Source organism: Pseudoalteromonas sp. HF66, assembly GCF_011806445.1.
Lineage (GTDB): Bacteria > Pseudomonadota > Gammaproteobacteria > Enterobacterales > Alteromonadaceae > Pseudoalteromonas > Pseudoalteromonas apostichopi.
The window spans coordinates 230,686-346,028 of sequence record NZ_JAATOU010000001.1; the positions used below are offsets into that span (position 1 = coordinate 230,686).

The 115,343-nt window shown below is 41.0% G+C and carries 98 protein-coding genes; 50 read left to right on the forward strand and 48 right to left on the reverse strand.

Annotation, left to right across the window (positions count from 1 at the left end; all coding sequences use genetic code 11):
- Positions 1-28 precede the first annotated feature (28 nt).
- On the forward strand, positions 29-1,177 hold the full coding sequence (locus HCZ11_RS00965) for a benzoate/H(+) symporter BenE family transporter (RefSeq protein ID WP_167657358.1): 1,149 nt from the start codon (positions 29-31) through the stop codon (positions 1,175-1,177).
- A 12-nt stretch (positions 1,178-1,189) separates the two neighbouring features.
- Positions 1,190-1,501 (forward strand): cupin, encoded by a 312-nt coding sequence (locus tag HCZ11_RS00970; RefSeq protein ID WP_167657359.1) that lies wholly within the window; start codon positions 1,190-1,192, stop codon positions 1,499-1,501.
- Positions 1,502-1,534: 33 nt separating this feature from the next.
- Here HCZ11_RS00970 and hemH read toward each other — a convergent pair whose 3' ends face one another.
- Together hemH and HCZ11_RS00980 are read right to left on the reverse strand one after the other, a co-directional pair.
- Positions 1,535-2,557: a ferrochelatase gene (gene hemH / locus HCZ11_RS00975; RefSeq protein ID WP_130052945.1), complete on the reverse strand. Its 1,023-nt coding sequence runs from the start codon at positions 2,555-2,557 to the stop codon at positions 1,535-1,537.
- 77 nt (positions 2,558-2,634) lie between these two features.
- Positions 2,635-3,942: an HD domain-containing phosphohydrolase gene (locus HCZ11_RS00980; RefSeq protein WP_167657360.1), complete on the reverse strand. Its 1,308-nt coding sequence runs from the start codon at positions 3,940-3,942 to the stop codon at positions 2,635-2,637.
- A 95-nt stretch (positions 3,943-4,037) separates the two neighbouring features.
- On the opposite strand from HCZ11_RS00980, the gene HCZ11_RS00985 reads away from it, so the two are divergent.
- The 5 genes from HCZ11_RS00985 (at position 4,038) to HCZ11_RS01005 (ending at position 9,615) form a co-directional block, all read left to right on the forward strand.
- The gene (locus HCZ11_RS00985) at positions 4,038-4,997 is read left to right on the forward strand and encodes a sensor histidine kinase (protein ID WP_167657361.1); all 960 of its coding nucleotides are present in this window, start codon (positions 4,038-4,040) and stop codon (positions 4,995-4,997) included.
- Between the two features lie 82 nt (positions 4,998-5,079).
- Positions 5,080-5,730 carry a UPF0149 family protein gene (locus HCZ11_RS00990; RefSeq protein ID WP_167657362.1) on the forward strand — a complete coding sequence of 217 codons (651 nt, stop codon included), beginning with the start codon at positions 5,080-5,082 and terminating at the stop codon, positions 5,728-5,730.
- Positions 5,731-6,046: 316 nt separating this feature from the next.
- The gene (locus HCZ11_RS00995) at positions 6,047-8,590 is read left to right on the forward strand and encodes a TonB-dependent siderophore receptor (RefSeq protein WP_167657363.1); all 2,544 of its coding nucleotides are present in this window, start codon (positions 6,047-6,049) and stop codon (positions 8,588-8,590) included.
- Between the two features lie 117 nt (positions 8,591-8,707).
- Positions 8,708-9,142 carry an antitoxin Xre/MbcA/ParS toxin-binding domain-containing protein gene (locus tag HCZ11_RS01000; protein ID WP_119853251.1) on the forward strand — a complete coding sequence of 145 codons (435 nt, stop codon included), beginning with the start codon at positions 8,708-8,710 and terminating at the stop codon, positions 9,140-9,142.
- Positions 9,142-9,615 carry an RES family NAD+ phosphorylase gene (locus HCZ11_RS01005; protein WP_167657364.1) on the forward strand — a complete coding sequence of 158 codons (474 nt, stop codon included), beginning with the start codon at positions 9,142-9,144 and terminating at the stop codon, positions 9,613-9,615. The genes HCZ11_RS01000 and HCZ11_RS01005 overlap by 1 nt, the downstream gene beginning before the upstream one ends.
- A 129-nt stretch (positions 9,616-9,744) precedes the next feature.
- Here the strand turns inward: HCZ11_RS01005 and HCZ11_RS01010 are convergent, their stop codons facing one another.
- Positions 9,745-11,616 (reverse strand): monovalent cation:proton antiporter-2 (CPA2) family protein, encoded by a 1,872-nt coding sequence (locus tag HCZ11_RS01010; protein ID WP_167657365.1) that lies wholly within the window; start codon positions 11,614-11,616, stop codon positions 9,745-9,747.
- Positions 11,617-11,849: 233 nt separating this feature from the next.
- Here HCZ11_RS01010 and arfA point away from each other — a divergent pair, with 233 nt between their 5' ends.
- The 5 genes from arfA (at position 11,850) to HCZ11_RS01035 (ending at position 21,244) form a co-directional block, all read left to right on the forward strand.
- Positions 11,850-12,041 (forward strand): alternative ribosome rescue factor ArfA, encoded by a 192-nt coding sequence (arfA, locus tag HCZ11_RS01015; RefSeq protein ID WP_054563243.1) that lies wholly within the window; start codon positions 11,850-11,852, stop codon positions 12,039-12,041.
- A gap of 463 nt (positions 12,042-12,504) precedes the next feature.
- Positions 12,505-15,669 carry a glycosyl hydrolase family 18 protein gene (locus HCZ11_RS01020; protein WP_167657366.1) on the forward strand — a complete coding sequence of 1,055 codons (3,165 nt, stop codon included), beginning with the start codon at positions 12,505-12,507 and terminating at the stop codon, positions 15,667-15,669.
- A 52-nt stretch (positions 15,670-15,721) separates the two neighbouring features.
- Positions 15,722-17,329 carry a lytic polysaccharide monooxygenase gene (locus HCZ11_RS01025; protein ID WP_167657367.1) on the forward strand — a complete coding sequence of 536 codons (1,608 nt, stop codon included), beginning with the start codon at positions 15,722-15,724 and terminating at the stop codon, positions 17,327-17,329.
- 65 nt (positions 17,330-17,394) lie between these two features.
- Positions 17,395-20,028, forward strand: a complete 2,634-nt coding sequence (locus tag HCZ11_RS01030) for a glycosyl hydrolase family 18 protein (protein ID WP_167657368.1) — start codon at positions 17,395-17,397, stop codon at positions 20,026-20,028.
- 463 nt (positions 20,029-20,491) lie between these two features.
- A complete protein-coding gene (locus HCZ11_RS01035; protein WP_167657369.1) occupies positions 20,492-21,244 on the forward strand; it encodes an ABC transporter substrate-binding protein in 753 nt (250 codons plus the stop codon).
- On the opposite strand, the gene HCZ11_RS01040 is transcribed toward HCZ11_RS01035, so the two are convergent.
- From HCZ11_RS01040 to HCZ11_RS01050, 3 genes are all read right to left on the reverse strand, one after another.
- Positions 21,245-22,750, reverse strand: coding sequence for a DUF2235 domain-containing protein (locus HCZ11_RS01040; protein ID WP_167657370.1), 1,506 nt, complete (start codon positions 22,748-22,750; stop codon positions 21,245-21,247).
- A gap of 127 nt (positions 22,751-22,877) precedes the next feature.
- Positions 22,878-26,399 carry an ATP-binding protein gene (locus HCZ11_RS01045; protein WP_167657371.1) on the reverse strand — a complete coding sequence of 1,174 codons (3,522 nt, stop codon included), beginning with the start codon at positions 26,397-26,399 and terminating at the stop codon, positions 22,878-22,880.
- A gap of 52 nt (positions 26,400-26,451) precedes the next feature.
- On the reverse strand, positions 26,452-27,402 hold the full coding sequence (locus HCZ11_RS01050) for a diguanylate cyclase (RefSeq protein ID WP_254869046.1): 951 nt from the start codon (positions 27,400-27,402) through the stop codon (positions 26,452-26,454).
- Positions 27,403-27,548: 146 nt separating this feature from the next.
- On the opposite strand from HCZ11_RS01050, the gene HCZ11_RS01055 reads away from it, so the two are divergent.
- Positions 27,549-29,996: an EAL domain-containing protein gene (locus HCZ11_RS01055; RefSeq protein ID WP_167657373.1), complete on the forward strand. Its 2,448-nt coding sequence runs from the start codon at positions 27,549-27,551 to the stop codon at positions 29,994-29,996.
- Here the strand turns inward: HCZ11_RS01055 and HCZ11_RS01060 are convergent.
- From HCZ11_RS01060 to HCZ11_RS01070, 3 genes are all read right to left on the reverse strand, one after another.
- On the reverse strand, positions 29,993-30,562 hold the full coding sequence (locus HCZ11_RS01060; protein ID WP_130052927.1) for a manganese efflux pump MntP family protein: 570 nt from the start codon (positions 30,560-30,562) through the stop codon (positions 29,993-29,995). The genes HCZ11_RS01055 and HCZ11_RS01060 overlap by 4 nt on opposite strands.
- Positions 30,563-30,651: 89 nt before the next feature.
- Positions 30,652-32,781: a hypothetical protein gene (locus tag HCZ11_RS01065; RefSeq protein WP_167657374.1), complete on the reverse strand. Its 2,130-nt coding sequence runs from the start codon at positions 32,779-32,781 to the stop codon at positions 30,652-30,654.
- 120 nt (positions 32,782-32,901) lie between these two features.
- Positions 32,902-34,206, reverse strand: coding sequence for an NAD(P)/FAD-dependent oxidoreductase (locus HCZ11_RS01070; protein ID WP_167657375.1), 1,305 nt, complete (start codon positions 34,204-34,206; stop codon positions 32,902-32,904).
- 254 nt (positions 34,207-34,460) lie between these two features.
- Here HCZ11_RS01070 and HCZ11_RS01075 point away from each other — a divergent pair, with 254 nt between their 5' ends.
- A complete protein-coding gene (locus tag HCZ11_RS01075; protein WP_167657376.1) occupies positions 34,461-36,395 on the forward strand; it encodes an ATP-dependent DNA helicase RecQ in 1,935 nt (644 codons plus the stop codon).
- A 262-nt stretch (positions 36,396-36,657) separates the two neighbouring features.
- On the opposite strand, the gene HCZ11_RS01080 is transcribed toward HCZ11_RS01075, so the two are convergent.
- Positions 36,658-38,112 carry a TrkH family potassium uptake protein gene (locus tag HCZ11_RS01080; protein ID WP_167657377.1) on the reverse strand — a complete coding sequence of 485 codons (1,455 nt, stop codon included), beginning with the start codon at positions 38,110-38,112 and terminating at the stop codon, positions 36,658-36,660.
- A gap of 182 nt (positions 38,113-38,294) precedes the next feature.
- On the opposite strand from HCZ11_RS01080, the gene HCZ11_RS01085 reads away from it, so the two are divergent.
- The 3 genes from HCZ11_RS01085 to HCZ11_RS01095 all read left to right on the forward strand — a co-directional run bounded on the left by HCZ11_RS01085 (position 38,295) and on the right by HCZ11_RS01095 (position 41,259).
- Complete coding sequence (locus HCZ11_RS01085; protein ID WP_254869047.1) at positions 38,295-39,599, forward strand: DUF4118 domain-containing protein; 1,305 nt, start codon at positions 38,295-38,297, stop codon at positions 39,597-39,599.
- Positions 39,592-40,260 (forward strand): response regulator, encoded by a 669-nt coding sequence (locus HCZ11_RS01090; RefSeq protein ID WP_130052922.1) that lies wholly within the window; start codon positions 39,592-39,594, stop codon positions 40,258-40,260. Before HCZ11_RS01085 ends, HCZ11_RS01090 begins: the two co-directional genes overlap by 8 nt.
- A 129-nt stretch (positions 40,261-40,389) precedes the next feature.
- Complete coding sequence (locus HCZ11_RS01095; protein WP_167657378.1) at positions 40,390-41,259, forward strand: diguanylate cyclase; 870 nt, start codon at positions 40,390-40,392, stop codon at positions 41,257-41,259.
- A 1-nt stretch (position 41,260) separates the two neighbouring features.
- Here the strand turns inward: HCZ11_RS01095 and HCZ11_RS01100 are convergent, their stop codons facing one another.
- The 5 genes from HCZ11_RS01100 to HCZ11_RS01120 form a co-directional block, all read right to left on the reverse strand.
- A complete protein-coding gene (locus tag HCZ11_RS01100) occupies positions 41,261-41,956 on the reverse strand; it encodes a class I SAM-dependent methyltransferase (RefSeq protein WP_167657379.1) in 696 nt (231 codons plus the stop codon).
- A gap of 125 nt (positions 41,957-42,081) precedes the next feature.
- Positions 42,082-42,498 (reverse strand): hypothetical protein, encoded by a 417-nt coding sequence (locus tag HCZ11_RS01105; protein WP_130052919.1) that lies wholly within the window; start codon positions 42,496-42,498, stop codon positions 42,082-42,084.
- A gap of 9 nt (positions 42,499-42,507) precedes the next feature.
- Entirely contained in the window at positions 42,508-43,011 is a 504-nt protein-coding gene (locus HCZ11_RS01110) for a GNAT family N-acetyltransferase (RefSeq protein ID WP_167657380.1), read from the reverse strand.
- A 65-nt stretch (positions 43,012-43,076) separates the two neighbouring features.
- Positions 43,077-43,694, reverse strand: a complete 618-nt coding sequence (locus HCZ11_RS01115; RefSeq protein ID WP_167657381.1) for a glutathione S-transferase family protein — start codon at positions 43,692-43,694, stop codon at positions 43,077-43,079.
- A 51-nt stretch (positions 43,695-43,745) separates the two neighbouring features.
- Entirely contained in the window at positions 43,746-44,777 is a 1,032-nt protein-coding gene (locus HCZ11_RS01120; protein WP_167657382.1) for an NADP-dependent oxidoreductase, read from the reverse strand.
- Between the two features lie 185 nt (positions 44,778-44,962).
- On the opposite strand from HCZ11_RS01120, the gene HCZ11_RS01125 reads away from it, so the two are divergent.
- Together HCZ11_RS01125 and HCZ11_RS01130 are read left to right on the forward strand one after the other, a co-directional pair.
- A complete protein-coding gene (locus HCZ11_RS01125) occupies positions 44,963-45,370 on the forward strand; it encodes a hypothetical protein (RefSeq protein WP_130052915.1) in 408 nt (135 codons plus the stop codon).
- Between the two features lie 11 nt (positions 45,371-45,381).
- Positions 45,382-46,224: an SMP-30/gluconolactonase/LRE family protein gene (locus HCZ11_RS01130; RefSeq protein ID WP_167657383.1), complete on the forward strand. Its 843-nt coding sequence runs from the start codon at positions 45,382-45,384 to the stop codon at positions 46,222-46,224.
- Here HCZ11_RS01130 and HCZ11_RS01135 read toward each other — a convergent pair.
- The 3 genes from HCZ11_RS01135 to HCZ11_RS01145 all read right to left on the reverse strand — a co-directional run bounded on the left by HCZ11_RS01135 (position 46,221) and on the right by HCZ11_RS01145 (position 50,333).
- On the reverse strand, positions 46,221-46,454 hold the full coding sequence (locus HCZ11_RS01135) for a helix-hairpin-helix domain-containing protein (RefSeq protein WP_167657384.1): 234 nt from the start codon (positions 46,452-46,454) through the stop codon (positions 46,221-46,223). The genes HCZ11_RS01130 and HCZ11_RS01135 overlap by 4 nt on opposite strands.
- Positions 46,444-47,439, reverse strand: coding sequence for a hypothetical protein (locus tag HCZ11_RS01140; protein WP_167657385.1), 996 nt, complete (start codon positions 47,437-47,439; stop codon positions 46,444-46,446). Before HCZ11_RS01140 ends, HCZ11_RS01135 begins: the two co-directional genes overlap by 11 nt.
- Before the next feature lie 158 nt (positions 47,440-47,597).
- Entirely contained in the window at positions 47,598-50,333 is a 2,736-nt protein-coding gene (locus HCZ11_RS01145; RefSeq protein ID WP_167657386.1) for a TonB-dependent receptor, read from the reverse strand.
- A 259-nt stretch (positions 50,334-50,592) separates the two neighbouring features.
- On the opposite strand from HCZ11_RS01145, the gene HCZ11_RS01150 reads away from it, so the two are divergent.
- Positions 50,593-51,798: an anhydro-N-acetylmuramic acid kinase gene (locus tag HCZ11_RS01150; protein WP_130052910.1), complete on the forward strand. Its 1,206-nt coding sequence runs from the start codon at positions 50,593-50,595 to the stop codon at positions 51,796-51,798.
- 3 nt (positions 51,799-51,801) lie between these two features.
- On the opposite strand, the gene HCZ11_RS01155 is transcribed toward HCZ11_RS01150, so the two are convergent.
- On the reverse strand, positions 51,802-52,278 hold the full coding sequence (locus HCZ11_RS01155; RefSeq protein ID WP_167657387.1) for a hypothetical protein: 477 nt from the start codon (positions 52,276-52,278) through the stop codon (positions 51,802-51,804).
- A 280-nt stretch (positions 52,279-52,558) separates the two neighbouring features.
- Entirely contained in the window at positions 52,559-52,894 is a 336-nt protein-coding gene (locus HCZ11_RS01160; RefSeq protein WP_167657388.1) for a hypothetical protein, read from the reverse strand.
- Positions 52,895-53,514: 620 nt separating this feature from the next.
- Between HCZ11_RS01160 and HCZ11_RS01165 the strand changes: the two genes are divergently transcribed.
- Genes HCZ11_RS01165 through HCZ11_RS01175 form a run of 3 tightly spaced genes read left to right on the forward strand, consistent with a single transcriptional unit; the run spans position 53,515 to position 54,714 of the window.
- Complete coding sequence (locus HCZ11_RS01165) at positions 53,515-53,928, forward strand: VOC family protein (RefSeq protein WP_167657389.1); 414 nt, start codon at positions 53,515-53,517, stop codon at positions 53,926-53,928.
- Positions 53,929-53,957: 29 nt separating this feature from the next.
- The gene (locus HCZ11_RS01170; RefSeq protein WP_167657390.1) at positions 53,958-54,473 is read left to right on the forward strand and encodes a hypothetical protein; all 516 of its coding nucleotides are present in this window, start codon (positions 53,958-53,960) and stop codon (positions 54,471-54,473) included.
- Between the two features lie 7 nt (positions 54,474-54,480).
- Entirely contained in the window at positions 54,481-54,714 is a 234-nt protein-coding gene (locus tag HCZ11_RS01175; RefSeq protein WP_167657391.1) for a hypothetical protein, read from the forward strand.
- 205 nt (positions 54,715-54,919) lie between these two features.
- On the opposite strand, the gene HCZ11_RS01180 is transcribed toward HCZ11_RS01175, so the two are convergent.
- Together HCZ11_RS01180 and HCZ11_RS01185 are read right to left on the reverse strand one after the other, a co-directional pair.
- Complete coding sequence (locus tag HCZ11_RS01180; RefSeq protein ID WP_167657392.1) at positions 54,920-55,957, reverse strand: methionine synthase; 1,038 nt, start codon at positions 55,955-55,957, stop codon at positions 54,920-54,922.
- An 11-nt stretch (positions 55,958-55,968) separates the two neighbouring features.
- Positions 55,969-56,946, reverse strand: a complete 978-nt coding sequence (locus HCZ11_RS01185; RefSeq protein WP_167657393.1) for a DUF1852 domain-containing protein — start codon at positions 56,944-56,946, stop codon at positions 55,969-55,971.
- Positions 56,947-57,326: 380 nt separating this feature from the next.
- On the opposite strand from HCZ11_RS01185, the gene HCZ11_RS01190 reads away from it, so the two are divergent.
- Together HCZ11_RS01190 and HCZ11_RS01195 are read left to right on the forward strand one after the other, a co-directional pair.
- Positions 57,327-58,136, forward strand: coding sequence for a sulfite exporter TauE/SafE family protein (locus HCZ11_RS01190; protein ID WP_167657394.1), 810 nt, complete (start codon positions 57,327-57,329; stop codon positions 58,134-58,136).
- A gap of 129 nt (positions 58,137-58,265) precedes the next feature.
- A complete protein-coding gene (locus HCZ11_RS01195; RefSeq protein ID WP_167657395.1) occupies positions 58,266-59,402 on the forward strand; it encodes a serine hydrolase in 1,137 nt (378 codons plus the stop codon).
- A 123-nt stretch (positions 59,403-59,525) separates the two neighbouring features.
- Here the strand turns inward: HCZ11_RS01195 and HCZ11_RS01200 are convergent, their stop codons facing one another.
- A complete protein-coding gene (locus HCZ11_RS01200; RefSeq protein WP_167657396.1) occupies positions 59,526-59,789 on the reverse strand; it encodes a hypothetical protein in 264 nt (87 codons plus the stop codon).
- Between the two features lie 35 nt (positions 59,790-59,824).
- Positions 59,825-60,955 (reverse strand): PepSY domain-containing protein, encoded by a 1,131-nt coding sequence (locus HCZ11_RS01205; RefSeq protein WP_167657397.1) that lies wholly within the window; start codon positions 60,953-60,955, stop codon positions 59,825-59,827.
- Positions 60,956-61,128: 173 nt separating this feature from the next.
- On the opposite strand from HCZ11_RS01205, the gene HCZ11_RS01210 reads away from it, so the two are divergent.
- The 7 genes from HCZ11_RS01210 to HCZ11_RS01240 all read left to right on the forward strand — a co-directional run bounded on the left by HCZ11_RS01210 (position 61,129) and on the right by HCZ11_RS01240 (position 67,272).
- On the forward strand, positions 61,129-61,893 hold the full coding sequence (locus HCZ11_RS01210) for a metalloregulator ArsR/SmtB family transcription factor (protein WP_167657398.1): 765 nt from the start codon (positions 61,129-61,131) through the stop codon (positions 61,891-61,893).
- A 9-nt stretch (positions 61,894-61,902) separates the two neighbouring features.
- Positions 61,903-62,925, forward strand: a complete 1,023-nt coding sequence (gene arsB / locus HCZ11_RS01215; protein ID WP_130052901.1) for an ACR3 family arsenite efflux transporter — start codon at positions 61,903-61,905, stop codon at positions 62,923-62,925.
- 13 nt (positions 62,926-62,938) lie between these two features.
- A complete protein-coding gene (locus tag HCZ11_RS01220; RefSeq protein ID WP_167657399.1) occupies positions 62,939-63,439 on the forward strand; it encodes a dual specificity protein phosphatase family protein in 501 nt (166 codons plus the stop codon).
- A 2-nt stretch (positions 63,440-63,441) separates the two neighbouring features.
- On the forward strand, positions 63,442-64,452 hold the full coding sequence (locus HCZ11_RS01225) for an ArsJ-associated glyceraldehyde-3-phosphate dehydrogenase (protein ID WP_167657400.1): 1,011 nt from the start codon (positions 63,442-63,444) through the stop codon (positions 64,450-64,452).
- 5 nt (positions 64,453-64,457) lie between these two features.
- The gene (gene arsJ / locus HCZ11_RS01230) at positions 64,458-65,666 is read left to right on the forward strand and encodes an organoarsenical effux MFS transporter ArsJ (protein ID WP_167657401.1); all 1,209 of its coding nucleotides are present in this window, start codon (positions 64,458-64,460) and stop codon (positions 65,664-65,666) included.
- Positions 65,667-65,868: 202 nt separating this feature from the next.
- Complete coding sequence (locus tag HCZ11_RS01235) at positions 65,869-66,843, forward strand: hypothetical protein (protein ID WP_167657402.1); 975 nt, start codon at positions 65,869-65,871, stop codon at positions 66,841-66,843.
- Positions 66,844-66,867: 24 nt separating this feature from the next.
- Positions 66,868-67,272, forward strand: a complete 405-nt coding sequence (locus tag HCZ11_RS01240; RefSeq protein ID WP_167657403.1) for a hypothetical protein — start codon at positions 66,868-66,870, stop codon at positions 67,270-67,272.
- Positions 67,273-67,339: 67 nt separating this feature from the next.
- Here HCZ11_RS01240 and HCZ11_RS01245 read toward each other — a convergent pair whose 3' ends face one another.
- Both HCZ11_RS01245 and HCZ11_RS01250 read right to left on the reverse strand, forming a co-directional pair.
- Positions 67,340-67,675, reverse strand: coding sequence for a zinc ribbon domain-containing protein YjdM (locus HCZ11_RS01245; RefSeq protein WP_054553514.1), 336 nt, complete (start codon positions 67,673-67,675; stop codon positions 67,340-67,342).
- A 75-nt stretch (positions 67,676-67,750) separates the two neighbouring features.
- On the reverse strand, positions 67,751-68,317 hold the full coding sequence (locus HCZ11_RS01250; protein WP_130052894.1) for a DUF3365 domain-containing protein: 567 nt from the start codon (positions 68,315-68,317) through the stop codon (positions 67,751-67,753).
- Positions 68,318-68,471: 154 nt separating this feature from the next.
- Between HCZ11_RS01250 and HCZ11_RS01255 the strand changes: the two genes are divergently transcribed.
- Positions 68,472-68,936, forward strand: coding sequence for a thioredoxin (locus HCZ11_RS01255; protein WP_130052893.1), 465 nt, complete (start codon positions 68,472-68,474; stop codon positions 68,934-68,936).
- Here HCZ11_RS01255 and HCZ11_RS01260 read toward each other — a convergent pair.
- A complete protein-coding gene (locus HCZ11_RS01260; protein WP_217702823.1) occupies positions 68,911-71,340 on the reverse strand; it encodes an EAL domain-containing protein in 2,430 nt (809 codons plus the stop codon). The two genes, HCZ11_RS01255 and HCZ11_RS01260, sit on opposite strands and share 26 nt — an antisense overlap.
- A 255-nt stretch (positions 71,341-71,595) precedes the next feature.
- Between HCZ11_RS01260 and HCZ11_RS01265 the strand changes: the two genes are divergently transcribed.
- The 3 genes from HCZ11_RS01265 to HCZ11_RS01275 all read left to right on the forward strand — a co-directional run bounded on the left by HCZ11_RS01265 (position 71,596) and on the right by HCZ11_RS01275 (position 73,171).
- Entirely contained in the window at positions 71,596-72,183 is a 588-nt protein-coding gene (locus HCZ11_RS01265; RefSeq protein ID WP_167657405.1) for a DUF4202 domain-containing protein, read from the forward strand.
- A 20-nt stretch (positions 72,184-72,203) separates the two neighbouring features.
- Positions 72,204-72,719 (forward strand): zf-TFIIB domain-containing protein, encoded by a 516-nt coding sequence (locus HCZ11_RS01270; protein ID WP_167657406.1) that lies wholly within the window; start codon positions 72,204-72,206, stop codon positions 72,717-72,719.
- Between the two features lie 146 nt (positions 72,720-72,865).
- Positions 72,866-73,171 (forward strand): hypothetical protein, encoded by a 306-nt coding sequence (locus HCZ11_RS01275; protein ID WP_167657407.1) that lies wholly within the window; start codon positions 72,866-72,868, stop codon positions 73,169-73,171.
- A gap of 49 nt (positions 73,172-73,220) precedes the next feature.
- Here the strand turns inward: HCZ11_RS01275 and HCZ11_RS01280 are convergent, their stop codons facing one another.
- Positions 73,221-74,219 carry an NADP-dependent oxidoreductase gene (locus HCZ11_RS01280; RefSeq protein WP_167657408.1) on the reverse strand — a complete coding sequence of 333 codons (999 nt, stop codon included), beginning with the start codon at positions 74,217-74,219 and terminating at the stop codon, positions 73,221-73,223.
- Positions 74,220-74,400: 181 nt separating this feature from the next.
- On the opposite strand from HCZ11_RS01280, the gene HCZ11_RS01285 reads away from it, so the two are divergent.
- Entirely contained in the window at positions 74,401-74,826 is a 426-nt protein-coding gene (locus tag HCZ11_RS01285) for a MarR family winged helix-turn-helix transcriptional regulator (protein WP_130052887.1), read from the forward strand.
- Here HCZ11_RS01285 and HCZ11_RS01290 read toward each other — a convergent pair.
- The 10 genes from HCZ11_RS01290 to ndk form a co-directional block, all read right to left on the reverse strand.
- Positions 74,823-75,203, reverse strand: a complete 381-nt coding sequence (locus HCZ11_RS01290; RefSeq protein ID WP_055022061.1) for a VOC family protein — start codon at positions 75,201-75,203, stop codon at positions 74,823-74,825. The two genes, HCZ11_RS01285 and HCZ11_RS01290, sit on opposite strands and share 4 nt — an antisense overlap.
- Before the next feature lie 115 nt (positions 75,204-75,318).
- Positions 75,319-76,788: a ribosome biogenesis GTPase Der gene (gene der / locus HCZ11_RS01295; RefSeq protein ID WP_167657409.1), complete on the reverse strand. Its 1,470-nt coding sequence runs from the start codon at positions 76,786-76,788 to the stop codon at positions 75,319-75,321.
- Between the two features lie 75 nt (positions 76,789-76,863).
- The gene (bamB, locus tag HCZ11_RS01300) at positions 76,864-78,042 is read right to left on the reverse strand and encodes an outer membrane protein assembly factor BamB (protein WP_167657410.1); all 1,179 of its coding nucleotides are present in this window, start codon (positions 78,040-78,042) and stop codon (positions 76,864-76,866) included.
- Positions 78,043-78,051: 9 nt separating this feature from the next.
- Positions 78,052-78,672: a tetratricopeptide repeat protein gene (locus HCZ11_RS01305; RefSeq protein WP_130052884.1), complete on the reverse strand. Its 621-nt coding sequence runs from the start codon at positions 78,670-78,672 to the stop codon at positions 78,052-78,054.
- A gap of 24 nt (positions 78,673-78,696) precedes the next feature.
- Positions 78,697-79,971, reverse strand: coding sequence for a histidine--tRNA ligase (hisS, locus tag HCZ11_RS01310; RefSeq protein WP_130052883.1), 1,275 nt, complete (start codon positions 79,969-79,971; stop codon positions 78,697-78,699).
- 132 nt (positions 79,972-80,103) lie between these two features.
- Complete coding sequence (gene ispG, locus HCZ11_RS01315; RefSeq protein WP_167657411.1) at positions 80,104-81,222, reverse strand: flavodoxin-dependent (E)-4-hydroxy-3-methylbut-2-enyl-diphosphate synthase; 1,119 nt, start codon at positions 81,220-81,222, stop codon at positions 80,104-80,106.
- Between the two features lie 5 nt (positions 81,223-81,227).
- On the reverse strand, positions 81,228-82,067 hold the full coding sequence (locus HCZ11_RS01320) for a RodZ domain-containing protein (RefSeq protein ID WP_130052881.1): 840 nt from the start codon (positions 82,065-82,067) through the stop codon (positions 81,228-81,230).
- A complete protein-coding gene (gene pilW / locus HCZ11_RS01325) occupies positions 82,064-83,782 on the reverse strand; it encodes a type IV pilus biogenesis/stability protein PilW (RefSeq protein ID WP_167657412.1) in 1,719 nt (572 codons plus the stop codon). Before pilW ends, HCZ11_RS01320 begins: the two co-directional genes overlap by 4 nt.
- Before the next feature lie 113 nt (positions 83,783-83,895).
- On the reverse strand, positions 83,896-85,026 hold the full coding sequence (locus tag HCZ11_RS01330) for a bifunctional tRNA (adenosine(37)-C2)-methyltransferase TrmG/ribosomal RNA large subunit methyltransferase RlmN (RefSeq protein ID WP_167657413.1): 1,131 nt from the start codon (positions 85,024-85,026) through the stop codon (positions 83,896-83,898).
- Between the two features lie 171 nt (positions 85,027-85,197).
- The gene (gene ndk / locus HCZ11_RS01335; RefSeq protein ID WP_036972405.1) at positions 85,198-85,629 is read right to left on the reverse strand and encodes a nucleoside-diphosphate kinase; all 432 of its coding nucleotides are present in this window, start codon (positions 85,627-85,629) and stop codon (positions 85,198-85,200) included.
- Between the two features lie 243 nt (positions 85,630-85,872).
- Here ndk and HCZ11_RS01340 point away from each other — a divergent pair, with 243 nt between their 5' ends.
- The 5 genes from HCZ11_RS01340 to HCZ11_RS01360 all read left to right on the forward strand — a co-directional run bounded on the left by HCZ11_RS01340 (position 85,873) and on the right by HCZ11_RS01360 (position 94,142).
- Positions 85,873-86,463 carry a DUF5034 domain-containing protein gene (locus HCZ11_RS01340; protein WP_167657414.1) on the forward strand — a complete coding sequence of 197 codons (591 nt, stop codon included), beginning with the start codon at positions 85,873-85,875 and terminating at the stop codon, positions 86,461-86,463.
- 512 nt (positions 86,464-86,975) lie between these two features.
- A complete protein-coding gene (locus HCZ11_RS01345) occupies positions 86,976-87,557 on the forward strand; it encodes a hypothetical protein (RefSeq protein ID WP_167657415.1) in 582 nt (193 codons plus the stop codon).
- A gap of 15 nt (positions 87,558-87,572) precedes the next feature.
- Entirely contained in the window at positions 87,573-89,117 is a 1,545-nt protein-coding gene (locus tag HCZ11_RS01350) for a S8 family serine peptidase (RefSeq protein ID WP_167657416.1), read from the forward strand.
- A 195-nt stretch (positions 89,118-89,312) separates the two neighbouring features.
- Entirely contained in the window at positions 89,313-90,698 is a 1,386-nt protein-coding gene (gene yegQ / locus HCZ11_RS01355) for a tRNA 5-hydroxyuridine modification protein YegQ (protein WP_130052876.1), read from the forward strand.
- 126 nt (positions 90,699-90,824) lie between these two features.
- On the forward strand, positions 90,825-94,142 hold the full coding sequence (locus HCZ11_RS01360) for an EAL domain-containing protein (protein ID WP_167657417.1): 3,318 nt from the start codon (positions 90,825-90,827) through the stop codon (positions 94,140-94,142).
- On the opposite strand, the gene HCZ11_RS01365 is transcribed toward HCZ11_RS01360, so the two are convergent.
- The 5 genes from HCZ11_RS01365 to HCZ11_RS01385 form a co-directional block, all read right to left on the reverse strand.
- Positions 94,136-94,546 carry an Rrf2 family transcriptional regulator gene (locus HCZ11_RS01365; RefSeq protein WP_130052871.1) on the reverse strand — a complete coding sequence of 137 codons (411 nt, stop codon included), beginning with the start codon at positions 94,544-94,546 and terminating at the stop codon, positions 94,136-94,138. The genes HCZ11_RS01360 and HCZ11_RS01365 overlap by 7 nt on opposite strands.
- 1 nt (position 94,547) lies before the next feature.
- Complete coding sequence (locus HCZ11_RS01370; protein WP_130052870.1) at positions 94,548-95,468, reverse strand: DMT family transporter; 921 nt, start codon at positions 95,466-95,468, stop codon at positions 94,548-94,550.
- 98 nt (positions 95,469-95,566) lie between these two features.
- Positions 95,567-96,130 (reverse strand): helix-turn-helix domain-containing protein, encoded by a 564-nt coding sequence (locus HCZ11_RS01375; protein ID WP_254869048.1) that lies wholly within the window; start codon positions 96,128-96,130, stop codon positions 95,567-95,569.
- A gap of 202 nt (positions 96,131-96,332) precedes the next feature.
- Complete coding sequence (locus tag HCZ11_RS01380) at positions 96,333-96,935, reverse strand: LysE family translocator (protein WP_167657418.1); 603 nt, start codon at positions 96,933-96,935, stop codon at positions 96,333-96,335.
- A gap of 26 nt (positions 96,936-96,961) precedes the next feature.
- Positions 96,962-97,792 (reverse strand): AraC family transcriptional regulator, encoded by an 831-nt coding sequence (locus tag HCZ11_RS01385; protein ID WP_167657419.1) that lies wholly within the window; start codon positions 97,790-97,792, stop codon positions 96,962-96,964.
- Between the two features lie 274 nt (positions 97,793-98,066).
- Between HCZ11_RS01385 and HCZ11_RS01390 the strand changes: the two genes are divergently transcribed.
- A complete protein-coding gene (locus HCZ11_RS01390) occupies positions 98,067-98,921 on the forward strand; it encodes a DUF417 family protein (protein WP_130052866.1) in 855 nt (284 codons plus the stop codon).
- A gap of 307 nt (positions 98,922-99,228) precedes the next feature.
- On the opposite strand, the gene HCZ11_RS01395 is transcribed toward HCZ11_RS01390, so the two are convergent.
- From HCZ11_RS01395 to HCZ11_RS01410, 4 genes are all read right to left on the reverse strand, one after another.
- Positions 99,229-100,290: an acyl-CoA desaturase gene (locus HCZ11_RS01395; protein ID WP_167657420.1), complete on the reverse strand. Its 1,062-nt coding sequence runs from the start codon at positions 100,288-100,290 to the stop codon at positions 99,229-99,231.
- Positions 100,287-101,324 (reverse strand): flavin reductase family protein, encoded by a 1,038-nt coding sequence (locus HCZ11_RS01400; RefSeq protein ID WP_167657421.1) that lies wholly within the window; start codon positions 101,322-101,324, stop codon positions 100,287-100,289. Before HCZ11_RS01400 ends, HCZ11_RS01395 begins: the two co-directional genes overlap by 4 nt.
- A 400-nt stretch (positions 101,325-101,724) precedes the next feature.
- Positions 101,725-101,937, reverse strand: coding sequence for a DUF2061 domain-containing protein (locus HCZ11_RS01405; protein WP_167657422.1), 213 nt, complete (start codon positions 101,935-101,937; stop codon positions 101,725-101,727).
- 365 nt (positions 101,938-102,302) lie between these two features.
- Positions 102,303-103,040, reverse strand: coding sequence for a DUF4198 domain-containing protein (locus HCZ11_RS01410; RefSeq protein ID WP_167657423.1), 738 nt, complete (start codon positions 103,038-103,040; stop codon positions 102,303-102,305).
- A 208-nt stretch (positions 103,041-103,248) separates the two neighbouring features.
- Between HCZ11_RS01410 and HCZ11_RS01415 the strand changes: the two genes are divergently transcribed.
- The 7 genes from HCZ11_RS01415 (at position 103,249) to HCZ11_RS01445 (ending at position 114,578) form a co-directional block, all read left to right on the forward strand.
- Positions 103,249-105,348 (forward strand): TonB-dependent siderophore receptor, encoded by a 2,100-nt coding sequence (locus HCZ11_RS01415; RefSeq protein ID WP_167657424.1) that lies wholly within the window; start codon positions 103,249-103,251, stop codon positions 105,346-105,348.
- Between the two features lie 243 nt (positions 105,349-105,591).
- Complete coding sequence (gene bla / locus HCZ11_RS01420) at positions 105,592-106,341, forward strand: subclass B1 metallo-beta-lactamase (RefSeq protein ID WP_167657425.1); 750 nt, start codon at positions 105,592-105,594, stop codon at positions 106,339-106,341.
- Positions 106,342-106,574: 233 nt separating this feature from the next.
- Positions 106,575-109,265, forward strand: a complete 2,691-nt coding sequence (locus HCZ11_RS01425; protein WP_167657426.1) for a TonB-dependent receptor — start codon at positions 106,575-106,577, stop codon at positions 109,263-109,265.
- Between the two features lie 66 nt (positions 109,266-109,331).
- The gene (locus HCZ11_RS01430) at positions 109,332-110,108 is read left to right on the forward strand and encodes a family 16 glycosylhydrolase (RefSeq protein WP_130052858.1); all 777 of its coding nucleotides are present in this window, start codon (positions 109,332-109,334) and stop codon (positions 110,106-110,108) included.
- Between the two features lie 37 nt (positions 110,109-110,145).
- Entirely contained in the window at positions 110,146-112,677 is a 2,532-nt protein-coding gene (locus tag HCZ11_RS01435; protein ID WP_167657427.1) for a glycoside hydrolase family 3 protein, read from the forward strand.
- Positions 112,678-112,737: 60 nt separating this feature from the next.
- Positions 112,738-113,793 carry a sensor histidine kinase gene (locus tag HCZ11_RS01440; protein ID WP_240701340.1) on the forward strand — a complete coding sequence of 352 codons (1,056 nt, stop codon included), beginning with the start codon at positions 112,738-112,740 and terminating at the stop codon, positions 113,791-113,793.
- On the forward strand, positions 113,790-114,578 hold the full coding sequence (locus HCZ11_RS01445; RefSeq protein WP_130052856.1) for a LytTR family DNA-binding domain-containing protein: 789 nt from the start codon (positions 113,790-113,792) through the stop codon (positions 114,576-114,578). Before HCZ11_RS01440 ends, HCZ11_RS01445 begins: the two co-directional genes overlap by 4 nt.
- 59 nt (positions 114,579-114,637) lie before the next feature.
- Here HCZ11_RS01445 and HCZ11_RS01450 read toward each other — a convergent pair whose 3' ends face one another.
- Positions 114,638-115,297, reverse strand: a complete 660-nt coding sequence (locus HCZ11_RS01450) for a LysE family translocator (protein WP_167657428.1) — start codon at positions 115,295-115,297, stop codon at positions 114,638-114,640.
- Positions 115,298-115,343 lie beyond the last annotated feature (46 nt).

Genomic DNA, 115,343 nt, shown 5'->3' on the forward strand with positions numbered 1-115,343 from the left:
ATTTTTAATTGCCATGGAGTATGTGTACATGAGTCAGCTCATCAGTCGAGCAACTGCGGGGTTAGTGGCCGTTATTATTGGTTTTACCAGCTCAATAGCGCTTATTTATCAGGTTGTTATGGTTTTAGGTGGCACGCCTGATTTAGTTGCTAGTTGGGTGCTAATGCTCGGTCTTGCTATGGGGTTGAGCTCAATTGCTTTGTCTTATTATTATAAAGTGCCCATTCTTATCGCTTGGTCAACAACTGGTGCGGCACTACTTATTTCAAGTGCCCAAGGGTATAGCTTAAATCAAGCTGTTGGCGCGTTTATGTTCTCTGCGGCGATGGTGTTTTTGTCTGGCATTACTGGCATATTCGAAAAAATGATGAACAAGATACCAAGCCAACTAGCTTGTGCCATGCTTGCTGGCGTGCTGGTGAATTTTGGTATTGATGTATTTAATTTTATGAACGAGCTACCTTTAGTGATTGGTTTAATGGTGGCCGTATATTTGTGCGGGAAACGCTATTTCCCGCGTTTTGCTATGCTTGCCGTGGTTGTGGCTGGCTTTTTAATGGCAGGCCTAACGGGTCAAATCGATACAACTAGTTGGCAATGGAGAATGAGCGAGTTTGCTTATATTGCTCCTGAGTTTGATCTTAACGGTATGATAAGCGTTGGTTTGCCGCTATTCATTGTGACCATGACATCGCAAAACTTACCAGGTATTGCCGTGTTAAAAGCACACCATTATAAAGCACCCGTGTCGGCCGCTTTAAATGTTACCGGGCTATTAAATGTGATTATTGCGCCATTTGGTGGCTATGCCATTAACCTTGCGGCCATCACCGCTGCCATTTGTATGAGCCCTGAGGCTGATAAAGACCCAAGCAAACGTTATTGGGCAAGCATTGCTGGTGGTGTGTTTTACATTATTATGGCGCTCCTTGCAGCTACGCTAGTTGGTTTGGTAGCAAGCTTGCCACAGGCATTGATTTTGGCGTTGGCAGGCATTGCCCTATTTGCAACCATTGCCAGTAGCTTACAGCAAGCATTAACTGAGGCGTATTATACCGAAGCCGCTATCGTGACCTTTTTAGTCACAGCTTCAAACCTAACCTTATTCTCGGTCGGTTCTGCATTTTGGGGAATTGTTGCAGGTACGGTGACCTTAGTTATGACACGTAAAGATTGAGGGATTTAAACGATGCAAGTTATACGAAGTCGCGAATTCACAGCTGATCGAGCTTGGGGGGCATTAGATATTGCCAATATGAAAGGTATTACAACACGTTTGCATTGGACAAATAAACCTTACAAATGGCATATCAATGATGGTGAAGAAGTTTTTGTGGTGTTAAGTGGCCAGGTCGAAATGCTTTATAAGCAGCATGGTGAAGTATGCGTTGAGCTTCTCAATGCAGGGGATATCTTTTTTGCCAGTGTTGGCACGGAGCATGTTGCAAAGCCTAAGGGAGAAGCGCGAGTTTTAGTTGTCGAGTCGCAAGGCAGTGTATAATAAAAAAGGCCCCAAATTTGCTGGGGCCTTTCGTTATTTAAGTAATGGTTTTATCACTTCAAACATGGCATTGATATGGTCATCACGGGTATTCAATGCAGGTATATAACGGTATTTATCACCGCCTGCATGTTCAAAAATTTCGCGATTTTCACCTTCTATTTCTTCTAATGTCTCTAGACAATCGGCACTAAATGCAGGGCTGATGATTGCAATATCTTTAATGCCTTCAGCAGGGTAGCTTTCAAGTGTTGCGTCAGTGTAAGGCTTTAACCATTCTGCTTTACCAAAACGGCTTTGGAATGTAGTTACAGCAAAGTCTTTCTCAAACCCAAGTTTTTCGGCAACTAAACGAGTAGTTTGCATACAAAAGCAATAGTATGGGTCGCCATTTTCTAAAAACTGTTTAGGTGTACCGTGGTACGAAAACACTAGCTTTTGTGGTGTGCCGTGGGCATTTAAATCTTCGCTAATGCTAGCAGCTAAAGCATCAATGTATATAGGGTTATCGTGATAACCATTAATAAAGTGAAGCTCTGGCACCCAGCGCCACTTACGCAGTACATCTGATACCGCATCAAACGTTGAACCAATGGTGGTGCTTGAATATTGCGGGTACATTGGCAGCACAATAACGCGTGTGATGCCTTTTTCGCGAAGCTCTTCAAGGCCAGCTTCAATTGATGGGTTACCGTAGCGCATCGCCATAACTACATCGGTGTCTTGGTGTCCTTTTTCCTTTAAAAGGGCTGCCAGCTTTTTGCTTTGCTCTCGGGTAATGTGAGTCAATGGTGAGCCGTTTTCAGTCCAGATACTTTTATAAAGTGCCGCTGAGCGTTTTGGGCGTAAAGTAAGTACAAAGCAATAAAGGATGATCATCCAAATAAAACGTGGGATCTCAACGATGCGAGGATCTGATAAGAATTCGCGCAAGTAAGTTCTAAGTGCCGCGGTAGTAGGTGCATCTGGGCTACCTAAGTTGGTCAATAAAATGCCCGTTTTTTTGTTGAATCGGCCATCATGTGGCTTATCGGTTATGGCGGAAAATCGCGACACTGAGTGCTCCTTTAGAAGTAATCGTAATATAAATCACATTGTAACGAAGTAAGCTGAATATGTGATCACTTTATTCGCTAATTTTTGATCATGATTCTGAAAGGATTTGGTTTTTTCGTTTCAAGTTGTTGTAGCTTAGCAATTGATTTGGCACCGAACACATGCCCTTTTGGTAAAAGCAAGATACCGTCATAGCTTCTAAGTGCATGGCCGAGTACCATACCTTTTTTAAGATCCTGTGCCGTGAGAATCTTCATGGTGCCCACTTTTTGATCACTAGCACAGCTGATTTTAAGGCTCCCTAACACTTCTAAAATCTTTGGATGGTAGTGAGTACCGCTATATAATTGTAGCTGATCGAGTGCGCTTTCATAACGGCTGTTGTCATTTACTGTGATATGAGCAATTGCTTGCCAAAAATCACGCGCTACAGCTAATATCATTGCCGTAATTGGAATTTCTTTACCTTTTAAACCCTTAGGTGTGCCGGAGCCATTGTAGTGTTCAAATTGGTAATAAATTGCTTCAGATACATCATGTAAATGGGGAGCGGGCATTAGCATTAGCTGAGCGGTACTAGGGTGTGTGTAAAATAACTTTTTTTGGTTCTCTGTAAGCTCTCTGGTTGGCTTTTTATAAAGCTCTGGCTCCATGGCAAGCAAGCCAATTTGTGCTAGGTAGCCTGCCATTTCTGCCATTTCAATATGTTTTTTATCTAAACCAAGATGTTCAGCAATTTGTTTGCTGGTAGTGGCAATGTTTTGTGCTTGCATACCATCAAGGTATGGGTTGGCATTAATAAAGTTATATAAAATCTCAAAGGTACTGCGATGCTCGTGTTTTTCACGTTCGTTTACTTCTTCTAGTTGTTTGAGCACTTTTCGAATTTGTAGAGTGCGCTTTTCGACCATTTGCTCAAGGTTATTGTTTAGCTCTTTTAACTGGCTGTTTTGCGCTTTGATTTTTTGCTCTAACTGCTTGTTTTGGCGCTTTAATGAGGTTTTTTCTATGCCATCACTGATGTTGCGCAGCAGTAACTCATTTTGCCAAGGTTTTTGAATGTAAGCATGGATCCTACCTTTATTAACGGCGGCAATGGTGTTGTCGATATCTGAGTAACCAGTTAACAAAATCCGTTGAGGCTCAGGGTCTATATTGAGTGCTTGCGCAAAGAAGTCAGCGCCATCTATGTTTGGCATTCGCATGTCGCAGATAATCACATCAAAACTATAGGTAGCTAAAATTTTTAGTCCCTCAAGTGGATCTGCACAGGCTTTTGCAGTGATGTTATTCGCTGATAACAATCGCAAAAGAGTCCGCAAGACGATTTCGTCATCATCGATGCATAAAACCTGAATATGTTGTTTGCTAACTTTTTCAGCCATAGCGCTTTACTGTGAATCATCGTTAATCAATAACATAGCCTTAAATCCAGCCTTGTGCTAGGTTTTAAAAGAGACAAATAAAGTTTGAGATGAAAATGGATGACTTTAAGCAAGCCTACTTATTAGAAAAAGCGGCCAGAGAAGAAGCTGAGCAATTGCTTGCAGATAAAAGCAGGATTTTAGTGGCATTAAACAGTGAGCTTGAGCAAAAAATTGCTGATTTAAAACACCATCAAGCCATGTTTATTCAAGCTGAAAAAATGGCTACTTTAGGAACACTCTGCGCAGGGGTTGCGCACGAAATAAATAACCCGCTTGCCTATAGCATCAGTAATGTTGATTGTTTAAAAAACTATTGTGATTACTTTAGTGATTTGCTCGCTGTGTGCGATGAGTTTGCTTGTAGTGAAACCGATAAAGTAACATTCTGTAAGCAATTAACTGAGCTAAATAAATTGCATTCATTTCGCTTTGTAGCCGAAGAGCTACCTGACTTAATTAGCGATACCTCACAAGGATTGCAAAGGATCAGTAAAATTGTTGCTAATTTATTAGATTTTTCGCGGCCCAAAGGTCACGACAAGCAATTTGCTGATATGACAGATGCAGTAAAAAGTGCCGTAAAACTATTAGCAAACCAACTGCGTGATTGTAATTTACATACCCAGTACAGCCCTATATCACAAAGTTGGTGTAACTTACCTGCAATAAGCCAAGTGATAGTCAATATCCTAATTAATGCAAAACAAGCCTGTGATAATCAAAAATCAAATGCTGAAATATCTGTTGCCGTATATGAGCTCGAACAGCATATTTATATAGATATTGAAGACAATGGCGCCGGCATGTCAGAAGAAACCATTGCGAAAATATACGATCCCTTTTACACCACAAAACCTGTTGGAGAAGGCACCGGCATGGGGATGACCATGGTGTATGCCATAGTGCATGAACATCAAGGCTGTATTGATATTCAAAGTACAGAAGGAATGGGCACAAGAATTAGCTGCGTGTTTCCTGTGCAAAGTCAGGTCAGGAAAACTGTAACTAGCTGACAGTATTTCAGTTGTTGCAAAAATTTGTGAATTCGCTAGGGTAGGAATACACCCATAGCAAACCAACATGCAAAGGCTCAATATGCTAAATCAACAAAGTTCGGATGTGTTTAAAAACTACCTCGCGAGTCAAAGCGAGACTAATCAAGTAAGTTTGGACCAAGTGCTTGGCTATATGTCTGGTCTATTGGCCTGCTCAGAGTTTTTTGGGGAATCAGAATTAGCAAATTATATTGCTGACAATGATGAGTCGGTGTTTAACACTTTAATGACAGATTCAGAGCCTCGCGATGCGATGATTGAATTGCTTGATAACATCACCGAAGCACAAGTTGAACAAAAGAAAATCTTAGCAGAATTATACCCAAATGAAGTAAACAGCAATGAGCCAAGCCAAGCATTGCAGGACTTTTGTAGCGGCTATATTGCGGCGTATATTGTGAACCAAGATATTTGGCACAGCGACTTACAATTTTTACTTAAAGCTGATGATCAGCAAGATAATGAAAGCGAAGATGGTCAGCTGTTTATTGATAATTTTGAAGCAACTCTCGATTTACTAACGACCTTCGCGATGTGGGATCAGGCGCTGGCAAATCACCCTGAACCAGAAAAACTAGGCGAAGGGTTTGTCACCTTCTTTAATGCGCTAGACGAGAGCTTATCTGAGATTGCCACTATGGCGTTAATGCTTGAAGATGAAAAACTGGCGATGCTTGAGCAAGATCAGTAAACATTTCCCTTCTCAGTAGAGATAAGCTGATAGTTGCATTATTTTGCTTATTTCTACTGAAAAACGAATAATTTCTGTTTGTAAAGTCCTATTAATACTACAAATGGGAATGTTTATACCTAAGTCGTACCTTATTTTTCTTCCCTTTTGTGTATTTGTTGATAGGATGTTTTGTAAGAGTTAACTCGCAGGCTTGAGTTAACTTTCAAAAATCGTGATTTCTAAAATCAACAACACGTGCTTAGTGCTTTTCTTAATTTCTCCAAAAGGGGCGTTTTTTTGTTTTAAGGAAAGCCGGAATATCAACAGGATACACATGACAACACATTCTTTAAGTATGCTGGCCGTTGCGGTTAGTATGGCTGTTTCTGCAACTTCAGTGCAGGCAGCAGAGCAAGCATCTGCTGCTAAAGCAGATAAAAACATCGAACAAATCTCAGTATTAGGCTCACGAGTTGCCAATCGTACGGCTACCGAATCAACATCGCCGGTTGATTTGATTGATGCCGACGACTTAAACAAAGGTGGATTCACTGAACTGGGCCAAAGTCTGCAAGCGACGGCTCCTTCATTTAACTTTTCTCGTACGCAAGTGTCAGATGGCTCTGACTTATTTAGACCTGCGACTCTTCGTGGTTTACAGCCAGACCAAACGTTAGTGCTTATCAATGGCAAACGCCGTCATAACCAATCTATTTTTGGTTTAAATGGTACTGTAGGTGCCGGTGCTGCGGGTACCGATATGAATGCGATTCCTCTTACTGCGTTAAAAGGTGTTGAAGTACTTCGTGATGGTGCTGCTGCGCAATATGGTTCTGATGCGATTGCCGGTGTTATCAACTTATCGTTAAACGATTCAACCGGTGTTACAACGGGCTATGTGCAAGCTGGTAGCACGGGTGAAGGCGATGGTGACACTATTTCAATGGGTTTAAACCGTGGCTTCGACTTAGGCGATGAAGGCGGTTTCATTAACTTTTCTTTGGAATACCGTGATGCGGATGGCACCAACCGCGCTGAGCGTGATATTGGTGGCTCAGTTGATGTGCCCGCTGGGACGCTATCTGATGATGTTCGCTGGGGGCAGGGTAATGCTGATAGCGAATTTACCTCTGTGTTTTATAATATGGCGTTACCTTTTGGTGAGACCGAACTTTACTCATTTGGCGGATACTCAAACCGTACTGCGCTAGGTAATGGTTTTTACCGTAACTTTGACCAAGCAGCGAAGAACGTGGTGCAAGTTTATGGCGATGGCTTTTTACCTCGCATCGATAACGAAGCCGAAGATATTTCGTTTTCACTTGGACTGCGCGGTGAGTTAACTCCAGATTGGAGCTATGACGTATCTGCCGTATATGGTGAAAACAGCTATGATTTCACGTCAAAAAACACGCTAAATGCGTCGTATGCTGCTGAATATGTAGCGAACAACCCAGATGCAAGTGATGCTGATATTGTTGCAAAAGCAGGCCCTAACGGCGGGTACTCAGGGGGTTTTAGATTTGACCAAACGACTATAAATGCAGACCTCAATGGTATTGTCGATATTGGCCGCAGCGAGCCTTTATATGTATCTGTGGGGGCTGAATACCGTAAAGAAAACTATGAGATCGTGCCGGGCGAAGAAGCCTCTTATGCGTGTGGTTTAGCTAATTCAGATACTTCATACCCTGCGGTAAACGACAGTAGCGTATTCGCTGAGTGTGGTTTCCAGGCATATAACGGTTTACGCCCTGAAGCATCAAACAAAGAGAGCCGCCACAGTTATGCATTTTATGTAAATGCCGAAACGCTGATCACGGACGCATGGCAAGTAAGCGCAGCGCTTCGTTATGAAGATTTCTCTGATGCCGGTGATGACATCATTGGTAAGCTAGCAACCCGTTATGAAATTACCGATGACTTTGCTGTTCGTGGTGCCATTTCTTCTGGCTTTAGAGCACCATCTCTACAACAAAGTGCGTATACCGCTTACACCACAAATTTAGGTGCTGGTGGCGTATTACTGCAATCATTTACGGCAACTGCAGGCTCTGATTTCCCCTCAGCACTGGGTGTTGATAACCTCGGTCTTGAAAGCTCAGAAAACTTAAGTGCAGGTTTTGTTTATAACGTAACCAGCGATTTATCACTGACCGTTGATTTTTATCATGTTGCAATTAAAGACAGAATTACTCTTGGCAGCTTAATGTCTGCGGATGATGTGGCATTTAGTGCCGAAGCTGTCGCTGCACTTAATGCAACAGGGGCACAGCAAGCTAACTATTTCTCAAACTCGGTTGATTCAACCACCAAAGGTGTTGATATCATCGCTTCGTATCGCACTGATTTGTACGATGGTAATTTCTCAGCAACGTTTGCAGGTAACATTAACGAGACTGAAATTGATGATGTGAATGCACCGGAAGGGATTCCTGAGTCAATTGCCCTTGATGATTTACAACGTAGTTTCTTAACAGACGGTCAACCAGGTGAGCGTGCAACGTTAACATTTGAATACGATCGCGGCGATTTCAACAGCATGCTACGCTTTAATTATTATGGTGAAACAGACGTTAAATACTTTGGTAATGACCACATTGGTTTGCCTGATCAATTATCACCTACAGGTGAGTTTAAAGACACAAGCACTGTTGAGTCAGCAGTATTAGTTGATGTTAACCTTGGTTATCAGTTAACTGACGAACTGATGCTATCGGCGGGTATTGATAATATCTTTGATGTAACCCCAGACGAACTTGGCGAAGACGAAGCTCTTGATTTTATTACTAACCAAGCATTCAAATACCCTGTTCGTGCATTACCTTATGGTTTTGATGGTATGACTTACTACGCAAAACTGAGTTTTAGTTTTTAATTCCTAAGTTGAAGTGAAACTTAAATAGCGCCTCAAGGCGCTATTTTTTTGCTTAATTGTAGTATCCGACATTTGTCGCTATAATAAGTGACAGTTGTCTTTTTGGCGAGGTGGAAAATGAATGCTGTTGAAACTGATTATTTAGGTGTGGTCACTGATGGTCGAGTAACTATCAATTCAAATACACTGGATGAAATAAGTGTTGCAACACAAGGCGTGACAGTTAGTGCGATTAAATCACTCGCTAAAGAGCTAAATTGGGACGCTAATAGCTTAGCAGCCTCAATCGGTACCACTATGCGTACACTCGAAAGATATAGTAAAGACCGAAAGCGGTTGAATGCCAAGTTGAGTGAAAATGCGTTAGAAGTGGCACGTATTTCGTCACAAGGGATTGCTTATTTTGGTGATGTTAAACGCTGGAACGAATGGCTTAGCACCCCTAATATTCAATTTGCTAATCAAGAGCCAAAGTCGGTGATCCATACAATCCGCGGTCGTGAGCTTATTAAACGCGTGATACTAGGGCTTGAGTACGGGTTTACCGCTTAATGATTTGCTACCGAATAGCACCCAAAGTACATAATGATCTAGCCAACGCGTTATCTGGGCTGGGTGGTTTGTATGCACAAGGACGGTGGCATTTTGTTGGTAAACCTATTGTGTATACGGCAAGCTCACGCTCTTTAGCAATGCTTGAGCGATTAGTGAATGACACAACGGATATTTTAAGTACAAACCTGAGTATTACAACGATTCAAATCCCTGATGATCTCAAGATTATTAGGCTAGTAGCTAGCGAACTTCCAAAAGCATGGGATGATCACCCCTACATTACAGAGACGCAAGCGTTAGGTTCTGATTGGCTAGCATCGATGGATGCAGCCGTACTTCAAGTTCCTTCAAGTCTATGCCCCGATGAATACAATTATTTAATCAACCCATTTCACACAGACATAAGCAAAATTAAATGCATTGATAGCAAAGACTTTTTCTATCCAAATCGATTGGCTGCAAAGCTTTGAAATAGTTATTGAGGGGAAAGTTAGAGAGAGTAAAGTTGCGAGAAACGAGTTTGTAGCAGCGATTTTATATCGCGTTTATTCTCACACCTAGCACCTAGCACCTAGCTCTTTTCCCCTCTAACCTCGAAACTAGTTGCTTGTAACTCGTTCGCAAATCTCGCGCATTTGATGTTTTATTTCGGGTTCTTTTTCATCGAATATTTTATTGATACGTTCGATATAGGCATGGTTTTCTTCGAATGGTACGCCGATTTCGTAGACATCGGCGGCTTCGCGTAGCATTTCTTTATCAAACTCACTGAAGATATCGATCATTTCTTGGGCTTTTTCTCGCTCAATACCCAGTGCCTCAAAGGAAGAGCGACCCATGCGCAGTGTACTGTCATATGTTTCGCGGATAATATCGCGACAGCCGTAAGCCCATAAGTCGTATACATGGTGACGATCAACTGCGCGGGCAACTACATGTAAATGCGGATAATTTTGCATAGCATAGCGGACTAATTTAGTGATTTGTTCGGCATCATCAAGCGCAACAACCAGCAGTTTTGCATCTTCAATACCTGCAGCACTGAGTAGGTCAGGTCGAGTTGCATCACCAAAAAAGTTGCGAATACCAACACGCTCAAGGGCTTCAAGTTGTTTGTAGTTGTAATCAATCACGGTGGTTTTATAGCCGCCAGCTTGTAAAATACGGTCAACAAGGCCACCCATTCTGCCTGAGCCTGCAATGATCACATGGCTATCATCAGGGAACTCTTCTGTATCTTGCCTTGCTTGTTCACAAATAAAGCGTGGTGCTATCACACGTTGATAGAGAATAAATAAGCCTGGCGAAAGCAGCATGGATAAAGTAACAACCAGTAATAGTTGGTCGGCAACGGCTGCGGCTAAAACATTATTAGATACAATGTAAGCCAGTAGTACAAAACCAAACTCACCAGCTTGTGCGAGCCCCAGTGCTAGTAACCAAAATGCAGCGCCTCTTAGCCCAAAAATACGGCCTAAAAATAACAGCACAACTGTTTTAGTTACAATCAGTACGCCAGTTAATAGCATTATGGTAGTAAGGTTATCTGCGAGTAATTGAAAGTTGATACTTGCGCCAACGGTGATAAAAAATAGCCCAAGCAGTAACCCTTTGAAGGGATCGATATTACTTTCGAGCTCATGTTTATAAGGTGAATTTGCAAGCACTACACCTGCCAAAAAGGTACCAAGCGCAGGTGATAAGCCAACTAATGACATCATCAAAGCGATACCAATAACAAAGAATAAAGCCGTTGCGGTAAATAGTTCACGAAGCCGTGCTTGTGCTACAAATCTAAAAATTGGTGCGGTTAAGTAGTTACCACCAAAAACGACGAGCGCTATCATACCTAAAGTAACCAATGCTGCTTGCCAGCTCTCAAGACCTGCTACCAAGCTTAAACCAGCATGACCGTCTTCGCTTGCATAGGCTGTATCAGCCATTACGGGTGCTAATTCTGGTAAAGCTAGCAATGGAATAAACGCCAGCATAGGAATAACAGCTATATCTTGGGTGAGTAATACGCTAAATGAGGCTTGGCCACCATCTGATTTTAATAGCCCGCGCTCTGAAAGCGTTTGCAGTACAATTGCGGTAGATGAGAGCGATAAAATTAAACCTATTGTGAGTGCCGATTGCCAAGCATGACCAAATGCTAAACTAATACCAGTAAAGGCTGCGGCTGATAAAACCACCTGTCCGCCACCAAGGCCAATAAGCTGTTTTCGCATTGACCAAAGCGCTTTGGGCTCAAGCTCTAAGCCAACAATAAACAGCATCATTACCACACCAAACTCAGCAAAATGCTGGATGGCAATCACATCAACATTTAAAAATGTCAGTGTTGGCCCAATAACAATACCTGCGAGTAAGTAGCCAAGCACTGAGCCAAGCCCAAATTTGCTGGCAATAGGCACGGCAATAATGCCTGCAATAAGGAAAATATAGGCTATTAGGAGAAAGTCAGTCATCGTAATCCTGTTTGTTTTTAATTAACTATGATTGTTTTCGCTAGTTTTGCCAGCAGTTAGGTAGTGAATGCAATCAAAATACGAATTTAGTCAGAAAAATGACAACAAGGCATGGTGTTTAGTAAAAGCGCTTAAGACAAAATAAGTGGGAAAATCATCGTTTTTTTCTTAAAAACCGCTTGCGTAGCGCTTAGGTAGGTATATACTCGCAACACTTTAAATAGGAGCAAAAAATGAGCAAAAAGAAACAACGCACACAAGGCCAAGTTGATACAGGTCGTGGTGTAATTAACGATAATGTGTACGCCGCAATGGTGACATCTAAGCTGTTCACCGCAAAAGTAGAGAAACCTAAAAAAGGTAAAGGTGCATATCAACGTAAGGCAAAACATGCAGGACGAGAGTCCTATTTAATCGCTGCTTAATTAAGTTGTGATCAAATAGGATTTTTGTGAAAAGCAAACACTGAGAGTTTGCTTTTTTTACGACTAAAATTTGTGTTAAGAATAACTTTCACTCAATTTTTATAGAAATTTTTACCTGAAAACTAATTTATTCGTTATATACCTATAATCGATACGATAATTATTTTCGCCTACCCTCACACAAGCGTTGCTTGTTTTTTATACAGGCTAGAAGTACCGCGCTTTCCATGGTTAAATTATTGTTAATTTTATGTTCATTTTTACTCGGTAGAATCATTCTCGTTTTTGCTTTTTGATAAAAATAATTAATTCTTTTTTAGTGGTTTTAACTAAATCATACACCAAAAAGTGCGTTTATTTTACCTGATGTAGGTAAATTTGGACTTGACGAACTACTACTTTGTGTTACTTTAAAGTTGGATTTGTAAAATAAATGTTATAAAACTTTGGGCGGAGGGAGCGAATGAGCTCGCATAAATTAATAAAAAATGCTTTTAAACTGAGTGCACTGTCACTGGGTTTATATGGCTTTACAGCACACGCTGCGATTGATTGCAGCAACTTAGAAGTGTGGCAACAAGGGCAAACACATGTTGGTGGTGATCAGGTTCAGGCACAAGGTAGCGCTTATGAAGCCAAGTGGTGGACGCAAACTAATCCTGTGGAGACTTCTGGTGTCGATCAAGAGTGGCGTTTATTGGGTGTTTGTGACAGCGTTGTCAATGAGAATCAAGCGCCTCAAATTAGCAGCTTAACACCAGCAGAGGGTTCTTTATTTACCATTAGTGACAGCGTTGTCATAAGTGCGGTTGCCGTTGATCCTGATGGTAGCGTGGCAAGTGTAGAGTTTTTTGTTGATGGAACATCGCTGGGTGTTGTGACAAGCACACCTTACTCAGCGAGCTGGCAAGCAACCCAAGGCAGTCATGTGATTAGTGCGGTCGCAACGGATGATTTAGGCCTAACCTCTGCAGCCGTTGCACATTCAGTGAGTGTGTCTGATGACGTTGAGCCAGTTAACCAATCGCCGGTGGCGAGCATTGAATTTAGCTCACTGCCATCGCAAGTAACGGTGGGTGACAGTGTGGTGTTTGCGCTTTCTGGCACTGATAACGATGGCCAAGTAACTGCGTTATCGTTAACTGAAAACAGCACCGAAGTTCATCAAGCAAGTGCTGCTTCTTCAAGTTATACCTGGCAGGCACCTGCAGTTGGGCAATTTTCATTTACCTTAACGGTGACCGATAACGAAGGCGCGACGGGGACACAAAGCAAAGTTGTTAATGTTGTTGAAGCAACAGAACCAGGTACAGATTGTAAACCGCAAGGCTTATATCAAACCCCAGGTGTGAATACCCCATACTGTAGCGTATATGATGCAAATGGCCGTGAGAAAATGGGCGCAGATCACCCACGCCGTGTTATTGGTTACTTTACTAGTTGGCGAAATGGTGCCAATGGTCAGCCAAGTTACTTAGTTAATGATATTCCATGGGACAAGATCACCCATATTAACTATGCCTTTGCGCATGTTGATGGCAATAACAAAGTATCGATAGGTGATCCAAATGCAGCTGGCAACCCTGCGACAAACATGACTTGGCCGGGCGTTACCGGCGCTGAAATGGATCCAAGCTTTAGTTACACAGGTCACTTTAACTTACTCAATAAATTTAAAAAACAACACCCAGATGTAAAAACCTTAATCTCTGTAGGTGGTTGGGCTGAAACCGGTGGTTATTTTGGTGCAGACGGTACTCGCGTAAATAGCGGTGGTTTCTACACGATGACAACTAATGCCGATGGCTCAGTGAACCAAGCGGGAATTGATGCTTTTGCGAAAAGTGCTGTTGAGTTTATTGAAACCTACGGTTTTGATGGTGTCGATATTGATTACGAATACCCATCGTCAATGAATGACTCAGGCCACCCTGATGATTTTCCTATCTCTAATGCACGTCGCGCAGGTCTTAATGCCTCTTATCGTGTATTGATGCAAAAACTACGTGAAGAACTTGATATTGCAGGTGAAAAGGCTGGTAAGCATTACTTGTTAACGATTGCTTCGCCATCTTCAGGATACTTATTACGTGGTATGGAAACATTCCAAAGCGTGAAGTATCTTGATTACGTTAACATCATGTCTTATGACTTACATGGTGCATGGAATTCACATGTAGGCCACAACGCAGCCTTGTTTGATACCGGTCTTGATTCTGAATTAGCGCAATGGGGCGTTTATACCACTGCGGAGTTTGAAGGAATTGGTTATTTAAATACTGATTGGGCTGTGCGTTACTTCCGCGGTGCGGTCTCTGCAGGTCGGATCAATATTGGTATTCCATATTACACCCGTGGCTTTAAAGATGTGTCGGGCGGTACTAATGGTTTATGGGGCCAAGCAGCGCTGCCAGATCAATCAAAATGTGCGAAAGGGACTGGCGTTGGTGAGAAAAACCAATGTGGTAATGGCGCACTCGGCATTGATAACCTATGGCACGATAAGAACGATGTTGGTGAAGAAATGCCAGCAGGTTCGAACCCACTATGGCATGCGAAAAATCTCGAAAATGGCATTAACCCTTCTTACCTTGAAATCTATGGCCTCACGCCAGAATCGGATACCGACGATGTATTAACGGGTACTTACACACGTTACTACGATGATGTGGCGGTTGCTCCATGGCTTTGGAATGCAGAGAAAAAGGTATTCTTATCAATTGAAGATGAGCAATCAATGGCAACCAAAGTTGATTATGTTATCAACAATGGCCTAGGTGGCATCATGTTCTGGGAGCTTGCCGGTGACTATGATTATGACTCAGCGAAAGGTGAGTACTTCATGGGCTCAAGCTTAACCACACTTGCTTACGATAAATTTAACCAAAGTGGTGTGGCTTATAACACGCATCAAGGCAATGTCGATTTCACCCTGCCAAGCGAAGCTGTTGACGTAAGCTTTGCAGTGAAAGACTTCCCAATTGGTGATGATAACTACCCAATTGCACCTACATTCGCATTCACCAATAACTCAGATATCGACTTAAGCGGCGCGAAAATCAGCTTTGATGTGCCCGTTTCTACCTCTGCGATTTTCAAATCAAATTGGAATGCACAAGAAAAGCTCGGTATGGCTGTTGAAGCGAATGGCTCTAATGCGGCTGGCGATAATATCGGCGGCTTTGAAAATGAGTTCCATCGTTTTTCAATCACTTTAGTGAATGAGTGGGGCGGTATCGAAAAGTCATTTAACACAGGTGAAACCGTTGAAGCACAAGTTATGTACTACATGCCAATTACAGGGCCAACTAACTTCACTATTGAGAAAAATGGCAAAACCTACGCCTTCAAATACGAATACCCAATGCTACCGGATGGCACTGCCGGCAGTGGTGATACTGGCGGTGACACCGGTGGTGGTACGGGTGGCGAGGGAAGCTGTAATGGTGTTGATGTAGCGAGCATCCCTGTGTATCCAAATTGGCCGCAAACTGATTGGGCTGGTAATCCAAGCCATGCTGTTGGCGGCGACCTAATGTATCACAACAACGTGATTTACGAAGCAAAGTGGTGGACGAGCACAGAGCCAGGCACATCTGCTGACTGGACGGTGAGTTGCACGCTTTAACCAACTAAGCGGAGCAAGGACTTTGCTCCGCATTTCTACAGCGAGAACAACAATGAAAGTAATGAAATCAAAGGCATTGTCTTTATCGGCAGTGGCAACCAGCATGCTGCTTGCCTGTGCATCAAGCCATGTGAATGCCCACGGATTCTTAGAAAGCCCAAAGGCACGCCAAGCATTTTGTAATGCCGATGGCGGGTACTGGTGGCCTGCTGATGGCACGGGTATTCCTAATCTTGCTTGTCGAGCAGCGTTTGTTGAAGCAGGGCATGTGCAGTTTGTGCAAGACATTGAATTTTCGGCTAATACCATTGATTACACAAACCTTGCGGCAGTTAAACAAAGTGTACCTGATGGCCGGTTATGTGCCGCAGGCGACCCAGAAAAACGCGGTATGGATTTACCTTCAGCGCATTGGCAACGCAGTGAGGTTATTCCTAATGCAAATGGCGATATTTTAGTGCGCTTTTTAGCGAGTACGCCGCATAACCCGAGTTTTTGGCAGTTTTATTTAACAAAACCGGGCTTTGATAGTGCGACTCAAGTGCTTACTTGGGATGACCTAGAGCTTGTTGAAGAGTACGGTAATCTTGATTTTAGCATTGATGCTAATAACGACCGTTACTATGAAATGAGTGTGTCTATCCCGCAAGGGCGCAGTGGCGATGCCATATTATATACGCGCTGGCAACGAGAAGATGCCGGTGGCGAAGGCTTCTACAACTGTAGCGATATTAATATTGTCAGCGATGCGACCCCAACAGAGCCAACCGATTGGACAGCAATTAGCTACTTTGTTCGTCAAGGGCAAGACGCCGAGGTTGGCGGTAGTGTGTCAGCTCGGTTATTTGATGAAAATGGCCAAGAGTTACTTACTCAACAAATGCAGATCACAGCTGATAATCAAGCCAATTGGCAGGCTGAATTTGCAGCGTTGTTAAACCTTAATTACGCGCACTTAGTTAATATTGGCGTGCAAAATAGCGCCGGAGATATTGCCTTTGATGCGTCTGATTTAATGACTAATCAGGTCTTTACAACGAATGCAAACTACAGCTTTGCACTAAGCATACAAGCGGCTCCTGACAATACCGCGCCGATAATTCATCAACCAGATGACCTTCAAGTCGAAGAAGAGAGCAGCACCGCGATACACCTGCACGCCTTTGATGATCAACAAAGCACCTTAACTTATAGCTGGGATGTACCTGCACCACTGAGCTTTACGGGTAGCGATGCCAACATCACGCTAAACGCCCCCGCTGTGGATGCTGATGCAAGTTACACCGTGAGTGTATCGGTGTCAGATGGCGAGCTCACAAGCCAAGTAAGTTTTACCGTGACTGTGATTAATAGCGCTGTGGTCGACCCTGACCCTGTTGATCCGAGCGTTCCTGCTTGGAATAGCACAAGCCAATACAACACGGGCGATAAAGTGAGTTTCAACGGCGGCGTTTACAGCGCGAAATGGTGGAACCAAGGCGCACAACCAGACAGTAGTGATGCATGGCAGCTTGAATCTGGCAGTGCATCAATCGAGTGGAACAGCGGCAAAGCCTATCAAGGCGGCGACGAAGTAACCTATCAAGGACAGCGCTATCGAGCGCAGTGGTGGACCCAAGGAGATGTACCGGGTGCCAGCCAAGTATGGACAGAAATCTAAAGTTTTGTAGTTCAAACTTTATCAATAACAGCGTAACGCTATATAAAAACAGATAAGAGAGAATCATGAATATAAAACAATTAAGCGCAGCCATTGGTGTTGCACTCTTTGCAAGTGCAGCAAATGCGGCACCATCAACACCGACCATTATTTGGGAACCACAAGAGTACTCATTTGTTGAGGTCGATCTTGAAGGCACAGGTTCATATAAGAGTTTGGTGAACCGCGTTGATGAAGTCACTATCAGCATTGAATGGAACGCATGGAGTGGTGATGGCGGCGACAGCTATAAAGTGTACTTTGATGATATGCTGGTTAATGAAGGCTCGCTGGCAGCAGGCACTAAAAGTGGTGTTATTAGCTTCCCGTATGATAAAGCGGGTCGTCACACATTATATGTAGAACTATGTGAAGGCGGTATCACCTGTGCTCGCAGTGAAGGTAAGCCAATTGTTATTGCCGATACAGATGGCGGTCACTTAGCGCCATTGCCGATGGATTATGATCCAAACAACCAAGATATTGGCACCAAAGATGGCCTTGTAACCGGTGCCTACTTTGTTGAATGGGGTATTTATGGCCGTGACTATGATGTAACTAATATTCCAGCGCAAAACCTCAGTCATATCTTGTATGGATTTATTCCAATTTGTGGACCTAATGACTCGTTAACAGGCGGTCCTAAAAACGCGCTAAATACGGCGTGTGCAGGCTCGCAAGATTTTGAAGTTGTGATCCACGACCCATGGGCAGCGATTCAAAAAGCGCTACCAGGTGTTGATAGTAATGACCCAATTCGTGGTACCTATTCGCAGTTAATGGCGTTAAAGCAGCGTTATCCTGATCTGAAAATTTTACCATCAGTAGGTGGTTGGACTTTATCAGACCCATTTGCTTACTTTACCGATAAAGCAAACCGCGACACGTTTGTGGCATCAATGGAAGAGTTTTTAAGAACGTGGAAGTTCTACGACGGTGTTGATATTGACTGGGAGTTCCCTGGTGGTGATGGTGCTAATCCAAACCTAGGCGACCCAGTTGCTGATGGCCCAGCATACGTAGCGCTGATGCAAGAGCTTCGTGCGATGCTTGACAAACTCGAAGCAGAGACCGGTCGTGAGTATGAGTTAACATCAGCGATTGGTGCAGGTTATGACAAAATTGAAGATGTTGATTATCAAGCCGCTAGTCAGTATATGGATTATATCTTTGCCATGACTTATGACTTTTATGGTGCATGGAGTGGTGTGACGGGTCACCAAACAGCGCTTTATTGTTCATCGCATTTCCGCGTTGGTCAATGCGATGGCACAGGTGTTGATGAGGAAGGTGTTCCATATAAAGGCCCGGCTTACACAACCGACAATGCAGTTCAGTTATTGCTAGCGCAAAACGTACCATCGAAGAAAATCGTGGTAGGTACCGCTATGTATGGTCGTGGTTGGGAAGGCGTTTATCCAACAGGCACAAGTATTGATGGAAATCCAATGACAGCAACAGGGACCGGCCCACTTAAAGGCAGCACTGCGCAGGGCGTTTGGGAAGATGGTGTTATTGATTATAAAGGCATTAAAGCCAATATGATCGGTGCTTCAGGTACTGGAATTAATGGCTTTGAAGTGGGGTATGATCAGCAAGCAAAAGGTGCGTATGTATGGAATCGTTCAACAGGCAAGCTCATTACATATGACAGCCCTGCATCAGTTATTGCTAAAGGTAATTATGTCAATCAGCATAATTTAGGTGGCTTATTTGCATGGGAAATTGATGCTGATAATGGTGATATTCTTAATGCAATGCATGAGGGGTTGGGTGGTACAGTCACTGAGCCTAGCAATAGAGCGCCCGTGCTATCTGTGTCAAGCTCCGTATCTGTTAATGCGGGCGAAAGTGTATCTGTGACTGCATCGGCAACTGACGCAGATAACGATCCACTAAGCTTTAGCTGGACAGCTGACAGCGCGTTAACAGTAAGCGGTGAAAATTCAAATACACTTGTTATTACTGCACCATCAGTGACTGCTGATACGCAATACACGGTTGCTGTGAGTGTTAGCGATGGTGAGGCAAGTGTAAGCCGTAACGTTACAGTGAATGTTGTAGCACCAACAACAGGTGAGAACCAAGCACCAGTGGTTGCGGCAATTGCAGATAAAACAGTGGCTGAAGATGCGAGTGTGGCTGTAGCGGTTTCGGCATCTGATGCTGATGGCGATGCGCTTTCATACAGCTGGACAGTACCAGCAGGCTTAACGTTAGTGGGTTCTGGTGCTGATGTAAGCTTACAAGCGGGCAGCGTTGATGCAGATACTAGTTATGTTGTATCGGTTTCGGTAAGTGATGGACAAACAGCTACAGCTGTGAGCTTTAATGTCAAAGTGACAGATTCTGGCACAACAACTCCGCCAGGTGGTGAAACTACATGGGATGCAGCGGCTATCTATGTAGGTGGTGATACGGTGACTTATAATGGCGTAGAGTATACTGCTAAGTGGTGGACACAAGGTGAGCGCCCTGATTTAGGTGGCCCATGGGAAGCAAGTTCACAACCAACTGACGGTAATGGTGATGTTGTGTGGCAAGCTGCGGGTATCTACAACGGTGGTGATCAAGTCACTCACCAAGGTAATAAATACGAAGCGAAATGGTGGACTCAAGGAGACGAGCCAGGTGTCGCAGATGTATGGAAAGCACTCTAAGTGTAATAACCACATTTAATGCCCATCATTAAAATGTGATTTCCCTTCAAAGCAGCCTTAAGGCTGCTTTTTTGTGGGAGGAAGTTAGAAAGAGTAAAGTTATCGAGGGGAAAAGGGAAAGAAGCTGTCAGCTTTCAGCGGTCAGACGCGCGAAACAAGTTTCACGCCTACGAATGAAAACATCAGGCGCTAGGTTCTGGGTTCTAGGACGCGATTTAAAATCGCTGCTACAGACTCGTACCTCGTAATTCGTTTCTCGTAACTTTCCCCTTGAAACTCGCTAACTTAAGACATTTCCCGGCTAAAGCCAGTCCTACGGGCTGTCACCTCATACCTCGTAACTTTCCCCTAGTAACTTAAAGCTTGCTAACTTTCTGTTTCTTATTTCATACATTGGTCTTTCAACAATTATCAACCATACTAAAAGAAAGTCAGTTCTAAGTACTTAAACTAAGGTGTGTTGATGGTTTTAAAAGTGCTGTTATTAATTCTTACTGCTTTAATAAGTGCTTCTGCTTTTAGTTGTGAGAAAACCTTAAAGGTAGGCATTAGTCAGCAATGGGCGCCTTATGCATTTACCCAAAATGATCAGCTGACTGGCATTGATATTGATATAGTAAACCTAATACTAAAGGATGCGGGCTTTTGCGCTAAATTCGTTATTATGCCGTCTTCAAAGCGCGGTTTTGCTGAGCTAAAACATGGTAAAATTGATGTGTTGCCAGCTGCTAGCTATAGCAAAGAGCGTGATTCATTTAGCTTCTTTTCAGAGCCTTACCGTAATGAGGTGATGCGGTTATTTTGGTATCCCCATAACCGTTTAGACGCTCTAGACTTACAAGGGTTACTTGATCATCAGCAAGTAATTTTGACTAATAGCGGTAGTTATTATGGCCCAGAATTTACTCAGTTAGCTCAACAAGCTAAATACAAAGAACAACTCGTTACTGTGGCCTCCTTACGCCAGCGCCTCGCTATGCTAGTTGCTAGGCGAGTCGATTTTTTTGTTGATGATGAATTAGCTGGTTTATATTTAATTCAAAAAAATAAGCTGCGGGGTATCGAAATCTACCCTTATATTGTCCACAATGACAGTGTTCATCTAATGCTTAATGAAATTAACTTGTCAGCTGAAGAAAGAGCCGCTATTGATTCTGCTATTCTAAAAAATCAGCAAGCGATAATCGAAATTACCGCTCGGTATGTAATTAAGTAATTAACCCAAACGAGTAACGCGCAGTTTAATCCGCCCCGCATTCGCCCCATAAAAGCGGTTTAGGTCGTTGGCAAAAGGGCAAAACTCGCCAGATTTGGTAATACGAATATCGGCACCCTCAGCAATCTCAAATAAGTGATCGTCGTTGTTATCGATAGCGCCAATCAGTGCAAACCATTGTGCGTGTGGTAAACGTCTAAATGGCTCTAGCACGGCCATTGGAATTTCTTTCACACCAAGTTGGATATTATCTCGATGCCAGCCTGCTGGACCGCAGCTAATACCATCGTCATACCAGGTTTGCTCAGGGTAAGGGGTGAAGCGATAAGTACCGCCTTGCTCCAACATTAAGCCTGTGTGGTTGTACTTTTCGGCACCATACACAAATACATCTTTACTCTCATCAATACTCAGCACCGTCATATTTTGCTTATCAAGCGCAATATGCGGGCTTAATCCCTTAAAATTTAAGCGCGTTTCATCATTATATAGCACATCGTAGTGAAGGCTTTTTAACGATTCTGGACGATAGCTTGTTAGGCGGTTAATGCGCTCTGCGACGGTGTAATGAATGGTTGGCGCGAACGTGCTTTGTTCGTTATCAACTAATACACAGCATTCGCGATCTACCAGTTTAAACAACGGGTTAAACCAAAAATAGTTTTGCTGATGACTCAGTGCCAGCGGATCTGGGGTAACGGTTACATCGTCTTGAGCAATGAGGTTACGATGCTCTTCTGGGAGTAAGGTGTTGTAATTGATATCTGCGCTGGTAAGTAAGTTTAATGCAACGGTTTGTTCTATCAGCCACTCAATCGCATAGCGTAGGCAAATGTCGGCTAAACCATCACGATAATAGCCACCACCCACATCTGAATGAGCGCCCGCAAACCAGATCTCTTGAACGTGCGGTGCTTTATTTATAAGTGTCGGTTCAAATGCACGGCGCTTTTCATCGAGAGCAACGCAATGAAGGGCTGCTTTAACATTATTTGCTAGCGTGTAGTTTTCAAAAATGACATGCTCAGCACCACGGGTTGCCTTAGTTACTTTTGAAAAACCAATAGATGCAACGGTATCAAATACACACAAGTACACATCATCACTAATAAGTGGCTCTAAACACTTGGCAAAGCGTCTTGCTAGCGCTGCACCGCGGCTAAAGCCAGTGAGTAGTATTTTATCGCCAACAGTGTAGTAGCTTTTAAAGTCGCTCAGCGCACGGTTTAAAATGCTGGCAACGTCATCACCTCTAGGCGCAAGTGCTTGGTTAAATAAGCGTCGAAAGCGGCTGCCTTGGGTGCCTATACCTTGATAATAAAAACTAAGTTGAGTTGGAAATGGTGTTTCGGGTTCGCTATTGAGTGCGCCACCAAAAAGTAAATGAAGTTTAAGAATATTAGAAATACTGGCGTCTTCTTTGAAGTGTGCAGCGCTGAATTGTTCAGCATCACGAGGCTCGCTGCCTGTGCCATCAAAGTTGAAAATCAGCGTTTTAGCGGTCATAGCGTCATTCCTTTAGTGGTTTGTATAAACATACTCCCACTTTATGAAAATTAGAAGACAAATATGCGGCGCTTTAATGAAAAATGGGCTTTGATTTTCAAAGCCCATTTATTTGCTATTAATAAAATTAGCCGACCCTGGCTACGGTATGCTTTTGTAAAATTTCTAACAAAATCTCGTAGTCTTTTTCGATTTCGAGTAGCTTAAGTTGAATATCTTTTAGCGTATTGCCCTTACTTGCGGCCAGTACCTCTAGTTCAGTAAAGTGCAGGTGCAATTTGGCTGCGCCCACATCGCCGCAGGTTCCTTTAAGCGCATGGCTGGTGGTTGCAATCGCATGGTAGTCTTTGTCTTTGATTGCTTGTGTTAGCAGCGTTATTTTTTTATGTGAGCTTTCTAAAAACATCTTACTCACTTTGTTTAATAGCACCTCGTTATTCATCAAACGACCGAGGGCAGCTTCGCGATTCCAATGCTGTTTTTCTTCATCGATTAATTCTTCTTGCAGTATAGCGGGCGACTGATTTACCTCAGGCACGGCAATCGTTTTTGGCGCTGTATGATGTTTAGGGTACGTTGATGCAACCCATTTCGCTGTAGTGGTAATCAATTTATCCGCACTGATAGGTTTTGTGATGTAATCGCTCATACCTGCATTTAAGCACTTTTTACGCTCACCGAGCATGGCATTGGCTGTCATGGCAATAATTGGGATCTCGCTATGGTACTCTCCACCAGCCCCTTTGCGTATTTGTGCCGCAGCATCATAGCCATTTAACACGGGCATTTGGCAGTCCATTAACACGCAGTTAAATGGATCGTCTTCAGGTGCACTGGCCAATATTTCAATGGCTTGCTGACCATTCGACGCCATTTCAAAGCGCAGTGCCAAGCTCATTAATGTGCCTTTGGCAACTGCAGCATTTATATCGTTATCATCAACAATGAGCACTTTTGCGCCTGCAATATCAACATCTATGTGAATTTGCGTATCAGTCTCGCGACGAAGTGGTGTTGTGTCTTGAGCAGGCTGCTCTTGTATGAGTCGTTCATCAGCTAGTTTAAGTAAAAACTCAGAGATAAGCACAGGTTTAGATAAGCGCATAAAGGTGCAGAATTTAGCTTGCGGTGGTGGTTCGGTTGGGTTTATAAGCACCACTAATTTAAAGGGCAGGCTATGGTCATAGGTATTTTCAGTAAAGCTATCAAGTTTTGCGAGTAACGGATTGCCAGGCTCTAAAATTAGCGTATCAAAGGGCATGTTATCGCTTACCTCAAAGCTTTCTAGGTCAACATTCGTGAGCTGTCCACCGCAATGAGAGATTAGTTTTGTTAAGCTTCGTTCAAGCTCTGGTTGTTTAACTGACACAGCAAACACGCTGTCTTTTAAGCGGCTGCTTGGTTGGCGTTTTTCTACATTTTGGCTGTCTAACTGAATGGTAAATGTGAAAGTACTGCCTTTCCCCTCAGTTGATTCAAAGGAAATTTGTCCATTTAACAAACTAGCTAGTTGCTTACATATTGATAAACCAAGTCCAGTGCCGCCATATTGTGAAGCAACACTATTATCGGCTTGGGTAAAAGCACTAAACAATTTATTTTGGTTTTCAGGCGCAATACCAATTCCGGTATCTTGAATTGTGCAGCATAGCTCAACGTTATCATCGCTAAGTCGTTTGCTTGTGGCGGTAAATTTTATAAAGCCCGTTTTAGTAAATTTAATTGCGTTATTAATTAAATTGGTAATCACTTGTGAGTAGCGATGAGGGTCTGTAACAATCGAGCTGTACTCAACATCGGCAATATCTAAAATAAATTCAAGGTTTTTCTCTTGTGCTTTAACAGCCATGCTGCCACTTAAGCTTTCAAAAAACTTAATAGGGTTAAACGCTTTTTTGTCCAAGTCGAGTTTGCCAGCCTCAATTTTTGATAAATCAAGAATGTCGTTAATAAGTACGTTCAAGCTATTAACGCTTACCTCTGTCATTTCTAAATAATGCTGTTGTTGATTACTTAGTGACTCTCGTTTTATTAAATTGAGTGTGCCAATAACACCGTTTAGTGGTGTTCGCATCTCATGACTGATATTTGATATAAAAGCGCTTTTAACTTGGCTGGCTTTTTCTAGTTGGGCAGTTCTTTGTGCGACTTTAATTTCGAGTTCGTTATTTATTTGCTTAATTTTGTCGCTCGCTTGCTTTTCAACGGTAGTGTCGCGAATGAGGATGGCTGTGCCGTTGTGTTGATGATGTTCATCAAAGATAGCTGAAAAAGCGAGTGCTAAATGAGTCGTGTGTTGATTGCTTTGCTGATAGTCGACTTCAATTTCATGTTGCTTTCGTCGGCTTTTAACCTCGTTACATACCTCTTTAATGTTAATATTTGGAAATAGATTCAGTTTGTTTATATCTGCCCCTAAGACTTGTTCACGTTGAAAACCAAACAATTCAGTGGCTGCTTTATTCCAACTAGACACCAGACCGATATCACTTATTGCAATAATGGCATCTTTTGAGCCGCTAATAATGGCTGAAGATACCGCTCTTGCCTCGGCAAGCTCGCGGTTACGCTTTAAATTTCGATGCAAAAATCCAAGTACAAACACCAAAAAAGCAGATACGCCTAACAAAAATGCATAAGTGCTGATCCTCTGTTCGCGTTCCATCGCATTTATTTCAGAATGAGGAAGCATAATGTGGGCATCTATAAACCCTGTTTCTAAATCTCCAGTAAATGGAATGCGTTTACTTAATGCTTGGTATTGTTGCCCGCTTGCAAGGTTAGAGCTAATGCTGAGTATATTTTCTAGATAGGCGGGTTCAGATTTATACACTGAGTCCCAGCGTTTGTTTGGTGCTAAGTCGCGACTAAAGCGTAAGTCTTCATTTGGGTGTACTAAAAAGTAGCCTTCGCTGTCTGTTAGGATCAATGAGTTTGGTGCTTGTACCATCGCATTAAGAGATGCAAATAGGTGAGAGGTGTTAATGTTTGCAATAATCAGCCCATAGCGCTGCATATTTTCATCAAAAATGGGTAAGGCAATACGTAGCATAGGTTTATAAGGATAGTCGAGCTTTCCATATTCACGGTTGAGTGTTATTGCTGATAAATACATATCACCCTGTGGTAATTGCGAACTTTGCTGATAATAGTCACGGCCACATTTATCCTGTAACTGATTATCAGCTTTTACAACTATGCCACCGGCAGCTCTGTCTACTCTGATCAGTTCTTGTCCTGCTTGTTGCGTACTGATGATACGTAATTGCTCGAACTCAGCGTTGGATTGTAAAAACGCGACAAATATCGTTTCTAAACGTTTTTTCCATTGCTTTGAGGTGGTGCTATCTAGCGGATCATTGCCATCGTTCGCAGCGGCTCTTGCAAGCCCTGCTATGGGTGGGGTGGAGTATAAAAACTGTAAATCGTTTTTGTATTTATTAATACTCTCATTTATCTGCACATCTACGGTAGCGCTTGATTCTCTCAGTCGTTCAGCAACACTGTTATTAATATTTTTATGAAGTTGTAGCTCGAAAAAGAAGATTGCTGAGCACATAATGGCGCCGATAAAAGCAATCGCTAATGGCACTAAAAAGCGTCCTTCAGAGGTTGTTGCTTTTTTCTGGTGTAATACTTCGTAATCCATGGTTTAGCCCTCCATACCGAAAACGTGAGTCGGCAGTAAGGTTTGGTTTAGCTTAAAAACTAAAACTGGGTTCAGCAAGTATGCAAACACAGCGGTTTCTCCCTTGATGCTTGGCTTGATAGAGCGCTTTGTCGGCACAGCGAATTAGCTCGTCAGTGTCGATGGCTTCATGCCCAGAAAATGTTGCGCTACCAATACTAATAGAGAGTACTCCAGTGGTTGCATGTGGGTGTTCAATATTTAGTTCACGAATGTTTGCCAAAAGCTTATGAGCAATAAATTGTGCCCCTTGAATATCGGTGTCTGGCAATACACATAAAAATTCTTCACCGCCATAACGAATAGTAGTATCGGTTGGGCGGTTAACACTTTTTTTGATTTCATCAGCAACACGTTTTAGGCATTCGTCACCTTGTTGATGACCAAAAGAGTCGTTGTATTGTTTAAAGTAATCAATATCGAGCATTAATACTGAAAGGGCTTTATCGTTTCTGACGGCTAAACGAATGTTTTGATCAAGGGTGTTTTGTAAAAATCGTCGATTGTTTAAACCTGTTAGGCTGTCGTGCTCACAAAGACTTTTGAGTAAATCGGCTTGTTTTTTTTGCGTTAAATGAGCCTTTACGCGATTAAGTAAAGTGACGCCATAAACCGGTTTTGAGACAAAATCGACGGCGCCTGCTTGCCAGCACCTATTTTGGTCATCTTGATCCATAATGGCGGTGATAAAAATCACCGGAATATCGTTGTACTGGGAGTGTTTTTTTAATAGCTTGCAAACATCTAGACCGCTCATGGAGCCAAGCATCACGTCAAGCAGTATTAAATCAGGTTTTAGGGTTTCGCACAGGTGCAGCACGTTTTCACCGCAATCTGTGGTGTGCGTTTTATAGAAGGGCGCGAGCAAACTTTCTATTACGGTTGTATTAATTGGTTCATCATCAACAATCAAAATAACAGAATCATTTAGCTTTAAATCTGTGCGACTAGCTACCGGTTGCAAACTATTCCCTCCACGCGATGAATAAAGCATAGACTGAATTTTGGGGTTTTCTACAACTTAATAATTAAAAAAAAGTTATTTTTTTTGGCGAGACTGGTGAGATAGGACTAGAGTTTTTTTAGGTATAGATTCTGAGGGCGATGGATATGCTTTTTTCTCATCATAATAATTCACACAACAAAGTGCTTGTTGTTGATGATGAGCCAACTAGTTTATTAATAATGGCGGAGTCGCTGAGCGATCTTGGTGAAATTGTTTGTTGCGATAATGGAGCACAAGCAATTGAGAAAGCAGCTTCCTTTCAGCCTGATGTAATTTTACTTGATATCGAAATGCCAGATATGAATGGCTTTGAAGTATGTCAAAAGCTTAAAAACAACCCTAAAACCGCACAAAGTCATGTGATTTTTGTCACCTCTCATAATGAGCAAATTTTTGAATATCAGAGTTTTGCAAGCGGCGGAATTGATCTTATTCATAAACCCGTTGATTTAAATATTTGCCGGCTCAGAGTGCAAAATCAATTAAAGCTTAAACACCAAGAAGCACAAATACTGGCTGCAAAAAATGATATTTCGACACTCGTTGCGCAAGTACCTGTGTATATATCTTACTGGTCAAATACAGAGGAAAACCTCTTTAGTAATGATGAAACCGCCCATTGGTTTTCAAAAAGCAGCGAGCAAATGTTAGGTTGTTTCGCCAAAGATGTATTACCCGATGAATTATATGAGGCTTTTCATCGCTGCTTAACTGAAGGAATTGAGCAAGAAGTTTTAAATATTCAGTTGCCCAGCCCTCGCAATAGAATTGAATATGTTCGAGCGCAAATAAATTTAAGAATAAAAGAGCATGAAGTTGTAGGTGTTATTCTAACTCTTTCGGACATCACTTCAATTACTCATACAAAAAAACTGTTATCGAATGAATCTGAACGCTTACGGGTTATGCTTAATTCTATTGGTGATGCCGTAATTGCTACGGATAATAATGCAATTATTAACTTTATGAACCCCATTGCTGAGCGATTAACAGGTTGGCACGTTGAAGAGGCAAAAGGGCGCCATATTGAAGAGGTAATGAAGCTCGTTGATGCAACATCGAACAAAACACTCGTCAATCCTATATCTGTTGCTTTAAAAGAGCAGCGTATAGTTGCCATGGCGTTAAATAGTCAATTAACTGGGCTTGATGGGCGAGTTTATAGGGTCGAAGATTCAGCTGCGCCAATACGTGATGTTGAGGGTAACATTATCGGCGGTATTATTGTGTTTCATGATGTCAGTGAATCAATCGCGATGGCTGTGAAAATGAGTCATTTAGCAAATCATGACTTGCTAACAGATTTGCCTAATCGGGTGTTATTACACGACAGGGTCACTCATGCTTGTAAAGTTGCAAGTAGCATGAATAAGAATGTAGCGTTAATGCTGATTGATATCGACCACTTTAAGTACTTAAACGACACTTTAGGGCATCACCAAGGTGACTTAATCATAAAAGATGTTGCAAAGCGGCTTGAGTCTTTAATTGATCTCAATACGACATTGGCAAGAATTGGTGGTGATGAATTTGTCATCTTATTACCCGATGTAAAGAGCGCCTCTGTAGTTGATGCCATTGCCAGCGATATTATTAACACCATGAATGAGCTATTTCGTATTGATAGCCAAGAGTATACTTTATCGGTTAGTGTGGGTGTGAGTGTTAACCCTGCGGACTCCACTCAAGCAGAAGAGATGATGACTCATGCAGATGCAGCAATGTACCGTGCTAAAGAGCAGGGACGTAACCGTTTTTGCTATTACTCCGATGACTTAGAGTATCAATTTAAGCAGCGTCAAAGCGTTGAAAAGCTGTTAAGAAATGCTATTGAGCAAGATAAAATAGAGGTGTTTTATCAGCCGAAACTAGAGCTCGCAACCCGGAAGATCATGGGGGTCGAAGCTTTAGTACGACTTCGAGATAACGACAATAAGCTTATTTCACCACTGGATTTTATACCCCTTGCTGAAGAAACCGGACTTATTCATGCCTTGGGTAAGTCGGTGCTTAAGCAAAGCTGTAAAGCGGCTAAAGAGTGGGCCGATAAAGGGCATAAAATCAAGGTTGCCGTAAACATTGCTGCAAAACAGTTTACCGATGGTAATTTTTGTAATCTAGTTGCTGACACCATTGAACAAGCGGGGCTTGCCAGTGAACTGTTAGAGCTTGAAGTTACCGAAAGCGCGTTGATGCATGATTTTGATGAAATAAAAGTCATGCTTAATAAGCTCGCTGACTTGGGGTTAACTATTGCTATAGATGACTTTGGTACGGGTTATTCAAGTTTGTCTTATCTAAAGCTTTTTCCTGTTGATGTACTCAAAATAGATCAATCTTTTGTGAGAGATATGCTCAATGATACGCAAAGTATGGACATTGTTAGAACGATCACCAGCTTAGCGCATACTTTGAATTTACAAATAGTGGCTGAAGGTATTGAAGAAAAACAGCATTTAAATAGTTTAATCGACTTAGGCTGTGAGTTTGGGCAGGGGTACTATTTTCATAAGCCCATGCCCAAAGAAGAGTTTGATAAGCTATTAGGTTAAGCCATGGTGTGGCTGTAAAGGATGCCACAGCCGATAAAGATAAGTGCAACACCGCCGATTGCTTCGGCTTTTTTGCCAACCCAGCCACTCATTACGTTACCAAGTAGTGCGCCTATGGTAACCATAATTGTGGTTGCTAGGCCTATCATGGCGGCAGCTAAGTAAATATTTACTTTCATGAAAGCAAGGCTGATACCGACTGTCATCGCATCTATACTGGTACCAACGGCGGTTAACACAGTAGCAATAAAAGAGCGCTTACTATTAGGAGCAAGTTCCTCTTCATTATCGTCATCTTTACGACTTTCAAGTAACATATGAATGCCTAGACCCACTAACAGCACAAAGGCAATCCAGTGATCAAACGCTTCAACGTAATCAGCACCGGCACTGCCAATCAGCCAGCCAACAATCGGTGCAATGGCTTCGATACAGCCAAACAATAAACCAAGCTTGATTGCACTTAAAACGCGAGGATTTTTAAGCGTACTGCCTTTAGTGATTGAAGCTGCAAAAGCATCAGTCGACATTGCAAGCGATAAAACGCTTAGCGTAATAATATTCAATTTTTTGCGCCCCACAAAAAGTGCGTATTATACGCGGCTGAGCCGTAAACAGATAGGTTAATTTACGGCTCGAATAGGTAAAGGGGAGCTTAATAAGCGCTGTACTGGTAGTGATTCATTTGAGTGCCATCCTTAGGGGCAAGCTTTGGCTCAAGTTTAATAAGCTCTTTATAGAGATTAGGCGTAAACACTTTAAGTCGCTTAGCACGACGAAAGTGATTAGGCTCATATTGGCTAACTAGTTTTAATGCACTTGGCATATAGTCAGCGAGGGTTTGCGTGTTGTAACTTTGCTCAAGTGCTTGGTCAAGGATATCAAGCCCAGGTTTAGAAAAATCATGCGCAACTGCAAGGCTTATTAAAAACTCAACTGCTGCATTTGAATGCATACTTGCATAAAAATACATATCGTTGTTTTTCATGTCTTTTAATGAAAAATCAAAGCCGTTATCAGCTAATGTTTGCCATTGTGCTAATGGTAAATCAGTAAATGAATAAAGAGTTTCTGGTGGCGTTGGATCTATTCTGTTTTGCCAAATAGACGTCAATTGTTGACTATCTTCTATCGTTGCTGCAAGCAACATATTTGTCTGATGGGTACTAAGTTTTGCAGTTTGTGTAATAGTTGCTACCGTATTAAAGTCTTTTTCAATAATCGCTTCCCTAAAGGCTAAATATTGAATCGATGTTTGATGTTTATATTCATTCGAATGCAAAAATTGCCAATTATGAACCTGTACAGGGTCGATTGCCTGAAGGGTGTCGGGTGTCAGCGATATTTGCTGGACTTCAAGCTTTTCTATTTCTTTGAGTGCCTGAGAACGTGTTTTTATTGCCTCAAGTGAATTGATCCGCTGCTCTATCGTTTCACACTCAGGAGTTATTTTTTTGGCTTGCTGTTTATGTAGCTCATATGCACTGAGTGCTTTAGATATTGCAGAGTTATCTTTATCTTTACGCTTAAATGCTTGGCTACTTGGAATTAGCGTTATATCTTTTAACTCAGTAAAAGCATCATTAGCAACTTGGTCGCCAACGAATAAAAGACTACTCGGTAAAAATGAAGATTTAAGCATCAGTAGCTTATCGTTCGGTGTGTCGCGCACAAGCTCGCCGTGAGCTCGATAACCTTTATTTTTTAGATAACTTAGTGTTTCTAAGTGTTTGCTCTGTAGTGGCTTCACTTCGCTATTTGAGCTGCCTTTTAGGTTTACAATGGCAATATCCATCGCCGTAAATACATTTGGCTGATTAGTTGGCTCAATACCTCGCTCACTTAATAACTTTAAAATTGGTACATTAAATTCACTAACGGCTACATCAGCAAGGTTTAAATACAGTTGTTCATCCATAAAGTCATCACTCATTGCTGTAGGCGAGCCGCCTAGCTGTGCAGTTTGAGAGATCAATGCTGTTAAATACTCATTAGGTAAGTTGCTTTTTAAAGCGACAGCAATGTCGTTAACAGTAAACTCTTTGCTGGATATTGCGTTTTCAAACTCAGTTAAGCTAAGCACATGAGCATTAACAAGAAACAAAATAGAGGGTGAAATGAGTCGTGATGGACCGATTTTAAACGGTGTTTTTAAATAGTTATTAAAGTCATCATTGTTATCCAATAGTTTGTACAGTGCTGTTTTGTTTACTTGCTCAGGTAATGGAACATTAAACATCATTGAGCCAGTATTTTGACTAAGGGGTCCATTAATTACCGTTAGTTGGTTGATTGTATCAGTATCAAAAGCCTCAATTATTTCAATCCCTTGCCAGCTTTTTAAGATACTTACTGATGCGGTATATTGAAATTGTTCTTCAGCATTCTCTTTGAGTGCATTAATAAGCAAAGTCTCAAATGAACGGTAAGATATTTTCACAAGTTCTGAATAACTTAAAATATCCTTAAGGGATTGACCGTCTTTTAGAGCTTGTTTAAGTGCAGCTTCGATTTGGCTATGATCAGCCGCTGCTTGAGTGGCTTTTAAACTTTGTTGCTTACACTGGCGTTTGGCTAGCTTGAGCTTAGCCAGCTTTGTTGCTTTACTATTTGGCTGGCTTGATGGTTCAAAGAGGCTAGTAGCTTTCTCTTGTTCAGCTACAGTACCAGTAGATGTTGAAACTTTATTGTTTATAGCTGCGATGGGAGTGGGTTTATCTAATGTCAGGTAGGTCCCAAAGGCACAAAGCCCTGCAAAAACGGTTAGCGAAATACCTTTTTTCATATTCAATCCATGGATTTATCTTGCGTGAAGTGTATGGCTTCATAGTTTGATGTCAATAATTTGGGGACGAAGTGCACAAATAGCCGACAAACAACTAATTTGCCGGCTTTATGCTGTAGCTTAATGTAGTTTCATTTTTGGTCTAACAACTCTAAGTACTTTTTCACTGATCCACAGTGCAAAGGTTTTGGCGCTGCCGTGGATTGCACGTTGATGCATACGATAGAGCGAAATATACATAAATCGCGCTATTTTTCCTTCAATAAAAAAGCTATTACTGGTTAAATTACCCATTAAACTACCTACTGTGCTGTAGCGTGACAAGTTAACTAAAGAACCATGGTCACTGTAGTTAAACACACTCAGGGGCTGGCCTTTGAGTGTCGCAATCAGGTTTTTTTCAACACATTGTGCCATTTGATGGGCCGATTGCGCTCTTGGTGGCACTTGTGAACCATCTTCTTGGGTGAATGCACAGCAATCACCAATTACAAAAATGTCGTCGTTAACACTACTTTGCAGGTATTGGTTTACCTTAATTTGGTTATTGCGAGTGAGCTCAAAGATACCAATACCTTTAATAAAATCAGGGGCTTTTACACCCGCAGCCCAAACCATAATATCGGCTTTAATATGTTCATCGTTTTTGGTGATAAAGCTGTTTTCTGTGGCTTCTTTTACTTGTGTGCCTTCGCGCACTGTTACCCCTAATTTAACCAGCTCTCGCTTAGCTGAGTTAGCAATGCGCTCGGGTAAAGCGGGCAAAATTCGCGGCCCTGCTTCAATTAAATCAATGTGTAAGCGTTTGGCGGTCATTTTATTTAGGCCATACATTTTTAGCATGTCTGACACATGATAAAGCTCAGCCGACAGCTCAACCCCGGTTGCACCACCACCCACTATGGCAATGGTTAAAGAGTGCTGTGGGTCGTCATCTTGATGTAAACGGGTGAAGTTATCGAGTAGAGCATGCTGAAAGCGCTCAGCTTGCTGGTTTGAATCAAGGTAAAAACAGTGCTTGTTAACGCCTGGGGTATTAAAGTCGTTACTGACACTGCCTATAGCAAGTATTAAGTAGTCATAACTGACTTGGCGTTCAGGTAAAATACGGTGGCCAAGTTCGTCTTTTAACTCGCTTAAAGTAATGGTTTTGTTGGTTTGATCTAAGTGGCAAAAGCTGCCGAGTTGAAAATTATAATGGTGTTTTGCTGCATGAGCTGAGTATACAACGCCGTCTAAATCGGCATCAATCGACCCTGTCGCTACTTCATGAAGTAACGGCTTCCAAATATGGCTGCGGTTTTTATCGATTAAAAGTATCTCTGCTTGACGTTTTTTCCCGAGTTTGTGTCCTAATTGTGTTGCTAGTTCTAAGCCACCAGCGCCACCACCGATTATCACGATTTTAGGAGGTTGGTTAATCATCACGTTGCCCTCAAAAGTATAATACCTAAACACTCTTGAGCAAAAGCGCTTAGGTATTGCAAATCCATCAATACCCCATGGCAACGCGCCCATTGTGCGCCTTTTTACTGATTTTGTCAGTACCTGTTAAGAACAATATAGTGCGCTTAGTTATATCAATAGCCTTGGGAGATAGCGTTAAACAAGTTAACATGGCTAATTCGCAGTAAGAGACCTATCATTACCTGAAAAGGGAATGACAGTGAGGGATCAGGATGACTACACCACTACACACTTCGTTGAATCAATACTTTGGCTTTAATGAGTTTCGCCAAGGTCAGCAACAAACCATTGAGCAGCTATTAAATCAGCAATCGTCGTTGGCAATTTTTCCAACTGGCTCGGGTAAATCTTTGTGCTATCAATTAACCGCATTGCACTTACCTAATTTGACCTTAGTGGTTTCACCATTATTGGCGCTGATGAAAGACCAAATCAGCTTTTTAAATAGCAAAGGTATTTACGCGGCAAGCCTTGATTCAAGCCAAACCAGTGAGCAAAGTCATAAGGTAATGAGTGATGTGCGAGCAGGGAAGGTGAAAATTTTAATGGTCTCAGTTGAGCGCTTTAAGAATGAACGTTTTCGTGAATTTATTAAACAAGTGCCTATTTCGATGCTGGTGGTTGATGAAGCGCACTGTATATCTGAATGGGGTCACAACTTTAGGCCTGACTACTTAAAACTGCCGCGCTATCGTGACGAGCTTAATATTCCATTGGTATTGCTACTTACTGCTACCGCCACTAAAAAAGTAAAACGTGATATGTGTGAGCGTTTTGCTATTGCCCCAGAATGTGTAGTACAAACTGGCTTTTACCGAAGCAACCTCGATTTATCAGTGCTTAGTGTTGCAAGCCAAGAAAAATCTCAGCAATTAGCAAGTATCATAGCCAGCCAACAAGGGGCTGGAATTGTTTATGTCACCTTACAACATACCGCTGAGCAAGTGGCCGAAGGTTTGGCTAGAGCGGGCTTTAATGCGGTGGCTTATCATGCAGGCCTTGAGGATAACAAACGCTGGCAAATTCAAGATGATTTTATGGCGGGTAAAATCAATATAGTCGTGGCAACCATTGCTTTTGGGATGGGCGTTGATAAGTCAGATATTCGTTTTGTGATCCACTATGATCTACCAAAATCGATTGAAAACTATAGTCAAGAAATTGGTCGCGCAGGACGAGATGGTGCCTCATCAAACTGTTTTACGCTAGCAAACTTAGATGGCTTAAATACCGTAGAAAACTTTGTTTATGCTGACACTCCCGAGCAAAGTGGTATTGAATATGTCATTAATAACATTCGCAACGAGCAAACTAACAACCAATGGGAAATGCAAGAGTACAGCTTATCAAGCGAAAGTAATATTCGTGCTTTGGCGTTAAAAACCTTACTTGTGCAGTTAGAAATCCAAGGGGCTATTACACCTTTATATGCCTATTACGCCGATTTTAAATATAAGTTTTTAACGGATAAAAATGAGCTGCTTAGCCAGTTTGATGCTGATCGACAAGCCTTCTTACAACACGTATTTAAACACACCGAGTTTAAGAAAATTTGGGGCACACTTAATTTTGATGCGCTAACAAGCGCTACTCAAGTTGACAGAAAACGTGTGGTTGCAGCGCTCGATTATTTAGCAGAAAAAGGCCATATAGCACTTGAAACTAAACGTATCACGCAAGTGTATGAAGTTAATAACTCGGTAATAAACCACGCTGATTTAGCGCAGCAACTTCACCAATACTTTATCGAAAAAGAACAGGCCGAAATTAAACGTATCGCCACTTTAGTACGCTTTTTTGAGCTAGATAGCTGCTTAAGTTATAACTTAGCCCGCTATTTTGATGACCAAAATGCACCACAGCAATGTGGTCATTGCTCAGTATGTAGAGGCCAGCACGTAAAACTCAGTTATTCATTAGTGCACAAAATGCCTGAGCAAAATGTGATTGCTAGTAAAGTTGCTGAGCTTAAACAGCACTTAGCCGCTAAAGGGATTGGTGATGTCAGCATCGACACGCAGTGCCGATTTTTAGCGGGCATGAGCGTACCTTTATTTACTCGTAACAAAGTTAGACAGCTATCAGGCTTTGGCCTTTGCGAACAGCAGCGATACAGTGACATTAAAGCCCTGCTACAGCAGTTGTAGCAGGTTTTAAATTGTCAGCACATCTTCCTTGGGTTGTGCAATTATGTTTATGTGTACTGTTTTAAATTCGTCAGAGAGGGTCTTTGAAACATTGTTCACCAAGTGTTTCTTAGAAGATAGCAAAGTTTAAAAAAGCTTCATTTTAGCAATAGATACAGGATTGGTGGTTTGTTTATCAATCAGTCCTGTGAACAAAGAAGATCATAAGTAAGATGCATTTATATGCTCAAAAGGCTTATAAAGACACATTACAGTTGTGTTTTTACTTCCTCCAAAAGGTACGCGTAAAAAGAGCAAAAACAGTAAAGTATTCCAAACGACCGACAAGCATCGCGCCGGTTAATATCCATGTTCCTGTGTCTGAAACTGGCGCAAAGTTAGCGCCTACTTCACCAAACCCCGGTCCGAGAACATTGACACATGCTGCAACTGCAGAAAATGCACTCCAAAAATCCAGCCCAGTAAACATCAGCAATAATGTAAACAGCATGCTTGATCCTGCGGCAAAGGTCATAAATGCCATAACGGCATGAAGTACGTCATCTTTTACAGGGCTGCCTTGGTACTTAATGGTGAATATAGCGCGGGGGTGAAGAAGTTGTTTAAAGTTATAGTTGAGCATTTTAACCACAAGAATGTTTCTGATGATTTTATTTCCGCCAGCTGTTGAGCCCGCGCATCCACCTAAGTAGCCGGTGATGATAAGTAAAAATCCGACAGCTTCTGGCCATTCAGTAAAATTTGCAGCACCAAACCCTGTGCTGGTTATAAACGACACGATATGAAAGGCTGAAAAACTTAATGACTCAAAAATAGAGGAGTAGGTATCGTGACTGTATAAAATAACGCCCGACAACGCTGAAAGGGCAGTAATGATGTATATAAAATAACGAGTTTCTTCATCAGCATAGTAACTACCGAGCGCTCGTTTGTGGACGACTCTAAAGTGCAGGGCAAAATTAATAGCTCCTGCAATCATAAATAAGTTGGCGATCCATAAAATTAAATGACTTTTGTAAAACCACATACTGGCATCGTGGGTTGAGAATCCTCCCGTTGAAACGGTTGTTAGCGCATGAGCGATTGCATCGTAAAAGGTCATGCCTGCAAAATAGTAAGAGACAGTACATAACACGGTTATGCTTAAGTATACACTCCATAGGTAATGCGCCGTGTTTGCAATACGAGGCGATAGCTTTTCATCTTTAATTGGTCCAGGTGTTTCGGCCTTTAAGAGTTTCATCCCACCTATATTAAGCATAGGTAGAATAGCCACAACGAAAATTACAATGCCGAGCCCTCCCATCCATTGTAAAAACTGGCGGTATAATAAAAATGTACGAGGTAAATCATCCAAGCCAGACAGTATTGTAGCGCCGGTGGTTGTTAATGCGCTTATCGACTCAAAGATGCCGTCTGTAAAGGTCACTTTGGTGACTAAAATGATTGGAATTGCTCCTAAAAAGCCAGCAATCAACCAGGTGGCTGTCGCATAAATCAGTGCATCCCTAAAGTTGGCAAGTGATGAATCAACATGCTGGGTTTTTAACAGTATGACACTTGCTGTAAAAAGCATTATTGACGCAGGTAATAGGAATGACACAGATACATTATCTTTAAATAAAAATGCCGATAAAGCTGCAAATATCAACTGCACTATGCTCATCCACAAAATAGGGAAAGCGAGTAATCGAAATGTGATTTTCCAATTGATCATATGTTTACTGATTTAATGAACGGCTATTAAACCAGCATGTTATTCAAGTAGGAGCCGATGTCTTTAGAGAGAGTGAAAGCTTTATAAAGATTTTATGCCGAGATAAAAAAACTTTATAAAAACTTTATAGTGACAAAATTGAAAACCCTTTAATCTAATAGGGACAAAAAATAAGTGAAAAAATGATGCAGTCAGTATTCAAAATACAGTATTTAAAAGCCGCATTTTTAAGTGTGTTAATGCCACTTGTGGTGGTGCTCGCGATATTTCCGTTTCGAGAACTGTTTACAACCACCGATATTGTCATGCTACAGCTTCTGTGGGTGACATGGGTTGCGGTTCAAAGTAATCGCCGTGTTGCAGCACTTACCACCTTAGTAAGTGTTGCCTGCACGGACTGGTTTTATGTGGTGCCGTATTTTACTTTTCATATCGAAAATATTGAATATGTGGTTACCTTTTTGGTGATGTTGATTGTGGGTTTAGTGATAAGCCACCTTGCAGGGGAGCTCAATACCAAGGTTCGCGATGTGCAAGCCCATGCAAGTAATAGTCGCTTGCTGTATGAATTAGCTAAAAAACTCAATGAGCTCGACAGCCTTGAGGAACAAAAGCAGCTGTTTTTAAAAACCATGGCTGCGCATTTAGGGGTTGCGTGTGATTGGCAGTTAATAGCATCTAAGCAGTTTATTTATTTAAATGAACATCAAGCGGAATTTGGCGGTATCGCGTTTGCTAAAGCACTCAATGCTGAGCAACACGCTTTGGCAAATACGGCGTGCTCTTTATTGTATCAGGTTCAGGAAAAAACCTTACTTCGTGAACAATCTGCGGCGATTAAAGTACAGGCGGAGCTAGAAAGGTCAAAAAACACCTTATTGCGTAGTTTATCTCACGACTTACGAACGCCATTAGCGACCATAATGGGGGCATCGAGCATGTTGGCCGATGATGATATTCAACTAAGCTCAGAGGTTATCAAAGAGCAAGCAGCTAATATTTATGAGCAAAGTAAAATTCTTAACCAGCACTTTGATAAAGTAATGGAGCTCAGTAAAGTTAATAAGTTAGCTGAGAATATTAAATGGCAAAAACTGCCCATTTTGACCTTAATTAGCGAAGCTAAATCACGCCGTCAGCAACAACTAGAAAACTTTAAACTTCGCATCGAGGCTCAGCAACAAAGCATCTGTTTTGGGGATGAAACCTTACTAGAAATTGCCTTGGCTAATATGCTCGAGAACGCTGCTCGCTACGGTGATGATTCGGCAAGCATACAATTTATTGAAACGGAAAATGAGTACCAAATTGTGTTAACCAATTCTTTTGATAATAAGTATGAGACGAGTCAAGATGAAGGGGTTGGCTTAGGTAGTGTGATCTGCGATGTGGTTGCTAAATGTCACCAAGGATGTTTTGAATTAACCCTCAATGAGCAAACAAAGCAGGCAACAGCTATATTAATTTGGAGTAACCGCCGTGGCTAACATTTTGGTTTTAGAGGATTCACCACCTCTGCAAAGTTTTTTAAAAACATTGTTAAAAGCTAGTAATTATGAGGTTAGTGTATGCGCCAAAGGGCTTGATGCGTTTTCGCTTTTAAGCCAGCAGCAGTTTGATTTAGTATTGCTTGATTTAGGCTTGCTCGATATGGATGGGCAAGATTGGCTGGTAGAATTTAGGCTGTGGAGTTTGCTACCTGTGCTAGTACTTTCTGCACGTGACGGCGAAACAGAAAAAGTCACCGCCCTTGATAACGGCGCTAATGATTATCTGACCAAACCATTTAGTGCAAACGAACTGTTAGCTAGGATACGGGTACTTCTACGCACGCAAATAACACCAAGCCTGACCCTTAAGTGTGGTGATATTCATATAGACCCACATAAGCATGTGGTCCGCAAAGGCGATGAAGAAGTAAAATTAACTAAAAAAGAATACGCTATTTTGCTGTTATTTTTTCAGCAAAAAGACAAGGTGTTAACGCATAACGCTATTTTATCTGAGGTGTGGGGAGAGCAGTATATTAATCGCCCTGAATATGTACGTGTACATATTGGTCAGTTAAGACAAAAGCTAGAAAAAAATGCAGCGAGCCCTAAACATATCTTAACCGAGCCTGCTGTAGGTTACCGCTTAGTTGAATAAATTATCTCTTTACATTCCTTTAAGTTGAGTTTGTAACTCTACTTAGGTAATGTTTTAGGAAATAACAATAATAAAGTGGAAGTCTATTCATTGGTTATGTATCAAAATACTGGGCAAGGAATCAGTTCATTGTCTAATACACAGCTCGAAGACGTTATCGGAGAAATCGAGCAAGCCATAGAATGGCATCAATCTTGGTATAGAAACTTATTAAGGAGCTTAATTGCAGATATACCCGCAGATGATCAAGACTTAAGCGATAATGCTCATAATCTTTGTCTCTTTGGGCAATGGTTCAATAAACTTCCTGAGCAGACCCTAAACCTTCATCCTTATTTTTCAGAAATCGCTTCAGCGCATCAAAAAATGCATCAAGGAGCCAAAGTCCTATCATCGTTAAAAGAGTCTAATTCAGCTATTCCTGTGAATTTATTGGACCAATTTCATACTGATTTAGATAGTTTGCGAGATTATTTTGAAGCTATCAATGATGAGCTTTATGAACTGTTACACACCCGCGACCCTTTAACCGGTGCTACAAACCGAGCAAACTTAGTTGAAAACCTACAAAAAGAGCAGGAACTTTGTAAACGTAAATCTTTGAGCTGTGCGCTAATAATGATCGACCTTGATCACTTTAAGCGTGTGAATGATGAGTTTGGCCATGGCGCGGGTGATAAAGTGTTAATAGCGCTTGTTAAATGCATTAAATCCCACTTAAGAGAGTACGATCAATTGTATCGCTATGGCGGCGAAGAGTTTTTAATATGCTTACCACACACAGAGCTTGAAGGTGCCAAGTCCTTTTCTGAGCGACTGCGAGCAGCCGTTGCAACTTTAAAAATCGAAATTGGCAATGATAAACACATTAATGTAACTGGCTCATTTGGTGTCGCGCTAATAAATGCCAATGATGATATCGAAACTGCAATCGAAAGGGCTGACCAAGCCATGTATCAGGCTAAAAAGTCAGGCCGCAATCGAGTTTGTACGGTTTAAATTAACCTTTGACACCGGTGAATGCTTTTATTAGGCCTGCTTGATAAAAAGGATAAACGCTCGTAAAGCCCGACGCGGCGATAATTTTTTCAATGACTTGAGTTTCTCTTAGCGCAACGTCATTCTCATAAGCCTGTTTTACTTTTTCAATTTGTTTAGGGCTGACTGCGGCTGATGACATAACACTTAACCAGTGACTAAGCTGCTCTGGGTAAGTTTCGGCACTTTGATTGGCGCTTAAGTCTGCACTGATCAGTAACCCACCAGTTTTTAAACGTTTATGTATATCAGCAAAAAATGCCACCCGTTTTGGCTCATCAACAATAAACTGCGACACTAATACGGCTGTTGCTGCATCAAAGGGTATTAAGTTTTTGAGTGAACTTAGATAACCATTATGAAACTGGCATCGTTGTGCTAGCCCTGCTTGCGTTAAGTTGTGTTTGCATACTTTGAGCATCTCAGTCGAGGGTTCGACAGCGGTGAAGCGAAATGCTGGGAATGCCTGTGCTAAATGCAAAATTTCATTTCCGGTACCTGCTCCAACGCAGAGAATATACGCATTGCTTGGCAGTTTGCAGAATAAAGGCGACATCATAAAATACAAGGCTTGGCTAATAGGTGCCATGTTTTGCCACTGTGAATCGTAATTAGCTGCTTGTTGATCAAATAAGGCGGTGACTTCGTGTTGTTGCATAGTAAAAACCCAATAGGTAACTTTTAGTGTTACAGAAGTGGTTAGCTTACTTTGTTTTAGGTAACTTTAAAAGTTGCTTAATGAGAAATTCAAGTGAAATGGTGATTTAAAGCATACCAATTCACTTAATTTTTAGGTTGAATGTGAGACTGAGCTATATCGCCAACAGTGTTTCGACTATGAAACGATAATAGCTTTGAAAATTCAAAATCAGTAAGTTTAATGTCGTTATTCGATGTCCAGGTAACTTTGTAGCTGTTGTTACTTGGGTGCCCGTCTAGTGATAGCAAGATAGTTTGGTCGCTTGGTTGCGCTACGCGACTGATAGATATCAGTGTTTCATAGTTTGTTGTAGCACCACAGTTTATGACTGATACCACGGCTTGTTTATCTTTATCTGGTGATAAGAACACCTCATATTGCTCTTCACCACACCAGTTTGGTGTGATAGATGAAATACCCCAAATAAGTAACGCTAGAGTGCTAAACCCCCAAAAAATAGCAGCACCAACATGCCAAAGTATTTTTAGTGCTTTACTCATGCTCATCCTTTAGTTTTGATTATTAGGCTTTAATAATGAAAAGAGATGCGCATTAAAGAATTGCTCATGCTTGAACATCGCATTTTTTAAAATGGCATCTTGCTCGAACCCTAGCTTTTGCAATAACTTCATTGAAGCGAGGTTATCTTCGCACACATAGGCAAACACTCTGGTGATATTGGTTTTAGTAAAAACAGTATCAAGTAGCATAGATGTTGCTTTTGTAGTAAACCCTTGTTGCCAATACTTTTTTGCCAGCCAGTAACCTAACTCACCTGAGCGATTGAACTCAAACTCGCCGGCTAATACGCTCACACAGCCAATAAGTGTGTTGTTAAATATAATCGCTTTAACGAGTTCACCTTGGCTACCTTCATTTATCCACCATAAGGCATCCTCTTCAGTATATGGAGAAGGGATTTTAGTTGATAGATATTGAGTTACATCTTTATCGTTAAGTATAGCGATAAGCTGCTCGGTATCTGACTCTATAAAATTTCGTAGCGTGATCACAACTATCCTTGTAATGCTATTAAAGCGAAAGGTGCAAAGGCACTATAACGTACCTTTGTCTATTATCATCCGTATTTTTCTTCTAACTCATTGGCTGTATGATAGCTTTCATGTGTTTTGAGCTGTTCTAGATAACGCGATAATTCTGGGAAGTGTGTTAGCACGCCAGATTCGGCGACTTTTTCAATAACAAAAGACATCATAAAGTCAGCGCCAGTCAACGTCTCACCAACAAGGTATTGCTTGCCTTTTAATTGCTGATTTACATAGCTCAAAATTTTGCCAATTTCATGGTCAGCATAATCAGCTATAAAGTTAGTTTTACAACCATCTTTAGTGATAAACAGTTTTAGTAATAAAGGCACCATAGCTGAACTTTCTGCAAAGTGAAGCCATTGCTGATAACTAAAATACTCCTCAGACTTTGGGGCTGGCATATATTTACCTTCACCATAAGTAGTAATTAGATAATCAGTAATAGCCCCTGATTCGGTAATTATCTTTTTGCCATCTTCAAGCACCGGTGCTTTACCTAGAGGGTGAATCTCTTTTAGTTCATCAGGTGCAAGGAATGTCTCTGGGTTACGTTGATAAGCAATAATATCGTAATCGACACCTAGCTCTTCTAGTAGCCAAATAATACGTTTTGAACGTGATTTATTTAAGTGGTGAAGTTTTATCATAAGTAATCCTTTTAAGTTGCGCTGCTCTGCAGCGCTAAGTATTTAATAAAGTTATAAAGGTTGCTGCACTTGAACAACTGTTTTGCCGAAATTTTCACCATTTAACATCGCGTTGAAGGCATTTAAAGTATTTGTAAAATCTGGCTCCATGTGTTCTTTATATTTAATCTTTCCTTCACTAAGCCATGCTTGCATGTCTTTGGCAAACTCTGCGTAGCGGTGGCCGTAATCATCAAAAACAATAAAGCCCTGTACTTTAATACGCTTAGTTAGTATTTGCCCCATTAACATTGATAAACGGTCTGGACCTGGAGGTAACTCAGTTGCGTTATACTGTGATACCAAGCCGCAAAGAGGGATTCGTGCTTTAGTATTTAACAGCGGTAAAACAGCATCGAATACATGACCACCCACATTTTCATAGTAAACATCAATGCCGTTATCACATGCTTTGCTTAACTGTTCACTAAAATCATTGGCTTTATGATCAATGCAGTAGTCAAAACCTAAGTTCTCAACGGCGTGTCGACACTTTTCCTTACCACCTGCAACACCAACAACTTTGCAGCCTTTGATTTTTGCTATTTGTCCAACGGTTGCACCTACTGGTCCTGTTGCTGCCGCGACAACGACAGTTTCTCCAGCTTTTGGCTCGCCAATATCAAGCAGCCCCATGTAAGCCGTAAAACCTGGCATTCCTAAAATGCCAAGTGCATATGATGGATTACTGGGGGCCTCACCAAGTTTCATTAGACCTTCAGTGTTACTAATTGCATATTCTTGCCAACCTGTATAAGCGAGCACCCACTCACCTTCAGTGAAATCAGGGTGAGCTGATTTTTCTACCTGACATACGGTTGCCCCAACCATCACATCGCCAATTTTTACAGGGTCGGCGTAAGATTTTGCGTCACTCATTCGACCCCTCATATAAGGGTCAAGAGATAAATATATGGTCCTTAACAGAACCTCACCCTTTTCAGGGGCTGCAATAGAGGTTGTTTTTAAGTGAATATTACTTTCGTTTGCTTGCCCATTTGGGCGGGAGGCTAGAATAAATTGACGATTTTGAACATCAGACATACTTGGCTCCTACTGCCAGGTGTAAAAAAGAGGTTTACTAATGTTGTGAGGACAAAGGAACAAAATTCAACAATGAAATTGTAACTATATAAATAATGACAATCCCTCAGCTGCAATAATCAGTTTTGCACGGGAATTAGGAACGGTGTATGCTAAATTTAGTTGAAGCTCATTAAAGGATTGATATGAAGCGTACTTTACTATTTTTTTCAGCGCTTTTTGCAACCAGTACTCAAGCAAATACTGATGTGTTGTCAGTGGATCCAGTGATGCTCTCTGGCAGTGCTTTTTCATTTGAGAATGATGCCAAGCGTTATCCTAAACAGAGCCAATTTAGCATTGTCCATAGTGTATTAATGAGCAGTGAAAGTGGTCGCCGTTTAGCTGTTGTGACTATTGAAAATAAAGCATCAGGCTCGCGTATTTTACAGGCCGACCATATTATGGCGTTGTTTGCTGATGGGCGTCGTGTACACCCTCTGAGTTTTGACGAAGGTATTAAGTTAGATGATGGCGAAAAACGCTCATTGACCTTATCTTTTGGTGAAAACGAATATCCGATTTTAGCGGTTTACACGAGTTTAAATGAGTAAAAGGATAGCCCATGAAATTACTTAAGCCACTGGCTATTACATTACTATTAAGCTCACCTTTAACCTTTGCTGTTGATAGCCAAGATTTTGTTAAAGATAACGTTTTCACGCAAGGCGTTGAAGGACCGACTATGCATAACGGTGCCTTATATGCGGTGAACTATGCTCAGCAAGGAACTATTGGCCGCGTAGACAACATGGGCAAAACTTCGTTATTTGTTCGTTTGCCAAATGATAGCATTGGCAATGGCCTACAGTTTGACTCACACGGTAATTTGTTTATTGCCGATTATGTTAACCACAATATTTTAAAAGTACCTGCAGGCAGCAATAAAGCAGAAGTCTTCGCTCATAATAGCAACATGAATCAACCCAATGACATTGCTATCACCAAAACTGGGGGGCTGTTTGCAAGTGACCCTAATTGGGCGAACGAAACGGGTCAATTGTGGCGTATTAATGCTGATGGCAGCACTAAATTGCTTGAGGAAAACATGGGTACCACCAATGGAATTGCTGTTAACAAGGAAAATACTAAGCTTTATGTGAATGAGAGTGTGCAGCGAGTTGTTTGGCAATATGACTTGGATGAGAACCTAAACATAAGTAATAAAAAAGTTTTGATTAAGTTTGCTGATCATGGCTTGGACGGTATGCGTGTTAATAATCAAGGACATGTGTTTATTACTCGTTATGGTGCTGGAAAGGTGCTTGAAGTCTCGCCTAGCGGCAAGGTGTTAAATAGCTATAAGTTAAAGGGTCAGCATCCAACTAATTTGGCCTTCGACGATATGCAAAGCAGAGTGTATGTCACCATGCAAAAACGTGGTGCAATAGAAGTGATTGAGCTTTAGCCTTGCTTTGCTCGCGCAATAGCGGCGGTGATTGCCGCCTTTGCTTGCGGGCTATTCTGCCAACAACTTGAATGTAGCATTGACGCTACTCGCTCAGCAATGGTGTTTGCATCAAACCCAGCTAACTCCTCAAATGATTCAATGCCCATTTCTTCAAAACGTTTTAGAACCGTAGGCCCCACACCTTTAAGTGCTAAAAGCGCGCTGCGTTCTTGCTCGTTAAATGGCATGTTTTTGTTCCTTGTTAGTGGAGTCTATAAAATGATGAGGGTTATCTAATCCTAGAAAAACAGTGTCGATATCATTCTGGGGCTCTTTAAGTGTGATTTTAATATTTGGATAGCCAGAGTAATTATAGCGTTTGATTGTTCGAGCGCGTGCAATGAAACCGGTATTTAAATCAATAGTTTTGATATTTGCTAAAGCAATATTGTATGCAGGATATAGCCCATAGCGAATAATGAGTTGCGATTTACTAATAGAAACAGGACGCCTTGCAACCGAACGGTACTCTGCAGTAAAGAATAAAAGGCTAAAAATAGTTAAACCAGTGATAATGTTTGCTGCTGATGGTGACCATATAAAGTGCAAAAAGAAGTGCATCATAGGCAACTCTAATAAGATTATAAAAATAAAGCCAAGTAAGTTAGCTTGTGATCCATCTTTTTTATGGTAACTAAAATGTTGTTCACCAGTGAAATAGCTTGGTTTAATGTGTTTAGCGTAAAATAAGAAAGCCCACATCCGTGTTTCGAAACATAAAAAGTTTGCAATTGTGTTTTGTTTGAAAAGCTTGTTAATTGGCCTTGCTATAGCTATATCTGGATCGGTCTGCTGGCTTAAAGCGGACTTTATTGCCAGATACACAGTTATGAGAGCGCTGAGCTCTAAAATTACAATCAAAGCTAAAAGCCCATAACGAGCATGCTCTAAGTAATTCATTAAAAACTTGTTTTGTTCGGGAATGATGTAACTCCCGATTAAAATAGCGAGTGAGCACAATACCACTGCTTTTAAAGCCGCTTCTTTCTTATTTTTAATTAATATTAAGCAAAGTACAGGTAATACTATCAGTGCATCTAGTAGGTATAACCATTCAAAGTTTGCATTCCCAAAGTCATTCAGTGGATGATTTCCTTGGTAATAAATGCCCCAAAAAAGACTAATACTAATTAGAAAAATAAATGGAATTTTTGACTTTATTGATTTGAGCATAGCATCTTCCTTGTAGCTTCTATCGCTCATATCTTAAACAACAATTTGTTCGTTGTCCCTTTTTATTCTTAAAGTAGTTATTACTTGAAATAAAAAAGCGCACCGGGCAGGGTGCGCTTGAGGGGATCAATCCTGTGTAGCTAAAACAGTAGGATTAATTAAAAACTTGGAGCATATCTCAGAGAAACACCGACAGAGCGGCCAATCACACTATAATCACTCACGGTGTTAAAGTGGTTTGCGCCTACCTCAGGTGTTGGCGGTTCACGGTCTAATAAGTTATCGACACCAAAGTTAACAGCAAGTTCCTCATTAACTTGCCATGCAGCGGCAAAATCTAAGTAATTTTGTGCTGAGATTGTTTCTGAACGCTCGACAGCATACTCTACTTCACCGATTCTGCGCCAGCCTAGTTGGAAGTTCATGTTATCTAACTGCCAATCAATGCTTGCGCGGTGTTTATAGTCGGCTTGTAAGATACTCGCAAAGTCACCTGAACAGGCGCTGCCATAGGTTCCTTTACAGTCTACTTCGGCTACAGTGCTGTTGTTTTGGCGTGTTTGTTTAGTAACAAAGTTACCTTGGTAAGAGAATCTAAAGCGACCACCCATTTGCTCTGGCGCATCAATCACATAATTTGCTGCAACATCGATACCTTCTTGTTCGATTGCAGCTAAGTTAAAGTCATTAACGATGGCTGTGCTAATAAAACCAGTGTTTGGATCACGAAGTACCGCACCACACAATGGGTTATTCGGATTTGGATCGTCAACATAACAGCTCTGTAGTGCAGCACCAGGCTGAATTTGGCTTACTGCATCTGTTACGCGAATACTGTAGTAATCGAGTGATAAATCAAAGCCTTCTAAATAGCTAGGTGTATAAACAATACCCAAGGTGTCTGATTCGGCTTGCTCAGGTTTAATATTCGGGTTACCACCATAGGTATATTCTGCCGTGCTTGAATCAAACTCAGTGCCAACAGGTGGTGCACCAAACGCAGCACACTGGGTTGCATCTCCGGTACCTAGTAAACATGGATCGCCGTTATAACGCCCTGCTAGTCTTGGTACAAATTGATCGCTGTTTTGATCGAATAACGATAACGAAAGAGCTGTAATTGGGCTGGCAAACTCACCTAAGTTCGGCGCTCTAAATGCGGTTAAGCGGTTTGCTCGAATACGAATGTCACTGTTAATCGCCCAGTTGATCCCTAACTTGTAAGTATCTTCAGCTTCGGTATTTGAGTAATCAGAAATACGGTATGCACCTTCAAAGCTAAGCTCTTCGGCAAATGGTTGATCAACCAAAATTGGCACCAATACCTCAGCGTAGAACTCTTCTGAGCTAAAACTTGCATCCATATCAAATGCGCTAATAGAAGCAAAGCTAGTACCATTTCTGAATGCATCGCCCGGTGTTTGTTTACCGGTTTCTTTACGGTATTCATAACCGACTGCAAAGTCGATAGCACCAGCAGGTAACTCAAATAAGAACCCAGAATCACCCGATAACGTTGCTGAGATTACGCTTTGTGTACGGTCGCGAGTGGTATATAGCAGTGGGTCGCTAAAGTCACTGAAGTCGTGGTTGGGATCAAAAATATCTACAGAGTTTGCAAGGGCAGCAAAGCGGCTATTACCACTGTTATCATTACGGTAAGCGTTATTGTAAATGGTTGCTACTTCGTCAGTTTTTCCGTACTGACCATATATGTCATAGTATAGGTAGTCAGTAATATCGCCTTTTAGACCCAGCTGAAATTGCATTGAATCACGCACAGCTTCAGTGTGTTGTACACCTAAGCCTAAGTTGCGCTCAACATTAACAAGGGCATTACCTTCACTGTCAAACGTTAGTTGATCACGTAATTCATCAGGAATATATGCATTGTCTTGGGTTAGGGTTACTTGCTCGTTAACAAAAATTGGGGTTTGGCCACTTGCGCCAGCACCATTAACGGTAACTTTAGAGTACATTGCGCGACCATAGGCAATGGCACTGTCGCTGACATCAACGTCGAATAATAAACCCGCAGAAAAACGGTCCATCGGTTGAGTTAAATAACGATCAGGAGTGAAATCAGCTGTTGGGCGCTCACTTGTTACAGCACCTGAATCTGCAATACCGATACTGTTGCCAGATGCAACGTCAGTATAATAACCACCGCTGTTTATCATCGCCGTTGAGTTTTCAAGTGCATAGTCACGTTCACCGGCTAATAGCTCTTTTCGTTCGGTATAGCCAATGTAGCCTGTTACATGACCACGGCCATCGGCGATATCACCGCCAAAAATAGCCTCGAAGTTAAGCTTTTCGTTACCGCCGTCGGCACTTTCATAGCTAGTTGAGAACTCGGCGCCAGTAAAATCATCGTCTAGAACAAAGTTAACAACACCGGCTACGGCATCAGCACCATAAACCGCTGCTGCACCACCTGTTAAGACATCAACGCGTTTAATTAACCCGGCAGGAATGGTATTTACGTCAACCGAATTACGAAAACTAAATGGTACGGCGCGAGTGCCGTCAATAAGTACCAATGTACGGTTTTGGCCAAGACCGCGTAAATCTATGGTTGATGAGCCAAATGAGTCACCGACTGTGGCACCTGTGCTGTTTGCACCTGCTGCAGCTTGTGGCAATTTTGCTGTAATATCTTCAACGTTTACAGCACGGTCTAGATGAATTTGTGCTTCATCAACGCTAACCACTGGGCTACTTGAGACCAGCTCGGTACGTTGAATACGTGAACCTGTAACTGTGATCACTTCAGGTTTTTTCGCCTCTGTGGCTTCTTCTGCGTGGGCATAACTTATTACTGAACTTACAGCGAGAGCTAAAGGTGAGAGCAGCAATAGTGAGCGATGCCCTGTAGATGTATTTGCTTTCATGATGATTCCCTTGCGTTTTATCATTTAAATCAACGCAGGTTGGTGTGTGACCTAGACCATTTAGTTAATTTAATGAGTCATACTTTTTGTTATGATGCTTCTGTGTTCTCCTTTTGGGGAGCTCACCGGTACAGTTTTAAAGCAATTTAAAAGTCTTTGCAATAATTATTCTTTAAATCTATTATTTTAAAATATAAACTATTCCATACCATCAACCCGCTTATTTACATCTAATAAGCTGATTTTAAGTGATTTATTTATGCATCAACATATTGAAAAACTGTATTTAAGCGCTAAGAAAGAAAAAAAATTAATAATTGGTCTAATGAGTGGTACCTCGTTGGATGGTCTTGATATTGCGCTGTGTGAAGTATCAGGGCAGGGTATGGACACTCGTGTAGAAGTATTAAAGTTTACTACGGTTGACTACGACGATGATTATAAAATGCGTGTAAAACGCGTATTCGCCAAGCGCGAGTGTGATCTTGAAGAAGTCGTCTTACTCAACCCTTGGATTGGCCAATTACATGGTGAAATGGTTGCCAAAACGTTAGCCAGCTGGGGAGTAGCAAAAGAACTTGTTGATGTGATTGCCAGCCACGGACAAACTATTTATCACTGCCCTAAAAACCAACACAAGCGACAAGAATATGGCAATGCAACTTTACAAATTGGTGATAGCGATCATTTAGCCGTGACTGCAGGCATTACCACCATAGGTGATTTTCGACAAAAACACATAGCAGCGGGTGGTGAAGGTGCGCCGCTTGCTGTATATGGTGATTATTTGTACTTCACAAGTACTAGTGAAAACCGCATATTGTTAAACATGGGCGGCATTGCCAACTTAACCTACTTACCAAAATCTGCTGATGCACGAGCGGTTTTTAGCTCTGATATTGGCCCAGGCAATACCATTATGGATGCCTATGTTCAGCGTTACTTCGCACCACTTCATTATGATAAAGATGCCGCTATTGCAACAAAAGGTACGGTAAATGAAGCTTTACTCAATGCGCTGTGTGATGATGCATTTTTTGGTTTAGGGTTTCCAAAAACCACAGGCCCAGAAGTGTTTAATCTAGACTATTTAGCAGCGGCACAAGCACGTTCAAATACGCAAGCGTTATCGCACTTTGATGTTATGGCAACTTTAGTGCAGTTTTCAGGAGTCATGATTGCCAAAGCAATTAACCAATGCAGTGAAGGCTTAACTGATGTGGCTGTATACGCCAGTGGTGGTGGGGTTCATAATCCATTATTAATGCAAGTTATTTTGGCTCATTGCCCAGAACTTACAGTAATCAATAACACTGATTCGTTGGGTATAAATCCAGATGCAAAAGAAGCTGTGTTATTTGCTATTTTAGCTAACGAATGTTTGTCGGGTGGACAACAACGCTTTGGTAATACCAAGCAAGGGATCCCCGATATTACCATGGGTAAAATTAGCTTTGCTGATTAGAGCCTAGAAAAAGGCTAAAAAGCTTGCGCCAATATGACTGATGTAATGGCGTAAGCCATGGTTTTTAGCTTGCTCAGAAGTTAACAGCTCTGGTGACGTGCTCGCTGCAATGCTGACATCAAACTGGGCGCTGTCTTTAAGTGTTGCATGCATACCGTGTAGCATTAATTGCAATACAAATTCACCACTGTGAGTAACGTTTTCTAAGGTAAGCATAATAACGTGCTGTTCTAGATCGTGTTGCGTTAAAGTGTGCGCAGTAAAATACGCTGACTCACGGGCATCAGGGCGTGTTGCACTGATTGAGATCACATCACCTTCATGGGCATCATCTGGCAGCACACAACAAAATACAACACGCTTTTGCTCATTAGCCGCAAAATGCAATTGTTCATATTCCATAGTATGCGCAAGTGCAGCACATAAAGGGTCTTCACTAGAGGGGAGTGCAAACGAAAGTTGCACCAAGGCACTGTCCATTACTTCTTCATTACGTTAGCTGATTAAATTAGCGTCAATTATTGATCAGTTAAATTACAGAATTATGACTATTGTCATATTACGGATTATTTATTTCAAAAACAGAGAAAAGTTGAATGTTTGATTCGTTTTGGTCGGATATAAGTCTCAACATATTTGATAATGAAATTGCGTTTATTAGTCGTTATTGCGAAAAGAGGCTCTTTCAAAAGCATGTAATTATCGACCATTTAGGCTTTATAAGCCTGATAAATCGCTTTTATCAGGCTATAACTCGTGATTAGCAAATATGGTATTCGCCACGGGGTTTGTTGCTAAACATAAACGCTTGTAACTCAGATTTAAGAACTTCGACAATGTCGGTCGTAAACGGTGTTCTGATTTCACCTGAATCTAAATATCTAAGTAAATCAATTTCATGTATGAGAGCTGACTTAATAGAGTAGCTAATTGGATAAGTGACCTTAAATTGCTTGCGAGCTATCACATTATCGTGATTTTCAATGTCAACATAGAAAGTTAATTGATCATCTTCTTGGCAAAGGTTGCTGCAAGTTCCTTGTTCACGAATGCAATCTAAAACAATATTTCTGATGAAAATATCAAATTCGTTCATATTAATCCCTCAATTTTAGCCCATCCATTGGGTACAACTGAAATCTAGCAAAAAATAATTAATCTAGCCAATTCAATTTTGCAGCTTTTGGATTAACTCTTTCTGAACGGGTTGGTTTAAAAGCATTATGGGGACGTAGGAGTTAGTTGATAGAGGATAGTCGTTAGAGGATAGTCGTTAGAGGATAGGATGCGCGAAACAAGTTTCACGCCTACGTTGTAGCAGCGGCTTTATGCCGCGTCATTGATAAATATTACGAGAAACGAGAAACGAGAAACGAGAAACGAAATACGAGAAACGAAATACGAGAAACGAAATACGAGAGGCGAAATACGAGAGGCGAGATGCGAGATACGATGGGCGAGGTAAAACGCGATGTGAAATCACTGCTACACAATCAGGTTCAGACTAAATTTAAAAACTGATGGGCTAAAGCCCGACCTACAATGTAAGTCGCTATTTATGGCGACAAGGACTCGAACCTCGCACCTCGATCCTCGCAACTTTCCCCTTTCCCCTAGAAACTCGCTAACTTACCCCAGACAACTAACCAGTTGTTTTGTATTTCTTTAATAGGCACACTGATAAGCCAAATAGGATATGTGCAGCAAGGTTTTGTAATGAAAAATGAGATAAAGCAACACATTGGCAGTGTTGCATTGGTGGTTAATGATTACGACGAAGCCATAGCCTTCTACACCGAAAAATTACAATTTACATTGGTCGAAGATACCGATTTAGGTGAAGGTAAACGGTGGGTTTTAGTCTCGCCACCGGGTTCTAATGGCACACACCTGTTGCTTGCAAAAGCCAGTAATCAGCTGCAAATGCACGCTGTTGGTAATCAAACCGGTGGTCGAGTATTCTTGTTTTTACACAGCAATGATTTTTGGCGTGATTACAACAGTATGAAAAGTAAAGGTGTTGTATTTAATGAATCACCAAGAGAAGAGCCTTACGGCACCGTAGTGGTGTTTCAAGATTTATACGGCAATAAATGGGACTTACTTGAGCTTAAACACTCTAAAGGTTAAAAATGGCTGGAGGGATTAGGAGTCGCTCAATGAAAACAAATACTGCTTCTCAATTTTTATGGTTTGTTTTTATTATTCCAGCTATTTGGTTCTCAATAGCTGTGATTGATAAAATGTTCTACGGTGTTGAACTTGTTTTTGCGAGTGCATTGATAGGTTTTATCGTAGGGTTACTACTACATAAGAAAGTAAACCCATCCGAGCTTTGGGATAGTTATGTAGATAAAAGGAGTTTTTTCAGAAGTCAGCTAAGAACGACTTATATGTTTATTTTGCTTACCGTGGTCGGCTTCTTAAATTTACATACTCTTATAGGTGAGCCTAAGACTGTCATTACGGAAATAGTAGACAAAAGAATTAGCACAGGGAGAGTTTCGAAAAATATTTTGGCCATTTCTCCAATTGAGTTTGGACCATTTAATTTAAATGTGAGCGAAAAATTTTGGCAGTCACAAGCCGTTGGTGATCAATTAGCTATTACAGTTCAAGAAAATATTTTTGGGTTAAATGTTGTAACTAATTACACATCTGCAAATTCACAATAGAGTAATGATGAATAATAAAGAAAGAAAAGAGCTAATCTTAAACTCGCTTGATGAGCAATCCTTCGATGATATCAATGATGCATTTAGCCATATTGGAGGTGACGTCAGCGCTTTAGAGGCCGTCCCGTTCGGATTGAGAAATGAAGTGATACGAATATTTGAAGATCTTGCCGATGGTGTAATTAATTCTAAAGAGTCCATTGAAAGGCTTCGAGCATTTGTGAGTTCAGTGCCTGATTAAACCCTGAGCCTCTTAGTTATAATCTCAAGGGAAAACGGCGCGCGAAACAAGTTTCACGCCTACGTTGTAGCAGCGGCTTTATGCCGCGTCATTGATAAATTTTTACGAGAAACGAGAGGCGAGGTAGAAGCGCATCTCGCTCCTCGTAACTTTCCCCTTTCCCCTAGTAACTCGCTAACTAATCCTAGAGCCTAGCTCCTAGCTCCTAGCCCTTAGCCTCTAAAACCTCCCGCCTGACTATCTCTGCGCCTTTACTCAATGCATTGAGTTTGGCGTTTGCTATTTGGCGAGGGAGGGGGGCCATACCGCAGTTTGTGCATGGATAAAGCTTGTCTGCATCAACATATTTAAGGGCTTCGCGTAATGTTTGCGCAACCTCTTCAGGGGTTTCAATTTCATTGCTTGCTACATCAATGGCACCCACCATCACTTTTTTGCCACGTATCAGCGCTAATAGCTCAATGGGGACGCGTGAGTTGTGGCACTCCAACGAAATGATATCAATATTCGACTTTTGAAGTTTTGGGAATACTTCTTCGTATTGACGCCATTCACTCCCCAGTGTTTGTTTCCAGTCTGTGTTGGCTTTAATACCATAGCCGTAGCAAATGTGTACGGCGGTTTCGCACTTTAAGCCTTCGATTGCTCTTTCTAGGCACTTAATGCCCCAGTCATTAACTTCATCAAAGAACACATTAAACGCAGGCTCATCAAATTGAATAATATCAACACCCGCAGCTTCGAGCTCTTTCGCCTCTTGGTTGAGAATTTTGGCAAACTCCCACGCTAGTTGTTCACGGCTTTGATAGTGCTCGTCATACAAGGTGTCGATCATGGTCATAGGCCCTGGTAATGCCCACTTTATTGGTTGCTTGGTCTGCGAACGTAAAAACTTGGCGTCTTCCACAAACACCGGCTTGCTGCGAGAAACCGGGCCAATTACACTCGGAACACTTGCTTCGTAACGGTTACGAATAGTCACTGTTTTACGGTTCTCAAAATCAACGCCATTTAAGTGTTCGATAAAGGTCGTCACAAAATGCTGGCGTGTTTGCTCACCGTCGCTCACGATATCAACGCCAGCTTGATGTTGCTCTTGTAAGGCAACGCGCAGCGCGTCTTGTTTGCCATCGATAAGCTCCGCACCTTGTAATTTCCAAGGCGACCATAAGGTTTCAGGTTCAGCGAGCCAAGCTGGTTTTGGTAAACTGCCTGCTGTCGATGTTGGTAATAACTTTTTCATTTTTACTCTCTTTAAATCGCGTAGTTGGCAGACCATTTATCAAGTACAGATTGATAAGGCTTAATAAAGTGTTGCTCAGTAAATTTACCTTGTGCAATCGCCAATTGGCTGCGCTCTTTACGGTCGTAAACAATTTGCGTGATAGAGTGATCGGCGTTTCTTAAATTTGGTTGATAGCAGCTACCCGCCACGGCATTGGCGTTATAAATTTCTGGACGGTAGATTTTCTGGAATGTTTCCATGGTGCTAATCGTGCTGATCAACTCTAAGTTGGTGTAATCGTTCAGCAAGTCACCAAAGAAATAAAACGCCAGCGGAGCAACTGTGTTTGGTGGCATAAAATAGCGCACCTGCAAGCCCATTTTTTTAAAGTATTGCTCGGTTAATGACGACTCATTTGGTTGGTACTCAGCACCTAAAATTGGGTGTTGGTTTTCTGTACGATGGTACGTTTTGTTATCAGATACGCTTAAACAAATAACCGGTGGTTTTTTAAAGTTCTGCTTGTAAGTCTCTGAGTCAATAAAGTATTTAAAGAGTTTACCGTGTAAGTCACCAAAGTTTTCGGGAATGCTAAATTCGCTTTTCTCTTTGTTATGATCTAGCAGCAGTACGCTAAAATCATAATCACGCACGTAAGATGAGAAGTTATTACCAACAATACCTTCGATGCGTTCATTAGTTTGGTGATCAATGATATTAGTTTTCAATACTTCAATTGAAGGGAATGCCTCTGTGCTTTGTGCAATTTCTAAATCAACAGAGATGATCTCAAGTTCAACTGAGTAGCGGTTGCCTTGGGGGTTATCCCAGTTTGCTAGCGCATTAAAGCGGCTATCAATCATTTTTAATGCATTACGTAAATTTTGTTTGCGACTTTCACCGCGAGCTAGGTTTGCAAAGTTTGTTGTAAGCCGAGTGCTGTTTGACGGATGATAATTTTCGTCGAGGCAAATGCTTTTAATTGTAAATCTGAAATCGTTGTTCATGGCAATGTATCCAAAAGTCCTGAGATAAATGATTGCTGCTCACCTTCCTTAAATCGCTAGGTCATTAACCTTAGGTTGCTCTGCAGCGCTAATAAATTTATACGTGGTCATCACCATGAAGAAAAACGTTTTTATTTCAGGTAAAACATGAGGCAGATTCATAAATATTTGCTGTTTTAGTAAAACATTTAGGAAGGGATAGTGAAAAAATACTTTAAAGTCACTTTGGACGTCTAGATTTCTAAATTGATTTGTTAGAGTTGCAGTAATTTCATATAAAACGTGAGTAATATTCACTACTTAACCCTACTTTTGAGAGCAACCTCGTACTTTATTGTTGATATACTCGTCTCCCTAAACCAACAACACAGACAAATACAATGAATGAATTAATCGTGCTTATTATCGCTTGCGCCATACTTGGTAGCGGGGTGGGCTTTTTAGCTGGGCTATTAGGAATAGGTGGAGGCCTGGTAATTGTGCCTATTTTAAGCATGATCTTGCTGCACTTTCGGGTGTTACCTGCAGAGCAAGTGGTGCTGGTGGCGATTGCTACATCGCTCGCCTCAATTCTTTTTACTTCAACGTCATCAGCTATCGCTCACCATAAAAATGGCAATGTGCCTTGGCAATTGGCTCCGTGGGTGATGACTGGGGTTGCACTAGGCGCCCTTATCAGTGGCTTTTTGGCTTCGCTATTACCCGCAAATGTGGTGCGAATAGTGTTTGCTGTGAGTGTGGTGCTTATTGCATTAAAAATGATTTTCAGCAGTAAAAACGACAGCCAAACAACACGCTCGCTACCTAATAAAAGCCTTTTAACACTTTATACAACCATCACAGGGGGGCTTTCTGCCATGATTGGCATTGGCGGTGGTGCGGTACTTGTGCCGTTACTTACGTTTTTCTCGGTCGATATGAAAAAAGCCATTGGCTGTGCTTCGGTGTGCGGTATTGTCATTGCGTTATTTGGCTCAGTGGGTTACATCAGTTCAGGTAGTCAGTACTTTGCGCTAGAAGAAGGCTTTGCTGGTTTTGTTTATTTGCCTGCCTTGTTTGGGATTGTTTGTACTTCGTGGTTTACCGCGCCATTAGGTGCAAAAGCAACGCATCATTTACCTGTCTCTACCATCAAGAAAATCTTTGCAGGGCTGCTGGTTATTATGGCTGTGAATATGCTAGCTAAATAGTGTTAACGTATTAATTCGACAAGACGAAAGTCGTTTGTTAATGTCAGTTAAGCAGTTTTTAGGCTGCTTAACTGCCTTTTTTCGAAAGCTGTAGGCGCTATTTAAGGACTCTTTTTTAAGGAATATGCTATGGATCGTCGGTGCTCTCAAACAAGTAAAAAAACGCTAAGCTCTTTATTTGTTGCTCTATCACTAATGGCTTTGCCAGTGACTGCTGAGCCAACAAAACCTCTCGAGACTCACCATGCTTTAATGGGGCAAATTCTCAGTGCAAACCAACCCCCCCCCCTTACTGGTTTTGCACTTCATGTGATTGTTGATGATGGACATGCTTTTTCAACGGCAAAGCAAAGTAAAGAAAATGCGCCGCAAGTTATTAACCCAAATAGTTTATTTAGAATTGCCAGTGTGACCAAAACCTTCACTGCAGCAACGGTGCTTCGTTTGCATGAAGAAGGTAAATTAAACCTTGATACAACGATCGATAAATTAATTTCTGACGACTTTTTTACGCTTCTTGAAAGCGATGGCTATGCCCTAGATAAAATGACGCTAAAACAAGTACTGAGTCATACGGCAGGGTTATACGATCATGCCCAAAGCGAGCAGTATTTAGCTGGCATTATGGCAAATCCACAGCAAGATATTTCGATGCGCGAGCAAATTAAAAGGTGTGTAGAGTGGGGTGACCCAATTGGTAAACCTGGTCAGCGTTTCTCATATTCAGATACCGGTTATGTGTTACTCGGCCATATTATTGAAAGAGTGACAGATTTACCGCTACCTGAAGCGGTTCGACAATACTTAAGTTTCGATAAAAATCATATCGAAAATGTGATCTGGGAACAGGGTGATACGGTTGCTGTGGATGAGTCTCGACGCGTGCATCAATACTTGCATGGCACCGACACCTTTAATTGGAGCCCTACAGTCGACTTATATGGTGGCGGTGGGCTTGTTGCCAGCCCAATCGGTATGGCTAAATTTTATCATGCTTTATTTTCAGGTAAGGTCTTCAAACACCCAGAAACACTTGAACTCATGCTATCGGATAAAGGTTTGCCTGCAGATAGCCCTTATCGTTTAGGTGTATTTGCAAAAGAATATAACGGCACCTTGGTTTATCAACATGGTGGCTTTTGGGGCACTTTGGTGATGTTTGAACCAACATCGCAGGTAGTGATAGCAGGCGCGGTTACTCAGCAAAAAGACTACGGCCAGCTTGAAAAAGTGATGAGTGACTATCTCATCCTACAGACAAAATAGTCTTATAAAGCTAGTTAATGCCTCAGCTGTGTTCGTTTGTGGGCGGGAGAAACACCCGTCCAGCTACTGTAAGCGCGAACAAACGAATTAGATTCGCTAAAACCGAGTAAAAAAGCGATTCGATTATTGGTCGCTCAGTTTGCAGCAAATAGTGCTGTGCAAGATCCATTCTAACTTGTTGTAACACCGTTGAAAACTTTGCTTTTCAGCTGTTAGTTTTCGTTGTAGTGAACGTTTGCTTAGTGCTAGGTCTGAGGCAATATGCTCAATGCTAATTTGCTCTTGCGATAAGGTTTTAAACATAACCCTCGACACCTTATCAGTAAGGCTTTGTTCGCTGATAACATCTTGCTGCTTACGTTTAAAATCACTCTCAGATCGCGCCATCATTCTTGCCAAGCGCGCCAAACTAAGAGCCTAATTTAATCTCGTGGCTTAGATTTGTATTGGTTGCGGGATAGCCATCTCATAGAGCCTAATAGAAATAGAGCAAAAGCAGCCAAGCCACTGAATAACCATGTAATACGCCCACTTAAATTAAGAAAACTGCCATCATGTATAGGATGAAGCCAATTTAAAACTGTGTTGCTGTTGCCTTGCTCTTGGTAAGCAAACACTTTTAAAACTTCACCACTATTGGCGTCTATATAAACATAGCTATGTGGAAAGCGTTGCGATGGGTCTTCTTTTGTTTGCACTCTAATTCGATAATAAAACGGGTTACCCTTCATTGCGGGTGTTTCTATCCATGCTCCTCGAGAATTAGGTAAAACCTCAAGCGCTAAATTCAATGCTGCATTGGGTTGAATAGGGGGGTTATCTGCCAGAACACCATAGTGGTTTACAGGAGTTTCCACAGTATCTATTGGCCCTGTTATTTTTGTTAAAATTGCAGCTGACTCTTTAGGGAGTGCTAGCATAATCCCTGTCACTGTTAAAATGACTAATGGCGCTAAAAAAGTTAACCCTATTAATTTGTGCCAATCGTAAAGCATCCCAATACGAGATGAACGCTTTTTAAACTTAAGTTGTTTTTGCCACTGTCCCTGCTTAGGCCACCATGCAAATAAGCCACTAACTAACAAATATAAAATAGCTAACCCCACGTAACCTAAAAGCCAAGTTCCAGTTTGACCTAGTAGTAAAGTGAAATGCAGGTTATAGAGCCAGGTCATTAAATATTGACCCCAATAATCGCGGCGTAGAATTAAATTGCCATCACTTGAAAGCCATACCATCATCGGAGCAAATTCGAGATGTTCTGTTTCAGGAGGATTGTAATACCGAGCAGGAATTAACTTTGCCTGTGGGGTAACTTCAAAGCGCCAACTACCTTGTTTATCAGGATATTGTTTGCGTAGGGTATCCAGTGCGTTATTAAAGTTAGCAGAAGCGTTGTTTTGCAACTTAGTCGAAGAGATGTTTAAGCCTTGATCAAGTTCATCGTAAAATACTAATAACGAACCTGATAGTGCGATAATACAAAACAATAAGCCAAGGCTCAGGCCAAGCCATTTATGAATACGGCGGTGTAATTTTCGCCAGTTTAGCATTGCAGACCTCTTTAATTACTGGCTTTATTCAACACGCCAATGAATATTATTTCATAAATTGGTTGAGCTGAGCAATGCGGCAAAATGTCACAGTTGATCATAAAAAGATCAGATAAGGTTTGCTTTAACAATATAACAAAATTATTATATAAATAAATTGTTATGGAGTGGTCATGGAAGTTCTCTTTTTATGTACAGAAAACTCAGCACGGTCAATTATGGCCGAAGCATTACTCAAACATCACGGAAAAGGTGAGTTTGAGGTGTTTAGTGCTGGCACAGAACCATTTGCGGTAGACCCTCGCACTCTTGCTGCGATTGATCATTTTGGCCTTAAAATAGATGGCTTACACTCAAAGCACTTAAACGATGTGACTAACATGCATTTTGATTATGTAATTACATTGTGCGATCAAGCGGCGAAAGAATGTGCCAATCGAGTAAATGGTAGCCAATGTCTTGCATGGGATTTTGTCGACCCTAAAACGCGCCCAGAACCACACGCATTTGAAAAAACTTTGCAAGAGCTCAATGAGCGAATCAAACAGTTCGTTCAATCCCATGGCAAAGAAAAAATCACATCAATTTCGCCAACTTTATTTTATAAAGCGCTTGCTGATGATATTCGCCTAAAAAGTTTATTACTTATTGCGGTTGAGCAAGAAGTTTGTGTATGCGAACTCATGACCGCACTTAACGAGCATAGTCAGCCAAAGGTCTCAAGGCATTTAGCGCAACTTAAAAAACAGGGCATTTTGTCGGATAGAAAACACCAACAGTGGGTGTTTTACTCTTTAAACCCGACACTGCCTTTGTGGATGAAACAAATAATTACCTCGACAGTTGTAAACGAGCCGAATTTCATTGAAAACGAGCTAGCAAGGCTAAATGCGATGGGTGATGATCGCCCAACTCGTGTTGCTCGTTGCTGTAATTAAGGACTGAAAATGGGTGTTTTTGAACGATATTTATCTGTATGGGTTGCTAGCGCAATTGCTATAGGTGTGGGGCTTGGCGTTGTATTTCCGCCTTTATTTGAACTCATAGCCAAAATAGAAATCGCGCATGTAAACATAGTTGTTGCGCTATTTATTTGGGTAATGATTTATCCAATGATGGTGCAAGTTGACTTTTCAACGATTAAAGAAGTAGGTAAAAACCCTAAAGGGCTGATTCTCACTTTAATCATTAATTGGCTAATCAAACCCTTTTCAATGGCCGCATTAGGTTGGTTATTTTTTGAAGGGTTATTTGCTGATTTCGTTAGCCCTGAAACGGCGCAAGAATATATCGCAGGGATGATTTTACTCGGTGTCGCACCTTGTACGGCTATGGTGTTTGTATGGTCACAGCTGACTAAAGGCGATGCAAATTACACACTAGTTCAAGTGTCTGTGAACGACATCATCATGATTTTTGCGTTTGCGCCCATCGCAGGTTTATTACTTGGGGTGTCTGATATTCATGTGCCTTGGTTCACATTGATGATCTCGGTTGTTTTGTATGTGTTGTTGCCACTAATAGCTGGTGTATTAACACGAAAAGCTCTCAATAATTCAGCACAAAATGAAGCTGCTGTGCAGTCATTTTTAGAGAAAATTAAACCGTACTCAGTTGTTGGCTTATTGGCCACAGTGGTCTTGCTGTTTGGGTTTCAGGCAAACACCATATTAGCCCAACCGCTGAACATTGTACTGATTGCCATCCCGCTTGTTTTGCAAACTTACGGTATTTTTGTGATCGGCTATTTTATCGCTCTAAAACTTAAGCTTAAGCACAATATTGCAGGTCCAGCATGTTTAATTGGTACTTCTAACTTTTTTGAGTTAGCTGTCGCAGTGGCTATTTCATTATTTGGTTTGCACTCGGGAGCAGCATTAGCAACCGTTGTTGGGGTGTTGGTCGAAGTACCTGTGATGTTGTCGTTGGTTGCAATCGTTAATAAAACAACACATTGGTTTAAAGAGTAATTGGGGAATCATAATGCACTCACATCCATTTGATACTTTACAGCTAGAAACTGGGGCATTTATTTTTACCCCTTGCCCTGGCACAAAAGGCGTTGGCTTATCACAGTCTGTGGCTGATTTAAAAGCGGCAGGTGCAAAAGCAATTATTACTCTGATGTACGATGAAGAGCTTATTAAAAATGGTGCACAAAAGCTTGCAAGCGAATGTGAGAAAATGGGGCTTTGCTGGTTTCAGTTACCAATTGTTGATGATGACGCTCCTAAGGAGGCGTTTAATCACGCATTTACCAAGCACCTAGACGAGATTCTTGCCATTATAAAAAATGGTGGCAGCGTGGCTGTGCATTGTAAAGGCGGCTCAGGCCGTACAGGTTTAGTTATTGGTTTATTAATGCATGAGCTTGGCTATGCTAAAAACGACATAATTAATCAAGTGCAGGCTATTCGCCCCAAATCGTTGCATAACCCTATACAACGTTCATTTTTCGACAATTTTCAAAAAGTAGGAGCTTAACAATGGCAATTAAAGTAGGCATTAATGGTTTTGGCCGCATGGGTCGTTTATCGCTAAGAGCAGCGTTTGCATGGGACGACGTTGAGTTTGTGCAAATTAATGACCCTGCGGGAGATGCAGCGACATTGGCTCACTTACTAAAATATGATTCGGTACACGGTATTTGGCCGCATGAGGTTGAAAGTAACGATAATGCGGTGATCATTGATAGCCACAAAATTAACGTTACGCAAAATAGAGCGATTGCAGATACTGATTGGTCTGGTTGCGATATCGTAATTGAAGCCTCTGGCGTGATGAAAAAAACCGAGTTGCTGCAAGCCTACCTTGAACAAGGTGTGAAGAAAGTTGTTGTCACTGCGCCTGTAAAAGAAGACGGTGTGCTGAACGTTGTGATGGGTGTAAACGATGATTTATACGATGTAGAGCAACACAATATTGTTACTGCCGCATCATGCACTACCAACTGTTTAGCGCCAGTAGTTAAAGTATTGCAAGAAAAAATTGGTATCAAACATGGTTCAATGACCACTATTCACGATATCACCAATACGCAAACTATCTTAGATGCACCGCATAAAGATTTACGCCGTGCTCGCGCATGTGGCATGAGCTTAATCCCAACTACAACTGGCTCTGCAACGGCGATTACACATATTTTCCCTGAACTTAAAGGCAAATTAAACGGCCATGCGGTTCGTGTGCCTTTAGCGAATGCATCAATCACTGACTGTGTGTTTGAAGTCGAGAAGCCGACCACGGCTGAGCAAATTAACCAATGGATGCAAGAAGCCGCAGAGGGTGAGCTAAAAGGCATTTTAGGCTATGAAGAAAAGCCACTTGTTTCTATTGATTACAAAACTGATCCACGCTCAAGCATTGTGGATGCATTATCAACCATGGTTGTGAACGAGACACAAGTTAAACTGTATGTTTGGTACGATAACGAATGGGGTTATGCAAACCGTACCGCCGAACTTGCCCGTAAAGTTGCGTTATCACTGAAAGGTTAAAATGAATGACGCGTTTGGCTAACCTTCCCGCTGATATAAAGCAGTACTTAATTGTCACTGGGAATTACTGGGCATTTACGCTTACAGATGGCGCATTGAGAATGTTGGTGGTACTGCATTTTCATGCGCTTGGCTACTCGCCTTTGAGTATTGCCATGCTGTTTTTGTTTTATGAGATTTTTGGTGTTGTTACTAACTTAGTAGGTGGCTATTTAGGCGCAAGGCTTGGCTTAAACAAAACCATGAACATTGGCCTTGCCATACAGGTTGCAGCCTTGTTCATGTTGGCAGTCCCCCCTGAATGGCTAAGTGTAGCCTATGTGATGCTGGCGCAAGCGCTGTCGGGCATTGCAAAAGATCTCAATAAAATGAGTGCTAAAAGCTCAATTAAAATGCTGGTTGCCAGTGGCCAAGAAGGCACCTTGTTTAAATGGGTAGCGATACTTACGGGCTCTAAAAATGCCTTAAAAGGTGTGGGCTTCTTTTTGGGTGGCTTACTACTGACATTGATGTCGTTTAAAGGCGCAATGCTCGCGATGGCTGCCACTTTGCTGGTGGTGTGGTGTTTTAGTCTTTATGCACTTAAAAATGATTTAGGTAAAGCCAAAAACAAGCCTAAGTTTAACGAGATATTTTCAAAAAGCGACTCAATCAATATTTTGTCGGCAGCAAGGTTGTTCTTGTTCGGTGCGCGTGATGTTTGGTTTGTTGTTGCACTACCCGTGTTTTTATCACAGGCCTTTGGCTGGGACCATTGGACTGTGGGGGCTTTTATAGCTGCGTGGATCATTGGTTATGGAATTGTGCAATCTTTTGCTCCTAAAATCATTAAGCTTAATAAGCAAACATCACCGAGTGCAGAAACAATAAAGTGGGCATCATTGCTTGCTTTAGTCACATTAGCCATTGCCCTTGCTATTGGCTTTGAGTGGGCTGTAAAACCAATGCTGATAGGCGGGCTGATGTTATTTGGCGTGTTATTCGCAATTAACTCATCTTTGCACAGCTACTTAATTGTTAGCATGGCTGATGCCGATGGCGTATCACTTGATGTCGGGTTTTACTATATGGCCAATGCCATGGGTCGCTTAATTGGTACTGTGTTGTCGGGCTTAGTGTTTCAGCTTTATGGCTTAGCAGCCTGTTTGGCTATCTCACTGTTATTTATTGTTATTACCGCCCTTATTTCGACTAAATTACCAAAACAAATTTAGTTAAACCCAAGGTAAGCAAGAAAGCTTGCTTACCTTGGGTTACTTATCTTTATTAGAGCCAGCGATTAGTTAATTTCTAAGCCTTAATGAGATTGTCAAAAATTAGATGCTGAAAATAAAAACCCCTTTATCTAACAAAATTTCGCTTTAATCTTTGTTTTCTTGTAGTTTACTTGGAAACAAGAGTTGTAAGTAGGTTGTTATGTTTGAGTACGTTGCTGTTAAGCGAGGAAAAAAGCCATTTTTAATAGTGGCTCCATTATTGGTGTTAGGTGTGCTTGTATATAAATATTCTTTTCAAACAGCCGCTCCAATAACAACTAGCTCAGAACAAATAAATGCACATAGTACAAAAGCTCAATATCAGGTTGAGGAGCAAGTAAGCGTACCTGCCACGAGTTTGTTAGCTGATGAATCTGTTGAGCAAGGGAGTGAAGTTAATGACAGCCGTGAACTTATTATCAAAAATGCACCGAAATGGCGTTTTGATGGTGTGTTAATTGACCATTTTACAGAGCTAAAGCAACGCGCTGAGCAAGGTGATGTGGAGGCTAACTACCTCATCGCACAAAATCTTAAGTATTGTTTTAATGCGCCTTTAGATGAACAGGCCCTTGAAGCAACATTAGCCGAAAGCTATGAGTTTAGCGATGCTGGTGATACGCAAAACCGTGCTTTAGAAAAATATGAGTATTGCCAAGGGGTAGATTTAGCAACGCGGCGGTCTTTTTACCGTTATTTGGTAATGGCAGCAGAAAAGGGCTCTGCCTTTGCGCAGCAAACGTTTGCTGCGCTAACTCCCGAATTTTACATGAAGTCGCAATTTCCTGAGAAGTTGTCACGTGCCGAGTTCATCAAAAATCGCGATAGTTTTAAAGAGCGTAAAACCGTATTTTTAGAGCAAGCAGCGAAGCAGGGCAGTGAACAAGCGTTGATGAGTTTAGCGAGCATGTATTACAGCGAACAAGTTGGTGAGCATAGCGCAGCAAAAGCCTACGCTATAAATCGACTCATTATGGAAATCACGCAAAATAACGATGTGTATAATCGTTATGCGTGGTTTGAGCAAAGACAATACCCGACACTTTCAGATGAAGAGCTGAGTATTGCGAACAACTTATATGATCAATGGCTTTTGCAAATAAAGCAAAATGGTACGCTATACCCAAAGAATTAATAACCCAAAGCAAGGATGGCAATTATGATTGAACCAAACTATGCAAGTTACACACTTGATGAGCTGATAGATTGCAAAACAAACATAGACGCACAAGTATGGCCCGAGCGGCTAAAAGACATTGAGAATGCGTTAAATGTTTATGCCAGCCAATCTGCTGAGCACGAAAAGCAGTACAAACAAGCGGTGTTTAATGCTTATTGTGAGACGTTACGCCACGATCTAACCATCAGTATCGATGATAATATTCTTTGGTTTTTAAGACCGTTTTCAAAGCAAGCTAAAGAGATTACACCTAGCACCTTTGCTGGCGAAGTTTGCCCTCTTTGCGCGGGAGATCTTAGTGCAACCACCTGGGCTGCTGGTTGGGAGTTGAGCTGCGAACATTGTGAAGTAACAGGGATTGTTGTTGAAAAGTTTGGCTATTAATAAAATTAGCTTATTGAGATTGCTGCGTAATTATTCGCAGCAATATATAACAATTTTGATGATGCTATCAGGCTTTTTTTACAAACTTAGCGGTTACCATCATTTCACCTACGCCATCAACTTTACAGTCTAACTCGTGGTCTTTTTTATCTAACACGCGGCGGATAACGGCTTTGGTACCAATTTTAATCACTTGTGAGCTGCCTTTAATTTTTAAATCTTTCGCAACGGTCACTTTGTCGCCATCAGCTAATAAAGTGCCATTAGCATCTTTTACATTGATCACATCATCAGTATCAACCGCATTAGGATCCCACTCATGAGCGCATTCTGGGCATACTAAATTGTTTTGATCTTCATACACGTATTCAGAGTTACATTGTGGGCAAGGTGGAAAAGACATAAATGGCACCATGGTTGATTTTAAAAGGGTATTTTAATGGCTGAGAGCAAACTATGCGAGTACAAGGCATATATTTTATGGCTCAGACGTTTCGAGTGTTTTGGTAATAGAGAATATTCCTCTTAAATCACCAAGCCGATAGCCTGTGGCTAAATCATTTGGGTAATGCTCGCTAAGCGCTTGCTTTACTTCTGGCGCAATTGTTTGGCCATGACAATTGAGGCAAACTGGCGCGATTTTTATCGCTTTAGCAAAGCGAAATTGACCATCTTTATTGGTTGAAAAAGCCACATTGTCGATGCTTTCAGTGTTTCTGATCATATCGAGTAGCTGGGCGATTTTTTCAGCTTCCCAGTCATCAGGTTGATTATTTTGATTACGGTTTTTAGTGCTTTTGCGCGCTACAGTCCAACCGTCAGTTGATAAGCTCTCGGCAATGGCTGGGGCTTGCATTTTACACACGTTAATTCCTTCAACTAATCCGCCTTGTTTGATTGCGGCTCCCAATGCTGATTTAAGCGTAGTGGCAAACTCAGCTGCTCGCTCAGCTGCTTGAGTTTCTAGGTTAGCTGATTTTGTTTCGGCGTAAAGAGTAGGCGATAGTAACGCGGTGAAGAGGATTAATGTTCTTAAAGCAAGCATAATAAAACCTTATATTAGATATATCTAATATAGTAGTTCGTTTTTACTTTACATGCCAATGTAACCTGCAAAAATAACTATTCTTAGCACAAAGCCTACTGGAGTGTTGCTGCTAAATTGGTTATGGTGAGAAAAATATTTTGAGAACAAAAAAATGAAAAAACTAATTTATATCGCCGCTCTGTTATTTTCAGCTCTCACATTTGCAGGTACCGCTCCATACAGTGGAGAGATAAGTCGTGATGACTTACTTAAAGACTACTCTGCATTTAGTGAAGAGTACGATGAATACACACCGAGCGAGGAAGAGTTAAGCACTATAAAAGCACTGCAGGGGAAGCAAGTTTTGGTGTTTTTAGGCACTTGGTGTCATGACTCAAAACGTGAAGTGCCACGTTTTCTTAAACTTCTTGATACAGCAAAGGTGCAACTAGGCTCACTTAAATTAGTGGCCGTTGGCTACGACAAGCTAGACCCTGCAGGGTTAGCAAAACAGTATGACTTAATGTATACACCAACCATTATTGTCCTTGATGGCGAAAAAGAGCTTACCCGTATGATCGAAAAGCCAAAACAAAGCTTGGCTTTGGATCTTACGCAACCGGGTCAAACGCTATAAAATCATCAATAGATAAGGGCATTGAAATTAAGTAACCTTGAATATAATCAATGCCTTTATCACTCACCAACTGCCATTGCTCTGAGCTTTCGACCCCTTCTGCGGTAATCGTTAAATCGAGTTGATGGGCTAAATCACTCATTGTTTGTAAAAATAAACCATCTTTCGGGTTATCTACGCAGTTACAGATAAAAGCCCGATCAATCTTAACGTTATCCAGCGGAAACTGCTGAATCGATGACAGTGATGAATAACCCGTTCCAAAGTCATCGAGAGATAAATTAAAACCCGCTAATTTAAGCTCATGCATTAGGTTTATCGCGTACTGGGTATTTTGAAATAGGGCTGATTCGGTGATCTCAAGGTTTATTTTTTGATTTGCAGGAAATAGTTTGGCTTTTTCTTTACTTAGTCGTTTAACTAAGTGCACGTCAGAAAACTGTTTACGCGACAGGTTTATCGACACTTTAATATGAATGTCGTTATTAACCATGCGATGGCAGTCTTTAGCAACTTTAGCAACAATCCAGCGAGACAATAAATTAATGAGCTCTGATTGCTCAGCAATGGCAATAAACTCCATAGGTGACACAAAGCCTCTAACAGGGTGATGCCAACGTACAAGCGCTTCACAGCCAATTAGTGTGCCATCTAAGGTGTTTACAATCGGTTGATACACCATGCTTAGCTGTTCGTTGGCCGCAAGGGCATGACGTAAATCACTTTCAAGGTTACTTTGTGCAATGAGCTTATCTTTGAGCGATTGGCTGTAGACTGTGAATGGCTTTTGCGTGCGGGGGCATTCATTCATCGCAATAAGTGCAGTATTTATTTGCTCAGCAGCATCGATGTTTTGTAAATGCGGATAGCCCACGCCAATGTATAAATGGTAAAAATGAGCGCTGCCAGCGGTTTCAATAATGCCTCCGACCTGATGCTGAAATTTATCTAATAGGGCAGCGAGCTTGTCGTCAAAAATGGCCTCTTTTAGCAATATTAAAAAACAGCCGGGTTTTATATGCGCGCAAAACGCTTGGAGCAAGTCAGAAAATGCAATCAGCCGGTTAGCAATGGTCGTTTGTAGTTCATTTAAGTAATCTTGACCGTAAATATCTTCTAATTGACGATAGCCTTTGATCTCGGCGCACAATAAAGTAAGGCCACTAGAGTAATGATTTTCTGGGCATATGCTTGCTATATACTTTTCACTGTAACGACGGTTAGCAAGTCCAGTGACAGGGTCAAAGTGTGCTTGCTGGTATAGTTCGTGCTGACGTTGTTTTTCTGCACTTATGTCTTCAATCGTACCAACTAAGGTGTTGGTTTTTGGGTTCCATTCAGCGTGTTCATGAAACCAGCGTTTTTCACCATTAAGTTTAATTGTGTACTCAATTTCGGTCGGACTGCTTGGCTTAGTATTAATAAAATTTAAAAATGTGTTTTTATAAAAGCTATCGATTTTTTTACAGACATTATCAATTGATTGTTCTTTGGTTTCTTCTTGAAATAATGCCACAGCTTGTGTTGATAACTGTCTAATGCTTTTATTAGGCGATAAGTGCCAACTACCCACACCACTAAGTGATTGAGCTTGTTTAAGCTCAAGCGCTTGCTCTGAGAGCTCTAAAGTTTGTTTTTGTACTAACTTTTCTAGGTTTTGTTCATGTTCTCGTAACCGGTAAGTAATGGTAATTAAATAGCTACTAACCGATGAAAATAGCAGAGCAATGAGTAATAACACTAAAAATTCAACATGCGTGCGATAAGCAAACTCGTCTTTAATGCCGACAACCCATTGTTGATTTTCAACATCGAGGTTGTAGGTTGTCCAATCGTTTTGTTGAAAAAGGTGATTATTTAAAAGAGGGGTGTAACTATCAGCTGTTTTTTGCCAAACTTCATACAAGTGAGGATGAGAAGTCGAGTCAGGTGGTAAATTTGCGATAAACTCTGGAAAGCGCAGCACCACGATTGCAAACCCCCAAAACTCATTTTGATCAAAAATTGGTAATCTTGCTACTAAGCCTTGGCCACCTTGAGCCAACTCTTTTGGCCCATCGATTTGCATTTTTTTAGTATTAATGGCTCTTTGTAATGAGTCTTGAATACTTTGTATTTTGAATAAATCGACACCAATTACACTCTCGTGACTATTAAGTGGATAGGTATATTGAATTACACCCTTTGGTGCTAGTTGGATGGTTTGACTGCCGTCACTATGAGTTAATATCTCTGTAGCTAGGGTTTCGAATTCAGTTTCAGTGTATGCAAAGTCACGCATTGCCGCACGAACAAGGTAGGGGCCGAGGAATGCGCTATTGAGTGCTTTTTCAAGGTTGCGACTGTAACTGTTAAGTGCTGTAATTTTCTCTATTTCATGCATTTCTTGTCTATCGTAAAACACTTTAAACGTGATAACCGAAAACAAACAGAAACTAAGAAAAAAAGAAGTAAATAACGGTGAAAAATATATAATATTGCGCAATAGTATCTCTATATGAAGTAGATATTTAAGTATTAAACTTACCTTTAAAAATACTAGTTTAGGGTTATCTGGTTGTCTAGCTAAGTGTTAGGAATTAAAGATGAATTTTTAGCATGTTAGAAAAATAATTGTACCTAAATACAATAGATTGCAAACAATATTAAGATAAATGCTATGTACCAAGCCGTTATTAAAGCTATAGATGTAGCGAATGCTGCAGATCCAAATCGTGTTACACAAGACGAACAAGCGCTAGCAAAAGAGTCACTCTATGCGATGCGTATGACAGATATGCTTAATCGTTTTAATCCTTTAGCTGATGAGTTAATGCACATTGCTGCTAGAGGGCAACATATTGAACGCTGGCGCTCTCCTCGCAGCGACTTCCCTATGGGTAAGCAAGGTTATTATCAATGGCGCACTGCTTTATATGACTTTCATGCAGAGCGTGTAACAGCCCTTATGAAAAAGGCGGGTTACTCACCGGAAGAATGCGAGCGTGTATACGCAGCAGTAGCGAAAAAGAATATAAAACGAAACCCAGATAGCCAACTGATTGAGGATATCGCAAGTCTCGTGTTTATAGAACATTACATGCTGGATTTTGCAAGTAGTAAGCCTGATTACGATGAGCAAAAATGGCTGGGTATTATTCGTAAAACCTGGCAAAAGATGTCAAACGAAGCACATGACTTTGTGTTAGCTGGTAACATCAGCTTACCTGAGCCGCTTAAGCCGTTAATAACAAAAGCGCTAAATTAATTGTAAAACAAGGATGTACTATGCTCTGCCCGCGTACTAAAACAGCCCTTGAAGCTGTGAGCATTGGCGATGTTAACGTGTATTTATCAAAAAGTGGTGGGATATTTTTTGATAACCGACAAATATTTCACTTTAGCGATCCGAGTTTAAAGCCAGCGCAAGTGCTGGTGGCTCATTTACAAACCTTGCCAATAGAACAGGTTGATTTAGAAAAGCGAATTAATTGCCCTAAATGCCCTGACGTGGTGATGATGCGACGCTTTTTCACGCCTTTAAAAGTGGTTGAAATAGACGAATGTCCAAACTGTGCGGCTATTTGGCTTGATCATGGCGAGCTTGAAAAGATCCATGAAAATCATTTAACCCCAAAAGAGCGTGAAATGCTGCGTATTGATATGGCCAATAATCAGGGTTTTATTCAAGTTAAAATTCCCAAAAGGCGTTACTCAGTACATGCTGAAAAGCCTGAGTCTAATGCAACGTCATCATTAGAAAAACTAGCAGAACTTGCGTATTTATCGATTTTGAATGACTGATAACTTATATAAAACACCTGAAGCTGAACTTATTCGCGGATCTGTCTATCTTTCTAAACCTCGCGATTTAAAAGTGTTTACAGAGTTGTGATTTATAGGCGATGACATAAACTTTAAACTAATTAAATAAATTGAACAGGTAACCTATGCTAATAACAATAATATTGGTTTCAGTGTGGGCGCTGTTAATGCTTTATGCTGCTAGTGCTGAATATAAATACTATCAATCGGTTAAATCTTTAGAGCCTGAACTGTGGCAACAACTGGGTGCACCGCGATTTTTAAAAGTACCTATGGTGTTTGTGTCTACAAAGGGTTTAGCACTTTTAAATTCCACAGAAAACGAAACAGTGCGAGCGAATGCAAGAAAACATCGCCAAGCTGGGATTTTATTTCTTTCCTATGTGGGGTTGGTGCTTGTATCGGCAATCGTATTTTTTAAACTAGCTTAATAAGAAGCCTGTACCAACTAAGATACAGGCTTTATTTGCATGTTAGGTGTTAAAGCTTAACTAGCATTTTTCCTTTATTTTTACCTTCGAACAGGCCAAGAAATGCATCAACGGCATTTTCAATGCCATGGTATACCGTTTCTTCAGATTTAATTTTACCTTCGCCGATCCACGCGCCCATTTGTTCAATAAACTCAGGGAACTGATCAAAGTAATCAATCACGATAAAGCCTTGCATGGTGAGCTTTTTCGAGTTGATATAAAACAGGTTGCTTGGCCCTGGCTGTGCGGTGTCATTGTTGTAACCTGAGATCATGCCACATACAGGAATACGGCCGTAATCGTTCATTACATTGAGTGCAGCTTCAAGGTGATCGCCACCTACGTTTTCAAAGTACACATCAATGCCTTGTGGTGCCGCTTGTTCAAGGGCTTCTGTTAGATTTGCTACCGTTTTATAGTTAATTACAGCATCAACACCCAACGCTTTAACCATGTGTGCTTTTTCGTCAGAACCAACCGAAGCAATCACTTTACAGCCTTTTAGCTTAGCAATTTGGCAAACAACGCTACCTACAGCGCCTGATGCAGCTGAAACAAACACGGTATCGGTTTCTTTAAGATTAATTACCTTTGTTAAACCTGCCCATGCAGTTAACCCAGTCATACCCATAATACTTAAAAATAGTTGGTCTGGTAGTGGCACGTTAGGTAGTAACGTTAAGTCGCTACCATCGCTAATGTGCATGGTACGCCAGCCACTAATATGACTTACTTTGCTTCCTACAGGAAAGTCGTTATTGCGTGATTCAATCACCTCGCCGATAGCACCGGCTTCCATCACTTCGTTTAAGTTAAATGGCGCGATATATGATTTACGATCGATCATGCGTGGGCGCATATAGGGGTCAACTGACATCCAGGTATTTTTAATTAATACTTCGCCGTCGTTTAAATTAGGAAGTGATACTTCGACCTGCGCAAAATTAGCTTGTGTTGGTACACCCGTTGGGCGTGAAACTAAATGAATTTGTTGACTTGTCGCCATATAAACCTCGAGCCTGCTAGATTGGGATTAATTAATATGTTACGCAAAATGTTTGTGCGCAAACTATTTGCGATCAATTTAATGATCTTTACAGTAAAAGGCAATAGATAGTAGGAAAATAATTTGCGCGCAAACTAAATTACGGCAATAATAGGGCTGTATTTCAGTTTAGGGTAATAGCATGAGCAATAACTTATCAGACAATGTGTGTTTCACTTTATACAGTGCAACAAATGCGTTGATCAGAGCGTTTCGGCCAATTCTCGAGGCTTATGACTTAACCTATCCGCAATATATTGTGATGCATTCGCTTTGGTATAATAACCAAGTGAGTTTAAAAGAGCTTTCTAATGATACGCACCTCGATTCAGGTACCCTAACACCGATAGTTAAACGCCTAGAAACGAAAGGTTTATTAACACGCCAGGTATCAAGTGAAGATGAGCGTAAAAAAGTAATCTCGTTAACTGAGCAGGGCATGCAACTTAAAGTTGATGCCGAAGAACTAACGGCTAAGTTAATGGCGCGCTCAAACATGAGCTTAGAGCGCATAGAATTACTACGTGAATTAACCCTTGAACTTCACACTGACCTTACCAAAGACTAATCTTCTAATAAACACACTAAGGTGCCCTCAATAGCGCGAACATACGCATAATGCTGGGCATCTTTTTTAGTTGGTGGGCACAATGGTTCAGCACCAGCAAGCACGGCTTTATCATAACTTTCGACTAAATTATGGCAGCTGAATCTTAGCTCAAAACCAAGGGCGGGTTGCTTAGGATGGGCGCGAATATACCCTTGCTTGAAATATGATTGCGCATGCGGGTGGGTCGCAAAAGCAAGTTTAACAGACCCTGTGACAAGTTCACCGTATTCGGCATCGTCACTGATATGGTTGGTATTTAAACCAAATGCTTGATAGTAAAAGTCGAGTACTTCTTCTACGTTATCGACGTAAATAACCTGACTTAAAAATACCATTTATGCTGCTCTATTTATTGTTCGTTTATTAAATAAAGCATAGTTTTAGCAATAAAAAAACCTTGAAAGTCATACTCACAAGGTTTTTTTAATACTTAAAGCTTAGCTGTAGTAGCTACGACTTGTTGCGGTTTTCTTTCGCAAATGCACGAATCTTACGTTTTTGCGATAAGGTCACTTTGTTGGTACGGCCCGCGTATGGGTTGTCGCCTTCTCTAAATTCAATTTTGATTGGCGTGCCCATAATACCTAATGCTTTACGGTAATAGTTCATTAGGTAGCGTTTGTAACTATCTGGTAAGTCATGAACTTGGTTACCGTGGATCACGATACGTGGTGGGTTATAGCCACCTGCGTGTGCATATTTAAGTTTCACACGACGACCGCGAACAAGTGGCGGTTGGTGATCGGCTTGTGCCATATCCATGATACGACGCAGCATCGCTGTGCTAATACGCTTAGTTGCTGACTCGTACGCTTCATCTACTGACTCAAATAAGTGACCTACACCTGTGCCATGTAAAGCAGAGATAAAGTGTAAACGTGCGAAATCGATAAAACCTAAACGGCGGTCAAGCTCTGACTTAATACGTTCTTTAACGTAATCATCAAGGCCATCCCATTTGTTAACAGCAACAACCAATGAACGTCCTGCGTTTAAGGCGAAACCTAATAAGCTTAAGTCTTGATCAGAAATACCTTCGCGAGCATCAACCACTAGTAATACAACGTTAGCGTCTTCAATTGCTTTAAGGGTTTTGATCACAGAGAACTTTTCTACAACATCGCTTACTTTCTTTCGCTTACGAACACCCGCGGTATCAATAAGAATGTATTCTTTGTCATTACGTGTCATCGGTATATAGATAGAGTCACGAGTTGTACCCGGCATATCGTAAACGATTACACGTTCTTCACCTAAGATACGGTTGGTAAGTGTTGACTTACCAACGTTAGGGCGGCCGATAATTGCAAGTTTTACTGGCTTGTCGGCAAAGGCTTGTTGATTGTCTTCAGCGTCTTCATCTTCGCTGTAAAGATCAACCAATTCGTCATCACTTTCTTCAAGCTCTTCAGCTTCGCCTGCAAGTTCCGCAATAACTGGCTGTAAGGTCGTTTCGAGTAGTTGCGTGATACCACGGCCGTGAGCCGCAGCAATGTGATGCACGTCACCTAAGCTTAGCTGGTAGAACTCAGCACAGTATGAGTCAGCATCAATACCATCCACTTTGTTTGCCACAACAAAACATTTCTTCTGTTGTTTACGTAGGTGATTAGCAATTGCTTGGTCTGCGGCAGTCATACCTGCACGGGCATCAACTAGAAATAGCACGATATCCGCTTCTTCAATTGCCAGAAGCGATTGTTCAGCCATTTCGGTTTCGATACCTTGCTCAGAACCGTCAATACCACCCGTGTCTACCACGATAAATTCATAGCCATCGTAATCAGCTTGGCCATATTTTCTATCTCGTGTTAAGCCAGGGAAGTCGGCTACGAGGGCGTCACGAGTACGTGTTAAACGGTTAAATAATGTGGATTTGCCCACATTGGGTCGCCCAACAAGAGCGATCACGGGAAGCATAAACTACCTCTTAAAAAAACAACAAAAGGCTTCGCCAAGCGAAGCCTTAGAAAAATAACGTTTACTATTAGTAAGTTAGTTTGGAATTTTAACCGCGCTAACTTCACCATCTCGGGTGTATAAAATCAATTTGTCACCGGCAACAACTGGCTCAATGAAGAAACCTGAGCTGTCAAAATCTTCGCGCGATACAAGCTCGCCCGTTTCTTTGTCTAACCAGTGAAGGTTACCTTCTTGGTCACCCAATGCTAAATACTTACCAGCCACGGTAGGGCCTGTTAAGTACCAGCCGCGTAGAGCTGGTTGGCTCCAACGCTCAATGCCTGATGTTTTATCTAGGCCGTAAATAACGCCATCGCTATCAACAACATAAATAGATTGACCATCCATAGATAAGTCACGGTAGCTGCTGTATTCACGTTTCCAAACAACATTACCAGAACGAATATCTACGGCCGCTAAATTACCATTATAGGCGATTGCATAAGCATATGGGCCGCTAATCAATGCTTGTGTATCTACATCAACTAAACGTTCAAACTCAGACGCACCTTTTGGAGAAGCAATTTCAGCACTCCAAGCAGAGTAACCATTTTCAGAAATTAATACGCTTAGTTTACCAGTTTCAAGACCTAGTAATACACCACCATTTGCTACTGTAGGCGAGCTTTGACCACGTAAAGTTAGTGGTGGTACTTCTTGTTCAAAGCTCCAGCGCTCTTCACCGGTATCTGGATGTACAGCTAATAATTTACCTGAGCCTAAGTTTACAAAAATTAGGCCGTCGCCGGCAGCAGGTTTTGCAAGTACTTCGCCAGGCATTGTTTTACGCCAAACTACTTCACCTGTTTCACGGTCAAGCGCGGTTAAATAGCCATGCTCAGAACCAACAAAAATTTTGCCGTAAGCTTGTAAAATACCACCCGATAACTTGGCACTTTCTGTGGTTTCCCAAGGCCAGAAGGCAGGGTTTTCACGCACATCGGTTTCCCAGAGCGTATCGCCATTTTCAAGCGATAGGGCTTCAACTTCACCTTCGCGGTTTGCTACATACACAACATCGTTATGAATAGCCGGCGTTAAGCGCGAGAAATAATGCTGAACACCATCACCAATTGATTCTTGCCAAACCACTTCTGTCTCAAATTGATTAACAATTTCAGGCAGTACCAGCTCATCTTCGTCATCACTTGACGAACACCCAGTAAGGGTTGCGATACACAGAGCAAGTGTTGCCGCTGTTAACTTCTTCATCTTAACCCCTTACGCCGCTGGGCTAGTTTGTGCTAAGTCATCAAGTTTAATTTGTAATAACGGATTGTTTTCAAGGCCGCCATTATCAGCAGCAGCTTGGTATTGGCTACGTGCTTGGTCTTTGTCGCCCTGTGCAGCATAAACATCGCCTTTTAGTTCAGCAACTGCAGCAGAAAATGATGCTGGAAGCTGTGCATTTAGCGTTGTTAGTGCTTGATCATATTGCTTTTGAGCAAGGTGAACACGAGCAAGGCGAGTTGTAGCCGTTGCTTTTAGTTCAGGGTTTTGCTCGTTGGTGATGATCCAGTTAAGCTTTTCGCTTGCAGCATCAAGGTCATTTTTATCAACCGCTTCTTTCGCCGCTACAAATGCTGTTAGCGTGCTGTAGCTTGACTCGCTGTTGTTTTTAATAAACGTATCCGCTTTTTCTAGCACGGTACCGCTCTCAACAAGTTGTGTGAAAGAGTCAGATGCTTTCTCAGCTGTGGTGATTTGGTTTTGGTTATAAGCTTTCCAACCATATAAACCACCTAAACCTGCAACAATACCAATTGCAAGTGCTAAACCATTTTCACGGAAAAAGCGTTTGATCGCTTCTTCTTGTTGTTCTTCTGTTGAATAAATTTCCATGCTTACCTCTGTTGCTAGCTGAGCTTAAATAAGTTCAGCTAGTAGCGTTTTCGCTTCTTCTAGTTTTAAGGTGACTTGTTCTTTACGCTCACGTAAATACTTAATAGTCACAACGCCTTGTTCTAATTCATCTTCGCCGATAATAACAGCTACGAGAGCATCGCTTTTATCTGCGCGTTTTAATTGTTTTTTAAAGTTGCCGCCGCCTGCGTGAACCATTACACGTAAACCTGCAACATCTTTACGTAATTGAGCGGCAATAATTGGCGCTTGAATACTGGCTTTATCGCCCATGGCTGCCAAATATACATCAGCACTACGGCGGATGTCACCTACACATTCGAGTGCTTGAAGTAATAACACTAAACGTTCAAGGCCCATTGCAAAACCAACCGCAGGTGTTGCTTTACCGCCTAGTTGTTCAACTAGACCATCGTATCGACCACCGGCACAAACGGTTCCTTGGGCGCCAAGGCTATCGGTTACCCACTCAAAAACGGTACGGTTGTAATAGTCAAGACCACGTACAAGCTTTTCATTTACCGTGTATTCGACGCCCGCAGCGTCTAAACGTTCACATAAATTTTCAAAATGTTCTTTTGATTCAGCATCTAAGTGTTCAGATAATTTTGGTGCATCAGTTAAAATGGCTTGTACATCAGGGTTTTTGCTATCTAAAACACGTAAAGGGTTTGAATGCATACGACGCTTAGAGTCCTCGTCGAGTACATCAACATGTTGCTCTAAGTAAGCAACAAGCGCATCTCGGTAATCAGCACGGGCTTCATTTGAGCCCAGAGAGTTAAGTTCAAGACGAACGTGTTCGCTGATACCAAACTCTTTCCATAATTGGGCTGTCAGCAAAATTACTTCTGCATCAATATCAGCAGTGGCAATGCCGAATGTTTCTAAGCCAAATTGGTGGAATTGACGGTAACGGCCTTTTTGCGGGCGCTCGTGACGGAACATTGGACCCATATACCATAAACGTTGTTCTTGGTTATACAGTAAACCGTTTTGATTACCAGCACGAACACATACCGCAGTACCTTCAGGGCGAAGCGTTAAGTTATCGCCATTTCGGTCTGCAAAGGTGTACATTTCTTTTTCTACAATATCAGTTACTTCACCGATAGAGCGTTTGAAAAGGTCGGTAGATTCAACAATTGGAAAACGAATTTCTTGATAACCAAACGATGAAACTGTTTCACGTAAAATGTCTTCTACTTTCTGCCAAATTTGCGTATCGCCTGGCAGACAATCGTTCATACCACGAACTGCCTGAATTTGTTTTGCCACTGATAAATCCTAAATACTGTACTTGCGTTGAAAAAACACGCATCAAGAAAAACTAAAAATTGACCCGCTATTATAACGTCTAAGCGGTAAAGGTAAACGGCAAACCCGAGGGTTTACCGACTATAATTCGAATTATTCAACGATTTTGATGTCGATTGGCGTTTCTTTCTCTTTCTTAGCGATAAAGTCACGTACATAGCCTTCGAGTTGTTCGACTATATTATCGTTATCAATACGTGCTTTTTGACGTTCACCGTTGATATATAAGCCAGAGCGGCGATTTGCACCAGCAAGGCCGATATCGCTGACAAGAGCTTCGCCAGGGCCATTTACTACACACCCAATAACAGACACTGACATAGGTTCAACCACGTCTTCTAGGCGCTCTTCTAATTGGTTCATGGTGCTAACGACATCGAACTCTTGGCGTGAGCAACTGGGACATGCAATAAAGTTAATACCGCGTGAGCGAATGCGTAATGATTTTAAAATATCAAAGCCGACTTTAATCTCTTGTACTGGGTCAGCAGCAAGTGACACACGTAACGTATCACCAATGCCTTCGGCAAGTAGCATACCTAAGCCAACAGCTGATTTGACAGAACCTGAGCGCATACCACCTGCTTCGGTAATACCTAAATGCAGTGGCTGGTCGATTTCTTTCGCAAGTAATCGATATGCACCTACTGCTAAAAATACATCTGACGCTTTAACAGATACTTTAAATTGATCAAAGTCTAAACGTTGTAAGATCTCAACGTGGCGCATAGCTGATTCAAGGAGTGCCTCAGGTGTTGGCTCACCATATTTTTCCTGTAAATCTCGCTCTAATGAACCACCATTAACACCAATACGAATAGGAATGTTGTGCTCTCTTGCTGAGTCTACAACGGCACGAATACGTTCTTCGCTACCAATATTACCCGGGTTAATGCGTAAGCAATCAGCCCCGTATTGAGCTACTTTTAACGCAATACGGTAGTCAAAGTGAATATCAGTTACCAGCGGAATAGTGACTTGTTCTTTAATGCTTTTAAATGCTTCAGCTGCTTCCATAGTCGGCACTGAAACACGCACAATGTCAGCACCAGCATCTTGAATAGCTTGAATTTGTGCAACTGTAGCATCTATGTCTAAAGTATTAGTGTTCGTCATCGATTGAACGGCAATGGGGGCACCATCACCAATTGGCACATTACCTACGTTAATACGGGTCGATTTTCTTCGTTTAATAGGAGATTCTGAAAACATTGCGGTTACTCTGTTAACGGTAAAGTAAATTTAGCTAAGCGATTTTTGGCAAAATGTGAGGTATCGATGGTTTCGCCTTGAAACGTAATATCAACCACTTGATGTTTGCCTAATACAACATTAAATGGTTGGGGGCCGGTTACTTTCATGATGTAACCTGCTTTTTTAACGCCAAAAGCGATGCGATCGCCGTTGCCATCATGAATTTCTACCCAGCTATCTTCATTGAAGTGCATCACGACTTCACTGTGCTCAGGATCAGCCTTTTCAGTTTGTGGCTGAGCAGCAACTTGGCTTTGTGTTTCGTTGCTGGTTGTAGGCACATCTGCTTCAGGCTGAATGATTGTTTCTTCAGCAGGCGCTGCTACAGCTAAGTCAGGTGAAATATCACTGCTTTCAAGCTGGTTTGGCATCACCGTCGTTACCGGCTTCTCGATATTCTGGTTGCTATTTTGCCACCACCAAAACACAGATGAGCCAATGATCACCGCTAAGATAAAGTAGCTAAACAGCATTAAGCGGCTGTCATTAGCTTCTTTTTCAGTACGGCGAGAAAAGCTCTGCATTTTAGATTTCTTTGCAGGTTCAACGTGCTCTGGTAATAATTCGAGCATCGCTTGGCTATCGATTTTAAGCTCACGACAATAACTTTTGATATAGCCTTTCACAAAAGTTGCAGGGCCTAGTAGTTCATGCTCGTCATTCTCTAATCGTTGTAACTGTAAAACTGATAACTTTAATGCTCCAGCAAGTTGCTCAAGGCTCATGCCTGTGTCTTCGCGGCGCTTTTTTAGTGCTTGGCCGAGCGTTTCTTGCGGTTGTTCTAAATTGTTTTCTTCATTCATAATGCGTATGAGTCTGGATCTACCAATAAGAGTCTATGCCCAGGTTTTAGGGCTACATCTGGGCTCAATTTGTTCCAGCGCATTAACTGATCGATTAATACGCTATGCTGTGTGGCTATGCTATAAAGTGTGTCGCCATCACTGATATTGTGATAAATATTCGGATTGTTTAGAAAAATGCGAGTACCGTTTTGGACTCGGTCTGATTCTTTTAAGCCATTCCACTGCAAAATCTTCTGTAGTTTAACATTGTATCGCACCGAAATACTAAACAGGTTTTCACCATTTTCAATAATATGATACGGGATATTCAGCGCCGGTACATTTGCGTTTAGCATTGGTAAATTAAGCGGCTGATCCGTCACGCTAAAGTCAGTGTTATCTGCTGAAGAACTGCTATATTGACTGCCACTAAATACGTTTGCGTCTTTTTCTGCCTCATAAAACACCACAGTACCAGCATTTTTATTAGTGCTTGGTGTGCTTGCTGGCGTTTGTTGAACGTTAGGCGTTTGCGGCGCACCAAATGACACGATGGTCACTTCATCTGTTGTTTGTTTTTGTTGCTTTGCATTAACAGGGGATTGTTTAACTTTACGAGAGGTAACTGTTTGGAAGCCTTCGTCAGTTTGTTCAGTGAGCGTCTTAGGCGTTGTATTGAGCGGTTGTGTTGAGGCTAATGCTTTGGTTGCTGGCTTTTCTGCGCTGTCTGAGTTTACCTCAGCTGCTACCTGTTCATTGCTTCTGGCTACGATTTGTGACTCTTGCTCAGCAGCACCCACTGACGCCTCAGCAACAAGGGTTTGATTATCAGGAGCTTTTCTTTTCACTATGCGAATTTTTGGCTGATCTTTACTGACTATGCTGCTGTCGCTAGAAATTTTAAGCTCTTCTAACAGCGTTTGACGATATTTTTCACGTAGTATTTCAAATTCAGAACGTTTAGTTTGCCCAGAAGAAATGGCCTTTGCTTCTACTGAACCTGGGTAGGTTTGTAAAATGATTGCTGCGGTTGTTTCGGCTTTTTCAATATGGCCCATACGTTGCTGAATAAGGTAGCTGAGCATGAGTGCACGAGGGGTAACTCGACCAGTTGATTCGTATTTTTCAATCACCTCTTCAGCTTTATGAAGGTCGCTTTTAGCGTAATATAAACCGGCTAGGCTAATCATTGAAGAAGGGCGCTGCGAGCTGTGGTTTAGCGCTGATTTTAGGTATTTTTCTGCATTTTCAAAGTCATCAAATTCAATCGCACATAAGGCTAAGTTTTCGTAACTTTCAGCTACACGGATATAGCTAGGAACTGCGATCGCCTTAAGAAGTTCTTCTGCTGCACGGTCGTATTTGCCAATGCCACATAAAAAGACACCATAGTTATTTAAGGTGTTTGGATCATTTGGGGCGATTTTTAAAGCGCGTTGATAGGCTTTATCTGCTAGATCTGGTTCATCAACTTGTTGATAGTAATAGGCTAAAGAGTAGTGAACTTCAGGAAGGTCAGGTGCAAAGTCTGCGGCACGTTCTAGATTATATTTTGCTTGCGAGTTGTTGCCTGTTTTTAAGTACTGTAACGCAAGAGCGATACGAGTACGAGCAGCACCGGTATTATTAATCTTTTTTTCTACAACGGGTCTGTCGCTTCCGTCGTAGCTGTTTTCTGTAACACACCCTGTTAATGCGAATGCACTAACAGTAATGGCAAGTATAGAACGCATTACCTAATCTCTTCTTTGATTCCGTATGCCTATCTTACCGAAAAGCCTTTGTGTTGCATCTATTATTTTAAAATAACGTGTTTATCACAAAGGCTTATCTTTAAATATTCTGTTTATGCTTGATGAATATTTACCGCAATTGCGTTATCTTCGCGCATTTTCTTTTTCGCTAAACGCTTAGTACGGTCGACAACATCACCCACTAATTGACCACAAGCAGCATCAATATCATCACCTCGCGTACGACGAACAATACAGGTAATACCCGCTGCTTGTAATACTTTAGAGAAGCGGTCGATACGGCTATTGCTAGAACGGCCATATTCGTTACCCGGGAATGGGTTAAACGGTATCAGGTTTACTTTTGAAGGTGTCCCTTTCAAAGTTTTAACCAATTCATGAGCTTGATCTGTGCTGTCGTTAACACCTTGCAACATAACGTATTCGATAGTCACATCTTTGTTTGCTTTAGAGCCATCAATATAACGACGACACGCCGCTAAAAACTCTTCGATTGGGTACTTTTTATTAATAGGTACAAGTACGTCACGCAGCTCATTGTTTGGCGCATGTAATGAAATAGCGAGTGCTACGTCGATTTTCTCTTTTAATAAATCAAGAGCAGGTACCACACCTGATGTACTCAATGTCACGCGACGCTTTGATAAGCCAAAACCCCAATCATCCATCATTAGTTCCATCGCTGGCACTACATTTTTAAGATTAAGCAGAGGCTCACCCATACCCATCATTACCACGTTAGTAACTGGGCGTTTAGTGCTGTCGCCGTTTAAACCAATGTCTTTTGCAACACGCCAAACCTGACCGATGATCTCAGACACAGATAAGTTACGGTTAAAGCCTTGTTGTGCTGTTGAGCAGAAGGTACATTCAAGTGCACAACCTACTTGAGAAGATACACATAAAGTTGCACGGTCTTTTTCTGGGATCCAAACAGCTTCTACTTCTTGGCCACCTTGCAGCATGAGGGCGTATTTGATAGTGCCATCGCTTGCTTTTTGTCTAACTGAGATCTCAGGAGCAACAATTTCACATTCCGCTTTTAGCTTTTCTTTAAGCTTTTTGTTGACGTTCGTCATGTCGTCAAAATTGTCTACACCAAAATGATAAATCCATTTCATCACCTGATCACCACGGAATGGCTTTTCACCGAATGATACAAAAAGCTCTCGCATTGCATCTCGGTTTAAATCTAATAAATTAATCTTTTTTTCAGTGGTCATGAAACAACCTCAATCAGTGACGGTGGTAAAGTAGTTTGGGTGCGCGATTGTACATTATTTAATCGACTTAGTCATTAGCTAAACAGATTTACAATAGGCTTAGCTAATGACTAAAAAAGGGCTCGAAAGCCCTTTTTCTTCTGCATCACAGACTTAGCTGTGAACTCGAAATTAACGAGTACGTGGGCAGATTTCTTCGTCAGCGAAGAAGTATGCGATTTCACGTGCAGCTGATTCAACAGCGTCAGAACCGTGAACAGCATTTTCATCGATGCTGTCTGCGTAGTCAGCACGTAAAGTACCAGCTAGTGCTTCAGCAGGGTTAGTAGCACCCATGATTTCACGGTTTTTAAGTACTGCGTTCTCACCTTCAAGAACAGTAACCATTACTGGACCAGATGTCATGAACTCAACTAAAGCACCGAAGAAAGGACGCTCGCTGTGCTCAGCGTAGAAACCTTCAGCTTTTTCTTTTGAAAGGTGAACCATTTTAGCTGCAACGATTTTAAGACCAGCCGTTTCGAAACGGTTGTAGATAGCACCGATGTGGTTTTTTGCAACTGCATCAGGTTTTACGATTGAAAAAGTACGCTCTAAAGCCATCTTTATGCTCCAATAATTTTAAATTTAAAGGTTAAATATTAACGGGCGCGAATTATACGCGCTTTACATGAAAATTCCTAATTTTATTAAATAGTCATTTGGTGGCATTTTCATGAACCCTAAACACGCATAGCAACATGGGTATAAAATATGAGCGAATATTAGCAGCTAAGCACTTGTTATTGTTTATTTTATAGGTAATTATTAACTCAGGAAATTACAAAACTAATAAGGACAATAATTATGAAAAAGCTTTTACTAGTCAGTTTATTCGCAAGCTGTTTAGCGGGTTGTAATTCAGACTCAAACGATGAGCTTGAGTGCTCTCCTTACCCCATTGCAATCGATATTAATAATTATGTTGTAACCCCAGAGCAAAACGAGGTTAACACAGCACTCGCTTATGATGCCTATACCATAAAATTAGGCGGTGTTGGCGAAGGTGTTTATAGTGAAGGAAATGAGCCTGACCCTAATAAAGAGTACGCAGAGTGTGCTATCCCGGCAGTAGTGCTAGGGAGCGCAAATAGCATTACATCTATTAATATTTACTCAAGCGCTGATTACAACAGTGAATTCACCGCGGGGATGAGTTTAAATAGCGTGTTTGATATCACTGAGATGTTTGTGAATGATTTTAATTATTACAGTGATGGCAACTATGCCAATGTTGAAGACTTCACAAGCGTCGTACCCACTACTGCACCTATTTTTATTGAGCTAAAACCTAACCAAGCCCCTGAAGTTGAAAGTAGTCATATTTTTTATATCGATATTAGTTTTGCAAACGGCAAAACCTTTGCGCTTGAAACTGAAGAAGTACAGCTGTTTTAGCTTTTGTAATTAATAAGTCACATTTAGCATATAATATAACTATTTAATTATTAAAGAATATATGTTGTAGCTTTTTGTGCTGCTAACATTAGCAAATTCGAACCAATTACCCTGGATAGTTAATTGAGTTTGATCTTAAAAGGTGGCCATAGGATTGGTCACCTTTTTTCTTTTCTCTATAAGTCCATACTTAGTTCAATATTAATAATACTAAAATACTAGATGATGCTTGGTTTTTTAATATCTAAGTGCATGATTACATTTTGGTACAGATTGATACATTCTTCACTTTTGTAAATAAATATTTAACAGGTTGTTAATTAAGGCGTTTTTTTACAGTTAATTTAATCGTTATTCTCTGCGTGGTTTTTACCTTTTTTAGTGTATTGAATTCTCATTTTACTTCCTCTATTACTTATTTTTGTCACTCATAACTAATTGTATAAACTAAATATATTTTATTTTTGAGTGGTTTTAGCTGTTTTTATAAAAGCAAACAACAAGGAATTAATATGAAAAAAACGCAGTTAGGTTTGTTAATCACATCGTTCGCTATTATGGGTGGATGTGCCAAGTTAGACGCTCAAGTTAATGCTGGTGGTACTCTAAATTCAAAGGGTGGGGCAGGAAAAGCTGTGTTTGTAGCACATGCAGCTCGTTGTGATGGAGATGTAAGCGGAAAAGTAAATTACAAAGATATAACTGCATTAGATTGGCAGCAATCAGGAGGAGTATCATTCAACGCAAAAGTTTATGGTGCAGGTTTATGTAGTGAAGATCCTGTATCACCGGATGGGGCTGAATCTGGCGATGAGCGATTATTCTGTAAACAAGATATTTGTACTGAGGGGATGTATCAGGTTGAGTTTAATTATAACTCGACAAACCCTAGCTTGCCTGGGGAGGGGGTTGGCTTTGCGTGCATGATGGATATTTCTGAAGGTATTAAATCTGGATTTGGTGCAAATGGATTATTGAATGTGATGTTACTCGAGTCTGGACCATACCAAGGCTATAACAATGCCGGAACAATAAGTGGCAATGTACAGGTGAAAGATTGCCCAAACAGCAAAAATGACGACAACGCAGAGTAAAGAAGGACTTTAGTGATGATAAATAAAAAAACAGTTTTAGCAGCAAGCATTGCTCTTACTTTTAGCTTTCCTTCTTTAGCAGAGCAATCAATGCGAATTGTTCTAGAGGCGAATAGTAACAAAGCCTCAGCGCTTAAATCTGAGTTGATATCAAATAACATTAAAATAGAAAAAGAACTTAGATCACTAGAAAGTTTTGCAATTTCAATTGATAAAACTCAGTTAGCCAATGTTACAGGGCTTACAAACGTAAAGACTTTTTATCCGGATGTACCAAGAGAGTTAATGTCTGAAGGCGCTTCGCAATATATTCCGTATGGTTTAGCTATGGTTCAAGCTGATCAAGTTCAATATCAAGGCGGACAAAAAGTGTGTGTAATCGATAGCGGTTATGCCTTAGAGCACCCTGATTTGCCGAGTGCAGGTATTACTGGCTCAGACGATGGCGGTGCTGGTGTGTGGTATCAAGATCCATTTGGTCATGGAACTCATGTTGCAGGCACTATTGTCGCAATCGACAATGAGTTTGGTACGACAGGAATTGTCGATGATCATTCTTTAGATATGCACATTGTGCGTGTCTTTGCTGGTAATGGTAGCTGGGCTTACGCTTCCGATTTAGCAGGTGCGATTGATGAATGTCAGCAAGCCGGTTCAACGGTTATTTCTATGAGCCTTGGTGGGATGTACTCAAGCCCTATTGAAGAAAAAGCGTTAGATAAAGTTGCTCGTGCGAATATATTAATGGTTGCGGCAGCAGGAAATTCTGGTGAAGCTTCACATAGCTACCCTGCATCTTATGACAGTGTAATTTCAGTTGCAGCGGTTGATAGCACTAAAAGTCATGCAAGCTTTTCACAGCGAAGCAGTCAAATTGAAATAGCAGCGCCAGGCGTTAATGTTTTCTCAACTGTGCCTGTTGACCGCGCGCGCTTTTCAAAATTTAATGTCACGCAAGATAATGTTAATTTCCAATATTATGGTATGGATGGCTCGCGTTTTGGTACTGTTACAGGGGAGCTCGTTGATTGTGGTTTAGGTACTCAGAGCTGTGGAGATGTAACAGGAAAAATTTGTCTAATCGAACGAGGGGAAATTCCGTTCTATAAAAAAGTAGAACAGTGTGAAGCGGATGGCGGAGTGGGAGTTATTATTCGTAATAACAACCAAAGCCAGCTTATTGGCAATATTAACCCTACTACTATGATTGCTGGCTCTGTGACAAGAAATGAGGGCCTTAGTTTAATGGAAAACCTCGGTAATGAAACCACAATTACCGTAGCTGAATTTTCAGATCATGACTTTAAATCAGGTACGTCGATGGCAACTCCCCATGTTTCCGGTGTAGCTGCATTGGTATGGAGTAATTATCCTGAGTGTTCTGCAAATGGCATTCGTTTAGCATTAAGGGCATCTGCCGATGATCAGGGTGATATGGGTTATGACCATGCTTATGGCTGGGGCATAGTGCAAGCCAAAGCGGCTGTTGACTATATAGCTGAAAATGGATGTAAAGCACCTAGTAACGTATTACGTGGCGGGGATGGTTCAGCTCATTAACTTTTCCCCTATATTGTTGTTATGAACAAAGCGCTCATGGCGCTTTTTTCGTTTATCTCCTACTCATCAATAAGCTCTTGAAGCAATCATGATCTAGATCAATAAAATTACTGGGCAGATTATTATACTGCCGCGCTTCATTCTTGTATTAATTCATGCAACCGACTTGTACTCGGTTCGATGTGTGGAGCTTTCATGTCGTCACCTATTTTGACCCCTCGTCCTTTTACGCCTGAGTTGTTATCACCTGCGGGTAGTTTAAAGAATATGCGTTATGCCTTTGCTTATGGTGCAGATGCTGTTTACGCTGGCCAACCTCGTTATAGCCTTCGTGTTCGTAACAATGAGTTTGACCTAGATAACCTGCAGATTGGTATCAACGAAGCGCACGCGCAAAATAAAAAATTGTATGTGGTGTCGAATATTGCTCCTCACAATGCCAAAGTAAAATCGTACTTACGAGATATTGAGCCAGTCATTGCTATGCAGCCTGATGCGCTGATCATGTCTGACCCTGGGCTAATCATGCTAGTTCGTGAAAAGTGGCCAGATATGCCGATTCACTTATCGGTGCAGGCCAATGCGGTTAACTATGCCACGGTGAACTTTTGGGCTCAGCAAGGTATCGAGCGAGTTATTTTATCGCGTGAGTTATCGCTAGAGGAAATCGCTGAAATTCGCGAATTATGCCCAAATACAGAGCTTGAAGTATTTGTTCACGGTGCACTTTGCATGGCGTATTCAGGTCGTTGTTTGCTATCAGGTTATATCAATAAGCGTGATCCAAACCAAGGTACTTGCACTAACGCATGTCGCTGGAATTACGATGTGAAACCAGGCACCGAGAATGAAACTGGTGAAATGGTGCATAAAATCGACCCTAAAGCGGTGATCCCAACTCTCGGTGATGGTGCACCAAGTAACGAAGTGTTCATGCTTGAAGAGCAGGGCCGCCCTGGTGAGTACATGCCAGCTTTTGAGGACGAACATGGTACTTACATCATGAACTCAAAAGACTTACGCGCAGTTCAATATGTTGATCAGCTTACTAAAATGGGCGTTCACAGTTTAAAAATTGAGGGCCGTACTAAGTCTTTCTATTATGTTGCTCGTACTGCACAAGTGTATCGTAAAGCCATTGATGATGCTGTTGCAGGCCGTCCATTTGATGCCAACTTATTTAAAACCCTAGAAAACTTAGCTCACCGCGGTTATACCGAAGGGTTTTTAAAGCGCCATGCGCATCAAGACTATCAAAATTATGAGTATGGTCATTCTGTATCAGATAAGCAGCAGTTTGTTGGTGAAGTATTAGGGCGCACTAGTAATGGCTTGGTTGAAATTGATGTGAAAAATAAATTTTGTACCGGTCATTCACTTGAGCTTATGACACCTAAAGGCAACATCAACTTCAAGCTAGATTTTATGGAAAATAAAAAAGGTGAAGCCATTAGTGATGCGAAAGGCTCAGGACATATTGTGAAAATTCCTTTGCCAGAAGACCTCGATTTAGAGCATGCTATTTTGATGCGTAACCTAGATGCAGATCAAGACACCCGTAATCCATTCAATAAAGCTTAACTGAAAGGTGCGCTAAGTCACTCTTAGCGCATTTACTTCATCTTTTTTTAGTAATTCTCTGTCGTTACTGGTTATTTTTACTATCCTTTTTTCTAGGGTATTAATAAAACATAATCAAAAACTATAGTGAAATACGTCGTTCATCCATCACATCAAAGAGAGCTTTTACATACAGTACCTTTTATTGCGGTAGGTGTATTGCTGCTCGCCATTGTCTTGCTATTGGAGCAATTAGGTCTTATTGCTGCTATTCCTTTTTATATAGCGATGCATACCTGTGTCGAATTGTTCTCAGTTGTGATCTCGTTTTTAATTTTTGCTATTGGCTGGAATACTTGGCATTTCACTAATAACTACAAACTGTTACTGCTTTCTTGCACCATGCTTTGCGTAGCTATTTTCGACTCATTGCACTTTTTAGCATTTGACAGCATGCATGAAGGCGATGCTGATATGAATCTAGTCATTAGCCTTTGGTTAGTTGCACGGCTCTTTAATGGAGCTGCATTTTTAATTATTGCAGCAGGTATTTGGATCAAATATAAGCCGTTAAATGCGCGTGCTTTACTTACTTCTTTGCTGCTATTTAGTTTATTCATTGCGAGCTCACTTTTTTATTTTCCAGAGCTACTGCCAGAAATATATATTGAAGGAGTGGGTGGTAGCCATATTAAGTTTTTAATTGATTTGCTTGTTTTTGCGCTTTATGGTGCAGCCGCTGTAATGTTTGCAATACAGCTTCGCGAGCCTAGAAAAAACTTAAATATTGCTGGTAAAACAATCGTTTGTTTATTAGCTATTTTAAGTGAGGTCTGTTTTTTGGTTTTAAATGATGCGTCGCACACTACCAACACCTTTAATTTTTTTGGTCATGTTTATAAAGGGCTAACTTATTTTTTATTGTATAAGGTCCTCTTTGTTGAGACTGTAACAAAGCCTTATACAGCTCTAGATAACTTTTCTAAACAGTTAAAAGCAACACTCACGGCACTGCCTGATTCTGTTTTTGAACTTGAAAGAGACGGTACGTTCCGTGAAGTCTTCAGCGATAACTCAGATGGTCATATATTTACTAAAGGTATGGTCGGTCAAAATATTAGCAGTATGTTTGAGCAATCAGATGCAGATGACTTTATGCGTATGCTTATGGAGACTAAAAAGTCCGGTGTGTGTTTGGTAAATACCTTACCGATCACCATAAATGACAGATGTATTCATTTTGAGTTTTCGATAACTTTGTTCGATCATGAAAGTGATGGGCCAACATATCTGATTAATGCTCGCGATGTATCAGATAAAGTAGGCCGTATGGCAGCACTTGCACAGCAAAGTAAATTTAATCGAGGATTGTTACGGCTTACCGAAATTTCGTTTCAAGACGATCAAGATATTTTATTGAATTTTGCGGTAAATCAATCGCTTGAAATCACTAATTGCGATGGCGCAGCTTTGTTTCTTTGTAACGAACAAAAGCAACATTCCTATCGAGCAGAGCCAGGCACTATCTTTGATGTATGCACTGAGAAATTACAAGCTAAAATAGCGGCAGGTGAAGCTGTTATTGTTAACTATAAACATGCTAAAGAGTATGGCTTACCAAGCGACTCAAGCTCATTATTGGTGGTGCCGGTGATGCGCCATAGTCAATGCCATATGGCGATAATTCTTCAGCACCAAACGAAGGTTTTTAGCGAGCATGATAGGCGAATGCTGACTGTATGGGCCGAGTCTGTATGGCAGTGGTTTCATAAAATTAATCTAAATAAACGCATGCATTTATTGTCTCAAGCGGTTGAGCAAAATCCACACCCAATTATGTTTACAGATACAGATGCAAAAATTGAGTACATGAACCGCGCTTACCTAGAGATGTGCCAGTACGACTATGATGAACTAATAGGCCAAAGGCCCGATAAAATCAGTGCAGGGCAAACTGATTCCAGTGTTTACGAAAATATGTGGGAGCATTTAAAAAAACGAGAAGCGTGGGTTGGTGCATTGGTTAATAAGACTAAGCATGGCAAAGTGATTGTTGAGCAAACCACCATTTACCCATTGATGGATAAGCAAGGTTCGGTAACAAACTACATTTCATTTCAGCATGATGTAACGAAAGAAGTCGAAAGTGAAACGCTTATACATCAATTGTCTTATTATGATCAGCTAACAGGGCTTGCAAACCAAAACAAGCTGCAGATTGAATTTGAACAAACAATTAAACTTCAAGAAGATGTAAAAGCAGCTTTTATTTTAGTTGGTTTAGATAATTTTAAAATTCTAAATAAAGCACTAGGAATGGCTAACTGTAACCTTGTGCTGCAGAACTTGAGTGCACGAATTTGTAATTTTATGGGTGAGCATATTATAGTTGCTCGCTTGCAAGGAGACCGCTTTGCATTTATCACGCCTTATACTTCAACAGGTGCAATAAATAAGAGCTGTCACCACTTATTAAAGGTGATCAGTGAACCTCTTACGATTAATGATGATTTAATTGTTGTTACAGCTTCTGTTGGTGTTGCCTTGTATCCAATTGATGGGCAAAATTTTGAGCCTCTATTACAGATGGCTGAGTCAGCGATGTTTGAGGTTAAGCGACTAGGTCGTAATAATGCCTTATTTTACGCCGAAGAAATGAATAAATCTGGGCTCAGACAATTACAAATCATTAATGCACTTAATTTCGCTCTTGAAAATAATGAGTTTTATTTGGTATTTCAACCGCAAATTGATATTGCATCTGGCCATGCGGTGGCTGTTGAAGTATTACTACGCTGGCACTCAGCAACACTAGGTAATGTATCTCCTGCTGAGTTTATACCCCTTGCTGAAAGCAGTGGCCGCATTAGTGAAATTGATGACTGGGTATTCGAACATACCGTTAAAACAATTCGTCAATGGCGAGATGACAGCATGCCGCGTCTCACTTTTGCAATAAACTTGTCTGCAACTAAGTTTGTTAATAAACACTTACTCGGTGATTTAATATCGGTATTACAAACTTACTCCATTGAGCCTGAATGTATTGAGCTTGAGTTAACTGAAACAATAGCAGTAGGGAACCCCAAATTTGCATTAAACACTATAACAAAATTGCGTGAGGCAGGTTTTAAAATGTCGATTGATGATTTTGGTACGGGCTATTCGTCGATGAATTATTTAAAAGATTTTTCCCTTGATAAGCTAAAAATCGACAAATCGTTTATTGATGATTTAGAAACCCCCAGCGATGCAGACACTGCAATCGTTAAAGCTATGATTGATTTAGCCAGCGCATTAAGTATGGAGTCAATTGCAGAAGGAGTCGAGACAGAGCAACAGCTGAAAATACTTAAACAGCTTGAGTGTTCACAAGTACAAGGTTATTACTTCAGTAAACCGTTGCCAATAACTGAGTTGTACGAGTTTGTGAAATCGCCAAATACTCTAAAGCAGGATTATTGAAATTGACTGGCAAGCTCTGCAAGAGAAACTTCAGCAAATCGTTTTAATAATAGCGATTCTGCGTCATCCATCGCGTTTTGTATGGCGCTATTTACTGCATGTTCGATAGGGCAATTGCTGTGCTCATCGGTTAGACCTATAACAAATAGGTTCTTTTCGCCAAGTGCTTGGTGAATATCAAATAAGGTGATCTCAGTTAAGGGAGTTGCAAGTAGCCAGCCGCCATTGTGACCTTTAATAGCTGATACATAACCTGCTTGACGTAGTAATGCCATAGTACGGCGCACGACCACAGGATTGGTCATTAACATGTTTGCTAATGTCTCTGATGTGACAGGTTGGCTGTAACTGTCTAAATGGATCAGCACATGTAAAACCCGCGATAGTCGGCTGTCTTTTCTCATGTTAAATCGTCAAAATGCGTTTTTTGCAGTGTACCACGAACTGCTTAATATTGACCGTTTGAATTACCAAACTAATGCTCACTAAGCCAATCCCAAGCCAGCCAATTTGCTGAAATTGTTCATGTAAAATCACAATAGCAAGTATGGTGGCGATGATAGGCTCAAGCAAAGTAATGAGTACGGCTTGGCTGGCAGCGATGGTTTTTAAGCCAATACTAAATAGCCAATAACCTAAAAACATCGGCACAATGGCCATGTATAGCGCCACGCTGGTATTGGTAATTGTGGCAAACAGCGTATCCCCTGTAATTAATAATGATGGCAGGAGTACACAGGCTGCGCCACCAAATAGGCTAGCCATGGTCGCTCTTGAATGAACGCCGTTGCTAATTAAACGCTTGGCAACCCATGAATAACCGGCATAGGTAAGCCCTGCAATTAAGCCAAGTAAAATGCCGATGTTTTGGCTAAACAACCCCTCTGCAGCAGAGTTTGACTCTTTACCTAACGCGATTAAGCCTATGCCTATAGCGCCAAAGCAAAAGCTGACTAGCCAGCGAGTTGCAACGGGCTTTTTCTCAATTAAGTATTCCAATAAGACGGTAAATAAAGGTGCGCTGGCAATCGAGACAACGGTGCCTATTGCCACACCGGCACTATTCATTGAGGTATAAAATGCCAGCGGATAAATAGCCACACAAGCTGAACCTAATAGGATTAGGCGGTAATGTTGACTCAGTTTATTAGCATCATCTATCAGTTGTTTTATTGCGGTTAGGCAAAGTAGTACGCCGCCAAACCCCATTGCAAAAGCACCAATTGCAAAAGGGCTAATGTCTGGCGCAAAACTTGCGGCAGTGCCTGTTGTGCCCCAAAACACACTGGCAACTAACACGGCAATTGTAGCGATAGCGTGGTTCATCGATGATTCGCTTTAAATTTAAGGTATCAAAAGCATAATCAAAATTGATGCACAATTTTTGACAAAAAGGACGGTTTTGTAGGCGTTAAAAACTAAAGTTACTTTTTGAATTTGCTTGGAGATAAGCCAAAGTACTTTGAAAAACTGCGGCTAAAAGAGGAAAGCTCATTGAAACCTACTAACTCACTAATACGCTGTAACGGGTAGTCGGTATGACTCAGCAAGGCTTGTGCTTTTTCCATTCGTTGTTTAGTTACATAGTTCATGACAGTCAATCTGGTTTGTTGCTTAAACAGCAGTTTGAATTGCGTTGGGCTTAAACAGGCAATGCTGGCAAGGTGTTTGATTTGAAGAGGAGTACCTAAGTGACTGTCAATATAAAGCAATGCCTCGCTAATACGGCTGTCGACCTTAGGCTGCATAATTTGCTCAGCTAACAGCAAATTGAAGGTGTTAAACATGGCAAGTTCTAACTCACGATTAACCGCTTGCTCAAGTTGCTTTGCCACAAACTGCAAAAATGCCCAAAGTGATTGATTAATAGCAAACACGCAGTGCTCAGCGGTGGCAAGGTTATCCGGTAGCTTTGGCATATCGGCCACAACAAATCGAGCCTCTGGCATGGCGGTAAAAGCACTTGCGTGGCTTTGACAACCACGCATTCACCCGGGGCGACTTTACCTTGAAAATCACCCACACTAATGGCTATCACTCCCTTTAAGGGCAGTACAAGTTGATGATAGTCATGGCTATGACTAACAGGCTTAGTACTGTATGAACGGATTGATAGGTTGCCTTGCATCGTTTTGTAATAACCATTTGGAGAATAACGCTATTATGCCTGTTTGCTAAGGATGATCAATTTTATGCCAATAAAGGTGTAAGTACATGCTCGTAGGCAATCATTAGTGCGACATAAACTAACAAAACAGCCATTAGTTTATTAAACACATTAAAAACACCCGTCCGTGATACTTGTTTGCCAAGCACTAAGCCCGCTAGCGAGTAACTTGTAGGAGCACCAAAGGCAAGGATGGCTAAAATAAAAGACCAAAATACGATTGCAGCTCCGGTAATATCCGCGCTTGGGAACTGAATCGTAGCAATTGGCAAAGTAGCTACCAGCGCTTTTGGATTTAAAAGTTGCATAAACAGGCCATCGAAAAAGCTAAGTGAGGCATCCGCTGAGGTATCACTCACCTGTACTTTTGCTTTTGCGACCTTCCAAGCAATATACAAAATATAGCCGCAACCAATTAAGCTCACATAAGGCAAAAACTGCGGATTTATCATTTGTAAGCCAAGGTAGCCAAGCAGTACAAATAAGATAAACATCGCGCTACCCACGCCGATAAAAAACCCAAGGTGTGAACGTGTTTGTTTATTTAAGCCACTGCTTAAACCGAGTAAATTGATTGGCCCAGGGGTGTACATAATGCCAATAGCATATGCAAAAATATCTGCCATAACAGCTCCAAATCAGTAGTTTAGCTCTATCTTCGAGCCCATTGCAGTTGAAATTGTTTTGGTGTCATACCGAATACTCGTTTGAAGTTACGATTGAGGTGACTTGCATCTGCAAAGCCTGATTCAACCGCTACGTTGGTGGCATCGCGGCCAACTTGTAACGCTCTACGGGCATAATTAATACGACAGTTCAAAACATATTGATGTGGAGTAATACCGAAGTGCTCGCGAAAGCGGCGGATAAAATGAAACTTCGACATAGTGGCTGCATGGGCAATGTCATCAATAGAAATGTCATTGTCGATATTTGCCAAAATATAGTCTTTTGCTCTCAGCAGTAAGCTATCAACTCGGGTGCTTAAAGTCGGTAAATCAAGGCTGCCGTTGAGCCTGACTAAAGACTGCGCCATTTGCAATAGTGCAGCTTCTCGCTCTATTTTGTTCGTGCTATTGGTTTGTAAAAGCCTAGATAAGTTAATCACTTGATTACGCAGTAATGGATCTGCATACAAGGTGTTTGCCATACGTAATGTACAATCTTGCTTATACCCTAGTGCTTTAAACAAAGGCTGAAATTCATCAGGATGAATGTACAGCATTAGATACTCTAGGTTTTGTTCTGTGCCAGAGTGGCCATCGTGAATATCTTCAGGGTTAAACAAAATAATATTGCCAGGTACGCTTTTATAAAACGCATTTCGACAAAAGAAATCTTGTCGTCCCTGTAGTGTAATGCCAATTGAATACTCTTCGTGAGCATGCTTTGCATATGTAAAATCACTCATAGTCGCAGTCAACATCGAGATGCTCTGATGCTGTTCGCTGTTGATGTACTTAAAGTGATTGTCTTTGCTCACAGATGCTCCTGAAGGTTGTGCGCTTCGTTATTATTCCTACGCCAATATAGCGAAGCAAGCAACCTTAAAACTTGAACAAAATTGCTGATATTGAATTAAAGAGATTTATTTTTGCCTAATTAACAGCAAATAACGGCAAATAGCAGTGATGCTTATATCGATTTTTCAATTGCTTATACAAATCTCTTCTCAGACTTTTCTTATATTTTATTTTAGTGTGAATGTTTTTATCCCTAACTATGGTCTTTTAAACAATCAGTAGAAAGGGGTTTGTATGAATTTACGTACATCAAATAATTTAGTGATTGCACTTATCACCATCAGTTTTTCGCTATTGGGTTTGTCATTTATCTTGGGAGCAAACCCCAATGCCATTGGCAGTATCTTTTCGTTTTATAAATTAGACTCTCAGGTGCCAGCTCACATCATGAGTATGATCGCAGGCTTTGCATTTTGCTTTGTTGGCATTACCAGCCTTCATTCTCATTTAGGGTTTATTAATAGGGCACTTCCGACCATCACTGCATTTGCTATATCACTGATCTGTTTGATTACGTTGTTTGGCGCTAATCGTTGGCTTGCAAGTGAAGGGGGCTTTCCTGTGATTGGTTCAGGGCAGGGGATCATTAAGTATTTTGCTGTAATTCCGCTATTTTTATTTGTGTTTTACAAAGATGCTTTAAGTGATAAAGCGCATATTACCTTGAATTATGCTTCAGTGGCTTTAGTGCTGGTTTGGATAGGCGCAATGAAGTTTTTTGCTTTTGAGGCAAAGGGGATTGTAACGCTTGTTGAAACATCACCATTCATGTCGTGGTTGTATCAGGTTTTTAGTGTGCAGGGCGCATCGAATGCGATTGGCGTGTTTGACATTGTTAGTGTGCTGTTGCTTTGTGTTGGCTTATTACTCAAAAATAACAAGTTAATAGTGTTGGCAGGGCTTTCCTGTTGCGCTGTTTTTATTATGACGCAAACATTTTTAGTTACCGCGCCGAATGCGCTTAGCAGTACGACGGTTTTAGCTGGACTTGGTCAATTTGTGATTAAAGATCTGTGGTTTATTGCGAACTTAGTGATTATTTATCACCTAGCGGTAATCAATAATACAACTAATGAAATAGCACAATAATTTAGATAGGCCTCACTTTAACCATAGTTTAGGATTAATTACCAAGATCCCACTGTGGAGCAACTTCACGAGTTGTTTGTCTGCCACCCCATAAGATGCATCTATTAATTTTGCGATTGCAGAAAACTACTTAGAGAAACCTGATTAGGCCCAAGCGCTAAACTTTGCAAATACAGCTTTAACTTTCGCGGAACAAGCAGCAGATGATGAATTACAGTTAGAAATTAATGAACCTATTTTTAAAGCTAATTCCTTACCATGATATTAAAAATAAAAACGCCAGTGCAATGCACTGGCGTTTTTGAAATTACGGAAAAGAGTAGCGCACAATCCGTTTTACAACAGAAAAGTACTGGCGAAAGAAGCTGCCTGTATTGTAATTGATGCCGTGCTCTTTAAAGATAGCTTGCACCTTAGGAGCAATCTCACGATAACGTTTTGCAGGTAAATCAGGGAACAAGTGATGTTCTATTTGATAGCTCAAATGTCCTGTCATTACATGAAACAGGTTACCCCCTTTGATATTTGATGAGCCTAACGCTTGGCGGTAATACCACTGGCCTTGCGATTCATTTTCGCAGTCTTGCTGTTTAAATGTTTCAACTTCACCGGTGAAATGCCCGCAAAAGATAATCGTAGAGGTCCAGAGGTTACGTAATAAATTTGCGGCTAGGTTACCCGTTAAAACCCACAAAAATAAAGGGCCGGCAATCAGAGGGAAAAGCAGGTAGTCTTTCACTAACTGGCGTGCTCCTTTACTAAAAAAGCGTTTTTTGAGTTCGCTATGCGATACCGTGTAATCACGGTTATCTTTTTTCTTACCGAAAAATACCCGCTCGGCAGCCATTTCATGGTACGACACACCCCATTGGAACAGCACGCTTAGCAAAAGGTAAGTGATAAATTGCCACAGGTTTTTTACCCGCCAACGAAAGTCATTAGATAAACGCAGTAATCCATAGCCGAAGTCACGATCTTTACCAATAATATTTGTATAGGTGTGGTGCTCGTAGTTGTGAACGCGGTTCCAACTTGAACCATCGCACGCTATATCCCACTCGTAAGACTTTGAATTTATGTGTTTATCATTCATCCAGTCATATTGGCCGTGCATCACATTATGGCCAATTTCCATGTTATCGAGAATTTTTGCAGTGGCTAAACTAAGCACACCGACTATCCATAAAGCAGGCTGAATAAAGCCTAGCATTAAGAGAATACGGCCACTCCATTCAAACACACGCTGGCAAACAATAACGCGGCGAATGTATTTCGCATCTTGCTCACCCAGTTTCGATTTTATATCTGCTTTAACGCTATCGAGTTGAGCTGCTAATTTTTCAAAATTGACTGTTTTTGTTGTCTTCATGCTGATAACTCCACGTCACTGACCGGTTGCGATATACAAAGTTGAATTAACTGCTCTGAGCTATCAGAGAGCTCGCCGGTGCGAATATCACGCACGATGCCTTGCTTTTTAACGCATTGGCATTGATGGCAAATTCCCATACCACAGCCAACTGTCACAGGTTGCTTATTCGCTTGTAAGTGAGTAAGTAAGGTTTGTTGGTTATCAATAGTGAATGTTTTGCCCTGATGAGTGAGTGTTAGTTCGTGCTTATCAGGGGTTGCTAAAACAGCAGGGACTGCACTGAAATGCTCACTGTCGATAGGCGTATTTAATTGCTTAGCTAAAGCGGCAGCTTGCTTATATAAAGCAGCTGGGCCGCAGACTAACCAGTGTTTATGCGCGTTTGTTGTCAGCCATGTCGTCGCATCGCCGTCTTTGCTGCGCTCAAGTAAGTGATAATCAAAATTGCTCAGTGATTGTTTTAGTTGTTCAAGCTCATCTTTAAGCCAGTGGCTGTTCGACTTTGCGTAATAAAGCAGGGAAATGGTTTGTTTGCTATCAGCCGGTAAAGACTTAAGCATGGCTATAAATGGCGTAATGCCAGAGCCACCGGCAAGCATAATTATAGAGCGCGCGGTATTTGGCATAACAAACTGGCCTTTAGGCTCAGAGATATTAAGCCATTGTCCAGGCTTCAAATTTGCTAGCTTTGACGTAAATGCGCCAATCTCTTGGCTGCGGATCAATAAACGAATTTGTCGCTCTTGCTTTGCCAATTTTGGTTCGCTTGCGATGGTAAACACGCGAGTCAGTAGTCGCCCGTTCGTTTGTATTGTTAACGCAATATGCTGGCCTGCTTGATGATTTGGCCATGCTTTTTCTGGCTCAATAATCAGCTCGATGCTTTGTTCAGCAAACACGTGTACATGTTTTAGTTGTGCGCGAAAATACCCATCGCGCCAGCCAGGTTTAAAGCACTGGAGCACAGGTTCCCAGTATCCTGACCAAGATTGATGATGCAATAAATGTTTTGATAATGAATTTAATAACATTCTTTTTTTTGCCTTTAGCTTACAAGTGTACGCTCACTAGGCGTACGAGTGTAAGCTGAAAAAAGATAATTTCAAGTCTAATTTGAGTGTTAGCTCTAAATTGGCGGGGAAATCCAACTTTTGAGAATTTAAACTTAATAAAAAGAGCTGAGAAAATTGCTGGTTTTTCATTTAAATTCATTGCTATATGCTTGATAAAGCTAACCCGAGTTGGCATGTATCTAGAAAAGAAGCCTTGAGTTCTTTTACAAAGAAGTATTTTCGGCTATTAATTGAGAAAGACTTTAACCGTTTTAGTTTGTAGCTCTGCCACCGACGTTGGGGCAAAGCTTAATTTACAGATTGAGGTGTAAGATGAGGGGGTTCATTGTATTGGGAGTCAATCCAACCTAGTTAATAGCTAGGCAAACATTATCTCATCTGGGTTTCGTTTGAAGCCATCCTTACCTTCTAGATTACGCCAAACCTTTTCGTGAAAGTAAAACGCAACCGTATTGACTGCAGGCTCAACAATGGCGACCAGGCCACCAATTAAAAAACTACCTGTTAAAAAGTAGGTCACTGTAAAAGCGATTGTGAAGTGCATCATTGCAAAAGTAACTGTCTTAACCATTTTGAATACCCCAACTCTCATAATTTGATGAGTTTAGTATTGCTCATCATTTATAATCTTTAAAATGGAATAATAAGATTGTAGTGATTTATTAAATAGAATGGTTGTGCCCAGTGTTGCTTGTTAATTTTCAAGTCAATATGCGCACATTGATGAAGAAGTTTTGAGCTTTTCGTCAATTTACTTTTCTATTGCGATAGTTCTAATGCATTGTTTGTAAATATATTTATGGATTTTTGATGGCTGTGAGTGAGTTGTGTGCTACTTGTTTTTTGAAGGGGGCGTTCAACGTTCTAGAGGGCCCAGACTTTTTGAAAGTCTAGACCCACAGCGGTTTGCTTGAGTGCAACTAGCTAATTTAAAAACTACTCTGCTGCATGGGGTAAAATAAATGAAAGTGTTGCTAAGTGCTCGGTCTTATCAAATACAGCGAGATTTGTACTTTTTTCATCATATATAGCGGCGACTACGTTTAAGCCTTGATTGCGTAGTGGCAATGTCACGATGCCTTCATCATTGCTTATTAGGGGCTTTTGATCTGGGTCATTCACAATATCATTAATCACTTTAGCGCCTTGAACTGCCTTACCATTAAATAGTATGCGATAACTAACTAATGCACCTTTCTGATCTGAAAAGCTTTTTCCTATTGGGATAATTTGTAACTGTTGTTCTTTAAGTTGAGGAATTTTAGTAAGAGGCCCACGCAAATGTACAGCATGTTTTTTTGTATGTTCGCTTAAAACTGCATCAGGGATTTGGTCGCGGCCACTTGCAAACCATTTACCATCTTTAGTTTTGCTCCATAAACCGTTATCGAGCATTCCTGTAACAGCATAAACCGTGTTATCGCTCAGTATCATCATATGCCCTGACTCAACAAGTTTTACACTTTGTTCTTGCCAATTTTTGTTATAACCAGTAACTCTTTTAACTTTGTCTTGGCGCTTAACGGTGTCTAAATCTTGTGCACCTTCACCATATATCAGTGCTAATTGTGATGAGCGCTCAGCAAACCATATTGCATGTGCTTGTGTTTTTGCGCTGTAAATGCTGGAAATTGATATGGCTAATGTAATGCAGGCTAAAGTAACTTTGTTCATTCTTCTCTCTAAGTGTTTATTAATTAAGCGTTAATTTGAGTTTTTTAATTTCTGTTGTTTGCGAGGGTAGTTCTCAGTGGTTTAATTGTTTATCATACTGCAAATGATAAGTATTGTTAATTGCATGTTCAAATGATGGATAATGTAAATCTTTACCTAATAACTACAAGCTTTATTGAATAACTACAATTCATACCTGAGAGATAGAATGAACAGATATCAAAAATCAGCCCTTTCAATCATGATTAGCGCAATTTTTACATCTTCCGTATATGCCACTACAGAGCCATCAGAGATAGAAAAAATATCAGTGTCGGGTGTAAGGCAAGCTTTTCGTGGGGATGTTCCTTTAAATGAGCAACCACAATCTGTCGAGTTTATTTCATCAGACACACTCAATGAGGCTGGTGTAACCACCTTAAGTGACATTTTCGATTTAACCCCAAGTATTTCAGAACAAAATGACTTTGGTGGTTTATGGGAAAGCTTTGCAATACGAGGTTTAGTGGGTGATGAGAATATTCCATCAGGCTTTTTAATTAACGGTTTTTCATCTGGGCGAAGCTTTAGCGGTGTTCGTGATACGAGTAATATTGATTATGTAGAAATCATGAAAGGAACAGGCTCTGCACTCTATGGACGCTCTGAGCCTGGCGGTACGATAAATATCATTACAAAAAAACCGCAGTTTGCACAACAAGGCTATGTAAAAGTCACTGCCGGTAGCTGGCAAAGTTATCGCACTGAAGGCGACTACACGAACGCAATTACGGACCAAGTGGCTTTTAGAATTAATGGTGCTGTGGAAGATAGTGAAGGTTTTAGAGATTATCATGAATCAGAAAAAACTGTATTAACGCCTTCAATTTTATGGCTAATTTCAGATAAAACGAAGTTGAATTATGAGCTAGAGTACGTTGATCAAAGTTTAACTTTCGATCGAGGTATTGTTGCTGTAGATGGTAAAATTGATGCGCTACCCATTGAAACTTTTTTAGGTGAGCCAAGTGATAAACCTACAGAAGTTAAGGCTATTTCTCATCAGCTTACCCTTGAGCATCAATTAGGAGAATGGTCGCTTCTAACAGGTATTAGTTATAGCGATTCAGAGTTTTTAAGCGAATCAAGTGATGCTGAGCTTGCTCCAAGCCGACAAGTATATTTCATTGATGGCGTGACACTGAGCAGACAACATAACCAGCGTGACTTTCAAACTAACTATATATCTGCACGCTCAGAGCTTAGCGGTAGTATAAAAGCTGCAGGTTTCACTCATCACCTTTTAATTGGTGCTGATGCCAGTAAGTTTGATTTTGATAAAGTTTGGTACAGATATCGCCCGACTCTTGATGACACGAGTTACGCTATAAATATGTATGAGCCTGAGTACGGTAAAACGGCGCCTGAAGGTTCTCTGTTATTCGACACCACAGAAGTACAGAATAGCTATGGTATTTATATTCAAGACCAAGTCGACATCACTGAAAAATGGAAAATGCAAATTGGTGGTCGTTACGATTGGTTTGATCAAAGAATTGATAACCATAAAAACTTAACGCGTTCAGAGGCTGACAAAAGCACCTTCAGCCCTCGAGCAGGTTTAGTATATGCTCACTCTGAAGATCTACAATTTTATAGCAGTTATTCTGAAGGTTTTAGACCTAATAGTGGTTTCGATGCTGATGGAGAAGCATTTGAGCCTGAGGAAACAACCTCTATTGAAGTTGGAGTTAAATTTAATACAGACATTGTCAGTGGTAGCTTTACAGTATTTAATGCGCAAAAGAGCAACATGTTAAGCACTGACGTACAAGCAGGTGTATCTAGGGCTCTAGGCGAGGTTACGAGTGAAGGTGTTGAGCTAGACTTACACGGTAATATTACTAGCCAAACTTCGTTTGATCTTGCATATACTTACACCGATGCTAAAACAGCAAAAGATACTGTTAATACCGATTGGTGGGTTAGTTTGCCAAAAGGCACCCCTTTATTAAACATTCCAAAACATAGTGCCAATGTGCGTATTAAGAGAGAGCTAAGTGATTTAATCGATTCGAACTCAACAGTTGGTGTGTCGGTTCAATATGTTGGGGAGCGGCTAGGTGAAGCGATTGACCCTAGCTATTATTTGCCTTCATATACTTTGGTAAATCTGTTTGCAAACTACTATGTTAATGATGATTTGAGCTTACAGTTTGTTGTAAATAACGTATTGGATAAAACCTATTACGCTAATTCATACTCTGCAATTTGGACCCAACCAGGTGAGCCATTAAATTATAAGGTTAGCTTACAATATAATTTTTAACGTAGGTTTAATTGCAACTTGCTTAGACTCCAAAGTCATTGCCTGCATTCTTGAGCGAAAGTTTTGCAGAACATTCTTTGACTTAAATACAAAAACGAACCTTTGGGTTCGTTTTTTCTTATCATCGAATACATAGTGCTTCTTATAGTTATAGAAATAAAAGCTTCTGTATAATTATATTACTATTTGTTTATCACTTTAATTATAATATATTTTTATGTCTTAATTTAGGGATATAGTGCAATGGTGAAATTTAGGATATTCGGTAGTTTTATTTTCTTTCTTTTAATATATAGCTTTCAGGTTTCAGCGCAAGAAAACAGGCCAAATCAGGTTTCTATAACCCAGTTAGCTGATGGGGTATGGCTGCATACATCATATTATACTTACCCAAATGGTACAGAATTTCCCTCAAATGGCTTAATTGTGAAAGAAGGAGATAGTTTAACCCTTATCGACACAGCGTGGGGGGAATTACTCACTTTAGATTTACTCGAAGCAATTAGCTTAGAAATAAAACTGCCAGTAAGCAAAGCATTTGTTACGCATGCGCACGGTGACCGAGCTGCTGGTGTCGATGTACTTGAGTCTAAGGGAATCAATGTTTTTGCTCATCCATTAACTGCTCAGTTAACCATAGAGCAAGGCGCGGCAGTACCTAACAATATTATCAAAGAACTTAGAGTAGCAGATTCAGTTGTTAAATTTGGCTCTCTTGAACTATTTTTTCCAGGCCCTGGGCATGCAATGGACAATGTTATGGCGTGGTTACCTGAAAAAAGAATCTTATTTGGTGGCTGCGCAGTTCGGTCACTTCAGTCATCATCTGTAGGTAACCTAGTTCATGGTGACATACACTCTTGGCTTAATATAACAAAGCAATTAAAAAGGAAATTTAAAAGTGCAGTGATTGTCGTCCCTGGACATGGCGCTGTTGGTGGATATGATTTACTCTCACATACAGAAAAATTAATAACCGATCATCTCAAATAGGTATAGGTTATGGCGGCTTTAGGCTCACATTGAACATTCTAAGGCCGCTTTCTCCCTTGTGCTTTGCGCGCCAAAAAAGTACGTAGAATCTCGCTTGAAAGTAACTTTAAATTCGCTTTGTATTATTTGAAACTCGCCTTGCCGAATTTGGCTGGTAATGAAAAATGAACCTGCAGATACTGTTAATTAAAAGTAAATTCTTTTAAATCTGAACACACATCTAAAGGTTAAATATGCACACAATAAATAAAAAGGCATTAGCAGCTGCTGTCGCTTTAGCTTGCTCATTACCTGTACATGCACAAAACGAAAATCAGCTGGATACAGATAATAAAATAGCAAAAGAGCCGCAAAGTGGCTTAGAAATCATTTCTGTTACGGCAACAAAGCGTAAAACAAAGTTGATGGAAACACCCGTAGCAATTACGGCGCTAACAGAAGCTGAGCTTAAAAAGAATGGTGTTAATAATATTAAAGATATTGCGAACCTTGTTCCTAGCCTTGATATCTCAACAGCAACAGATCAATCAGCACCTGTTATTTCAATGCGTGGGGTCCGATCTACCAACCTTACAGAACTTGGTGACCCAGCAGTTGGTGTGCATTTAGACGGTGTGTATTCACCTAGAATGCAAGGTGCACTTGCACTTATGTATGATATTGACCGTGTTGAGGCATTGCGAGGTCCGCAAGGTACCTTATTCGGCCGAAACTCTACGGTGGGTAGTATCAATGTCATATCTGCAAAGCCACAATTTGAAAACTTCTTTGGCAATGTGAATGTTGAAGCAGGTAAGTACAACAGTAAAAACATTGATGGCATGATTAATATTCCAATTAATGAGGAGTTTGCAGTTCGTTTCGCTGCAAAAGGTTTGAAGCGTGACTCCTACTTAGAAGGCTACTACGATCCTAACCAATACGATACTCGCAGGCTCTCTGATGATGTATTAAATGCCCCAGTAATATCTGAAGACTCATATCAAGGCGTGGGTCAAACTGTCACTCAAAGAGAAAACTGGTGGATTGATGGTGCTGGTACAGACCCTGAAGCACAAAAAGTTCGCGCATTAACACCAGCGGATAAAAGTGATTTTTATAATAATGCCGATGAGTATTCATTTCGTATCAGTACACTTTGGGAGCCATTAAATGGTAATTTCTCAAACCACACGGTTTTCCAAAAGTACGTAAACAACAGCAGCAATAATCTTGATTTAGTTAACTGTGATAAGTTAAGAGGGCGCCCAGCTGAAATGGGAGGTGATTGCTCAAACTTTTTGCCAAGTGATAACACATATCAGGCTGTCGTGAATGTCCCAGGACAATTAGATTTAGATATCACATATCTTCGCAACACGTTAAATTATAACCTAAATGATGAATACAATATTGTGTGGTTGATGGGTTATGAAGACATGGAAAGAGAGTCAGCACAAGACAGTGAAGTGGGACTTGACCCTTGGGATGGTGCCACTTACTTCCTAGACGGCACTGGGGCTGAATCGTTTTCAACAGAATTACAACTTCAATCCGATGAGTACGGTGACTTTATATGGATTGTGGGGGCAAATTACTTCCACGAAAAAACAACAACAGTGGGTTATTATGATAATCCAATGGATGATAAAGCGTTTTGGGACCAACCGGATCGCTCAACAGATGCATTTGCCATTTTTGGTCAAGGAACATACAAACTAACTGAGAAGTTACATGCAACTTTAGGCTATCGTTTTAGTGATGAAACAAAGCAAGACAAAGGCGGCAGAACGTATCGATGCTCAAATGCAGATGGGTGTGCTGTAGGTTGGTTAAATAGAACAGAACTAAATAATCTTCCAGTCGACTATTACGAAGACCCATCTATCTATGCGTCTTACTTTGAAAATGACAACAAAGGAAGCTGGCAGCATCATGACTTCCGTGTTGGCTTAGATTATGACATTTCATCAGAAACCATGCTTTATGCATACTTAGCGAGTGGCTTTAAAGCGGGCGGTATTGGTGATGTATACGAAGTAGTTAACGATAGAACCGGTGATGTTACACGATTCGAAACGAAGTTTGACCCAGAAGAAGTATTAACGTGGGAGCTAGGTGCTAAATCAAGCTTTTTTGATAACTCACTTAACTTAAAAGCTGCTTTTTTCTATACAGATTATACCGATATGCAGTACGCATCGGTAGGTTCGATTGGTAATGTTGAACGCTTATCAGTTGTGGAAGATGACAACGGAACACCGATTTTAGGTGATGATGGCGAGCCTCTTCTTGATTATCAAAATCAACCCGTGATTGCATATTACACGCAGAATGTTCCAGCATCGACGATTAAAGGTATTGAATTCGAATTTGACTGGAAACCATATCCAAATGGTCGTATCACAGGTTACGTAACCTGGACTGATGCTAAAATTACGGAAGATTGGAATACCAAGTGGGACTATGATTCTGAGTATCTATTCGATATCTCTTATGAAGAATCAAAAGATCCTGAAAACACATTGTTAACCACTAACCTCAAGGGTAACAATCTAGCAATGACACCTAAATACACTGCGAATATTAGTTATACGCATACGTTCAATTTAGGTGAATATGGCTTTATTCATGGCTGGTTTAACGCAAGCTGGAAAGATAAATCGTATTCAACGGTGTGGAACCTTGATAAGCATTTAGATGATATGGATTTTGCTGTTTCAGACGAAGCGACACAGTATATCGATGATAGCCGAGATGCATTCGCGGTTTATAACGCTTCTTTGAAATATGAGCCGCAAAGTCAAAAATGGTATGCAGAGCTGTTCATCAATAACGCATCTGATGAGACTATTCAATATTGGAACAACACAAGCAAAGGTGTACCAAAAGGTAGTTTCGGTATGCCGAGATATTATGGTGTTAGAGCCGGTTTCTCATTTTAACCCTACTACTAAGCGCTCTCATATTGCTCAGCAATATGAGAGCTAAACAGATTATGAGGCAAAAAAATGAAAAAGTTTTGGCTACGTATATCAATTTTCTGTATCGCATTTTTATCCCCTTGTCTAAGTGCTAACTACTTTAAAGATAACTTTTCTTGGGGTTACGACACCAGTATTTGGACTGCACGACAAGGCAATAATGGCACGCCATTTGGGTGTACTTTTCAACCTAATATGCAAAGCCCCAGTGAACATGGTTTAACGCTGTCATTATCGCAGGGCACATGCTCAGAGTTACAAAGTAATCAGTTTTATAGCTATGGCAAAATACAAGGTCGTTTAAAATCAGGAAATGTTGCGGGTACAGTTTCATCGATATTTACTTACACATCATGGTGGGATAGCCCAGGTCGAGCATGGCAAGAAATTGATATTGAACTGCTGCCTTCTCTTGGCAATGTTGTACACACAAATATTATTTATCAGCCGCAAGGTGGGGTATATCAGAGCTGGGAGCAAGACATCGACCTAAGTCAATATGGGCTCGATTATCGTGAAAACTTGCTGATGATAGGTTTCGATTGGTCCAGTCGTGTTATTCGTTGGTATCTTTATGATGCCAATGGCCAAGAGCAAACTATTCGTATCGTTTATAAAGATAATGGTGATGGTGTGCTCGCAAATAATGAGATACCAGCCTACGCTTGGCCAGTGGATAACACCAAGATTATGATCAATCACTGGCATGGCGATAACTCACAAGAAGCCAATTACTTTCCTGGTCAATACTATGGCACTTCATCATGGGTATATTATGACTTTATTGAATACATACCTAATTAATCATTTAATTTTCAACGTGTTGTTTTATAGGTTTTAAATGTCTAGATTTAAATTTTCACCGCTTGTATTAAGCCCATTAGCCTTGATTGGACTTGTTTATACTCAGTGTCCGCTTGCTGTCGAGGGAGGTCACGTAAAATGGCCTGATGTAAACACTAAACTTAAGCAAGACCCTGCTGTTGAGAAGCAGGTTGACGAGCTCATTCAGACGATGACAATTGAGCAAAAAGTAGCGCAAATGGTTCAACCTGAAATCGGTTATTTAAGTGTCGAGCAAATGCGCAAGTATGGCTTTGGATCGTACTTAAATGGAGGTAACACCGCGCCTTATGGTAATAAACGTGCCTCGATGAAGCAGTGGCTTCAATATGCAGATGAGATGTATCAGGCATCAGTAGATGCTTCATTAGATGGGGCTGCAATCCCGACGATTTGGGGCACAGATGCAATGCATGGACATAGTAATGTTTATGGAGCTACGTTATTTCCTCATAACATTGGTTTAGGTGCAACCAGAGATAAAGATCTAATTAAACGTATCGGTCAAGCTACAGCAAAAGAAGTTTCTGCAACTGGAATAGAATGGAGTTTTGCTCCCACTGTCGCAGTGGTCAGAGATGATCGTTGGGGCAGAACGTATGAGAGTTATTCTGAGAACCCTGATTTAGTTAAAGAGTATGCCGGTGAAATGGTTGTTGGTATTCAAGGTAGCATCAACAATAATTTCTTAAAAGCGACAAATCGTATTGCAACAGCAAAGCACTTTGTTGGTGATGGTGGAACCGAGCGAGGTATAGACCGTGGCAATACTATTATTGATGAAAAAGGGTTAAGAGACATTCATAGTCCAGGCTATTTTTCAGCGATAAATGAAGGGGTTCAGTCAGTTATGGCGTCCTTTAACAGCTGGAATGGCCAACGTGTGCATGGTGATAAATATTTACTAACTGATGTACTTAAGAAGCAAATGGGCTTTGATGGGTTTGTAGTTAGCGACTGGAATGCCCATAAATTTGTTGAAGGCTGTGATTTAGAGCAATGTGCTGCTGCTATTAATGCCGGTGTCGATGTTATCATGGTCCCTGAGCACTTTGAGGCCTTTTATCATAACACGGTTGCGCAAGTGAAAGATGGCACTATCTCTGAAGAAAGAATTAATGATGCTGTTCGACGCTTTTTGAGAGCGAAAATTAGATGGGGAGCTTTCTCAAGAGGTAAACCATCAAGCCGTTCTGAATCACAGCATCCTGAATGGTTAGGCGCTTCTGAGCACCGTGAGCTCGCTAGAGAAGCTGTTCGTAAGTCATTAGTGTTATTAAAAAATAATGACCAAATACTCCCTATTAAAGCAACAAGCAAGATATTAGTTGCTGGCGATGGTGCCGATAGTATTGCAAAGCAAGCGGGTGGGTGGAGTGTTTCATGGCAAGGCACAGACAACACTAATGACGATTTCCCAAATGCAACGTCAATTTATGCCGGTTTAAAGGAGCAAGTTGAAAGTGCTGGTGGTCAAATTGAACTAAACGAAGCGGGAAACTACTCCGTTAAGCCAGATGTAGCGATTGTTGTTATAGGCGAAGAACCTTACGCAGAATGGTTCGGTGATATCGAGTTTCTTGAATATCAATATAAAACAAAAGCTGATCTTGCATTACTGAAAAAATTAAAGGCTGATGGTATTGCAGTTGTCACCGTATTTTTAAGCGGTAGACCGCTTTGGGTAAATAAAGAGCTCAATGCGTCTGATGCATTTGTGGCTGCATGGTTACCGGGTTCAGAAGGTGAGGGGGTAGCAGATGTGTTATTGACAGATGCGAAGGGTAACACTCAGTTTGATTTCTCTGGTAAATTAAGCTTTTCATGGCCAAAGTATGATACGCAATACACATTAAACCTAGGTGACAAAACTTATGATCCATTATTTGCTTATGATTATGGATTAACTTATCAAGACACGGTTAATGTGCCTTTATTAAGTGAAGATACAACACCTAAAAAGGTGGCAAATGATGACGCTAAGCCTTTATTTGTAAGAGGACTTTCAGAGAACTTAGTGTGGGAACTGAAAGATTCAAAAACAGCAGCCATTGAAACAACGGGCTCTTCGGCAACCAGTGGTGATGGTACCAGCTTGTTAATGCAGTCTGTTAATTTGTCTTATCAGGAAGATGCAAGACAGTTCATTTGGCGAGCTGGGGCAAAAAAAGCAACCTTGAGCTTAAGCTATCAGCTGCCTGAAGTACTGAGTGATGCGAGTAAATCTGGTTTTCTTGAACTTAAAATGAGAATTAACACTGCGCCAAGTAATCAGGCTCAATTGCAAGTAATGTGTAATGAAGGAAATTGCTTGCGCAACATTAAGTTTGAATCAATAGAAGCCTTGATGAATGATAAGAAATGGCATACGTTAGCCATACCGTTAAATTGTACATCTGCGTTAAATAATACGACAAAGGTGGCAGAGGTGTTAAATGTTTCAGCAAAGGCTGCCAGCTTAGCTGTTGCTGATATAGCACTGTCTAGTAAACCAAATGCAGATGCTTATTTACTCACATGCTCTGACTAAATCTTAGTAAGGCTGATGGGCAAGTAATGCCTATCAGCTTTACCTTATGGATTGAATAATTTGAATACTAGTAACCCTCGCGGCCATTTATTTTGGCTGTTTCAGATTTGTGGTTGGGTTGTTTACGCAATGCTAACCGAATTGATGATTAAAGTCCCAAGTGATGAGCCTTGGACTATCCATATCCCGCATTTGATTATTGATACAATTTGTGGGTTTATAATTACCCTCTCCCTTAGAAAAGTATTTACTTGCATCAACTTTATAGAGCTAAAGTTAAAGATTGCACTTCATATTTTCATTGTCATAACTGCAACGTTAATTTGGACACAAATTAAGTGGATAACACTGCAGTGGTTTTATGGAAACTTTTGGCAGCCAATGACATGGTTTGATTTTGGAACATGGACGTCGGCGTCATTAACAGTTCTTTCAACTTGGACCGCGTTTTATTATGGGATTAAGATTTATTTAGATAATTTAGAACAAACGCAAAAAGCAGCAGAAGCCACACACTTAGCTAAAGAATCACAATTAAAAATGCTGCGCTATCAGCTGAATCCCCACTTTATGTTCAATAGTATAAATGCGATTTGTACATTGATTTTGAAGAAAGAAAGTTTAGAAGCTGTAAAAATGCTCGAGAAACTGTGTGATCTATTGCGACATAGCTTATATACAGATCCGCTGGAAAAAGTAACAATTAAAGAAGAAATTGGCATTCTTAGCAATTATTTAGATATAGAAAAGTGCCGTTTCACAAATAAGCTTGTTGTTGATATTTCTGTTGCAGATGGCTGCAACGAGTTACTGATCCCATCTATGTTGATACAACCCCTTGTCGAAAATGCATTAAAACATGGCATGCGTTCAAACCAGCTAATGTGCATTACTATAGCCATAGAAAAAACTAAGAGTTATTTAAATATAAAAGTGTCTGATACTGGCAAGGGATTTGGTGATGAAAGCACAAATAAAAGAGGGATAGGATTAGCAAATTGTGAGCAACGTTTGAAGCTAATGTACGGAAAGTCACACCGTATAGAAAAGGGCAACTTAAGTGAAGGTGGTGCTTGGGTATGTATAACATTACCTATGAGTGGTCATAATAAATGATAAAACTAAACACGATACTGGTTGATGATGAATACAGCGCCGTCGAAGGTTTACGTATTCGACTTGAACAATTTCCTGAAATTAATATTGTTGGTAGTGCATGCAGTGTTGACGATGCTATTGAGCTTATAAATAACAACGAAATTGATTTAATCTTCTTAGATATCGAAATGCCCACCAAGTCTGGCTTTGAATTGATAAAGTATTTTCAACCCGAAGCATGTCCAGCAGTCATTTTTGTCACTGCTTTTCATCAACATGCAGTACAAGCTTTTGAAGTTAGAGCTATCGATTATTTATTAAAACCAGTCAAACTAGACAGGCTTGCAGAAGCTATAGAAAGAGTTGTAAGTAACGTAAAGTTATTCCAAAAAAGTGAGTTGATAGCGCTACAACAAGAAGTGAGTAACAAGGCTGAGCAAAACAAACACTCAGCCAATCAGTCAGACTATAATTTTGATAGTGATCACTTGGTTATCCGGGATGCTAAAAACCCGATTCAAATAATTTCATTCACCGATATTCTTTGGATTGATGCAGCTGGTGATTATATGTGTGTGCATACTGCAACCGAAACCCATGTTATGAGAGCTAGATTAAAAGAACTTGAGAATAATATGCTGCCTGAGGCCTTTTTGCGGATCCATAAGTCTACCATTGTCAATTTAACTTATGTAAGACAGCTTGAGCCATTGCGCAACTCAGAGTACATGGCAACCTTAACTACTGGTAAAACCTTAAAAGTAAGTCGAACATACAGTAAGCAATTAAAAAAGCTGATTTAAATAAATCGGTGCTGTTTGCAATACGTCGTTATAAACAGCACCTTACTATGCAGTAGTATTTACGGCTGTTTTGACCAAACTGATTTTAGAATGTTAAACCCAATCGCACCTAGAACGATACCTGTTACTTTATCAATATAAAATGCGGCTCTAATGAATTTTTGTCTGATAGTCGTTTTTGACAACATATAAATAATAGCTACATCCCAAAAAAAGACGACTAATGTCATCCATACTCCTAAAAGTACTTTAAAGCTAATACTGACTTCGGGGGTTAGTGCAACAGTAAACAAGCTTAAATAAAATAATAAATTTTTAGGGTTTAAAATACCTGAGAGAAACCCAGTTACAAACTCTTTGCAAAAGCATGATAATGAAAATTCTCTTGCAGTCTTAGTGCTTGTAGAAAAGTTAGCGTAGGCATTTTTAGGTGCTTTTAATGCATGATAGGCAATATACATTAAAAATAAGCCTCCAATAACTTTGAGCGTTACCATCAAACCAATTGAGGTGGATAATATGGCGCCAACTCCAATTAAGCATAAGGTAATATACACAGCATTAGCAGTTGCAATACCTAACGCAACGCCAATGGCGTTTTTTTGGTTACCTTTCAGCGCACTTTTAACAACGAGTACAAAATCAGGTCCTGGACTCAGTAATGCCAGAAAGTGTGCAGCTGCCACTGAAATAAAAATACTTATTAAGCTAATATCCATAAATTCCTCAAAGTGTAAATATGAAAAATGAAGAGCGGGCTAAATT

Excerpts from the sequence above, each read along its gene's own strand:
- HCZ11_RS00965 (WP_167657358.1), top strand. The coding sequence starts at position 29 with ATGAGTCAGCTCATCAGTCGAGCAACTGCGGGGTTAGTGGCCGTTATT.
- HCZ11_RS00970 (WP_167657359.1), top strand. The coding sequence starts at position 1,190 with ATGCAAGTTATACGAAGTCGCGAATTCACAGCTGATCGAGCTTGGGGG.
- HCZ11_RS00980 (WP_167657360.1), bottom strand. The coding sequence starts at position 3,942 with ATGGCTGAAAAAGTTAGCAAACAACATATTCAGGTTTTATGCATCGAT.
- HCZ11_RS00985 (WP_167657361.1), top strand. The coding sequence starts at position 4,038 with ATGGATGACTTTAAGCAAGCCTACTTATTAGAAAAAGCGGCCAGAGAA.
- HCZ11_RS00990 (WP_167657362.1), top strand. The coding sequence starts at position 5,080 with ATGCTAAATCAACAAAGTTCGGATGTGTTTAAAAACTACCTCGCGAGT.
- HCZ11_RS00995 (WP_167657363.1), top strand. The coding sequence starts at position 6,047 with ATGACAACACATTCTTTAAGTATGCTGGCCGTTGCGGTTAGTATGGCT.
- HCZ11_RS01000 (WP_119853251.1), top strand. The coding sequence starts at position 8,708 with ATGAATGCTGTTGAAACTGATTATTTAGGTGTGGTCACTGATGGTCGA.
- HCZ11_RS01005 (WP_167657364.1), top strand. The coding sequence starts at position 9,142 with ATGATTTGCTACCGAATAGCACCCAAAGTACATAATGATCTAGCCAAC.
- HCZ11_RS01010 (WP_167657365.1), bottom strand. The coding sequence starts at position 11,616 with ATGACTGACTTTCTCCTAATAGCCTATATTTTCCTTATTGCAGGCATT.
- arfA (WP_054563243.1), top strand. The coding sequence starts at position 11,850 with ATGAGCAAAAAGAAACAACGCACACAAGGCCAAGTTGATACAGGTCGT.
- HCZ11_RS01020 (WP_167657366.1), top strand. The coding sequence starts at position 12,505 with ATGAGCTCGCATAAATTAATAAAAAATGCTTTTAAACTGAGTGCACTG.
- HCZ11_RS01025 (WP_167657367.1), top strand. The coding sequence starts at position 15,722 with ATGAAAGTAATGAAATCAAAGGCATTGTCTTTATCGGCAGTGGCAACC.
- HCZ11_RS01030 (WP_167657368.1), top strand. The coding sequence starts at position 17,395 with ATGAATATAAAACAATTAAGCGCAGCCATTGGTGTTGCACTCTTTGCA.
- HCZ11_RS01035 (WP_167657369.1), top strand. The coding sequence starts at position 20,492 with ATGGTTTTAAAAGTGCTGTTATTAATTCTTACTGCTTTAATAAGTGCT.
- HCZ11_RS01040 (WP_167657370.1), bottom strand. The coding sequence starts at position 22,750 with ATGACCGCTAAAACGCTGATTTTCAACTTTGATGGCACAGGCAGCGAG.
- HCZ11_RS01045 (WP_167657371.1), bottom strand. The coding sequence starts at position 26,399 with ATGGATTACGAAGTATTACACCAGAAAAAAGCAACAACCTCTGAAGGA.
- HCZ11_RS01055 (WP_167657373.1), top strand. The coding sequence starts at position 27,549 with ATGCTTTTTTCTCATCATAATAATTCACACAACAAAGTGCTTGTTGTT.
- HCZ11_RS01065 (WP_167657374.1), bottom strand. The coding sequence starts at position 32,781 with ATGAAAAAAGGTATTTCGCTAACCGTTTTTGCAGGGCTTTGTGCCTTT.
- HCZ11_RS01070 (WP_167657375.1), bottom strand. The coding sequence starts at position 34,206 with ATGATTAACCAACCTCCTAAAATCGTGATAATCGGTGGTGGCGCTGGT.
- HCZ11_RS01075 (WP_167657376.1), top strand. The coding sequence starts at position 34,461 with ATGACTACACCACTACACACTTCGTTGAATCAATACTTTGGCTTTAAT.
- HCZ11_RS01080 (WP_167657377.1), bottom strand. The coding sequence starts at position 38,112 with ATGATCAATTGGAAAATCACATTTCGATTACTCGCTTTCCCTATTTTG.
- HCZ11_RS01085 (WP_254869047.1), top strand. The coding sequence starts at position 38,295 with ATGATGCAGTCAGTATTCAAAATACAGTATTTAAAAGCCGCATTTTTA.
- HCZ11_RS01100 (WP_167657379.1), bottom strand. The coding sequence starts at position 41,956 with ATGCAACAACACGAAGTCACCGCCTTATTTGATCAACAAGCAGCTAAT.
- HCZ11_RS01105 (WP_130052919.1), bottom strand. The coding sequence starts at position 42,498 with ATGAGTAAAGCACTAAAAATACTTTGGCATGTTGGTGCTGCTATTTTT.
- HCZ11_RS01115 (WP_167657381.1), bottom strand. The coding sequence starts at position 43,694 with ATGATAAAACTTCACCACTTAAATAAATCACGTTCAAAACGTATTATT.
- HCZ11_RS01120 (WP_167657382.1), bottom strand. The coding sequence starts at position 44,777 with ATGTCTGATGTTCAAAATCGTCAATTTATTCTAGCCTCCCGCCCAAAT.
- HCZ11_RS01125 (WP_130052915.1), top strand. The coding sequence starts at position 44,963 with ATGAAGCGTACTTTACTATTTTTTTCAGCGCTTTTTGCAACCAGTACT.
- HCZ11_RS01130 (WP_167657383.1), top strand. The coding sequence starts at position 45,382 with ATGAAATTACTTAAGCCACTGGCTATTACATTACTATTAAGCTCACCT.
- HCZ11_RS01135 (WP_167657384.1), bottom strand. The coding sequence starts at position 46,454 with ATGCCATTTAACGAGCAAGAACGCAGCGCGCTTTTAGCACTTAAAGGT.
- HCZ11_RS01140 (WP_167657385.1), bottom strand. The coding sequence starts at position 47,439 with ATGCTCAAATCAATAAAGTCAAAAATTCCATTTATTTTTCTAATTAGT.
- HCZ11_RS01145 (WP_167657386.1), bottom strand. The coding sequence starts at position 50,333 with ATGAAAGCAAATACATCTACAGGGCATCGCTCACTATTGCTGCTCTCA.
- HCZ11_RS01150 (WP_130052910.1), top strand. The coding sequence starts at position 50,593 with ATGCATCAACATATTGAAAAACTGTATTTAAGCGCTAAGAAAGAAAAA.
- HCZ11_RS01155 (WP_167657387.1), bottom strand. The coding sequence starts at position 52,278 with ATGGACAGTGCCTTGGTGCAACTTTCGTTTGCACTCCCCTCTAGTGAA.
- HCZ11_RS01160 (WP_167657388.1), bottom strand. The coding sequence starts at position 52,894 with ATGAACGAATTTGATATTTTCATCAGAAATATTGTTTTAGATTGCATT.
- HCZ11_RS01165 (WP_167657389.1), top strand. The coding sequence starts at position 53,515 with ATGAAAAATGAGATAAAGCAACACATTGGCAGTGTTGCATTGGTGGTT.
- HCZ11_RS01170 (WP_167657390.1), top strand. The coding sequence starts at position 53,958 with ATGAAAACAAATACTGCTTCTCAATTTTTATGGTTTGTTTTTATTATT.
- HCZ11_RS01175 (WP_167657391.1), top strand. The coding sequence starts at position 54,481 with ATGAATAATAAAGAAAGAAAAGAGCTAATCTTAAACTCGCTTGATGAG.
- HCZ11_RS01180 (WP_167657392.1), bottom strand. The coding sequence starts at position 55,957 with ATGAAAAAGTTATTACCAACATCGACAGCAGGCAGTTTACCAAAACCA.
- HCZ11_RS01185 (WP_167657393.1), bottom strand. The coding sequence starts at position 56,946 with ATGAACAACGATTTCAGATTTACAATTAAAAGCATTTGCCTCGACGAA.
- HCZ11_RS01190 (WP_167657394.1), top strand. The coding sequence starts at position 57,327 with ATGAATGAATTAATCGTGCTTATTATCGCTTGCGCCATACTTGGTAGC.
- HCZ11_RS01195 (WP_167657395.1), top strand. The coding sequence starts at position 58,266 with ATGGATCGTCGGTGCTCTCAAACAAGTAAAAAAACGCTAAGCTCTTTA.
- HCZ11_RS01200 (WP_167657396.1), bottom strand. The coding sequence starts at position 59,789 with ATGGCGCGATCTGAGAGTGATTTTAAACGTAAGCAGCAAGATGTTATC.
- HCZ11_RS01205 (WP_167657397.1), bottom strand. The coding sequence starts at position 60,955 with ATGCTAAACTGGCGAAAATTACACCGCCGTATTCATAAATGGCTTGGC.
- HCZ11_RS01210 (WP_167657398.1), top strand. The coding sequence starts at position 61,129 with ATGGAAGTTCTCTTTTTATGTACAGAAAACTCAGCACGGTCAATTATG.
- arsB (WP_130052901.1), top strand. The coding sequence starts at position 61,903 with ATGGGTGTTTTTGAACGATATTTATCTGTATGGGTTGCTAGCGCAATT.
- HCZ11_RS01220 (WP_167657399.1), top strand. The coding sequence starts at position 62,939 with ATGCACTCACATCCATTTGATACTTTACAGCTAGAAACTGGGGCATTT.
- HCZ11_RS01225 (WP_167657400.1), top strand. The coding sequence starts at position 63,442 with ATGGCAATTAAAGTAGGCATTAATGGTTTTGGCCGCATGGGTCGTTTA.
- arsJ (WP_167657401.1), top strand. The coding sequence starts at position 64,458 with ATGACGCGTTTGGCTAACCTTCCCGCTGATATAAAGCAGTACTTAATT.
- HCZ11_RS01235 (WP_167657402.1), top strand. The coding sequence starts at position 65,869 with ATGTTTGAGTACGTTGCTGTTAAGCGAGGAAAAAAGCCATTTTTAATA.
- HCZ11_RS01240 (WP_167657403.1), top strand. The coding sequence starts at position 66,868 with ATGATTGAACCAAACTATGCAAGTTACACACTTGATGAGCTGATAGAT.
- HCZ11_RS01245 (WP_054553514.1), bottom strand. The coding sequence starts at position 67,675 with ATGTCTTTTCCACCTTGCCCACAATGTAACTCTGAATACGTGTATGAA.
- HCZ11_RS01250 (WP_130052894.1), bottom strand. The coding sequence starts at position 68,317 with ATGCTTGCTTTAAGAACATTAATCCTCTTCACCGCGTTACTATCGCCT.
- HCZ11_RS01255 (WP_130052893.1), top strand. The coding sequence starts at position 68,472 with ATGAAAAAACTAATTTATATCGCCGCTCTGTTATTTTCAGCTCTCACA.
- HCZ11_RS01265 (WP_167657405.1), top strand. The coding sequence starts at position 71,596 with ATGTACCAAGCCGTTATTAAAGCTATAGATGTAGCGAATGCTGCAGAT.
- HCZ11_RS01270 (WP_167657406.1), top strand. The coding sequence starts at position 72,204 with ATGCTCTGCCCGCGTACTAAAACAGCCCTTGAAGCTGTGAGCATTGGC.
- HCZ11_RS01275 (WP_167657407.1), top strand. The coding sequence starts at position 72,866 with ATGCTAATAACAATAATATTGGTTTCAGTGTGGGCGCTGTTAATGCTT.
- HCZ11_RS01280 (WP_167657408.1), bottom strand. The coding sequence starts at position 74,219 with ATGGCGACAAGTCAACAAATTCATTTAGTTTCACGCCCAACGGGTGTA.
- HCZ11_RS01285 (WP_130052887.1), top strand. The coding sequence starts at position 74,401 with ATGAGCAATAACTTATCAGACAATGTGTGTTTCACTTTATACAGTGCA.
- HCZ11_RS01290 (WP_055022061.1), bottom strand. The coding sequence starts at position 75,203 with ATGGTATTTTTAAGTCAGGTTATTTACGTCGATAACGTAGAAGAAGTA.
- der (WP_167657409.1), bottom strand. The coding sequence starts at position 76,788 with ATGCTTCCCGTGATCGCTCTTGTTGGGCGACCCAATGTGGGCAAATCC.
- bamB (WP_167657410.1), bottom strand. The coding sequence starts at position 78,042 with ATGAAGAAGTTAACAGCGGCAACACTTGCTCTGTGTATCGCAACCCTT.
- HCZ11_RS01305 (WP_130052884.1), bottom strand. The coding sequence starts at position 78,672 with ATGGAAATTTATTCAACAGAAGAACAACAAGAAGAAGCGATCAAACGC.
- ispG (WP_167657411.1), bottom strand. The coding sequence starts at position 81,222 with ATGTTTTCAGAATCTCCTATTAAACGAAGAAAATCGACCCGTATTAAC.
- HCZ11_RS01320 (WP_130052881.1), bottom strand. The coding sequence starts at position 82,067 with ATGAATGAAGAAAACAATTTAGAACAACCGCAAGAAACGCTCGGCCAA.
- pilW (WP_167657412.1), bottom strand. The coding sequence starts at position 83,782 with ATGCGTTCTATACTTGCCATTACTGTTAGTGCATTCGCATTAACAGGG.
- HCZ11_RS01330 (WP_167657413.1), bottom strand. The coding sequence starts at position 85,026 with ATGACCACTGAAAAAAAGATTAATTTATTAGATTTAAACCGAGATGCA.
- ndk (WP_036972405.1), bottom strand. The coding sequence starts at position 85,629 with ATGGCTTTAGAGCGTACTTTTTCAATCGTAAAACCTGATGCAGTTGCA.
- HCZ11_RS01340 (WP_167657414.1), top strand. The coding sequence starts at position 85,873 with ATGAAAAAGCTTTTACTAGTCAGTTTATTCGCAAGCTGTTTAGCGGGT.
- HCZ11_RS01345 (WP_167657415.1), top strand. The coding sequence starts at position 86,976 with ATGAAAAAAACGCAGTTAGGTTTGTTAATCACATCGTTCGCTATTATG.
- HCZ11_RS01350 (WP_167657416.1), top strand. The coding sequence starts at position 87,573 with ATGATAAATAAAAAAACAGTTTTAGCAGCAAGCATTGCTCTTACTTTT.
- yegQ (WP_130052876.1), top strand. The coding sequence starts at position 89,313 with ATGTCGTCACCTATTTTGACCCCTCGTCCTTTTACGCCTGAGTTGTTA.
- HCZ11_RS01365 (WP_130052871.1), bottom strand. The coding sequence starts at position 94,546 with ATGAGAAAAGACAGCCGACTATCGCGGGTTTTACATGTGCTGATCCAT.
- HCZ11_RS01370 (WP_130052870.1), bottom strand. The coding sequence starts at position 95,468 with ATGAACCACGCTATCGCTACAATTGCCGTGTTAGTTGCCAGTGTGTTT.
- HCZ11_RS01375 (WP_254869048.1), bottom strand. The coding sequence starts at position 96,130 with ATGCGTGGTTGTCAAAGCCACGCAAGTGCTTTTACCGCCATGCCAGAG.
- HCZ11_RS01380 (WP_167657418.1), bottom strand. The coding sequence starts at position 96,935 with ATGGCAGATATTTTTGCATATGCTATTGGCATTATGTACACCCCTGGG.
- HCZ11_RS01390 (WP_130052866.1), top strand. The coding sequence starts at position 98,067 with ATGAATTTACGTACATCAAATAATTTAGTGATTGCACTTATCACCATC.
- HCZ11_RS01395 (WP_167657420.1), bottom strand. The coding sequence starts at position 100,290 with ATGAAGACAACAAAAACAGTCAATTTTGAAAAATTAGCAGCTCAACTC.
- HCZ11_RS01400 (WP_167657421.1), bottom strand. The coding sequence starts at position 101,324 with ATGTTATTAAATTCATTATCAAAACATTTATTGCATCATCAATCTTGG.
- HCZ11_RS01405 (WP_167657422.1), bottom strand. The coding sequence starts at position 101,937 with ATGGTTAAGACAGTTACTTTTGCAATGATGCACTTCACAATCGCTTTT.
- HCZ11_RS01410 (WP_167657423.1), bottom strand. The coding sequence starts at position 103,040 with ATGAACAAAGTTACTTTAGCCTGCATTACATTAGCCATATCAATTTCC.
- HCZ11_RS01415 (WP_167657424.1), top strand. The coding sequence starts at position 103,249 with ATGAACAGATATCAAAAATCAGCCCTTTCAATCATGATTAGCGCAATT.
- bla (WP_167657425.1), top strand. The coding sequence starts at position 105,592 with ATGGTGAAATTTAGGATATTCGGTAGTTTTATTTTCTTTCTTTTAATA.
- HCZ11_RS01425 (WP_167657426.1), top strand. The coding sequence starts at position 106,575 with ATGCACACAATAAATAAAAAGGCATTAGCAGCTGCTGTCGCTTTAGCT.
- HCZ11_RS01430 (WP_130052858.1), top strand. The coding sequence starts at position 109,332 with ATGAAAAAGTTTTGGCTACGTATATCAATTTTCTGTATCGCATTTTTA.
- HCZ11_RS01435 (WP_167657427.1), top strand. The coding sequence starts at position 110,146 with ATGTCTAGATTTAAATTTTCACCGCTTGTATTAAGCCCATTAGCCTTG.
- HCZ11_RS01445 (WP_130052856.1), top strand. The coding sequence starts at position 113,790 with ATGATAAAACTAAACACGATACTGGTTGATGATGAATACAGCGCCGTC.
- HCZ11_RS01450 (WP_167657428.1), bottom strand. The coding sequence starts at position 115,297 with ATGGATATTAGCTTAATAAGTATTTTTATTTCAGTGGCAGCTGCACAC.